The organism is Ensifer sp. Root31 (assembly GCF_001424825.1).
Lineage (GTDB): Bacteria > Pseudomonadota > Alphaproteobacteria > Rhizobiales > Rhizobiaceae > Ensifer > Ensifer canadensis.
Window position 1 is genome coordinate 280,722 of sequence record NZ_LMCO01000006.1, and the last position, 115,343, is coordinate 396,064.

The window sequence follows — 115,343 nt, forward strand, 5'->3', positions numbered from 1 at the left end:
GCCATAGATCGAGCTCGGCAGCGCCCGCCTCGCCGAGGCGAGCCTCGATCACGATGGACAGTTCAAGAATTGTCGCAGCTGAAATGAAACGCCGCGGAGCGTCGACTACTTTTTGCTCGTAGGTTTCTGCGTCCGGTTCGTTGAACGCGATCGCAACAATTGCTGATGTGTCGATGACCATCAGTTGGGAAGGCCGTTTTCGTCATACCCCAAAATCTCATCGGCAGAGCGCTTATCCAGCACCGGGAGCTTCGCCCAGCGTTTACGGCTCGCCGCCAGTTCCTCGAGAAGCACTTCGCGATTTCCGGCATTTGCGAGGCGCCGCAGCCGCTCTTNCCAGCACCGGGAGCTTCGCCCAGCGTTTACGGCTCGCCGCCAGTTCCTCGAGAAGCACTTCGCGATTTCCGGCATTTGCGAGGCGCCGCAGCCGCTCTTGCGGCCGCGACGATGGCCTGCATTCTCGAGAGGGCAGGGCACATCAACTCGGCCGGCGGTTATCTTCGCAATCTGACGGACAAGGCGCGGCGAGGGGAGTTTTCGCTCGGACCGGTGCTGATGGCTCTATTGCGGGCGAACCCGGTGATTGCTCGAAGCGCCTAGCGAACGGCTCTTTGGAGGGCAGCAACCTGAAGCTTCTCGCTACCCCGGCGAGTCTGTCGTAGTCGCTTGCGTTGTCGCCAATAGAGTCATATATTTTGCACAATAAATGAGTTATTCGATATGGCGGAATGATCATGCCTCAGGTTCTGAAATCTCTGGAGCAAAGCGGTCCCCTGGTCCTGTCCTATATGGATCGCTCGGGAAAGATCGCTGTGGAACGGGTCGCAACCGGCTTCGGCATGTCTAAGAGCCAGTTGGCCGAGACGGCGGGCCTAGCCCGCGAAACGCTGTATAGAAGCGAGCGTAGCCTGGGCGCGAAAACGCAGAGTCGCCTTCGGGAAATGCTGGAGATTATCAGTCGCGTCTCAGATTGGGCCGGTGGTAAGGAGCAAGCAATGGCTTGGTACCGGGCTCAACCTCTACCAGCTTTTGGCGGGCGTACGCCCGAGGCTCTCGTAAAAGACGGCAAGGCCGCGGCGGTGCGAGATTACCTCGATCATATGGCCCTAGGGGGCTTCGCTTGAGGTTTGTGGGCAATTGTTACCGTGCGCACGATCCACGCTGGGCTTTCAAACCGGTTTCAGGAGATGGCGCGGCTATAAGGGGCGCGCGGTTCAACCCAAAAGGCGTGCCGGCTCTCTATCTCGGCCTCAGTGTCATGACGGCGATTAAGGAAGCCAATCAAGGATTTGCTCATCGTATCGACCCCTGCGTACTTTGTTCCTACGATGTCGACTGTGATGATATCGCGGACCTTACTTCTGACGTTGGTCGGGCCGCGAATAGTGTTTCGGTGGAGGAAATGGCCTGCAGTTGGGCCACCGCGCTTTCCGAAGGAAGGAGGCCCCCATCCTGGTCGATATACGATCGACTGAAGGCGAGGGGTACGGCAGGCATCATAGTACCCAGTTTTGCGCCTGGCTCCGAAGAGGGAGATCGAAACCTGGTGCTTTGGAACTGGGGCCCCAGCCTGCCGCATAAAGTGCAGGCACATGACCCAAGTGGTCGGCTTCCGAAGGATCAGCTGTCCTGGGATTAGGCGCATCGGCGCAATAAGCGCGTCTGTTCTTGCAGCCATAATACGTCGGCTCTACCGTGCTTACAGCAAAGGTAATCAACCAAGACCCGGAATTTAGGTCCGGTGGGATAGACGCGATATAGCAGGACCTTGCAGCGAGGTTTCATGCCCCGTCGACGCACCTGAGCCTGCCAGCGTCCCCTTAACTTTCGGATCGTCGCCATGTGATCTCCAACGAGTTGTTGAAGATGACGCGTAGGATGCCCCTGGAGGGGTGCCAAGGATTATCCCGGCGCAGTCGATGTTTCGCGACGAAGCGATTGGCTACGAAAAGCTCACCCCGTTGTCACCCCGGATGCTGACGGCGTATATGCTCTCCATGATCGAAATCCTGGAAGAATGAATGGCACCGAAGACGACGCTGAACGCCAAGAACCTAGAAACGCTGGGCGCCGAGAGGCTGGCCGAATTGTTGATGGAGATCAGCACCGGCAGTGCCGCGACAAAACGTCGGTTGCGGATCGAGCTTGCCGGAAAACAGGGTAGCAGCGAAGTCGCGAGAGAGGTGACCAAGCGTCTCTCGTCTATCGAGCGGTCGCGCTCGATGATCAACTGGCGCCGGGTCAAGACCTTGAAGAGCGACCTGGAAACGCAGCGTCTCGTGATCGTCCACACGATCGCCAGCGGCGATCCGGACGAGGCGCTCGAGGTATTGTGGCGGTTCATGGGCTTGGCGCGCTCGATTTTCGAGCGATGCGACGATAGTAACGGCACGATCGCGGATGTCTTTCGCCAAGCCTGCATCGATCTGGGCGCACTGGCAAGTGCAGCGAAACCGGACCCGCTCCTGCTGGCGAAGCAAGCCTTCGGCTCCCTTCAAAGCAATGACTACGGACAGTATGATCATCTGATCGAGAATCTGTCACCGGCGCTGGGTGGAGAGGGCCTCGATCGACTGAAGTCGTTGTTCGACGAGTGGGCAAAAACACCGATTGATGAATCGCGCCATGCGGAGCGCGTCGTGATTGGCTGGGGTAGCAACGGCCCGGTTTACGAGGATGATCTCAGTCTCCGCCAGCGCGACATGACGATCAGGATGGCATTGGAGCAAATTGCCGACGCCCAGGGCGATGCAGATGCCTTCATCGCGCAGCAGAGCCAGCAGGCGAGATCCGCACCGATGATCGCCGCCGAGATCGCACAGCGTCTGCTGAGGGCGGGACGAGCGGATGAGGCATGGGATGCCATCAATCGCGTCGAAACCAAGGGCAAACAGACCGCGTTCGAATGGGAAAACGTCCGCGTTGAAGTCCTGGAAACTCTGGGGCGCCAGGAGGAAGCCCAGGCCTTCCGGTGGCAGTGCTTCGAACATTCGTTGAACGAGCAACATCTGCGGGCGTTTCTCAAGCGCCTGCCGGATTTCGACGATATCGAGGCCGAGGAAAATGCCTTCGACTTTGTCACCCGCTTTCCGGACGTCCACCAGGCGCTCGCCTTCCTGGTCTCCTGGCCGGCATTCGACAAGGCTGCGAAGCTCGTCGTAGCACGCGCATTCGAACTTGATGGCGATTACTATGAACTCCTGACGCCGGCAGCCGAACAACTGCAGGAGAAGCATCCTCTGGCGGCGATCATCGTTCTGCGGGCCATGATCGACGTCGCGCTCGATCGCGGGAAGTCCAGCCGTTATCGCCATGCCGCGCGACATCTCATCGAATGTCAGCGGCTATCGGCCATGGTCTCCGACTTCGGCGCGCTTGCGTCACATGCCGACTACATCGCAAGCCTCGAAGGCAAGCACGGAAAGAAGGCTGGGTTCTGGGCTGCGGTCGGCCGATAACCCCACGGTTCTGCTCCTGAACTTGCCAACTTCCGCGGAGCTTTCAGAACGTCACCACGTGATCTCCAATTTGCTTATTGAAGATCACGCGTAGGATGCCCTGGAGGGGTGCCGAGGATTATCCCGGCACAGAAAAAGTCGTTGCAACCACAGCTAGTCACTGTGAGATAGCGTAGTTGATTTGCGCGGAGGCAACGTGAGTAGCAACGAGAGATTTCCCTACGAGGTTTGCCAAAAGCTCGGCAACTACGTCTACAGACTCATCGACCCTAGGAACGGCGAAACTTTCTACGTCGGAAAGGGTCGCAATAACCGGGTTTTCGACCATGCGGCAGGGCTACCCGAGGTATCGGATGACGATGCCCAACAACTTGGCGCAAAGCTCGACCGTATCCGCGCAATCAAGAATGCGGGCCTCGAGGTGATACATATCATTCACCGGCATGAGATCCCAGATGCCTCCATCTTCGAGGTCGAAGCAGCGCTCATTGACGCCTATCCCGGCCTCACCAATATCCAGGGCGGCCACGCTAGTAGTGATCGCGGCCCCATGAACCATCTGGAGCTGATCGACAAATACAGTCTTCCGGAGTTTCCAGCTAGCTCAGAGCATCGCCTGGTGCTGATCAATATCAACAAACTTGAAGAACGTTTCGATCGCCGTGCGATCTACAACCTCGTCAGGTATTGCTGGCGCATATCAAAGACGCGCGCCGAGCAGGCAGAATATGTGCTCGCTGTAGTTCGCGGCGTCGTCGTTGGCGCATTCAAACCCCTCCGGTGGATGCCCGCAACACCCGAGAACTTTCCCGACATCCCGCATGCGGATGGATCAGAGTCTCATCGTCTGGGGTTCGTAGGAGCAGAGGCACCTTCCGACATTTGGGAACTCTATGTCGGCGCTCGCGGCAAGAGAATCACTGATCCACAACTGAAGCACGTTCAAAACCCTGTCCGATTCTGGAAGTGCTGATGAAGTCCGACCGCCCCACCCTTACCCAGGTCCAGATTATTCAGTCTCTTGCCGAAGCCCTCTCCTGGTTCGAAAAAGAAGTCAGCTGGGGCGTCAGCCCAGGCGAGCTCAATCACCTCACCGGACGCATTGGCGAGCTCTACGCGGCGATGATCACTCGCGGGCAGATGGCCCTCGATACCAATCAGCGCGGATATGACGTCGTTTCGGCAGCCAATGAGCGAATATCGGTCAAGACTGTCACAAGCTCCAACCATGTCAGCTTCAACCAGAACACGTTTCACCACGTCGACCGAATAATGGTGCTGCGTGTAAACATCGAAGATGAGAAAGGTGTCTCGGTCGAAGAACTGCTCGATACCTCCGCTCATGACGCCCAGCAACTGATGCGCTCCCAGGGCGGCAAGCTCGTTTATCCGATCGCTCGTGGCATTCGGGAAGAACGGCCAGTCGACGATCTGGAGGTTACTGCTCGTGCGTCTTACGCCGACCTCGAGATCGTTCAATACGAAAGCGGTGCGATCCGAATTCGCCGCGATGGGGAGGACCAGCCAGTCGTCGTCAAGGAGCTGCTGAGGTCGATTGCGACAGAGGTCGGCGTGGATTTATTCAACTCGAAGGGTGGCCTGAAGAATACTCAAGCGCTTGGTATCGACGTCATTCGCGCAGTGCACGCCCGACGAAACATAGAATGAGCCACTCTGTAGTGCGGCTGTGTTGCAGTGCAGTGCCCAAAGCATTCAAATCAGGGGGCTTGGCCATGAAGATCGAAATGTCCGCACGCGACGTCAGGAAGCGTGCGCAGGAATTGTATGCAGGCGACAGTTTGCCGATCTCTGACGTTAAGTCGGCAGACGACCCATTGCAGCTCGCCTGGTGGGAAAGTCAGCCTCAAGAAGAGAGTTCAAGCAGCGATAGGCAACAATCGGCGATGTTGTTGTATTTGGAGCTCGCGTCAAAGGCGAGCCCCCTCGCTCTCCACCACTGCTTTCCTGCACGATTCGATTGTGAGAGAGGCTTATCACTCAGGCCGGACAAAGCGATCATTAAGACCTTTCTTCGCGATGAGCTGGTCACCAATCGTCTGGTTGGCTGGCAGCTTGTTTTCGATCTCACAGATGCCGGGCGTCTGTATGCCGAAGAGGCCGCAGAGAACCTCTCCTGCCGGTAGCGCAGCAGCTAGTGAGTCTTCTAAGTCTTGGGAAAATTTTCATGAGTGAATACAGCATATGCGAGCACCAACGTCGATTTGCGACATGGTCTGCAGTGACAGCCGCCCGGTCATCCAGCCTATACCGGTTTACGCGCGATCAGGGAGTATCACTTGTTAAGGAATCCGGCTTGGCCAACATCAGGCCGCGCTGGTCGGACTTGCCCGAACCCCGCCACTTCAACGAATTTCATCGTGATTTGCGCAAATCGATCCTTGCCGCTTCGAGGACGGTTTTTCCAAGAGCGGCGCGCGATATTTCTCATGGCGTCGCCGCGAAGTTGATCAATGTCTATCTCAAGACTCTTTTTCTCTCTGCCATTGCGCTTGAGATCGCCCAAACCAATGAAGTGGCAAAGGCCAATGCGCTTCATCCTCCTATCGACAGACTTTTGCTGTCAAAGCTCGCGATGGAGAATGTCGGTGGCAGGGCCGATTTCTGGCGCAAAATGCGCGACAAGGGTTGGTCGCGATTCGAACCGGGTGACTACGAAACCACCATAGAGGAGATCCATCGAGTCACCGCCGGCGCATTATGGACCATTGAAAGATATTGGCTCGCTCCCGACGGCGACGGCCGGCGCCTTGGTGCCGTGGATGTGGCCCACCTGATATAGGCACGCTTCACGACAAGCAATCGCTCTCAATCGCCGCCTGGTCGAGAGCTGTAGATCGCTGAAATAAAAGAGAAATATGGCGGAGAGGGTGGGATTTGAACCCACGATACCCTTGCAGGTATGCCGCATTTCGAGTGCGGCATTCGACGACTCTGCAGGGATGACGACTCTGCAGGGATAATGTGAACTTGCGGCAATGCTGCCCTTTCAGGGGCAAGTGAGAATCTGGCTAGCGTTAGCCGATGACCGACGTCCGATGCCGCCGCGCGGTGTTATTCGGGTTTGCGCTATGTTCCTGTTTTGTGCTTCGAAGATCGCATAATGTATCATGCGGGACTACGAGTTCTGGCTGCGGTCCTTGTCAGTCTCACGGGCGACGACAGTATCTCGCACTCTTCCAAGTCGATCCCGAATATCCTCAATCTCGCTCGCAAGTCCGCCATCGTTCTCTGATGCAAGAGCAAAAGATCTTTCCAGGCGCTCTACGATTTCTGCCGTGATGGATCGCGCATTCGTACGCGCCGCCGCCTCGATTTGATGGCGATGCGATCGCTGATGTGGCGGATCACCGGCAGGTTATGGGTGATGATGAGATAGCCCAAGCCATAGTCCGCCTGCAGATTGGCCATCAGGTTCAGGATTTCGCCCTGGACTGAGACATCGAGTCCTGCCGTCAATGATGAGGCGGGGGCTGAGCGCAAGCGCCCGTGCCACACCGACGCGTCTTGCCTGGCCGCCCGAGAGCTGATTCGGAAAGCGCGCGAGAAGCGAGCAGATCTCGCCATCAACGGCTGCCGGTCGATTTTCCCAGCAGCCGTTCGATAATCATCTCGGCGATGGGAATTGCTGACGTGGCGGCTGGCGACGGTGCGTTGCAGACATGCAGCATCCGATCGGTGCCGACGAACAGGAAATCATGAATGAGCTTGCCGTCCTTTGCGACCGCCTGCGCGCGGATGCCGGCCTCCTGGGGCAGGAGATCGGCACGTTCGAGGCTCGGGCAGTATTTTTGGCACTCGGCCAGATAGCCGCGCTTGAAGAGCGAGTTGCGCAGTTCGGTGAGGGCTGATGAACGATTTTGTGCGACCGTTCTCCAGAATCCTGGATAGGCCAGGTAATCGAGCATGTCTTTTGCGTTTAGGGAAAGCGGCGCATAGCCCTCTCGGGCGAAGCCGATCACCGCATTCGGGCCCACAGTGACGCTTCCATCGATCATTCGAGTCAAGTGGATGCCGAGGAATGGCAGTTCTGGATCCGGGATCGGATAGATGAGGTGCTTGACGATCTCGTTCTTTTGCGGCGGCAGACGGTAGTATTCGCCTCTGAACGGAATGATGCGATGCTCGATCGCCAGCCCCGCCATCGTGGCCAGACGATCCGACTGCAATCCACCGCAGACGACCAGCTTATGAGCACGCCAGTTGGCGTCCCGCGTCGATATCGTCACGTCGGCGCTGGCTTCCCGGATGCCGATCACCGCCGTGTCGAGCCGGATTTCTCCGCCGAGCCTTTGAACATTTCTGCCCATCGCGAGGCACACTTCGCGGTAATCGACGATCCCCGTGGAGGGAACCAGCAGCGCGCCGAGACCATTGATGTTCGGTTCGCGTTCGCGAAGTTCGCCCTGGCCGATCGGTTCGACGGCGATGGCGTTCGATCTCGATCGCTCCAGCAGCGCCTGCATGCGCTGCATCTCGATTGGATTTGTGGCAACGAGCAGCTTGCCGCAGACGTCAAAAGCGATGCCGTTGTCGACGCAAAAATCCTTCGTTGCCTCGGCGCCCTTGCGGCAGAGCTCTGCCTTGAGGCTGCCGGGCGGGTAATAGATCCCGGCGTGGATGACACCGCTGTTGTGGCCGGTTTGGTGGCGGGCGAGGCTGGCTTCCTTTTCGAGCAGCAGCAGACTGCAGCCGGGTTGCCTCTCAAGGAGGCGCATGGCGGTTGCCAGGCCGACGATGCCGCCGCCTATGACGCAATAATCGTAGATCATCGTGATGTCGTTTCCTGTCGCTGCGTTCAGGCAGTCGCGTCTGCTTCTGCAGCGAAGCCGAAATAGGCGTTCTCCAGCGCGTGCCCATCGTTCAGCGCCTCTGCCGTTCCATCCAGCACGATATGGCCGTTGCGAAGCACATAGACTCTGGTTGCAAGGTCCAATACGCGCGCTGTCGACTGCTCGACCACGAGCAGCGTCAGCCCGCTTGCATTGAGGGTGCGAAGGCTCTCGTAAACCTGGTCGATGACCATCGGCGCGAGCCCTAGCGAAGGCTCGTCAATCATCATCAGCGAGGGTCGCTGCAGAATGGCTCTGGCGATTGCAAGTTGCTGCTGCTCGCCGCCCGACAGATGGCCGGCGATGCCTTTGAAGCGGGCCTTAAGGATCGGAAATATCGTCAACACCTGCTCCAGGTCGGACGCAATTCCGTCGCGGTCCTTGCGGATCATCGTTCCGATCGACAGGTTTTCCTGCACGGTGAGCGTGCGAAAGATGTGCCTTCCTTCTGGAACGAGCACGAGACCCTGGCGGCAGAGCTGCTCGGGCGCCTTTCCGGCAATCTCTTCGCCATTGAAGGTGATGCTGCCTGCCGTCGGGGTCATCAGCCCGGCGACTGTCTTCAGCAGCGTTGATTTCCCGGCGCCATTGGGGCCGACGATGAAGACGATCTCGCCGCGATCCACATGGATGCTGGTGCCCTTAAGCGCGTTGAGCCGACCATAGCCAGCCGTGAGGTTGGTGATTTCAAGCATTCTGTTCCCCAGTTCGTCGTTCCCTCGGCCCCTGACCGGTCGGCGATTTTCGTCGCTCTTTTTCAGGAACGCTGCGTTGACAAGAGAATTCATAACTCCTAATCTGTCCACAGTCCACAGTGGACCGACAAAAATTAGAGAGGCGCAGCCGGCCACGGCCGGGTGACGTCCAAGGGGAATAAAGATGAGATCTATTTATGCGACCAGCGCAGCCGCGCTGGCGGCAGCACTCCTGTCGTCCGCCGTCTATGCAAGTGACCAGGCGCCGATCAAGATCGGTTTTGCGATCGCGGAATCCGGTTGGCTTTCAAACTATGACAGCGCGCCGTTCAAGGCCGCGGTGATGAAGATCGAGGAGATCAACAAAGCCGGTGGCTTGCTTGGCCGTCAGATCGAGTACCAGGTCATGGACACCAAGACCGAACAGGAGCGCTCAGCCACCGCCGGCGCGCAGCTGATCGACTCCGGCGTTCAGATGCTGGTCGTCTCGTGCGACTACGATTTTGGCGCTCCCGCCGCCCTTGCCGCAAAACAGGCCGGCATCATCGCCTTCAGCCTTTGTGCGGCCGACCCCAAGATGGGTGTGCAGGGCGTGGGACCCTTTGCATTCACCGCCAACAGCGCTGCGCAGTCGGAAGGGATCGCCATTGCTGAATACGCGCAGAAGCGCATGAACCTGAATACGGTCTACGTTCTTGAAGATCTGACGATCGAATACAACAAGTCGGCCTGCGCCGGGTTCCGTTCGGCCTGGATTGCCGGCAAGGGGGAGGACTCGATCCTCGGCAACGACACGTTCAAGAATGACGATCCATCGATTGCTTCGCAGATCACCCGGATCAAGGGCCTTGCGACCAAGCCGGATGCCGTCTTCATCTGCTCTTTCACGCCCGGTGGAGCGTCGGCAGTACGCCAGCTTCGTGCTGCTGGCATCGATCTGCCAATCCTGGCCAACACGGCCATGGTCGACAATTATTGGCTCAATGCCGTGCCCGGGCTGAAGGACTTTTATCTGCCGGCCTTCATGTCGCTTTACGGTGACGACCCGCGGCCAGAGATGAACGCCTTTGTCGCGAACCACAAGGTCCGCTGGAACGAGGCGCCTGTCTCCTCCTATTCCGTCCTTGGCTACAGCCTGATCGAGCAATGGGCCTATGCTGTCGACAAGGCGGAGACGACCGATACGGAGCCGGTCGTCGCAGTGATGAATGGCTTCGCCGACCAGCCGTTTACCGCAGGCCCAACAACATTCACCGACCAGCTCCATATCCAGGTCGACAGGCCGTGGTTGATCATGAAGGTGGAAGACGGTTCGTTCCGTGCCGTCGAAGTGTATCGCAATACCATCAAACCGGACATGAAGCTGCTCTTCCGCGTCGGGCAGTAAATCCTCCTTATTCGTGTCCGGGCGCCCGCGCCCGGACAGTACGACCGGCGCCGAAATTCCATTCGACGTCCTGTGACAGCTTGCATCCGGATGGGGAGCGAGAACGTTTATGACGACTACTGAAAAACAGCTGCTGGAGGCGCGGGGCATTCATGTCGCATTCGGCGGCATTCGGGCACTCGGCGGTGTCAACCTCAGCTTGAAGCGAGGAAAGGTCATGGGTCTCATCGGGCCGAACGGCGCCGGCAAGACGACCATGGTGAACGTCCTAAGCGGCTTTCAGCGCCCGACGGAGGGAACGATCGTTCTCGACGGCGTCGATGTTTCGAGCCTGCCTGCACGACGGTTCGCCATGGGCGGCATCGGGCGCAGCTTCCAGGCCGCCCGCCTGTTCCGTGACCTCACGGTCGAGCAGAACTTGTCGGTTGCTGGCATTGGCATCGGCCTTTCCGGTCGCGTTGCCAAGGAGCGGGCAGGGGAAATTCTCGACTGGATGGCGCTCTCCCATTGTGCTGATCACCGGTGCGATGGGCTGTCCTACGGCGATGAGCGGCGGGTCAGCATTGCCAGGGCTCTGGCGCTCAAGCCGTCGTTCGCGCTGCTCGACGAGCCTGCGTCCGGGATGAACGACGGCGAATGCGAAGCCCTTATGGAAGTGATTTCCGAAGTGCCGAAGCGGTTCGGCTGCGGAGTGCTGCTCATCGAGCACAACATGAAGGTGATCATGGGCGTTTGCGAGCGAATTCACGTTCTCGACGGGGGGCGCAGCCTGGCCGAGGGTACGCCCGAGGAAGTGCGGCGCGACCCGATCGTCCGTCGCGCCTATCTAGGCGAAAAGGCGTCCGACGACGCCATCGCGATATAGGTGAGGGCGATGACCAACATTCTTCAGGTCCTTGTCGATGCCGTCGCTCTCGGCAGCCTATACGCACTAGTGGCGCTGGCGATCGGGCTGGTCTTCGGTGTCATGCGGCTGATCAATTTTGCCCAGGCCGACTACATTACCATCGGCGCTTTCGCACTCGTCGTTCCGACCGCAAGCGTCACACCGCCGCTTCTCCTCGGCGCATGGCCGACGGCCCTGATGATCGCTGGCGTGCTGTTGATCGTGGTGTTGTTGTCGCTGGCGACGGAACGCGTCGCTTTCCGGCCGCTGCGCCAATCCAATCCGGCGACCCTTCTGATTTCTTCATTCGCCGTCAGCTATTTTCTCCAGCACCTGGTCGTCCTCGTCCACACAGGCCGACCTAAATCGATCGGCATCGGTGGCGCTCTGACGAACGCGATTGATTTCGGCGGCGTGCGCGTTCCCGGCATTCAGTTGCTGACGATGGCCGTCACCGCCTCCTTACTGGTGACGCTCGTGCTCTTCCTCAAGAAGACTCCGCTTGGCATCCAGATGCGGGCGGCGGCCGAGAACTTCCAGATGGCCAGGCTTCTCGGCGTGCCGGCAAACCGCGTCATCGCTGTGGCGTTCGCAGTCAGCGGCCTGCTTGGCGGCACTGTCTCCATGCTTCTCGTCATTCAGACAGGAACACTCGATGTGCGGATGGGTTTGATGCCAGTGGTCTATGCATTTTTTGCCACGGTGATCGGTGGCATGGGCTCTCTACCGGGTGCTGCCCTCGGCGGTTTCATCGTCGGCTTCGCCAGTGTTCTCCTGCAGACCTACCTTCCAGCGGATCTGCGCCCATTCCGCGATGCGGGTGTGTTCGCCCTGGTCATCCTCATCTTGCTGGTAAGACCACAGGGTCTGATTGTGACCGGCGCTGCAAAGGAGCGCGTGTGATGAAAAAGACCTTAAGCTCTTCTTCCTTGTTCACATTGAGGTTCTGGTTCCCGGTGCTCGCCTTGCTCGTGCCGCTGGTGCTGGTCGTGCTCGCGTCCGAGCAGTTCGGCCCGCTGACGCTTCGGCGTACGGTAGTCGAGGCGCTCATCAGGATCGTCGTCGTCGTCGGTCTCTACATCTTCATTGGCAATTCGGGCATCATCTCGTTCGGTCATACGACGTTCATGGCGATCGCCGCCTACGCGACCGCCTGGCAGACCTGCTGTGAAATGCTCAAGCCGATCACCATGTCCGGCCTGCCTCCCTTCCTTCGCGATCAGACGTTTCCGGCTCTGCCGGCCGCCGTCAGCTCGATCGCTCTTGCCGGTGCCGCTGCCTTTCTCTGCGGACTGGTGCTGATGCGCCTGTCGGGCCTGGCCGCCTCGATCTCGACGCTTGCGGTGCTGTTCATTCTGAACGTCACGTATTCCAACTGGGACAGCGTGACGATGGGAACTGCGTCGATCGTCGGGTTGCCGAACTACGTTACGGCCTGGCTTGCCTTTGGTTGCGCCGCTTTTGCGATCCTCGTCGCATACCTCTACCAGACCTCGTCCAAGGGCCTGGCCATCCGGGCGACGCGGGAAGACGAAGTCGCCGCGGCCGCCTCGGGGATTTCGCTCTATTGGTCGCGGCTCTTTGCCTTTACCCTCTCCGGCTTCGTCATGGGTCTGGGAGGCGTGCTGCAGGCGCACTATCTCGGCACGGTTTCGATCAATACCTTTTTCCTGAACCTCACCTTCATCGGTCTCGCCATGCTCGTCGTCGGCGGTATGCGAAGCCTGGCGGGTGCTGTCGTGGGCGTGGTCGTGGTCACCGCCATCGTCGACATCTTTCGGCGCATCGAGGCAGGCGTCTCGATCGGCTCTTACGAGTGGTCGCTGCCCGCTGGCGCGCAAGAATTGGTGCTTGCGGCGATCATGTTGCTCATACTGATTTTCCGGAAGGACGGAATCATGGGAGGACGCGAGTTCGACCTTCCAATGCAAGTCAGCCGCGAAAAGGGGAATGCGCCATGAATGACAATAACCGCACCATGCCGCACGGGGAACTCGAGTTCTCCAATACTATGATCGACAACCGCATGCTTTCCGATCAGGTCGCGACATTCCTGATCAGGGAATTGATCTTCGGTCGTCTGCAACCGGGCCAAAGGATCAACGAAGCCGAGCTTGCCCGCAATCTTGGGATCAGCCGCAACCCGATCCGCGAGGCGATCCGTCGCCTCGAAGAGCGGGGCCTGCTGATCTCGGCGCCGCGTCGCGGTACGTTCGTGCGAACGTTCTCGCGCAAGGACATCGACGAGATCTTCTCCTTCCGCGTCGTGGTCGAACGGTTTGCGATCGAACAGGCGCTGCCGCTGATGACCGACGAGGACATCGACCGGATCTCGGCTTTCGTTGATGCGATGGTCTCTGCGGCCGATGCGAACAACGAGGTTGCGCTGGTCGAGAACGACTTGGCCTTCCATCTCGAGATCTGCAAGCTCTCGAACAACCGCCAGACACTGCACGCCTTCATGAACATCCAGGCGGAAGTGCAGATGCTGATCACGATGGCCGAACAGCGCTTTGAGAGCCTGGAAGCCGCCGCCGTGGACCACTGGCCGGTGGTCGACGCGCTGCGAACACGCGACGTGCCCAAGGCGTGCGACGCCATCAGCGACCACATCAAGGATTCTTGGCGACGGCTCGCCGAGGAATACGAACGGGGCGATCCGCCACATCGTTCCGCATAATTCAACATAGAAGGGAACATACGTCCGTGAGCAAAATCATCGGCATCGACATTGGGGGGACGTTTACCGATTTCGTCTCCTACAATTCCGCCACCGGGACCATCGAGAACTGGAAGAACCTGACGACGCCCTCCGAGCCGATCGAAGGTGTTCTTCAGGGGTTGGAGCAGGAGGACGACCTGGGAGGCGTCAACAAGATCCGTCTCGGCACGACCATCGCGACCAACGCCCTGCTGACAAGACGCGGCGCGAAAGTCGCCTATGTCACCACCAAAGGCTTCAGGGACGTTCCGTTCATCCAGCGCGGTGATCGCCGCAGCCACTACGACATCACCTGGGTCAAGACAAAGCCGCTGATGAAGCGTGCGGACTGCTTCGAAGTCGAGGAAAGACTGAGCGCCAATGGCGAGGTCGTGCAGCCTCTCGATGAAGCAGCTGTGCGCGAGATTGCCGCAACGATCCGGGCCGACGGTACGATCGAGGCGATCGCTATCTGCACCCTGTTCTCCTACATCGACCCGAAACACGAGCAGCGCATTCGCGACATTCTCGCCGAAGAACTGCCCGGCATGCCGATCTCGATCTCCTACGACGTCCTGCCGAAATGGAAAGAATACGACCGGGCATCGACGACCATCGCCGACGCTTACCTGAAGCCGATCGTTTCAGACAATTTCCACCGTATGCAGAAGCGGCTCAACGCCATCGGCGTTGGCGACAAGATCGGAGTGATCAAGTCCAATGGCGGTGAATCGACGCTTGAAGGCGCTGCCGAAGCCCCGGTCCAGATGACTTTGTCCGGCCCGACCGGTGCTGTTGTTGCCACGCGCATCCTGTCGGAACTCACCGGCATCCAGAACCTTGTCGTCTTCGACATGGGTGGTACCTCGACCGATTGCTCGACAGTCGTCGACGGCAAGGAGCACGTGACCACGAGCTTCGAGATCGAATGGGGACTGCCGATCCAGATTCCGATGATCGACATTCACACGATCGGCGCCGGCGGCGGCTCGATCGCCTGGATCGACAAGGGCGGCATGTTGCGCATGGGACCGCAATCGGCGAGCGCTGATCCGGGCCCTGCCTGCTACGGTCGTGGTGGCGAGAACGCAACGGTCACCGACGCCAATGTGGTGCTCGGCCGCATCAATCCCGACTACTTCCTCGGCGGCAGGATGAAGCTCGACGCAGAGGCTGCCCACAGGGCAGTCGCGAGAATTGCCGAGCAGCTCGACCTCACGGTCGATGCCGCGGCCTATGCCATGGTGCAGATCGCCAACAACAACATGCTTGGTGCCCTTCGTGCCGTGTTGCTGCAGCGCGGGCTTGATCCGCGTGACTTCACGCTCGTCGCATCGGGTGGTGCCGGTCCGGTTCACATCTGCGATCTCATGGATATTTCGGGGATCCCGCAGGGCATCGTGCCGAACTATCCCGGCCAGTTCTCGGCTTTCGGCTTCATCATGACGGATGCCCGGGTGGACCGGCATCGCACCGTTCAGCAGACCTCGAAGTTCTTCGACGGCAAGCGGGCGACGGCGGCGATGACTGAGCTGGCCGATGGTGCCATCGGCGAACTGGTGACGCAGGGTTACACGCAGAAAGTCGAGATCTACCGCTCGATCGAGGCGCGTTACCTTGGCCAGAACCATGAGCTTGAACTGAGTTTCCCGGCCAACGATTTTTCCGACGAGGCCGTCGAGGACTTGTGGAAGCGCTTCCATGAGGAGCACGAGAACCGCTTCGGGTTCTCGATCGCCGGCGAGACAATCGAGACCGTCAATCTCAAGGTTGTCGCTGTTGCCATCTCGGACAAGCCGGTCATGGGCGAGCTCGAAAAGGGATCGGGATCGCCGGCTGCTTCGGGTAACCGGAAGGTTCGCTTCGAGGATGGCTGGCATGACGTCAAGACTTACGATCGCGGGACATTGAGGCAGGGTCAGACCCTGTCGGGACCGGCGATCATCGAGGAAAGCGCGTCCGTAACCATTCTCCAGCCGAAGCAGACGCTGCGCGTCGATCGGCTGGGCAATCTGATCATTTCTGCCTGAGGAGCATGCCATGGACTTCGTGACGATGAACATTCTGGAATCGACCATGGTCTCTCTGTGCAGGGAGATGGGGATCGTGCTGATGAAGACGTCCTATTCGACGATCTTCAACGAAGCGCTCGATTTCACCTGCGGGCTTGCCGACATGAACGGCGACATGATCGCTGTCGCCGATTATTGCCCGGCGCAGATCGGCGGCATGCCGCTCCTGGTAAAGTCGTGCCTGAAGGAGATCCCGCCTTCCGAGATCGAAGAAGGAGACATCATCCTTCACAACGACCCCTATCGTGGCGGCTTGCACACGCCGGAACATACGTTCTTCAAGCCGATCTTCGTCGATGGCGAAATCATGGGCTTTGCCGTGGCGATCGGCCATATCGCCGAAGTCGGCGGCATGGCGCCGGGTGGCTTCTGCGGCGAAGCGACCGAGATCTTCCAGGAGGGGCTGCGCATTCCGCCGGTCAAGATCAAGAAGCGCGGCGAAGACAACATCGAGGTCTGGAAACTGCTGCTCGCCAACGTTCGCACGCCGCGCGTGAACTACGGCGATCTGCGCGCATTGATCGCTGCTGTCGATCTCGGCGAAAAGCAGATGACGCAGATCTACAAGAAATACGGCAAGGAGAAGGTCAAGGAGACGGTCAACGATCTGCTTCTCTACTCCGAACGCCGCATGCGCGCCGAACTCGAGGCAATCCCCGACGGCATCTACGCCTTCACCGACTATGTCGAAAGCGATGGGATTGATGCTGATCGCAAGTACGCGATCGCAGTCGAAGTGCACAAGACGGGTGGCGACATCGTCGTCGATTATGCCGGCTCCTCGCCACAGGCGTCCGGGCCGATCAACGCAACGCTCGGCGTCGCGACATCTGCGGCATATAACGCCGTCCTGCACATGACCGACCCGTCGATCCCGCGCAATTCCGGGTGCTTCCGGCCCATCCGCGTGATGGCGCCGCCCGGCACCATCGTCAACGTCGATTTCCCCGCGCCGGAGGTTGGCGGAAACACCGAGACCCACCCGCGCATCGTGGGTACGATCCTTGGTGCGATGTCCACCGCCGTGCCGAACCGGGTCATGGCGGCGGAAGGGGCAACCCACTGCAACTTCGTCTTCGGCGGCGTCGATGCGGACACGGGCGAATACTTCGCCTGCTACGATCTGGAGGCCGTTGGTTGGGGCGGGCGATCCTTCGCCGATGGCAACGATGGTGTCGATTCGATCAACGGCAACTGCCGCATCACGCCGGTTGAAGTTTACGAAACCCGCTTCCCCTGGCGCATCGAGAGTCTCGCCTTCAACGTGGATGCCGGCGGCGCCGGCGAATACCGCGGCGGCGTTGGCTACACCAAGCAGATGTTGTGCCTCAACAACGAGATCGTCTGCTCGCAGATGACTGACCGCCATCTCTTTGCCCCCTGGGGTCTGGAAGGCGGCACGGAAGGCGGGCTCGGTGCGACGCTGGTGATGAAGTCCGGCGGTTCGGACTGGCAGACGATGCGCCAGGCCTACGGCAAGGCATCGACCAGCCGCTACGCCAACGTCTCCATTCGTCGCGGTGATCGCGTTCGCCTCGTCACGCCAGGCGGCGGCGGCTACGGCGACCCGAGTAAGCGCGACCCTGCGGCTGTCGCCCACGACGTGCGGGAAGGCTACGTCTCGAAAGAGGCGGCCAAGAAACACTACGGTTATCAGGAGGCATGAGAGATGAAATTCTCCCAGAACGGGCTCTACATCGAGAGCTATACCAAATGTGCAAATTGCGGCGTGCTGATTTACGAAAACTCGGCCGAGGATAGCCGCAAGAAGACAGTTCACGCAGGGAACACGTATTGCGCGCAGGAATGCGTTGATTGGAAAATTGGCCGGGATATTCGGCGCGGCACCACCGCCGCCTGATGTCATACAGGCGGTCCCGCGCTCCAGTTGGCGGGGCCGTCCTTTTCGGCAGATAGCGGCCCGCTTGCCGCGTCTGCAATATCACAGTCATTTCAAGGAGGGACGAATGTCCACCAACGCCTCGCTCACGGCGCGCCGCAGCGCCGCGATCCCTGCTGGCCTGTCGAAACATCTCGACGTCTACATCGATCGTGCCGAAAATTCGGAACTCTGGGATATCGAGGGCCGTCGCTACATCGATTTCGCCGCCGGCATCGCGGTCAACAATACCGGTCATCGGCATCCCAAGGTGGTGGAAAGAGTTCGTGCGCAGTTGGAGAAGGTGACGCACACCTCGTTCCAGACGACCCCTTACATCGACTATGTCGAGCTGTGCGAAAAGCTGAATGCGCTGCTGCCGGGCGACTTCGCCAAGAAGACATTCCTGGTTTCGACCGGGGCAGAAGCCATCGAGAATGCGGCCAAGATTGCGCGAGCAGCCACGGGACGTTCAGCCTTTGTCGCATTTTCCGGCGCATTCCATGGCCGGACACTGATGGCGATGACGCTTACCGGCAAGACCGCGCCCTACAAGGTCGGATTCGGCCCGCTGGTGCCCGACGTATTCCATCTGCCGTTTCCGATTGCCTATCACGGCATCACTGAACAGGAAGCACTCAAGGCGCTCGACCGCTTCTTCAAGTCCGAAGTCGACCCGACGCGGGTTGCCGGCATCTTCGTCGAGCCGGTCCAGGGGGAAGGTGGTTTTTATCCAGCGCCGGTTACATTCCTGCGCGCCTTGCGCGAGATCTGCGACCATCACGGGATCCTGCTGATCGCCGACGAAATCCAGACCGGCTTTGCCCGCACCGGCAAGATGTTTGCCATGGAACACGCCGGTGTTGCCGCCGACATCGTCACCATGGCCAAGGGCCTCGGCGGCGGTTTTCCGATCGCCGCGGTTACCGGCCGTGCCGAGGTGATGGACCGGATTCCGCCGGGGGGCGTCGGCTCGACCTTTGCCGGCAACCCTCTGTCCTGTGCGGCGGCGCTCGCCGTGCTCGAAGTCATCGCAGAAGAACAGCTCTGCGCCCGCGCCGAGGAGGTTGGCTCGAGGTTGCGCCAGACATTCGACGAGTGGTTCACGGGCAACGAATTCTCCTGTATCGGCGATGTGCGAAACCTTGGGGCGATGGTCGCAATCGAATTCGTGCGCGACCGTAACTCGCGCGAGCCATGGCCCGAACTCGTCAAGGCGCTCACGCAAAAGGCGGCTGAGAATGGGCTGCTGCTCCTGTCTTGCGGCGTCAACGGCAACGTCGTCCGCGTTCTGGCCCCGCTGACAATTCCGTTCGAACGGCTCGATGAGGGTGTGACGATCCTCAAGGAAAGCCTGCGCTCGACCCTCTTGGAACTGGGAGGTCGCCAGTGAACGCGCCGATGACATCCGTTTTTCGCGATCGATCCTTCATCGACGGACAGTGGGTTTCTGCCGCTTCCGGGCAGACCTTCGATGTTATCAATCCGGCGACCGGCGCATTGATTGCATCGGTTCCGGATCTTGCCGCCGACGCCGTCGAAACAGCGATCGCGGCCGCTGAACGAGCGCAGACCGACTGGCGCAACCGGCCCGCCAAGGAACGCGCTCAGATCCTGCGCGCTTGGTTTGCCGAGATCGTTAATCACGCAGAGGAATTGGCGCAACTCATCACTGCCGAACAGGGAAAGCCGCTCTATGAGGCAAGAGGCGAGGTCGCTTTTGGTGCCTCTTTCGTCGAGTGGTTTTCGGAAGAGGCCAAGCGGGTCTATGGCGACGTCATTCCGTCGGCGGGACGCGATCGTCGGTTCATGGTGATCAAGCAGCCGATCGGCGTTTGCGCCGCGATTACACCATGGAACTTTCCCCTGGCGATGATCACGCGCAAGGCAGCGGCGGCGCTTGCAGCCGGATGCACGATGGTGATCAAGCCTTCCGATGAAACACCGCTGACGGCGTTGGCACTTGCCGAACTGGCGCTGCGCGCGGGCGTTCCGGCCGGCGTTCTGAACGTTGTTACGTCCAAGGACGCCGCCGGCATCGGGCGACTGCTTTGCGAGCATCCGACAATCCGCAAACTGTCGTTCACCGGTTCGACGGCCGTTGGCAAACTGCTGATGCGCCAATGCGCCGACACGCTGAAAAAATTGTCGCTCGAACTCGGCGGCAATGCTCCGTTCATCGTCTTCGACGATGCCGATCTCGACAAGGCGGTTACCGGCGCGATCGCGTCCAAGTACCGCAATTCCGGGCAAACATGCGTTTGCACCAACCGCATGTACGTCCAGGACGGGATATACGACGCATTCATTGCACGACTGAGCGCTGCCGTTTCGGCCATGAAGGTCGGAAACGGCAGCGAACCCGATGTGCTCCAGGGTCCGCTTATCAACGAACGTGCCGTCGAAAAGGTCGAGGCTCTGGTCGCCGACGCCGTCGAAAATGGCGCGCGGATCGAAACGGGAGGGCAGCGCCACCCGTTGGGTGGCACCTGGTTCGAACCGACGGTACTCAGCGGCATGACCGCTTCCATGCGCCTGGCGCAGGAGGAGGCCTTCGGTCCGATCGCACCGGTGTTTCGCTTCCGCGACGAAGAGGAAGTCATCCGCCTCGCCAACGACACGCGTTACGGCCTGATGGCCTACTTCTACGCCCGCGATATCAATCGGATCTGGCGCGTGCTGGAGGAGCTTCAGTTCGGGATGGTGGGCATCAATGAGGGGCTGATCTCCACCGAACTCGCACCGTTTGGCGGGATCAAGGAAAGCGGAATGGGCCGGGAAGGCTCGAAATACGGCATCGAAGAATATGTCGAGCTGAAATACGCCTGTTTTGGCGGCCTGACGGATCGGTGATGGCAATGGCCGGGACACTTCCCATTTCGCCGCTTGCTCCCGAGCGGTTCCCCGATTTTCAGGAGATTGAAGGCGTGCGACTGGCAGCGGCCAAGGCGGGCATCAAATATCCCGACCGTACCGATGTCCTGCTCGTGGCGTTCGATCCAGGCACGGTGGCGGCCGGCGTGTTGACCCGATCGAAATGTGCCGGGGCTCCGGTGGAATGGTGCCGGCAAGCGCTTTCGAATGGCGCCGCGCGCGGGCTGCTCGTCAACTCCGGCAATGCAAACGCATTTACCGGGAACAAGGGACGAGAGGCTGTCCATCACAGCGCCTCGCTGACGGCCGCGGCGATCGGATGCAAGGCAGAGAATATCTATCTCGCATCGACCGGCGTGATCGGCGAGCCTCTGGACGCACGAAAGTTCGATGCCGTCATGGGTGAACTTGTCGAGGGGTTGGAGCCCGTCGATTTCGAGCTTGGCGCGCGAGCTATCATGACCACCGATACCTTCCCGAAGGGCGCTTTCAGAACCGTTCTTCTGGGTGAGACGCCGGTGCGCATTGCCGGTATCGCCAAGGGTTCAGGCATGATCGCCCCGGATATGGCGACGACCCTCGCATTCGTTTTCACCGATGCACCGATCGCCGGCGACCTACTGCAGGTGCTGCTCTCGGATGCGGTGACTGACACCTTCAATGCGATCACTGTCGATTCCGACACATCAACGTCCGATACCCTGTTGATGTTTGCGACCGGCAAGGCGCGCACGCGGGGCGCCCCGGCCATCAGCCTGGCGAACGATCCCCGCCTTGCCGCCTTTCGCGCCGCGCTCATTGAGCTCCTGCTCGACCTAGCCTGCCAGGTCGTTCGTGATGGAGAGGGTGCACGCAAGTTCGTCACCGTTGAAGTGACGGGCGCCGAGACGAAAGAGGCTGCGCGCAACGTCGCGCGCGCCATCGCCAATTCCCCGCTCGTCAAGACGGCCGTCGCCGGTGAAGACGCCAATTGGGGGCGGGTCGTAATGGCGGTCGGAAAGTCCGGCGAGCGCGTCGATCGTGATCGGCTGTCGATCCATTTCGGTGCTGTTTGTGTTGCGACCGAAGGCGCGCGCAATGCGCATTACGACGAGGCGGCCGCTTCGGCGCATATGCGCCGTTCCGACATTGATATTCGTGTCGATCTTGGGATCGGGCCGGCAACGGACCGTGTCTATACCTGCGATCTGACCGCCGGTTACGTCGAGATCAACGGCGACTACCGGTCATGAAACCAGCCATGCACCCAAACAACATGAAGGACGACACGATGGCCGCCAATCCGAACTCCGTTGAGGCACGAGACGTCGCCTACCATCTGCACAGCTACACGAATGCAAGGCTTCATCAGGAGCAGGGACCTCTCGTCATCGAAAAGGGCGACGGCATCTACGTCGAGGATCAATCCGGCAAGCGGTACATCGAAGCGATGGCCGGGCTCTGGAGCGTAGCAGTCGGCTTTTCCGAGCCACGGCTGGTCGCCGCGGCCAGTCGGCAGATGGCGCGCTTGCCCTATTACCACACCTTCACGCACAAGGCTCATGGGCCCGTGGTCGATCTTGCGGAGAAGCTGGTGACCATGGCGCCGGTGCCGATGTCGAAAGCCTACTTTACCAATTCGGGGTCCGAGGCAAATGATACCGTGCTGAAGCTCCTTTGGTATCGATCCAACGCCATGGGCGAGCCGCAGCGCAAGAAGGTGATCAGCCGTCACCGCGGCTACCATGGCGTGACCATAGCATCGGCCAGCCTCACCGGGTTGCCGAACAATCACCGCTCGTTCGACCTGCCGTTGCCGCAGGTGATCCACGTCGGATGTCCGCATTACTGGCGCGAAGCGCAGCCTGACGAGAGCGAGGACATGTTCGCGACGCGGCTTGCGCTTGAACTCGAGCAGACGATCCTCGCCGAGGGCCCCGAGACAATCGCGGCCTTCATCGGCGAGCCGCTGATGGGGGCAGGTGGGGTCATCCTTCCGCCAAAGGGATACTGGGAAAAAATACAGGCCGTCCTGCGCAAGTACGGGATTTTGCTCGTTGCCGACGAAGTCATCTGCGGGTTCGGACGAACCGGACAGATGTTCGGAAGTCAGACCTTCGCAATGACGCCGGACATCATGGTGTTCTCCAAGCAGCTCTCATCCTCATACCTGCCGATATCGGCCGTTTTGATCAACGACGTGGTGTTTGAGCCGATTGCCGATGAATCAAACCGGATCGGTGTCCTCGGTCATGGGTTTACGGGTAGCGGACATCCCGTCGCGGCTGCTGTCGCGCTGGAAAACATCAACATCATCGAGGAGCGCGATCTCGTTGCCCATGCGCGCGAGGTCGGCCGGCACCTGCAAAAGCGTCTGCATGCTTTGGCTGGGCACAGACTGACCGGCGAAGTGCGAGGTATCGGTCTGATCGCCGGGATTGAACTCGTTGCAGATCGGGAAACACGCGAGCCGTGGCAAAAGCCGGGCGCGCTCGGTGCGCTCGTCAACCGCGAGCTTCAGGAACTCGGGGTCATCTCCCGAAACATGGCCGACGCCATTGCCTTCTCGCCGCCATTGATCATCACAGAAGGTGAGGTCGACATCGTCGCCGACCGGCTGGAGCAGGCGATGGACCGGGCCGCGTCCCAGATTTTGACGCCGGTGCTTGCTGCATCGGCCAAGAGGTGAGCCGCTCGTGGGCAACAAACCGAATGATGTTCGCCGCGGGGCTTTGCAGCCGGAAGAGGAGGCTTTCGCAGTGCATCTTCGACGCCTCTGCGGCGATGACCGCGTCCTGACCGACAGAGTCGATCTCGAACCCTACCTGACGGACGAGCGCGACTATTTTCGCGGAGCCGCCGAAATGGTGCTTTTGCCGCGAACGACCGAGGAGGTTTCGATCCTTGTCAGGGCGTGCGCGGCCCGTGGCGTCCGCATCGTTCCGCAGGGCGGCAATACGGGCCTCGTCGGCGGAGCGGCATCGGCTGAAGGCGAAGCCGTTCTGTCTCTCCGCCGCATGAACCGGATTGTCGACATCGACTGCGAGAGCATGACGATGACGGTCGAGGCGGGCGCGATCCTTGCCAACGTCTGTAAGGCGGCGGAGGCACGGGGGTGCCTCTTTCCTCTCAGCCTCGGTTCATCGGGAAGCTGTCAGATTGGAGGCAACATCGCGACCAACGCCGGGGGATCGAACGTGCTGCGATACGGTAGCATGCGCGAACTTGTTCTGGGTCTCGAAGTGGTGTTGCCGGATGGCCGGATCTGGAACGGCATGCGCGCCTTGTACAAGGACAATACCGGATATGCGCTTCGCCACCTGTTCGTCGGTTCGGAGGGTACGCTCGGGGTCGTAACGAAGGCCGTATTGAAGCTCTTCGATCCCCCAAAGGGCACAACGACCGCCTTTTGCGGATTGCGAAGCGTCGAAGCGGCAATTGCGCTCTTTTCTCTGGCAAGACGCAAAGTTCCGGGGTTGCTTTCTGCCTTCGAGCTCATCTCCGGGTTTTCGCTCGAAGAGACATGCCGGCATTCAGGCGTCGCCCCTCCCTTCAAAGAGGAGCATGCCTGGTATGTCTTGCTGACCGTCTCGGGTGGCGTGGATGATGCGGTTTTGCGGGATCTTTCCGAAGACTTTCTGGGGGCTTCATTCGAACAGGGGTTGGTCGATGATGCCATCATTGCAGAGAGCCTGGCGCAGTCACAGACGCTGTGGGCCCTGCGTGAAGCCATTCCCGAAGCGGAGAAGATGCTGGGACAAACCACCAAACACGACATTGCGCTGCCACTTTCCAAGATAGCGCCGTTTCTGGCCGAGGCGGAGAGCCGGCTGCTCGCCACGTTTCCCGATCTGATGATTTCCGTGTTCGGCCATCTGGGTGACGGTAACCTGCACTACAATGTCTGCCTGCCCGAAGTCGGGTCCATGGGCGGAGACTGGCGGGACAGTGTCGCTGATGTGGTCTACTCAATTGTCGGACAATATAATGGATCAGTGTCGGCCGAGCACGGGATTGGCAAATTGAAGGGGATGCTGTTGCGTCAGCACAAGACCGCCGTAGAACTGGACCTTTTGGAACGCATCAAGGCGAGCATCGATCCCGATGGCCAGCTTAACCCGGGGAAGATGCTCTAGTTGCTTTGTGGATCCATACTCTTGGAGCGAACTGTTGACAGAACTCGATAAACCAAAACGCGTGCTCATTGCTGGGGCCTCGCGTGGATTGGGCCTCGGCCTAGCGCGGACCTACCTGCAACGCGGATGGGATGTCTTTGCCACTGTGCGAAACGATGCCGGTGAGCAGGCGTTGGTCGCCATTGGCAGCGAAATCGGACGCGCACCCTTCGTCGCCCGTATGGATATCCTTTCTAACGAAGATGTCACCAAGCTTCGCCGACGGCTAGAGGGAGTGCGGTTCGACATTCTCTTCGTCAATGCCGGTATCACGAATGATCCATCGCAACCGATCGAGACGGTCAGCTCCGAGGAATTCCAACGTATTATGCTGACCAACGTGTTCGCCCCGATGCGCTTTGTAGGGATGATCGGCGAGCTGGTCGCTCGAGACGGGGTCGTCGCGGTCATGTCATCGAATATGGGCAGCGTCAGCGGCAACGAGGGTGGGGGCTGGGATGTCTACAAAGCCAGCAAGTCGGCACTTAACCAGGCAATGAAGAGTTTTGCCGCGCGTCGCCATGGAGATGGAAAGACCTACCTGTTAGTATCTCCCGGTTGGGTGCGAACCGAAATGGGCGGCGAGAACGCCCCGCTCGATATTGAAACAAGCACAGCCGGCATCGCCGATGTGATCGCTCAGCGGGCAGGACAGGGCGGCGTTCTGTTCGTCGATTACCGTAATTCGCCGGTGTCATGGTAGAACACGGTTCTATGTGGGCGATACAAGCGCGCATGAGGCAAATCGCGTTGCCGCTCGGGGAGCTAGCGGACGCCGCGTCAAGGCTAGGGCCAGTAGTCCCATTGATCCAGAATATGATGGTCGCTCGATGCGTCGGGACAGATTACATCACGCCGCCCCTATTTTTCTGGGGACAGGCCACGAAGTTCCATCGAAATTTAGCAGTGGCAGGTAGGCGACGGCCATATCATTGGCCGAGAAGGCAAACCGTTCCTTCCGGCCTCGCTGCTGCGACTGAGCGAAGTGCGTCCGACGCGTGAAGCGACTTGTCTTTGAAGATCCGTCGTTTTCCGCACTAGGTGGCGGAACTAGTCCCGGGGTTTAAGCAGAAGGCGCGCCCCGGTGTAGTCGCCGTTTGTGATTTCGACGTCATGTGCGGCGAACGCTGCCTTGATCTTCTCTTTTGTGGACGCTGTTGCACTTCCCGTGGATTCGAAGCGGTGGACGGTCGAGAACGCGATACCTGCCTTTTCCGCAAGATCACGGACAGACCATTTTAGGATGGCGCGAGCGGCTCGGTTAGCTTCCGGGGTCAGTTCGGCCATAAGCAGTTCCTAAAATGAATACATGTGTATCGAAATCGCTTGACGGGTGTGACGAGAGCGACTACGACTACAGGTGTAGGCAACGTGCGGCGATTCTTCTAGCCGCGCGTGCGCATGTGCGCGAACTTTTCATCAACAGTCAACAATTGGCGGCCTGCCATAATGCAGGTCGGTGCATCCTTGTGTTTGCCAATGGAGGAGCATCCTATGGAACTTCGCCAGCTAAACTATTTCGTGGCGGTTGCCGAGGAGCTGCATTTCGGTCGGGCAGCAGCCCGGGTGCATATCGCCCAGCCGGCCTTGAGCTGTCAGATCCAGTCGCTGGAAAAGGAACTCGGCGTTCGCCTCTTGGAGCGCTCGACCAGAAAGGTCGAACTGACCAGGGCAGGGGAGATCTACTACGATCGCTGTGTGAGGATCCTGGGCGATGTCGACCTGTCGACCGAGGTGGTGCGCTCGGTTGCCGGCAAGGCGAGGCGCAAGATCCGGATCGGAACCGTTTATCCGGCAACGATTGGTCTGCTGCCGGCGTTCCTGGCGCGCATCGGTCGCAAATATCCCGATATCGAGCTGCATATATCAAGCGGCTCGACCAACGACATCATCCGCGGGCTGGAGAACGGCCAGATCAATCTCGGCTTCATCCGCCCGGTCGAAAACATCGGCTCGCTCAGGTTCTTCTCGATTGCACATGAGCGCTACCTTCTGGCGGTGGAGAAGAACAGCGCCCTGCTTGCTAGAGGCGAGATCGGCATCGAGGACCTGAAGGGTGAGAAGATCATCTCGTTCTCACGTCAGAACCTGTCCTTTACCGAGCGCTACTTCACGGAAAAGTTCGAGGAGCACGATCTGTCGAAGAGCGTTGCCTATAGCTGCGACGACACCTTCTCGCTGGTGTCCCTGGTGTCGGCCGGTCTTGGCATCGGCTTTGCGCCGGAATGGACGCTGGATCTTCCCAATCGCAATTTCGAGCTCAGGAAGGTCAGAGGCATCGACTTCCGCATCGGGCTGGGCGTCGCGTGGTCAAAGGACGACCCAACGGCCGCCAGAGACGACATTATCGATATCGCCAGGTCGCTTGTAAGGGCGGGCAAATGAGGGGCCGAGTACAGATGGTCGCTCCCTGTGCGACCCCTCGATCAAGCGGAGCGGCTTGCCGGGCCTAGGCTTCCCGGATCTCGGCCTTTGGCCGTTGCCATGTTGATCCTCCGAGGCGAGGCTTTTAACCGGTCAAACCGCGAGCGAACGGGCTTTGGCAGTGTTGTCGCCGGCGCCTGGTGCGCCCATTATCATCCTAGGCTATCAGCGGGGTGGGTTGCTCTTCTCCCTTGAACAGCATCGCCCTTTCTCGAAGAGCGGAAAAACGCTCGTGCCGCTAGAATGAGGTTGGCGAAAACCTGCCTGTTACTCCGGGCAGCCAGCGCCTCGGATTGCTTGATCGCGACCCGAACGGCGTTTTGGTCGCCGCGCGCCGCGCATGCGGCCGCGTCCAGGAGCGGTTGGTCGGATTTATGGATGCCGATCATGTTGGGATCTCCCTTTAGATCACAATTGGTACCTGATAGAACTCCAGAAACTCACTTGGAGATCTGTCGTAGCGTTGACGCGTTTGTGGATTGGAGAGGATGGAGTAGGCGTAGTCGACGTCCGCGTACAATTGCAGCGACAGCACTAGTTTTCCGAGAAAACCGCTTTGGGGAGTTGCTGTCCGTTGTCGGTAGGCAGCGTCTATCTCGGAACACGTACTGTCAGTAGAGACCCTGAGGACTTCGTAGAGATTCACGCTGCCACCTCGAAATCATGGACTTCCAGGATAGGATGGGCAGTCAGAATGAAAACGACGATTTGTTGATCCATTGGATCAGAAAATTCTTTCAGTCGGCGTGCTTCGTCATGGCTCGGTGAGACGCGCCTTGAGATGCGAAGATGTGAGGAGTGTCGCCGAACATCAATCGCGCGTCTCCCATAGAAAAATGCTCGGCATTCAGGAGAACGCCGAGCAGTGAGCAGGGGGCTGGCAGCGCCCTGCGGGGATGGAAGAATGCCGGTTCACACGGCCCGTCTGGCGGGTGTCGGCCGCACCAGCAGGTGCAGGTCGGTGGTCTGCGCGATCAGATCCTCCGATAGATCGGCCTGCCGGGCAAGAACGTCCCGGATCGTCATGCCACTCGAAAGCATCTCCTTGGCGAGATCGGCAGCGCGCTCATAGCCGATCGCGGGTGTCAGCGCGGTGGCCACCGCGGTGCTGGCCTCGAGATGCTTGCGGCAGGCCTCGGGATTGGCCGTGATCCCAGACACGCACCGGATGCGCAACGTCTCGATCGCATTTGTGAGTAGATCGATCGAATGCAGCGTGTTGTAGGCGATAACAGGCTCCATCACGTTGAGCTGCAATTGCCCGGCCTCCGATGCGAGCGTGATCGTCAGGTCGTAGCCGATGACCTGAAAGGCCACCTGGTTCACCACCTCCGGCACCACCGGGTTGACCTTGCCGGGCATGATGGACGAGCCGGGCTGCAAGGCAGGGAGACTGATCTCGTTTAACCCGCCTCGCGGGCCACTGGAAAGAAGGCGCAGGTCGTTGCAGATCTTCGACAGTTTTGTGGCGGTTCTCTTCAGCATGCCGGAGAAAAGGACAAAGGCGCCCGTGTCCCAGCACGCTTCAATCAAATTGGCGGCAGCGACGACAGGCAGGCCCGTGACCGCGCGAAGTTCGTCGACAGCCGCCGTCTGATAGTCCGCGCTGGTATTGATCCCTGTTCCGATCGCGGTTCCACCGAGATTCACTTCCCGGAACAAAGCGACAATCTCATGTAGCCTCACCACGTCCTCACGCAAGGTAATGGCGAAGGCACCGAACTCCTGTCCGAGCGTCATGGGCACTGCATCCTGCAGCTGAGTGCGCCCGAGCTTGAGGATGTCGGAGAAGCTTTCTGCTTTTTCCTCGAATTCTGCCGCCAGAAGCTCCAGCGCCTGGCTAAGCTTCCTGTGCGAGAACAGGATGGCGAGGCGGATGGCGGTCGGGTAGACGTCGTTGGTGGATTGGGCGAGGTTCACGTCATTGTTGGGATGCAGGGCCGCATAGTCACCGCGCGGTCGACCGAGCATTTCCAGGCCGCGATTGGCGATGACCTCGTTGATGTTCATGTTCGTCGAGGTGCCAGCGCCGCCCTGGAAGACGTCGAGGGGAAAGGCGTCATGATGCCGGCCGGTGACGATCTCCTCGCAGACCCGGCAGATCACCTCACCCTTTGACGGATCTAGATCGCCAAGCTGCACATTCGCCCGTGCGGCAGCCATCTTCACATAGGCGAGCGAGCGGATGAAATGCGGGAAATGGCTGATCCGTATGCCGGAAATGGGGAAATTGGTGATCCCGCGGGCCGTCTGTGGCCCGTAATAGACATCCGCCGGTATTTCTACCGGGCCGAGTGCGTCCACTTCGATGCGTTCTGGCTGGGTGGTCACTGTCAAGGGAAGCTCCCGTTCTGGAAGGAAGATAGTAGGCAAGGCAGGTGGCCTCTTGGGAGGTGCCCGACCGCCAGCCGTTGAAATGCCTGCATGAGAAATACCGTGCGATCATGCATCGGCTAAATAGTCTTTGCTGGACCGCTGGTTCGGAAAAACGTTCAGACCGCCTGGTAGGCTCCGCATCGCATCATGCCAGCACTGCCCGAATCCGGCCAACGAGGCTGGATTCGGGCGGCTGGCGCCGCATGGTCGGATCGACCGCAGGATGACTAGAGATAGAGATGGCGGATCGTGTCGTCCTTCAGAAGTTCGCTGCTCTGACCGCTGAGAACGATCTGTCCCCGAATGAGGAGGTAGCCCCGCTCGGCGATCGATAGGGCCGTCTCCGCGTTTTGCTCGATGAGCAGAACGGCCTTACCCTCGTTGCGGATGCGGGCGACGATCTGGAAGTATTCGTCGATCAGCTTTGGCGAAAGGCCAAGCGATGGCTCGTCCATGACAACCAGTGCCGGATCGCCGATCAGAGCGCGGGCAAGCGCGACCATGGCCTGCTCGCCCCCCGACATGGTGCCCGCCTTCTGGCCGAGCCGCTCGCGGATGCGCGGAAAGAGGTCGGCCATGCGATCGATCTGCGCGTTGAAATCGAGCGCCGCGTTGCGGGCGGCGTCGAAGCCCAGCCGCAAGTTCTCTCGCACGGTTAGCGTCGGGAAAAGACGTCTGCCTTCCGGCACGAAGCCCGCGCCAAGACTGGCGAGCCGCTCCGTGCCGCTCTCCTTCACATCCTTGCCGGCAATGCGGATGCTCCCCACATCGCTGCGCAGCAGCCCGCAGATGGCGTTGAACGTGGTACTCTTGCCCGCGCCGTTTGGGCCCAGCAGGCAGACCATTTCGCCGGGGCCGACATGCAGCGACACGTCACGGAGCATCGGCACGGGGCCGTAGCTGGTGCTTACAGACTTCATCTCAAGCATGATTGGCGGCCTTTTGTCCGAGATAGGCTTCCTGTACCCGCGGCAGCAGTCGCACCTCGCTGAAGTCGCCGTCGGCGATCTTCCGTCCGTAGTCGATCACGGCGACCCGATCCGGCAATGTCGCGACCAGCCGCATGTCGTGTTCGATGATCAGGAAGGAGAGGCCCGGCCGTTCGGCCATCAGCCGCCTCACGTCGGCGATGAGCGCATCGGTATCGCGATCGTCCATGCCGGAAGAGGGCTCGTCCAGCATGACGACCTTTGGTTCGGATGCGAGCGCGCGGGCGATTTCCAGCCGCCGGCGGTCGGCCTGCGGCAGGGCGCCGGCAAGCGTGTGGCGCCGTGGATAGAGATGCGGAGAGACGGAGCGGATCAATGCGCTGGCTTGTTCGGCCGCACTTTCCAGTTCTGCGCGGGCCTTGGCTGGGCGCAGCAGCGCCTGCAATACCCCGGTGCTCGTGCGCGTATGCATTCCGATCAGCACGTTGTCGAGCAGCGTAAGATCGTTGAAAAGCCTGCTCGACTGGAAGGTGCGAGCGATCCCTGCCGCTGCGATGCGATGGGCAGGCCAGCCGGTGATGTCCTGTCCCTCCAGCGTCACGCTCCCACGGCTCGGGGTGTAGATGCCAGAAATCAGATTGAGGAGCGTGGACTTGCCGGCGCCGTTCGGGCCGATCATGCAGACGATTTCGGAAGCATTGAGTTCGAGGTCGACTTCCGCCACCGCGACGAGACCGCCAAAACGGATCGACAGGTCGCGAACCTCCAGGAGCGGTTTCTTCATTGATGGGCTCCGTAGTTGCGGGCGCGCTGCGGGAAGAGACCCTGCGGGCGCAAGATGAGGAAAAGGATGACGACAATCCCAACGAAAAGCAGCCGATAGTCCGAGAAGATGCGCAGCTTTTCCGGCAGGATTGTCAGCAGGAATGCACCGATGATGACGCCGAGCGTGTTGTCCATGCCGCCAACGATCACCATAGTCATGATCGTGACTGAGACGAGGAAGGTGAAGTTGTCAGGCGAGATGTAGCTCACATAAAAGGCGTAGATCGTCCCGGCGAAAGCCGCGAGGAAGGCGTCTACGCCGAAGGCCAGCATCTTGTAGCGCACGATGTCGATACCCTGACAGCGCGCGGCCAACGGATCTGCGCGCAGCGCATTCCAGGCAAGGCCGACGCGGCTGTCATGCAGCCGCTTGGCGGCGATGATCGACACACCTACGAGAACGGCGGACAGATAGTAGAAATTGGCCTGGCTAGGTAGGCGGAAGCCGAAGATCTCGATCGGCCGGGCGAAGGAATGGCCGAAGAGGGTCGGAGCCGGGATGCCAACCAGGCCGTTGGCGCCGCCAGTCCAACTGAAGTTGTTGAGCAATTGATGGATGACGATGGCGAAGGCGATCGTGACGAGCGCGAGATAGCTGTCCTTGGTGCGCATCGATGGAAAGCCCAGAAGGAAGCCGAAAATTGTCGCGACCACGGCTGAGGCGGGCAGGGTCCACCAGAAGGAAATACCGAAGTGGATCGCCAGCAGCGCTGAGGTATAGGCGCCGATGCCGTAGGAGGCGCCGGTGGCGAAGTTAGGGATGTTGGCGCTGCCGAGCTGGAAGTTCAACGCCAGCGCAAGGACGGCATAGAGCTGGGCCACTATGAGGAGATGCAGTACATAACTGCTGCCCTGCATGAAGAAGGGATAGGCGAGCACGAGCAGCGCGCCGAGCGCGGTGGCGAGGCGGCGCTGGTCGTGGAATGCGCTGACGATGCGCTCTTCCAGCTGCGGGCGCACCTGCATAAGGGCGAAGATCGCGCCCATCAGCGCGAGCAGGAGCACGGTGATTGCTGTCTTTTCCGTGAGCAGGAACGCGCCGAGCAGGACGGCTCCGCCGATCTCGACCGCTGTGACGATTGCTGCATTCGTTGCGAACGCCGGACGGATGGCCAGGACGTCGGTGTCAATTTCGGTTTGCGACATAGATCAGACTTTCTCGAAGACGGGTTTGCCCAACAAGCCGGAGGGCTTGAGCACCAGAACCAGGATGGTCAGCACGAACATGAAGACGAGCCGGTAGGATGCCCCGTCGGGCACGGCGATCTGCACGAACACGTCGACGCCTGCGATGAGGAGGGCGCCAAGGATGGCACCCTGCATCGAGCCCAACCCGCCGATAACGGCTGCCGAAAAGCCGATTAAGCCGAGCTGGACACCGAAGTCGAAGCGCACAACGCCCGCATGGCTGACGAAGAACACGGCACCCATCGCGCCTACCGCCGAGGCGATGAAGAAGGTGACGGCGAAGATCTGGTTCGGCCTAATTGCCATCAGCCGCGCAATGTTGCGGTCTTCGGCGACGGCACGGATTCTAATGCCCACCGGCGTGTGGGTTAGAAGGGCGAAAAGCGCGACGACCATGGCGACACTGACGCCGATCACGATCAGGCTGAAGGCCGGGACTACGAAATCGCCGATCGTAAACGAGCCCGAGGCGATTGCCGGGAAAGGCTTGGGGTTCGAGCCCTGCGGATAGAAGGTCCGGATCATTTCGCGGATGACGGTGCCAAGCGCGACCGTGGCGACCAGGGCCATCATGGCCGGAGCATTGCGGAAGCGTCGTATCACCAGCCAGTCCAAGAGGACGCCCAACAGGCCGATTGCGACCATGGAGACGAGGATCGCGAGGAGCAGCGCGGCGGGCGCTCCCATTGGCGCGGCGACGGTTGCCACGGTCTGCACGGCGAGGAGCGCCACGAAGGGTGCCACCATGGCGACGTCGCCATGGGAAAAATGGATGACGTCCAGAACGCCGAAGAGCAAGCTAAAGCCGAGCGCGAGTAGAGTATAAATGCTGGCGAGCACCAGCCAGTTGAGCAAATGCTGCGCAACCAGAGCGTCCATTGAAGTCCTCCCTTACTATTGGGCAGCGGCCTTTCGAGACTTCCTCGTGTCCGGGCGCCGTGCCGGGGGGATTATTGGCGTCATTCCGGCCGAAGCAAGCGGAAGCTCTTTGCGATTGGCAACGGTTTTCTGATCCAGGCCATCAGAAATTACGACTTTCTGTCGGCGCCCTCATCCAGCAGCTTTCAAGTACGGCCAAGGCAAGGACGCTTCCGGGACATGCCGGCAAAAACCGCCGGGCCGAAACAACAACAACAAGAGGGTGAACAAATGAAGGAACTGACTATGCGCCGGCGCATGCTTACGACCGGCTTGATGATGTCTGCGGCCCTGTTTGCGATGCCGGTGGCGGCGCAGGACAAGCCTCACATCAAGCTGGGCTTCATCGGCCCGGTCAGCGGTGGCAATGCGCAGCAGGGTCTGGGTGCGCGCAACGGTTTTCTGCTGGCGATTGAACAGGCGAATGCCGCCGGCTATCCCTACGAAGTGGAGCCGGTAGCGCTCGACGACGCCTCCGATCCGCAGACCGGCGTGTCGGCGGCGCTCAAGCTCGTCAACGATCCCGAGGTTGTCGCGGCGACCGGCCATTGGAACAGCCCGGTCGCGTTGGCAACTATGCCGGTATTCAATCGTTTTCAGGTGCCCATGGTCGTCTGGGGCGCGATCAGCCCGAAGATCACTGAGCAGAACCTGCCCGAAATCACCCGCGTCACGCCGACGCTGGTGACGGAGAACAAGCCGCTGGCGGAATGGGCGGTTGGCAAGCTCGGCGCCAAGAAGATCGCGATCATCGCCGATACCAGCGACTACGGCGCCGCCAATACGGCGGCCTTCGAAACATTCTTCACCGAGGCGGGCGGCGAGATCGTCGCCAAGGACCTTTTCCCGGTCGGCACCGTTGATTTCCGCACGACGCTGACCAAGCTGCGTGAAGCCGCGCCGGATGCGATCTATTTCGGCGGCGTCATCGCGGAGGCCGGTATCCTGCGCAAGCAGATGGTCGAGATCGGGCTGAAAGTTCCGATGATCGGTATTTCCGGCTTCTACGACCCGGAATTCGTAACGCTCGCCGGCGTGGCGGCCGACGGCACCATCGTGAGCTATCCGGCCGCACAGTCCAATCCAAAGCTTGAAAAGATGAACGTCGACTACAAGGCGCGGGCCTTCGCCGAGGAGACCAGCCCCTATACGAAATACGCCTTCGACGCGACGAACATCATGCTGGCCGCCATCAAGGAAACGGGCATCGAGGACAAGGAAGCTCTCGCCAAGGCCATCCGCGCCATCAAGTACGACGGTGTGCTCGGCGAGACGACGTTCGACGCCAACGGCCAGACCCAGATCCCCGTCGCGATCGAGATCAAGGAAGTGCGCAACGGTGCCTGGGAAACCCGTCCCGAATGAAGAAGCGCTCCGATGCCGGCTACATTCCGGCATCGGAAAAACCGCTGCATGGGTACGGAAACCCATATTTTCGGTCCATGCAGCGGCTTGCTACCACAGGCCAGCCCCCCGAGCAGTTCGGCGGCCAAAGCCAGAATTTCCAAAAAAAACCAAGAGGATCCCGATGATCAGGACAGGTCAACAATACAAGGACTCGATCCGCGACGGCCGGCGCATATGGGTAAACGGAGAGCGCGTGAGCGACGTCACGACCCATCCGCAGTTCAAACCGATCGTGGACATCCGGGCCCGCATCTTCGACATGCAGCATGAGGACGCACACCGCGATATCATGACCGTGGTGCAGAATGGAGAACGCAACGCGCTCGGCAGCGCGCTGCCCTACACCCAGGACGATTGGTGGTCCAAGCGCCGCGCGACCGACCACCTGCTGAATGAGGTGGGTGGCGTCGTGACCCGCGTCGGCGACGAGACCGTAGGTGAAATGTGGTCGCTCTTCGACGGGCAGGACGTGCTCAACGAGGTCGATCCGCAGTTCTCCAAGAATATCGAGACGCACATCGGCCGGGTGCTGAAAGAGGATCCCTTCCACGTTTCCGCAAACACCGACCCGAAGGGCGATCGCTCGAAGGCGCCTCAGGACCAGGATCCGGACATGTTGCTGCATGTCGTGAAGGAGACCGATGCGGGCATCGTGGTGCGGGGGGCCAAATATGAGACCGCCGCAGCCTACGCCAACCAGGCCTTCACCAAGCCCACCATCGCCAACTGGGGCAATAACGCGCTGAGCGACTACGCCGTCGGCTTCATCTGCGATCTCGGCAGCCCGAACCTGCGCTTCATCTGCCGCACCGGCTTTGCCGGCCGCGCTCCGAAAAAGGACTACCCCCTTTCCAACGGCTTCGACGAGGTCGACACGATCGTGATCTTCGACGACGTGCTGATCCCCTGGGAGAACGTGCTATTTTACCGCCATACCAAGGCTGCGACATTCATCCGCGCGACGCTGCACCGCTATTCCGCCTTCGCCTTTGTCCAGCGCAACCTCAAGGTCGCCGACATGATGATCGGCGCGGCGCTGTTCAACGCCCGCCAGACTGGCCTCGACAAGCAGCAGGCGGTGCAGGAGAAGATCGCCCAGCTTGCCGTGTACCGCGAAGGTATCAATGCGCATCTGACCGCGGCGATCGCCCTTGGCGAACGCTCGCCTGCCGGCCTGATGATGCCGAACCAGTCGCTGCTCTATACGGGCCGCGTACTGGCTTGCTCGCAGCTTCACGAGATGATGCACATCGCCCGCGAGCTCTGCGGCGGCCAGATCTGTGTGACCCCGGATGCGGCGTCCTTCGAGAACCCGGAAACCAAGCCGTGGCTCGATAAGTACTACAGCATCAACGACGAATGGGTCGCTGACGATCGCCGCAAACTGCTGGCCTTTGCTCGCGACCTCCTCAACTCGGACTATGCCGGCCACCGGCTGACCTTCCAGCTCTTCGCCCAATCGCCGCCGTTCGCCCATCTGGCCGCCGTCTATCGCAATTTCGACTGGGACGGTCCGCTTGCCTTCGTCAAGGAAGCAGCCGGCCTGTCGGACCGCGTGATGGGCGGGCGCACACTGACGCCCGGAGACAGCGCCATCTCAAGCTGGTTCTCCAACGAAACAGACGCCCACGCCAGACGCGCCGCGGCGGAATGATCTTCCCCGGGGGATGGCCATTCGGGCTGCCCCTTGCTCCAGAACAACCCACCGGCCGGGCCTGCCGGCTCAAGAAAATGGAATGACAGACATGATTCATAAGCGGCTTCGTCCCTTCAACACCAAGCAGACCTATCCCGAGCAGAAGCTCGACAATGACCTGAGCCAGGGCGTCGTTGCTCGCGGCACCACTGTTTTCCTGCGCGGCCAGGTAAGCCAAGACCTCGACACCCGAGAATGCCTGCATGTCGGCGATGCGGCCAAGCAAACCGCCAAGACGATGGAAAACATCAAGATGCTTCTGGAAGAGGCCGGTAGCGAAATGGCGCATATCTGCCGCATCGTCGTCTATGTCACCGACATCCGCTATCGCGAGGCCGTCTACCAGGAAATGGGCAAGTGGATGAAGGGCGTCCATCCTTGCTCGACCGGCATCGTCGTGCCGGCGCTCGCGCGACCTGAGTGGGTGGTCGAGATCGAAGCGACCGCCGTCATTCCCGACGCCGCCTGAGGGAGGGGCGCGATGACCTTCTCAATTTCTGCGCGTTGCCCCGAGACCGGCATGTTCGGCGTTGCCGTCTCCTCCTCCTCGCCATGCGTCGCCGCGCGCTGCGCCCATGCCCGGGCGGGCGTGGGCGCGGTGGCGACGCAGAACATTACAGATCCGCGGCTCGGCCCGAAGGGGCTCGATCTCATGGCAGGCGGCCTGTCGGCGGCAGATGCGCTCGAAGCGTTGAAGCGCGACGCACCACATCTGGAATACCGCCAGCTGGCCCTGGTCGACGCCGAGGGCCGGACGGCATCCTTCTCCGGGACGCGGACGCTCGGTACCCACCGCGTCGCCACAGGCTCGGGCGTGGTCGCCGCAGGCAACCTGTTGGCCGATCCGGACGTACCGGAGGCCATGGTTGCGGCCTTCACCGCGGCAGCAGGGCGTGGTCTCGGGGATCGGCTGCTGGCGGCCATGCGCGCCGCCGAGGCCGCGGGCGGAGAGGAAGGTCCGGTCCATTCGGTCGGCATGATCCTCGTTCGCGATCAGGCCTGGCCAATCGCAGATCTGCGCGTGGACTGGGCCGACGAGGATCCGATCGGCGAACTGGCGATGCTGTGGGAGCGCTGGAAAGGCGAGATGGATGCTTATGTCTCCCGGGCCCTCAACCCGTCCGACGCGCCAAGCTACGGCGTGCCTGGCGACATGTAGCGCAGCCTCGCCAGTCGGTGAGGCGATTGTGCCCCCTCATCCTCCTCTGGCCCAGTCTTCTCCTCTCGAGGGGGACAAGGTGGCGGAGGGGGTGAGGCGTATCCGGATATGAAGTGATGAACACGCTTGAAATCCTGGCGAGGCTAACTGCCTTTCCAACCGTCAGTCGCACCTCCAACCGGGAGCTCATCGGTTTCATTGAGGACCTGCTGCACGGGGCGGGCATAGAGACGATGCTCGTCGAAAGCGCCGACGGCACCCGGGCGAACCTTTTCGCCACCATCGGGCCACAAGGGCGCGGCGGCGTCGTGCTTTCCGGCCACACGGATGTCGTACCGGTCGAGGGCCAGGAATGGAGCCGCGACCCCTTCCGTCTTTCGATTGACGGCGGTCGGGCCTACGGGCGCGGGACGGCCGACATGAAGGGTTTCGTTGCCTCGGCGACCGCCGCCGCCCTTCGCGCCGCCGGCCGCGACATGCAGACGCCGCTTCATCTGGCCTTTTCCTATGACGAAGAGATCGGTTGCGTCGGCGTTCGCGGTTTGCTGGAGGAACTGGCGAACCACGCACCTCGGCCGATGGTCTGTATCGTCGGCGAGCCAACCGGCATGCGGATTGCAACCGGTCACAAAGGCAAGGTCGCTCTTCGTGCCTGTTGTGTCGGCCACGCCGCCCATTCGGCCCTTGCGCCCACCGCCCTGAACGCCCTGCATCTCGGTGCGGACTTCCTGGGCGCGCTGCGCCGCGAGCAGGAGCGGCTTGCCGAAAGCGGTGCACGGGATGCGGCCTACGACGTTCCGTTCAGCACCATCCATGCCGGGCGCATGAGCGGCGGTCAAGCGCTCAACATCGTCCCGGACCGTTGCGACATCGACTTCGAGATCCGCAACGTCGCCGCCGACGACCCGGCGGAGATCCTTGCCCGCCTGTTCGACGGTGCAGAGGCCATCGTCGCGCCGCATCGCGAATGCTTCCCGAAGGCGGCGATCGCCATCGAGGAGGTGAATGCCTATCCCGGTCTCGATACGAGCGAGGAAGCCGATGTCATCCAGCTCCTGCGCCGTGTGACAGAGGACGACGGGCCGGCATGCAAGGTCGCCTTCGGCACTGAGGCCGGGCTCTTCCAAAGTTTGCTTGGCGTGCCCGCGGCGGTGTGCGGGCCGGGACATATGGAGCAGGGACACAAGCCGGACGAATATATCGAGACCAATCAGCTGTCGGCCTGCGACCGCATGCTCGACCGCCTTCTTGATGTCCTCGCCGAGAGGTCGTGAAGGTGCATCGGAAATGCTGAGGCCAGGCTTCCGAAGATGCTGGTTTGTTTCTCGTGCGGCACGTGGTCATGTCAAGCAGACCGATAAACAGCCGGAGCAGATGATGTCCGCAATTGAGCGAATGACCCGCAATATCAAGTCGAGGCTCGTTAACCGACGGACTGACGCGGGCCGGTGCGGCCGACTTTGGCGTTACGGCAACAGACGTTGAGCATGCCGCGCATCAGCGGACGGACGTGCTTGAGCGCCTGGCAAGGATGGCCGAGATTCATGACGCCGCAGGGGCGCTGGCGTCGGCCGGGCGCTACGAGCTCTTTGAGATGGCGCGCAAGTGCGACCGTTGCCCGCATGAAAGGAAATGCGCCCGCATGCTCTACGCAGCATTGCGACCGTGCGCGAAAGATGTGGATTTCTGTCCCAACGCGGCAGAATATCCCGTCCTGACCGTGGAAAGGCATGCCACGGACGCATCATAACTTTGCCGACCTTCTGGCTGGGTCGCGGCTGGACAGGAACATCCCATGCGCTTCACCCTACGACAACTGACTTACTTCATCGCGGCTGCGGAGACGGGAAGTGTGACCCGCGCCGCCGAGCAGGTGAACATTTCCCAGCCGTCGATTTCGGCGGCGATCCTGCATCTCGAAGTGGAATTCGGCGCCCAGCTGTTTGTGCGCCATCACGCCCAGGGCCTGTCGCTGACGCCCGCCGGCCAGCGGCTGCTGGTCGCGGCGAAGGAGGCCATGCGCACGACGCAGGGCCTTTACGACGTGGTGAACTCGGCCATGGGCGTGGTGGCCGGGCCGATCAATCTCGGTTCGTTCCGGACCTTCACGCCGTTGATCGTGCCCGAGCTCTGGAAGAGCTTCGTGGCGCGCTATCCCGAGGTGCAGTTGCACGTCACCGAGGGAAGCGAGGCGGAGTTGCTGGAGGGCCTACGCAACGCCCGCATCGACGTGGCTCTCACCTATGAATTGAGCGTGACGGCCGACATGGACTTCGTGCCGCTGGCCGAGTTGCCTACCTATGTCCTCCTGTCCGCCGACCATCCGCTGGCGGCGCGGCCGCGGCTGAAACTGACCGAGCTCGAGCAGGAGCCGTTCATCCTGCTCGATTTGCCGCTCACCCGGCAATACTTCCTCTCGCTGTTCGAGCGCGCCGGGATTGCGCCGAGGGTTGTTGCCGAGACCAGCCTTCCCGCCGCCATCCGTTCATATGTGGGCGCCGGGATTGGCTTCTCGATGATGACAGTTCGGCCGCGCAACATGAGCGCGGAAAACGGCTATCCGCTCGCCTATGTCGAGCTGGAGGACGATTATCCCCCTATGAAGCTGGGCCTTGCCAGCCTGAAGGAACTGAAGCGCTCCCGTGTCGCGGAAGCCTTGGAGGGCCTCTGTCGCGAATTGATCAGCGAGGGCAGCCTGCCTGGTATGGCGTCGATACCGCAGTCTCGCTCCGCGGGCTGATAGGCTCGTCTTTCCAAGTTTTTCTTGAGGCAAAACGCCAGAAAAGCATTCTTTTCCCCCGGCCTTCGTCTTGGAACAATGCACTCGTTCTTCCGCTTTCGAGCGGTCATTCAACCAGTTGCAAAGACGGAGTGCGGGGCTTGGACACAAAAATCGAACAGACCATTCGGCTCAAATTTCTCGAAGGAATGAGCCATGCCGCATGTACGGTGAACATCGTCACGACGGACGGGCCTGCCGGGCGCGCAGGCGTAACGGTGTCGGCAATGGCCTCCGTATCGGCCGACAGCGCGTGGCCGACCATGATCGTCTGCGTCCATCACCTCAGTCCGGCCGCCGCAAAGATCGTCGAGAACGGCGTTCTCGGCGTGAACGTGCTGCGAGACGACCAGTCCTATATCTCCGACACTTTTGCCGGCCGTTTCAAGGAAGAGGTGAGCGACAAGTTCGAGTGTGCCGAATGGTCCCCGATGCCCTCTGGCGCACCCCGCATCATAGACCCGCTCGTTGCGTTCGACTGCAGATTGCTCACCTCGGAAAAGGTCGGGACACACTACATATTCCTGTGCGAGGTACGCGACCTGCACATCTCCCGTTCGGGATCGCCGCTTATCTACGCAAACCGCGCATATGGGGCCTCAATGCGGATAGATGGTGCCCGGTCGCTGGCCGCGGCACGAGCGAATGCCGGAAGCCGGCTGTCTGTCGCCTGTTTCCACACGTTCGGCCCCTTCATCATGCCGCGGCTGATCCAGCGTATGGAGGGCATCGACATCCGCCTTGTCGAGGGCGACCAGCGTCGGCTGAGCGAAAGCCTGCGCGCCGGCGAGAGCGAGCTTGCCCTGTTATACGACATCGACCTTGCCGACGACTTCGAGAAGATCCCGCTGGACCGATTGACGCCCTATGTTCTGTTGCCCGACGGCCATCGTCTTGCTTCGCAAACGGAGATAGAAGCAACGGAACTGGCGGAAGAGCCTATGGTGTTGCTTGATGCGCCACCGAGCGCGGACTACTTCGTTGGTGTGATGCGGGCTGCCGGCGTCGAGCCGCTGGTCGCCTACCGCTCGATCTCCTTCGAGATGGTACGTGGCCTGGTTGGGCATGGCCGCGGCTACGCGCTTCTCGTTACCAAGCCGGCAGCGGACATGACCTATGATGGCATGAAACTCGTGGTACGCCCGCTGGTCGGTGAGCAGCTTCCCTCGTCGATCATCATCGCTCACCGAAAGAATGAGGCGCTTTCCGGTCCGGCGCGGCGCTTCATCGAATGCTGCCGTGAGGTCTTCAAGAAAAGCGCCTCGGTCGACTGAATGGCAAGGAGGCAGGCCGGAAAGTCCTGCCTCGCAAGGACCAGGCTACTTGCTCGACACCGCAAGGAGCGGCACGACAAGGATGGCAGTTCCGTCCTCGGGCGCGAACCGTGCGGGTGCGTCGAGGAGTGCGCAGTCACCCGGCTCGAGGGTGACCGTCTTTTGCGGATCTGAAAGCTCGGCCACGCCACGCCACGCGAAAACGACGGCCAGTCCTTGCGGTGCCGGCTGCAGGAGAGTGCTTTGCGTTAGGATTTCGGCCGTTGCTTGAAGCCACACATCCCGCGCAGCCATAACGTTGGCGACGCGTACCGGTCCGCCCCTTGGCACGCCGATCGGCGTGAGGCCGGAATCGAAGCGGTAGGGCTGACCGATCGAGAGTTCCACCGTACGATCATCAAACTCCAGGCTGAGGCCGTCACCGTCTATGAGGGTGATGGTTCGTTCCGCTCCCACAAAGGCGGAGAAAGCACCGGGCGTTGAAATTGTTGCGCGGCTTATCCGCAGTTCGAACGCATCGCGCGAAGCTCCCTCCGGCAGCAGGCAGATCTCGTCTGTGGAGCCCCTGCCATTCTTCCAGGGCATGGTCACATAGGCGGTAGCGGGCAGATGCTGTATCGTCATTGTCTTCCTTTCAAACGGCGCGATAGCGCCGCAGCTTCACTGCTTTCTGGGGCTGACCTGTCGCTCCAGCCACCACATGTCATTCAAGGTCTCAAGCGGATGTGGTCCGTGCGGTCGGAACGCGCGATCGGCGGTAATCTCAATGCGCATTTGCTCACTGTATCCCTCGGCAGAGCCGAAATAGCGCCCCGGTCGGGGCATGCACAGGGTGGGATGCAGCCGGAGACTACCATCGTCGGTACGCTCCGTCTCCACAAGCCAGCCGTGTCCCATGAGGTGGGTTGCGCCGGCGAGGTCTCCGGCCTCGATCGCCGCACGGATCAGCGTGGAGGAGACACGGACGCCAGCATGAGTGACGTCAGGCGCAATGCTAACGCCGAAACCTCGAGCGGCGCCTAGGTCAGACAGCATGGCCATGTCGCCGGCGCGCCGGTTGCCGAAGCGGAAATCCGGGCCGGCAATCACATGGCGCACCCCAAGCGCCTCGACAAGAAAGCGATCGACGAATTCCAGCGGGCTGAGGCTGGCAAAGGCCTGGTTGAAGCGAGGCGAATAGACGAAATCCACGCCATAACAGGAAATCTGAAGGCGTTTGGTTGCCAGCGTCGCCAACCGGAACGGCGTGGTTTTCTTTTCGAAGAAGCTGCGCGGATGGGGCTCACAGGACATGACCGCCACCGGCCGGCCGGCCGCGATTTGGTTCGCCATTCGCGCCAGAGCCTGATGGCCTAGATGGAAGCCGTCGAAATTGCCGAGGATTAGGACCGCGCCGCGGAACGGATCATCCGCTTCAAGATGTCCTTCCACCACCTCGGGCAGGCGAGGCGTGTAGCGCAGTAGCGGGTAGGCGGATATCGTCGCGGCCATCTGATCACGCTCCTGTTGAGACGGTCCAGACTAGAGATCTGCTCCCCGGAGCGAAAATTCGATGTTTCGTACCATTGCATCGAGAAATCCTTGCCACGCCCGCCCGGGCGCTAAGCCAATTGTGGGCTTGCACATTCCGTCGCAGTGGTTCGTCTGCGCCATCGAGTTCAATATCCAATGGAGAATCGGTCAGTTTCTAACGAAATCAATGTGCTAGGAACGACCTAGGTGAGAGTAGCGCTGCTCTCAGCGGTTCGAATCCCATCAAGAGCAAAGGTTCGTTGGTCGGCTTTTGTGATGGGTTTCGGATGCTGGCGCTCCACGCGTTGGCCTGGCTCGGGCCGGCGTCCGAAAGCCTCCAGTGAAAGAACCCGCGGGATGGAAAGCGCGGTTGCCGGTCTATGGGGATTTGTCGTTTTCGTTGGGTGGTGTTCGGCCGAAGTGCGGCTGAGGGGTGGTAATGATCATGGTGAGGTCGGAGCGAACTTCGCCGGTGCCGCGCATGCTGCGGCCTGGTGGTTCCAGCGAGGTCGATTTGGTGTGTTTAGTTGCGACGTTCGACGCGGGCGGACGAAGTTATCCTTCCGGGGACGATGAGGTTCCTGGGCAGGAATGGTGCGTGACGGGCGGGTCGCGGTCATGGCGTTTGGGGCCTTTGTTGTTGAGGCGGCGGATGGCGGTGCTTGGGCGTGGTTGTCGCGCTCGAAGGTCTCGATGATGATCATGCGCCCGCCGCAGCACGGACAGGGCGGCCGCCAGTCTGGTGGGGCAGCAGTATCGGCATCATCGGATCGGCCGATTTCAGGCTGGGGCGCGGCGAGAAGCACGCGGGCGCGGGCGACATTTGCCGCGCGGCCGGCGCTGGCAAGCAGTCCATAGTGTCGGATGCGATGGAAGCCCATGGGCAGCACGTGAAGCAGGAAGCGGCGAATGAATTCATCTGGATCGAGCGTCATGGCCCGATAACGCTCGTCACCGCTGCGACGGTAGTCCTTGTAGCGGAACGTCACACCAGAGCCATCGAGCGCGATCAGCCGGCTGTTGGAGATGGCGACGCGATGGGTGTAGCGCGACAGATACGCCAGAACGGCCTCGGGTCCGGCGAAGGGTGGCTTGGCGTAGACGAACCAGTTCTTTTTTCTGAGCGGCACCAGGAATTTAACAAAGGAGCTGCGCTCGCTTAAGCCAGCATGATCGCCGAAGAACTTCAGCTGGCCGGCGGCATGGGCCTCAGTGAGCTTCGCCAGGAAGAGGCGGCGGAACAGCCTTGAGAGCACGCGCACGGGCAGGAAGAAGCCGGGTCGGCATGACACCCACCGCTCACCATCGAGCGCGATGCCGCCGCCGGGCACGATCATGTGCACATGCGGATGATGGGTCATCGCCGAGCCCCACGTATGCAGCACGGCGGTGATGCCGATGCGTGCGCCCAGGTGCTTGGGATCGGCCGCGATGGTGAGCATGGCCTGCGAGGCGGCACGGAAGAGGAGATCATAGATTATCCTCTTGTTGTGATAGGCGATGTCGGCGACCTCGACCGGTAGCGTGAAGACAACATGGAAATAGCCGACGGGCAGCAGATCGGCCTGGCGCGCGGTGAGCCATTCCCTTGCCGCCGCACCCTGGCACTTGGGGCAGTGACGATTGCGGCAGCTGTTATAGGCGATGCGGCTATGGCCGCAGTCCTCGCATGCCTCGACGTGACCGCCGAGGGCTGCGGTGCGGCAGCTCTCGATCGCCGACATTACCTTCAACTGGCCGAGGCTCAAGTGACCGGCATGGGTCGCGCGCCAGGCGGCGCCATGGCGGTGGAAGATATCGGCGACCTCTAGTAACGGGCGGCTCACCGCCACGCGTCACGCGTCCGGTCTGGTCTCGTTCTCTGTCAGAAGTCTGATCCGGTCGAGCGGGCTCATCACGGCGCGGATGGTCTTGGTGGCGACGCGGGCATAGAGCGCGGTCGTATCAAGTTTGGCATGGCCGAGCAGGACCTGGATGACGCGGATGTCGACGTCCTGCTCCAGCAGATGTNCTGATCCGGTCGAGCGGGCTCATCACGGCGCGGATGGTCTTGGTGGCGACGCGGGCATAGAGCGCGGTCGTATCAAGTTTGGCATGGCCGAGCAGGACCTGGATGACGCGGATGTCGACGTCCTGCTCCAGCAGATGCGTGGCGAAGCTGTGGCGCAGCGTGTGCGGCGTCACCCGCTTCTTGATCTTGGCGGCTTGCGCGGCGGTATGGACGACGCGGTTCATCTGCCGCGTGGAGAGTGGCGTGATCGGGTTGCGGCCCGGAAACAGCCAGCCCTGCGGCAGCATTACGCCGCGGCGCTTGCCTTCGCGCCACCAAGCCCGCAGCAACTCGAGCAGTTGCGGCGACAGCATGGCGTGGCGATCCTTGCGCCCCTTGCCCTGTTCGACGCGGATCAGCATGCGTGTCGAGTCGATATCGGTCACCTTGAGCGCCACGATCTCCGACACCCGCAATCCGGCGCCATAGGCCGTGCCGAGGGCAGCCTTGTACTTCGGCCCCGGTGCGGCGTCGAGCAGCCGTACTACCTCCGCGACGCTCAGAACCAGCGGCAGCCTGCGTGGTTGATGGATCACGGTCAGGCGGCGCGAGAGATCGGGCCGGTCGATCGTCACAGTGAAGAAGAAGCGCAGCGCCGAGACTGAGCTGTTGATGCTCGCTGCCTGCATGCCCACCCGGGTCTGGTGCAACTGGAACCGGCGCAGATCCTCAGCCGTCGCCATGTCGGGGGAGCGGCCGATGAAGGCGGCAAACGCCTTCACACAACGGATGTAGTCACGGCGCGTGGCCTCGGTGAAGCCGCGCATGGACATGTCTTCGATCATGCGCTCACGAAGCGCGCTACCGGATGGATTAGGAACGACGGTCATCGGATGCTCCTCTCAAGCTGAAGGTTGACCCCTTCATGCTCGGAGGACTCCGGCCGTTCGTCACCCCTGGTCCGATCAAAGCCTCGCCGATACCGTCAACGAGGCACACGCCTCAGCCCGCGCCCCTCCCGCGCGAGCGGGTTCGTTCTTTGGCGCGAAACTGCCGGGCATCGCTGTTCCGCTATCGGCCCATTGCGCTCATTGCGCCTTCGGTGGAGGGCCTATAACAGCATCGATAAAAGGGGCTTTTCGAGCTAAGTATTCCCCAATACCGTGCTCGTTCGTAGATTCCAACGCTAACTTCAGGTTCTGATATCCTTGCCGCAGGTCGGCATCCTGCCTGAGCATGTCGCGGAAGAGTAGCATCCTGGAAATCTGCCAATGCCCAGCAAGGCAAACATGGACCTTATGGGTTCGGACGCCCTCAACATCGCGACGATAAAAGTGGTGTCCGTCCGAGAGGTTCGTTCCTCGGATATATCCGAAGGATGCCATTGCCTGATCGATTCCGGCTTCATCTCCGTGATCAGAGACCACAACTAACAGATCGATTTCTGGCTTCGCGGCAAGGCCCGGAACTGCCGTGCTTCCAACATGATGAATCTCAACCGCCTTAGTGCCGAACACTCCTTCAAGGCGAGCCTGTTCAGCATCGAACATGTTAGGCCATCGACAATCGTACTCGGAAATCTTGCTAGTCAACGCCATCACGCCCTCCATCAGCGAATTTGTCACAAGCCTAACGCACGTGGGCGCAGGTTCAATGACCGCAAATGGCGCTTTCGCTTCATGACGACAGTCGGCCCTAATCGCCCCTAGTGGCGTGTTGGACCGCCATCGAACGCTCTCTTTAGGAATGGGCGAAGGGCTGCCCGCGAATCTTCGCGCGGAATGCGATGCCCACATTCGAACACATTGAGGGCAACCGGAACTCCAGCATCGGACAGGGCCTCAGAGAATGCCTCAGCCTGCGCGACAGGAGCACGGTCGTCGTGCCTGCCGTGTAGGAGCAAAATCTCCGATCGGATTTTATGAGCGTGGTGGAGAGCAGAGCGAGCCATAAAGGCTTCGGAAGATAGACCCGCCTCCCTTTCGATTGCCTGTCTTATACCCCGCGAACTATTCTCGAGCGCCGCTTTGAGATCGTAAATGCCGCTGGACAAAACGATGGCCCGCAAATCAGCAACCTGGGCGGCGACCATCGCCGCAGCAACCGCGCCACGACTATTGCCGTAGAGCACGATCCGGTCCGGATCGACGCAAGGCTGCTCCCTTAAATAGGATAATGCGGCTATGATCGCTTGCTGAGTGTCCGGACCGCAGAAATCGGCGGGGCCGTCTGAAGCGCCAAAACCGGGTTGTGAGACGGCAGCCGACGTGATGCCTAGGCCCGACGAAAACCGAAGCAGTGCTCCGCTATCTGCAAACTCTTTCCCACCGAGGAGAAGGCCACCCTGATTGCCATGGACAAACAGAATGGCTCCTGCAGGCGCGGCGCTGGTGGGCTGAGCCTGGAATAACTCAACTGCAGCTCCGCCACCTCGCTTCACGACATGTCGCGTCACTGTCGTCATGTCCATCACCAAATTGAGTGAGCCATCGACGATAGGGGGTGCGTTGAGCTTGTCAATGTCCGGGATTGGCACGAAGCTGCCGAGGGCGGTCGTCCGCAGTCGGGCCAATGCGGACTTATCTTGAATGTTGGAATTTTGAGATGTAACTTCCGTCGCGGGTCGCCTGTCCAAACCTGCTGCCGGGTTGAAGGGCCGCTAAATATCTACTCGACGACCATGTTCATCAACGTCGAAGCGTAATCGGCAGACTTCGACTAGGAGCATCGGATCGTCTTATGCTGAACCCTCAGGTTAGGTTCTCGCCTTCGAACAGGCCGTTTTGAAACGTAGAAGGCCAATAGCGGCGAATTCTGAGTAGCAGCGCAAGCCTCCGTCTGCTGTTGGCGCGAATGAGCGGACTTTAGAGGAGACATGCCGCGACCTTATCTGGTCGCGGCATGCAATCAGGCGACGTCTTGTAGCTGCGCTTCGCCGTTGTGAAGGAAGCATGCCTTGTTGAAAAGGCCTAGATCGACAAAGTTTGGAAGACGAATATCGCGAATGTCGGGAAGGCGTTTGCTTTCGGTATCAAACGACCTGTCGATCTGCGAAATGAACACCAGAACAACACCGGATCGTCGCGCGAAATCTCCGAGGGTCTGTACCTGTTCGGAAAGAACAGGCTTGCTCCGCTGCTGATCGAGTAACTGAAGATAGTCGATTACAGCGACTGTTCCCGGCTCCGATCCCGACATGTACTGGATGATGTAGTCCGCACTGATTTCATCAGCGGTAACAACCTGCACTCCATCGGCAACACTGCCACCATCCCCTTCTAGTGTTCTGAGGTGCCTCCTGGCCTGTTGCTCTGTGAATTCTAATGTGAACAACGACGCCCCGCGATCATCTCGGGCTGCATCAATCAGAAGCTGAAGACCGAGCGTGGTCTTGCCATGCCCAGGACGACCCGCGAGTAGCAGCAGGTCGCCCTTATCCAGGCGCGACAGTATCGTTTCGGAAAGCGTCGCGGAAGACATCCGAGACGACAGCAGGCTCCACTTTGCAAACCCCTCTTCTCGGGCGATCTGGTCTAATGCTTCGTTCAGGGAAAAATTGTTATTGCGTGCCATCAACTTGGCCCGACGTTTAAGTTGAAATATCGGTGCAGAAAGCTTCATCAGAGACCTCCATTGCGAGCCGAAACGCAACCCCTCCTAATGCGATGCTCGAACAGATGGTTCGATGATTTAGCCTCACCCTACATGTGCGATGCTTTCCCGAAAGGAGGGGGGAGGCTTGGGTCGAGCCTGCAGCTTAGAACCTAGCGAGTTGCGTGATTCGCGGCAAGCGATCACGACCGCTAAGGGCTGAAAGCAGAAATATGAGTTAGCTCTTAAAGATGCTGGACAGTCGACTCTGCTACTCGTTGTACTTAGTTCTTTTTGACCCGATCAGCGGCGGTAATAGCGTCGACATCAAAGAGCATGAGATGAGAACCATCCGGGTCGCGGCCGCTCAGACTGCCGTAGGCCCGAGCTATGCGCCTATAACGCGAGCAAGCGCGCCGCTGTCCCCAACGAGAACGCCACAGCCATATGAACAGATCGCTGCATTCATTGATGGCGGCATGACCGCGATCCTGTGATGATGAACAACCTAATGAGCAGCGCGACTGCGGCCGATACCGCGGGCTGTCTCTATGAATGCTCGGAGCTTCGGCGCAAGTTCCGCCCGGCGCGGATAATAGAGGAAGAGACCAGCTTCCTCTATCGCATAATCGGTCAGGACCTGAACTAGCCTGCCTGCCGCGATGTCAACCTGCACGAGCGGCTCGAATACGTAAGCCAAACCAACACCGGCCAGCGCCAGTTCGATCGCTGAATGGGACTCGGTCACGATCGATTGGCCACGTACCGCCACCGAGACATCGCGGCCGTTCTCGGTGAACTCCCACTGATAGATGCCGCCCGAGCGCATGAGCCGGTAGCCGATGCAGTTTTGAGATCGATGAAGTGGCCGAATTGCTTAAGACCACTCATATGCTAGTGAGAGTCGCGCTAAAAGATCTCGAAGCTGAGGGAGGAAGGCATCGCCGCCCTCGCGGCTGTCGCCAAGGCGGAGACAATTTATCGCTTCGCCGTGGCGTCCGTTGCGGATGCATGCGCATGAGCCGAAAGTACGGTCTCGATGATCACGCCCGCCAGGTGCGTGTCGAGCAGCGAATTCCACGCCCCCGGCGCGCCGAATTGGTCGCAATCCACGATGATGTCGCGTGTCTTTCTCGCAACAGCCACAGGCTCTCATGCGATCGGCGCCCGCTAGCCTGTGGTGATCAGGATCAGGAGTACGAAGACCGTCGGCACCAACGCGAGCGCCGGAATGATGATGGCAGGATAACCGAAGGCAATGATCGCCAGCAGCCAGATCAGCATACAGTTGATGAGGAACAGCACCTTGGCGGTGCCGGAGCCGTGCGCCGCTTCCTTGAGCATCCAGCCGAACACCGGCACGTGATAGACCATTTTCGCAATCATTGTTTTCAAGCCTTTCTTTCGGGGCGGGCGCGAAGCCCGCTGTGATCTTTTGGAATAGCTGGTTTTGCGCGAGTGTCAGTCTCTGCGCACCAGCCCTGCCATCGTCCGCAAGTGCAGTTCTTCGAGGATGCGCACCGTCTTCGGGTGGCTGAAGTCGATCAGGCCGTCGCGCTTGAAACGGTTGAGGCAGCGGCTGACGGTCTCGACCGTCAGGCCCAGCCAGTCAGCCAGGTCGGCACGCGAGAGATAGAGGTTGAAGCTGAACCGGGCGGCGCTTCCGGCGCGACCGCGCCATGCGAACTGGTCGGCAAGATCGATGAGCGCCGTGGCAACCTTCTCCGTCGCTGTCTTACGTCCGAGCAGGGTTGCGTGTGCCTGCATCCGGTGCAGCGTCGCCTTAAGTTCGGCGGCGACAGCCGGCCCGTGGTCGCCGTCTTCGACCTGGCTGGCGGCGAGCGTCTCTATCCGGGCGAAGGTCAATGTTTCGGCGGTGGCGATATTGCGGCCGTCATGGGTGAAGCCGAAGAGCCGTCCCGGGCCGAGTACGTCAGTGATCTGGCGACGGCCGTCGTCGAGCAATTGCGACAGCGCGACACAGCCGTCGACGACGCGATAGAGATGGCGGTTTCGCCCTCCCTGGAAGAGCAGAGTGGCGTGCTCTCCTACCAGTCGCTGCCGGTTGGGGGAGAGCTTGGTCGTCGAAAAGGCCGCCGTTGGCGGGGGCGGAAGTGTTGTTTCCGCGAAAGTGATCGTATCGGGCATGGTGGCGATCCGTCTTGCGATCTCGTCGGCATCGTCGCTGAGCGACGCGTCGGAGATCGACATCAGCGTTCAGTCACGATCGGTCGTGACAGGGGCTCAGGCGTGGGAGCTCGATGCTGGCGGCCCGCGTGGGCTGGCATTGGGCGGGAGCTGTGACCTCGCGGATGCAATCGGCTGTTCCGGCGGCAGCACCGTCTCGGACTTGCGCACGATGGTGCGCGCGGCATCGGCCGGTGCGGGCAAGTGAGCCCAGAAGATGCGACAGGCGCCGCAGAAGTGGCTGTGGGAGAGTTGTTTGCCGTTGCCGTCGTCGTCGGCGGCTGTGGGCAGGCAGAGGTCGGGCAGTGAGCCGTCGGGCAGCGCGAACTGTGCCCGCTCCGTCGCGGAAAGCGCCGTTGCCCCTGCGGGCGCCTGGTGCGCGAAGCCGAGAAGCAGCACGGCCATCGCGCAAAACATGCGCATGACCTGCTGCATTCTGATCCTCGTGCGAGGCTTCATTCGGTTTGCCTATCCCTGTGCCAATCTGATGGCTCAGGGATAGGCGACGTTATTGACAAACCTCAATGTGGCAAACCGCGCAGGGGCAGAATGCCGCATCCCGTCGATCATTCTTCCTCGACGAAAACCTCCTCGCGCTTGGCCTTGACGCTCGGCAGGAACACCACCACCAGCACCATGGCTGCGATCAACAGCAGGATCGCGCTGATCGGCCGCGTGACGAAGGTGGTCGGATCGCCGCGCGACAGGATCATCGCCCGCCGCAGGTTTTCTTCCAGCAACGGACCAAGCACGAAACCGAGCAGCAGCGGAGCCGGTTCGCAGCGCAGCTTCAAGAGCAGGTAGCCGACGAGGCCGAAGAAGGCGACGGCGTAGAGGTCGTAGACGTTGGAGTTGACGCTGTAGACGCCGATCGAGCAGAACGCCATGATGATTGGGAAGAGGACATAATACGGGATCTTCAACAGTCGCACCCACAGCCCGATCAGCGGCAGGTTCAGCACCACCAGCATCAGGTTGCCGATCCACATCGAGGCGATGATGCCCCAGAAGAGCGCCGGCTGTTCTGCTGCAACGTTGGGCCCGGGTACGATGCCCTGGATGATCATCGCGCCGATCATCAGCGCCATGACCGGGTTTGCCGGGATGCCGAGCGTCAAGAGCGGGATGAAAGAGGTCTGGGCACCGGCGTTGTTGGCGCTTTCCGGGCCGGCGACGCCGGCGATGGCGCCGTGGCCGAATTCTTCCGGTCGGTCGGAGACGCGCTTTTCGACGGTATAGGAGGCGAAGGCCGCGAGGATGGCGCCGCCGCCGGGCAGAATGCCCAGCGCCGAGCCGATCGCGGTGCCGCGCAGAACCGGGCCGACCATACGCTTGAAGTCGTCGCGCGTCGGCATCAGGTCCGTGACCTTGGCCATCAGCACTTCGCGCGTGCGCTCGTTTTCGAGGTTGCGCAGGATTTCGGCGATGCCGAAGACGCCGACCGCCAGGGCGACGAAGTTCAGGCCGTCCGAATATTCCCGGATCCCCAGGGTGAAGCGTGGCGTGCCGGTGTAGATGTCGGTGCCGACGAGGCCGAGCAAGAGGCCGAGCGCCACCATCGCCAAGGCCTTGACGATTGATCCGTGTGCCAGCGCGACCGACGACACGAGGCCGACGATCATCAGCGAGAAATATTCTGCCGCGCCGAACTTCAGCGCGATCTCGGTCAGGGGCGGGGCGAAGACCGCGACCAGGAAGGTCGAGACCGTACCGGCGAAGAACGAGCCGAGCGCGGCGATTGCCAGTGCGGCACCGGCGCGGCCCTTGCGGGCCATCTGGTAACCGTCGATCGCGGTGACGGCAGACGAGGATTCTCCCGGCATGTTGATAAGGATCGCCGTGGTCGAGCCGCCGTATTGTGCGCCGTAATAGATGCCGGCGAGCATGATCAGCGAGGAGACCGGCTCCAGCTGAAAGGTGATCGGCAGCAGCATGGCGATGGTCGCCGTTGCCCCGATGCCGGGCAGCACGCCGATCAGCGTGCCGAGCAGAACGCCGATCAGGCAGAAGAGCAGGTTTTCCGGCGAGGCGGCCGTGGTGAATCCGAGTGCAAGATTGCTGAATAGATCCATCATCCCTCTCCTAGTACTGGGTCCAGGGGCCGAAGCGCTGGAAGGGCAAGCCGAGGCCGTAGCTGAAGACCGCGACCGAAAAAGCCGTCAGCGCCAGCGACAGGGCGATGGCGGTCAACGGTTTCATGCGACCGGAGGCAAAGCAGGCAATCAGTGCCGTAAAAAACAGCGACGGCACAAAGCCGAGCCCGCGAACCGTCAGGCCAAAGAAGACCGGCGCCGGCAGGATGAACAACATGCCGCGCACGGCGATAGCCCCGATCGGCTCTCCCTGGACCCGGGTCGACTGGACGAGGATCACGATACCGAGAAGCGTCAGGATGACGGCGAGCACCAGCGGGAAATAGCCCGGGCCCATGCGGAAGGCGGTGCCGAGCTCAAGGTTGAACGCCTGCCAGGCGAAGAACAGCCCGACGGCCGTCAGGAGGCCGCCACAGAGCGCATTGGTGGTGTCGAAGGAGATTGATTTCATCGTGTCCCCATTTGGTTTTTTTTGGCTGAGCGCCGACCGGGAAGGGTCGAACTCAAGCTCGGACTGCCAGTTGCCAGTGACGTCTTGCGGCTGACGATCGGATGACACCTTGAAGTGTAACCGAAGCCGACGGCCGGCGCGATTACCCTCCGGCGATGCCGTATGCCCTGCCTCAGGCGACAAACCCGCCACGATCCGGGCCGCTTTGGCTTAAGGATCGTGGCGGGCAGCGTCTCAATTTAGTCGGCGTACTGGCCGGCGGCTTCGATGACCGGCTTCCAGCGGGTGATTTCGCTTTCAAGCTTAGCCTTCAGCGCTGCCGGGGTGGCATCGGCTTCGCTCGACGGTACCGTGCCGAGTTCGCCGAAGCGGGCAACGACATTCGGGTCCTTCAGTGCCACCTGCAGCGACTTCGACAGCCGCTCGTTGACTTCGGCCGGCGTGCCCTTCGGCGTATAAACACCGTGCCAGATGCCGACCTGCAGCCCCGGAAGGCCGCCTTCCGTTGTCGTCGGCAGGTCCGGGAAGACCTTGAGACGTTCAGGCGAAGTGACGGCATAGGCCTTGATCGTGCCGCCTTGGATCTGCTTGGTGGTGTTGGTGGTCTGGTCGCACATGATGTCGACCTGGCCGCCGAGCAGATCGGTCATCGCCGGACCGGTGCCCTTGTAGGGAACGGTGGTCAGCGGCGTTTCGATGGCGCTCATGAACATCATGCCGCAGAGGTGCGAGGCAGCGCCGATGCCGGCATTGGCAACGGTGACCGTGTCCTTGTTCGCCTTTGCGTATTCGACGAGGCCCTTGAGATCGGTCGGCTCGAGATCCTTGCGCGCGACGATCGTCATCGGCACTTCGGTGACGAGACCGACATACTCGAACGCGTTCAGCGTGTCATAGGCGAGCTTGCGGTAGAGCGTGGCGCTGGTTGCCATGCCGATATGGTGGAGCAGTACCGTGTAGCCATCCGGATCGGCCTGGGCAACGCGACCGGCGCCCAAAGTGCCGCCGGCGCCGCCGACGTTTTCGACGATGATCTGCTGGCCGAGATCCTTCGACATGGATTCGGCGACGAGGCGTGCGACGGTATCCGTCGGGCCGCCGGCCGAGAACGGAACGACCATGGTGATCGAGCGTTCGGGATAGGTCTGCGCATTGGCGGAAGCGGCAAACAGGGACAGCGCGGCAACGGCGCCAAGAAGCGCATTCAGGGTTTTCATCTTTTCCTCCCGGATGAAATATCGACCAGCCGGCAAGGCTCCTCCCATGCCGATTCTGGTTGACCCATTTGCAGAGGCAATCTTAGCACAGACAACGGGTTCGCCGTGCGTTGCCGTGCATTTCTGCCGACGGTTGTCTGGTTTTGGGTGGATTCGGAAACAAGAGGCTCGCTTGGTGGGTGGATTTCCACCCATTGCGGGCGCCGCGGATCACCGCGGTCGTGGCGACGCTGCCCGCGAACGGCCGTTCGGCGGCTATTGCTGTCCCGTACGCTGCCTCAGATACTGCACTTCGTCTGTTGTCAGCGGACGCGTCGCGCCTTTCGCAAGCTTTCCGAGCGCGATGTCGCCGATCGAGACGCGCACGAGCCGCAGCACCTCGAAGCCGAGGACGTCGAGCATGCGGCGGATCTGGCGATTGCGCCCTTCGTGCAGCTCGACCTCGATCCAGCTGTTCTTCTCGCCGCCTCTTAACTGTCCGGCGCGCGCAGCGCGCAAATGCTCGCCGCCCTCGTCGACGCCGTCGACCATCGACCGGAGCTTGGCGTCGCCGATCTCGCCCGGTACCTGGACATGATAGACCTTGCCGAGATGGGTTTCCGGGTCGAGCAGGCGCTGGGCGAGCACGGTGTCGTTGGTGAAGAGCAGCAGGCCCTCGCTCGCCTTGTCCAGCCGACCGACCGGCGAGAGGAACTGTGCATCGCTCTCGCTCAGGCAATCAAAGACGGTCGGGCGCCCCTCCGGGTCGTGCCGTGTCGTCACCAGGCCACGCGGTTTGTTGAGCATCAGGTAGATCTTGTCTTCCGCCAGAACGGCCTTGCCGTCGACGGCGATGCGGTCTTTTTCGATATCGACCCATTGGGCTAGATCGGTGGTCTTGCGGCCGCCGATGCTGACTCGGCCCTCAAGCACCAGCTTTTCCGCCTGCGTCCGCGAGCAGTAGCCAAGCTTGGAAAGGGCACGGGCGATGGTTACGCGCTTGCCGATGTCGCCGGTCATGCGTCCAGTGCCTTCGCCTCGTCCTGCTGCCGGCCGTTTCTGCCTCACTTCGGGTCGTCTCCATCTATCTCTGGCTGCCGGCGCCTGTCGCGAAGCCTCGGAACCGTCGTTCAGTCGACCTTGATATAGTCGATCTGCCGGGCAAGCCAGCATCCGATCGTCAGGCCGGAAACGGCGCCCTGTCCGCTGCGGTGGATCCGTACGGTCCAGTCGCCGGGCGCCGGCGCGTCCATCGAGCGCTTGCAGCTGAGCAGCCAGACATCATCGGCAAACGGCCGCAGCGCATGCATCGCACCCTTGCCGAGCATGCCATTAAAACCGGCAAAGAAGATGCCGTTGGTGGAAACGATTTCGATATCGGCGTCGAGTTCTGCGGAGTGGTAACGACCGGCTATGTCAGGCTTTGCCTTGCCGGCAACCCTCTCGGCCGTCGTCTGCAGGTTCTCGCGCTCACGCTCCATGTGCAGGCCGGTGCCGTTCGGCGTCAACGAAACCGATCCGGAGCGGGCGATAGCGTCCGCTGCGATCTGCAGCGATTCTCCTGCCGTCGCGAAGCGCAGTTCAAGCCGCCCCGATCCCAACGGCCGCGTCGACAGCGCCAGGCCGGTCTCCGGTTCGAGATAGGTGCCGAACTGTTCGCTATTCCAGTCGCCGGCTGCCGCCTCGGCATCGCGGTGACCGAGCGCGACCTTCATCAGTGCCGTCGCCGCGGCATGGGCGTCGGCCTCGTGGTTGAACATCACGACGATCGAGAGGCGCTCACTGGCCGCATGAAGGCGATGGCTGCGGAAGCCGCGCAAGGCGCCGCCATGGCCGGTGATCGCGACGTCGCCGATCCGTTCGTGGGCAAGGCCGAAGCCGTAAGTTGCTGCCCGCCCGTCCGCATAGGTCTGCGGCGCGGAAAGCCTGCGGTAGAGGCCGGCTTCGTCGTCACGCGTACGATCGATGAAGCGCTCCCAGGCGAGCATGTCGTCAAGCGTCGCCGAAATACCGGCATCCCCCGCCCAGTAGATCCGGTTGGTCGCCTCGAAATAGCCTGTGGTCTCATTGCCCTCGTAGCCGATCACGCCGTTCGGCGAGATACTGGTATCGGGGGTGAGGGCGGCCGTGGTCATGCCGGCCGGACCGAAAGTGCTGCGGTCGTAGAGCTCGGACAACGATCGACCCGAAAAATCTTCGATGAGGTCGGCCAGGATACGGTAGTTGCCGTTCGAATAGGAATAGCGCGTGCCGGGCTCGAAATGCGTCGAGCGGGCGCGCGACAGCAGCGGCCGGGCGTGCTCACGGCGGAAGACGCCGTCGGCCATGGCGCCCTGCAGCACCGTCAGGGCCCAGTAGTCGCGCAGGCCAGACTGGTTGTGGCAGAGATGCGCCACGCTCGGACGTTTGCCTTCGATCAGCGGCAGGTAGGCATCGAGTGCGCCATCGAGCTTGGCGGGATCGCCCACCGTGTCGAGCAACACCGCGCAGGTGAACTGTTTGCTGATCGAGCAGATCGGCAGCAGCGTGCCTGCCGTCATCGGCTTGCGCGCCGTAAGATCGGCATAGCCCCAGACGTGCTTGAGGATGACCTCGCCGTCCCTGGCGACACCGACGACGCCGCCGGGCCCCCTGTATTGCTGCGGCAAGGCGAGGACGGCTCGTTCGAGGGCGGGAAGATCCAGGGTGGTCATGGTGCGCAATGCCAGTCGGTGGGGCCAGTCGGTAGGCCCAGTCGATGGGGCCAGTCGGTCGGGAAGGAAACCTGCCGCCCGGACGGGCGGATCGGCTTCGTACCTACCGCTCCGTCAACGCAAGTGCAACCGCGCTGCGCCGGCCTCAACGCAATCCGGCCTGGGCGTGATAAAGCCGGCTATAGGTGCCCTTGGCGGCGAGCAGCGTGTCGTGTGGTCCTTGTTCGCTGATGCCGTTCGTGTCGACGACGATGATGCGGTCGGCATCGCGGATCGTCGCCAGGCGGTGGGCGATGACCAGTGTGGTTCGACCTTTGGAAAGGTCGGCAAGCGATTGCTGGATCGCCTTTTCGGTTTCCGTGTCGAGCGCCGATGTCGCTTCGTCGAGGATCAGGATTGACGGGTTCTTCAGGAACATCCGGGCGATTGCCAGGCGCTGCTTCTGACCGCCGGATAGCTTGACGCCGCGCTCCCCGATGACCGTGTCCATGCCGTCGGGCAGAGCCGCGATCATGCCGTCGAGTTTGGCCCGGCGAGCGGCATCGAGGATATCGGCTTCGCTTGCGCCCAGACGTCCATAGGCGATGTTGTCGCGGATTGTGCCGGCGAACAGGAAAACATCCTGCTGCACGATGCCGATCTGTCCGCGAAGAGAGGCGAGCTTGATGTCACGAATGTCGACGCCGTCGACGGTGATGCTGCCTTCGGCGACCTCGTAGAACCGCGGCAGCAGCGAGCAGATCGTCGTCTTGCCGGCGCCCGAGGGGCCGACAAAGGCCACGGTTTCTCCGGCTTTGATCGTCAGGTCGATGTTGGCGATGGTCGGCTTGTCGGGGCTGTAGCCGAATGAGACGTTGCGATAGGTGATGTCGCCGCGCAGGCCGGACACGTCGACGGCGCCCGGACGATCCTCGATGTCAGGCTCGGTCTCCATCAGCTCGATGAAGCGTTTGAAGCCGGCGATGCCCTTGGGATAGGTCTCGATGACCGAGTTGATCTTCTCAACCGGGCGGAAGAAGACGCCGACCAAAAGCAGGAAGCCGATAAAGCCGCCATTGCTCAATTGTCCGGTCAGCACGAAGTAGCTGCCGGTAATCATTACGATCAACTGCGTCAGCCGCATGCTCATGTAGCTGAGCGAGGTGCTGGCGGCCATGATGCGGTAGGCCTCGAGCTTCGTTTGGCGGTAGTTCTGATTGTCGGTCTCGAACAGGTTGCGCTCGTGCTCTTCGTTGACGAAGGCCTGGACCACGCGGATGCCGCCGACATTTTCCTCGATGCGGGCGTTGAAGTCGCCGACGCGGCCATAAAGGTTGCGGAAGTTGCTGGCCATCCGGCCGCCGTAGCGGCTGGTGACCCAGGCGGTGATCGGCACGACCGCCGCCGTGATCAGCGCCAATTGCCAATGCACCGTCATCATCAAAAGCAACGCGCCGATGAAGGTCATGATCGCGATGAAAAGGTCTTCGGGGCCGTGATGAGCGACTTCGCCGATCTCTTCGAGGTCCTTCGTCAGGCGCCCGACGAGATGCCCGGTCTTCTGGTTGTCGAAGAAACTGAAGGAAAGCTTCTGCAGATGATCGAAAGCCATGCGGCGCATATCGGTTTCGATGTTGATGCCGAGCATGTGTCCCCAATAGGTGACCGTCGCCATCAAGCCGGTATTGACGAGATAGACGACGAGAAGACCGACGGAGGCGAGCAGGATCAGTGTCCATTCCTGGCTCGGCAGCAGCTGGTCGACGAACAGCTTGACCGCGACCGGAAAGCCGAGCTCCAGCAGGCCGGACAACACCGCGCAGGTGAAGTCGAGAATGAAGAGGCCGCCATAGGGCCGGTAGAACGCGAAGAAGCGCTTCAACATGACAACCGCACTCACATGGGCAGCCGCTTGGGAACGGCCGTAAAATCTGAGTTCAAATGTCATGTTTCTACCCGGAAGCCAACAGATATGCGACCGAAAAAGCGAATTGATGCTGTCACAAAGCGCACCAACCCGGGCATGTAATCCCCGGATGAGACGGAACGTGGGAAAGGGAAGAAAACGTTAACCATAAGCTCCGTAGAAGAGGGAATCAGCAGGGGAGCGAATGAAGCAATGGCAGGCGATAGATCAGATGAAGCGGCGGTGTTTGGCGGACGTGATGTCGTCCCGTTTCCGATGGCAAGAAGACTGAGCACCATTCGCATCTGTGCTGCCGAACTCGAAGACCTCCATGGTGACGACGCCGTGCAATATTGGCGGCGGGAATGCCGGGCACTTGCCGACGAGTTGCTTGCGCTCGGCTGCTCCGATGCGGAAATGCGTGAGCAGGTCATGGCATTTCAGGCCGAGGTACAGGCCGAACTCTGGCAGCGCCACCAGTCCCGGCTTTCCGCTGGTGCGGTAAGCCAGTAATTCGAACGGACGGTTCGACCTTTCGTATTGATCGCTCGGCCAGCAAGGGAAAGCCCCGGCGCTTGCGCCGGAGCCGTGGTGGTCAGCGCCCGATGGCCCCCTGCAGACGATGCGCCGCCCATGCGGCCGCGCAGCCGAGGCCGGCGACACCAGCCAGTTCGCAAAACGCGAGCCATCCGGGCTCCAGATGCGCCGCGAAGAATGTGATCAGGCCAAGAAAATAGGCAGGCACGTTGTTGACTGGGGCGGTTGCCCGTAAGGACACCACAATCATCGCGACGACAAAGACGACCGGCCCGAAGGCCAGCGCCCCCATTGCAGGCATCAAAGCCCGGAGCGCGAGGGCCGCAGCCATGCCGATGGCGATGCCGACGGCAAGGCAGATGTAGCTGGTCAATGCCTCACGTGCCGTGTGACCGCGGGTAAAGAACGCGACCCACCCCATGAACATCGCCCAGACGGGCCAGCCGACGCTTGCCGAAGTCGTGGCAGCGACGGCGGCCGTGGTTGCCGCCACGAGCGTCAGCAGATTGAATTTCCAGGCGGAGGGCGCTCGGCCGGTTGGTTCTGTTTGCGCGGTCATGACATATCCTCGAAATGGGTTGAATGGGCGGTTGTCTGACGGACGGGGTCAGGCTTGGGTCTTTTCGATCGACAGCAGGTCGGCGATGCCGATGCGCCGGGCGAAGTCGATGCGCATGCGTTCGGCGACCTCGATCACTTCCGCAGCACCGTCTCCGACGAAATCGATGACCGATCGCGCGGGGCGCGATCCCTCCGGCAGGCCGACGATGCGCACGACTTCGTCGGCAACGGCCCGTGGATCGGCATCATCCGGCGTCAACTCGCTCAGGCGCTCGCCGACCTGGTCCAGGAGACCGTCATAGCGGGCGTAGGCCGCGACCGTTTCCTCGTCCGCTGGGCGCCCGGCGGTCGGGAAATGATTGGTCCCGCGGGTAAAGGCGCCGGGCACGACGATCGAGGTCTCGATGCCGAAACGCGTCAGTTCGTAGGACATGGTAACGGCAAGGGAATCCATCGCCGCCTTGGCAGCTGCATAGGGTCCGAGGAAGGGCGGGAAACCGCCTTTGGTGGTGGTGCTGCTGATCCACAGGACAAGCCCTTGTTCACGCTTGCGCATTTCCGGCAGCACGGCGCGGTTGACCCGCTGCACGCCGAAGAGGTTGGTATCGAAGACCTTGGCCAGTTCCTCCGGCGTGAACGCCTCGGTCGGGCCGATGACGAGGTGACCGACATTGTGCATGACGACGTCGATGCCGCCCTGTTCGGCGATGATCGTCGCAACGGCGGCGTCCGCGGAGGGCTGTGACAACACATCGAGTTCGAGCGGGCGCAGATCGTATCCGCCGCGCTCGGCGGCGGCGCGCATCTCCAAGGCGCGGTCGCTGTTACGGCCGTCGATGCCGCGCATCGAGGCGTAGACGGTATGTCCGGCGCGGGCAAGTGCTTCGGCGGAAAGCCTGCCGATGCCGGAGCCGGCCCCGGTAACAAGAATGACGGAAGACATGGTTCTGCTCCTTCGTTCGAAAAGGGGATATGAGTGGGGATGGGCGCGGATGTCAGGCAACGCCGCCGTTGGCGCGCAGGATCTGACCGTTGACCCAGCCGGCATCGGGACCGACAAGGAAGGCGACGACACTGGCGATGTCGTCCGGCTGACCGAGCCGCTCAAGCGGCGGCATCTTGGCAAACTGGGCGACAAGCTCTTCGCTCTTGCCCGACAGAAACAGATCGGTCGCAATCGGGCCTGGCGCCACGGCGTTGACGGTGATGTCGCGGCCGCGAAGCTCCTTGGCAAAAACGTGTGTTAGCGCTTCAACTGCGGCCTTGGTGGCGTTGTAGACCGCATAGCCCGGCAGGTTGAGGGCGAGGGTCGTCGAGGAGAAGTTGACGATGCGGCCACCGCTGCGCATGCGTTTTGAGGCTTCGCGCAGGGTGTTGAAGGTGCCCTTGGTGTTGATGGCGAAGTGACGGTCGAATTCCTCGTCGCTGGTTTCGGCAAGAGCGGCGGTCTTCAGGACGCCAGCGTTGTTGATCAGTATGTCGATGCCGCCGAACGCAGCCTCGGTTGCGTCGAACAGGCGCTTCACCGCTTCCGGATCGGCAACATCGGCCCTGGCGGTTAGGGCGCGGCCACCCTTCTCCTCAATCTTTCGTGCCAGCTTCTCGGCGGAAGCGGCGTCACCGGCATAGTTGATGACGACCGTGAGACCGTCGGCGGCCAGGCGTTCGGCAATCGCCGCACCGATGCCGCGCGAGGCGCCGGTAACGATGGCGACCCTGTTGGTGTGTTCCTGCATGATGTTTCTCCTTCGTTGTGAAGCGCTTGGCTTGTTGGTGAGGAGAAGATGACGTCTTTCGTGACTCGGATAATCATGCATAATCCGGCAACATAATCCGGAGATTACGAACAAATGGACAGGTTCGATGCCATGCGCGTGTTCTCGCGCGTCGTTGAAAGGCGCAGTTTCACGCAAGCCGCTGATGATCTTGGCCTGCCGCGCTCGACGGTGACCGATGCGGTCAAGCAGTTGGAAGCACGACTGGGTGTTCGCCTGCTGCAGCGCACGACGCGCCATGTCAGTCCGACATTGGACGGTGCTGCCTATCACCAGCGCTGCATCTCCATTCTCGACGATATCGAAGATGCAGAAGGCGCCTTTGCCGGCGCCAGGCCCAAAGGCCTGCTTCGCATCGACGTGCATGGAACGCTGGCACGCCACTTCGTGCTGCCGAGCCTGCCCGCCTTTCTCGCGACCTATCCTGAGATCGAGCTCTACATGAGCGAGGGCGACCGTCTGGTCGATCTCATTCGGGAAGGCATCGATTGTGTGCTGCGGGTCGGCGAGCCGCAGGACAGTGATATGATCGGGCGGCGCATGACGATGCTCGATGAGATCACCTGCGCGTCACCCGACTATATCGCCCGCCACGGCAGGCCCGAAAGGTTCGATAGCCTGGATGGGCATCGCATGGTCGGCTTTCGTTCGTCGACTTCAGGCGCTCCGATACCGCTCGAATTCCAGGTTGGGGGCAAGGTCGAACATGTCGCACTGCCGGTGACGGTCGCGGTCAATGCGGCCGAAAGCTTCGTTGCTGCCGCAAGGCTGGGGCTGGGGCTCATTCAGGTGCCGCGTTACCATGTCGAGCGAGATCTCCACGAGGGTACGCTGGTCGAGGTGCTTGAAAACTGCCGTCCGACGCCGACGCCGGTTTTCCTGCTCTATCCGCGCAACCGCCAGCTTTCGCCGCGCGTGCGCGTCTTCATCGACTGGCTGGCTGGCGTGTTCGCCAAGGGTCGCGATCGATAATGTGCATCAATCCGTCGGCAGTTCCGGATCCCAGGTGAACAGTTCCTTTGCCCGGGCAATGCCCCGCAGGGCAAAACGTCCGAGCGAAACAGCGTCTGCCTGAAGCTCAGGCGGACAGGCCTCGACGAAATCCGCCGACATGATCACCTGTCGTTCGACCGAGCGGCACATCGAGGCGATACGGCTGACTTCGTTGACCGCGGGGCCGACGACGGTGAAGTCGAGACGGTTCTGGCTGCCGATATTGCCGTAGAAGACCTCGCCGATGTGCAGGCCGAGATAGACGTCGGTTGTCGGCTTTCCCTCCTCTTGCCGGCGCGCATTCAGCGCCACCAGCATGCGCCGCAATTGCCGCTCGGCGGCGGTCGCGTTGGCGCAGGCAGTCGTTGGCTCGTCGGCATTGAAGATGGCAAGCACGCCGTCGCCGATCAGCTTGAGCACGCTGCCGCCGTGATCGTGGATGGCTGAGATGACCATCCCCGCATAGTCGTTGAGGAAGGGAATGATGTCTTCCGGGGCGGCTGTGTCGGAGATCCGGGTGTAGTTGCGCAGGTCCGAAAACCACATGACGGTTTCGATGCGCTCGGCCTCGCCGCGCACGATGCTGCCTTCGACCACGCGCCGGCCGGCATCGGCGCCGAGATAGACATCGGCGAGTGTGCTGATGATCCGGACGCAGGACGTGGTCTTTACCGCCAGCGCAAGGGTCGGCAGGAGAATGCGAAGGGCGGCGATTTCTTCTTCGGCAAAGCCGCTTTGCCGGCGTGTGGTCCAGTAGGAATAGAAGCAATCCATCTCGCCGACGCGGCCCTGGTCGGTGAAGTGATGGATCATGTTGATGCAATCGGTGTGGCCTTCCGCCTTCAGGCGGTCGAGCACATGATATTGCACCGAGCGCTCGTCTGCGAGGCGCACGCGCCGCTCCGGCTCGCACGCCGTCAGCATGTGGTAGAAGATCGAGCGATGCCAATTCGCCTGCGCTTCTCCGCCGGTGGTCGAGGAATATTGCACGACCTCCGGCGCCACGTCGCTTTCGCGGTTCCACTGGAAGGCGCGGCCCTCGAATTCCGGATGCAACGTGTCGATCAGCCCCTGGCCACGGGCAATGTCCATGCCCGCGGCAATGCAGCGCTCGCAGAAGCCGGCAAGCATCTCGGGTTCTTGGAGGCCCTTGAGGCCCTCTTCCGACAGCCAGAGGATGATGTCGCGGATCTGTTGGTCGTTCATAACGGGTCCCGCTCTGGAGCTGCCGGTGGCTTGGCGCAGTCTGCGTTATCAATAGCCAAAGTGCCGGCGCGGTTCCAGCACCTGAAGCGATTCAGGCCTCAAGCAGATAGGAAGGTGCAGCCCGCAGCCGCGCGATGTCGCGTAGCGGCGGCGCACCGAAAAGTCGGGCGTATTCGCGCGAAAACTGCGAAGGACTGTCGTAGCCCACATGATGCCCGGCCGTGGCCGCGTCGATCGCCTGGCTGAGGATCAATCGTCGAGCCTCCTGCAGCCGGAGCTGCTTTTGATATTGCAGCGGGCTCATCGCCGTCACCGCCTTGAAATGCTGATGAAAGGACGAGAGGCTCATATTGGCTTTTGCTGCCAGATCTTCGATGCGCAGCGGCTTGCGGAAGTCGCGTTTGATGAGGTCGATCGCGCGGTTGACCTGGGTCAGCTTGCTCTCGGAGCGGGCGATCTGGCGCAGTCGGTGACCCTGCTCACCCATCAGCAGACGGTAGAGGATCTCGCGTTCCGCCAGCGGCGCCAGCACGGCGATTTCCTCCGGCCGGTCGAGCAGGCGCAGCAGCCGGACGATCGCGTCGAGCAGCTCGGCGGTGGTGTCGCTGAGGAACAGCCCGGGTCCGGGCACGCCGCCATCGATCGGCGAGTGGCCAGCCTCGAGCACCAATGCGCTCAGCATCGTCGGGTCGAGGTCGAGGCGCAGGCAGAGATAGGGTTTTTCCGGTGACGCGTCGATGACCTGGCCGATGACCGGCAGGTCGACGGAAACGGTGAGATACCGGTTTGGATCGTAGGTGTGGACCGTCTCGCCCAGCATCACCTGCTTGGATCCTTGCGCGATGAAGCAGACGGCGGGTTCATGTAACGTATGGATCGGCTCGGTTGGGCTCGACGATCGGATCAGGATGAGGCGCGGTATCGCCGTCGACAGCACGCCGTCGATGCCGCTGTTGCGCTCCATCAGGTACTGGAATTCGTCGAGATCGCCCAAGGACGTTTTCCTTTGTGCGGGATTGGCGTCCGGCAGAGGCTGACCTTTTCCGGGCGCAAGTTCAACGGGATAATTGGTGCGGCAGCGGCGGATGCCGCCAGCCGCCGCTCTCTTTGGCCTAATCTTCCCGGCGCAGGATCATGCCGGCATGATAGAGCACGCCGTCGACAAAATCGCCGTCGGCGGTAAAGCCGGTATCGTCGACATAGTCGATATGATTGCCGGTCACCCAGTAACGGCCCTGATAGGCGCTCTGCCGTTTGCCGCGCGCTTCGTCATAGCGGCCGTCAGGCAGCAGGTGGTGACGGATGCGGCCGTCTTCGGTAACCCACATGCCGACATAGGGATGCGGCGCCTGTTGCATGGTTTTCTCCTATGCGGATGGCGGATCTGGCGACAGGGCGGAAAGGACAAGGCCCAATGCCACCGATGTTCGAGAAGTGCGGTTCATCTGCGGGCGCTCCACTTGTACCTGATTAGTGCGGGCTTGCCGTCGGGCGCACGATGATTTCGCTGACATCGACATCTGAGGGCTGTTCGATGGCATAGGCGATTGCCCGGGCAATTGCGGTGGCCGGGATGGCGATGCGCCGGAAGTCGCGCATGGCGCCGCGGGCAGTCTCGTCAGAGATGCTGTCGGCCAGTTCCGATTCGGTGACGCCGGGCGAGACCACGCTGACGCGGATGCGATCGGTTTCCTGGCGAAGGCCATCGGAAATCGCCCGGACGGCGAACTTCGTGGCGCAATAGACGGCGGCGGTCGGCGAGACGGCGTGACCGCCGATCGACGACAGGTTGACGATCTGGCCGTTGCCCTGCTCGGTCATCACGGGCAGGCTGGCGGCGATGCCATTCAGCACGCCGCGGATGTTGACATCGATCATCCGGTTCCACTCGTTGACCTTGAGGGCCGAAAGTGGCGACAGCGGCATGACGCCGGCATTGTTGACGATGACGTCAAGCCGTCCGAACTCGGAAACGGCATGGGCTACGAAGGCCTGCATATTGGCAAGGTCGGTGACATCCAGCGCCTTGAAGCTGGCGGTGCCGCCGGCGGCGCGGATTTCGCCGGCAAGGGTTTCCAGACGATCGGTGCGGCGGGCGCCAAGAATGACGCGGGCACCGGCGGCGGCCAGATATCGGGCGGCCGCCTCGCCAATGCCGCTGCTGGCGCCGGTGATGGCGACGACTTTTCCTTGAAGCTCGGACATGCTTGGTTCCTTTCGCGATGGGCCGGGGCGTCCCCGGTTCTGAAAGTCACCATGCGCTCTCCGGTCGATGGAGCGGTAGAACAGCACTCCGGCATTCTTGCACGATTCTCCGAATGGCCCGCCGCTACGGTCCTGACCCGTCGTCGGGCGCCCCGGTGCCGCGGGTCTAGACGGCCAACTGGAGCGCCTGCCCGTCATTTTCCGCCGGAACGGCGCAGCAGATCAATGCCTCGCCTTGGCCGACCTCGAAGGACGGTTGCTGGGGATAGGCGACCTCGCCTTCCAGAACCCGCGTGCTGCAACTGCCGCAACTGCCGTTGCGGCAACCATATTCGGGCGAAAGGCCGCGGGCTTCGGCCAGCTCGAGCAGGGTACCTTCGCCCGGTTGCCAACGGGCTTCCTTGCCGGAGTCGGTAAAAATCACGCGGACCGACGTGTTGGCAGGCGGCTTCGACACCGTCGGCAATCCTGCGTCGAGGTTGCGGGTCAGCGACGACAGGCCGAATGTCTCCGCATGGATACGGGCGTCGGCGACGTTCAACGCACGCAGTCCGTCATAGAGCGATTGCATGAAAGCCCGCGGGCCGCAGAGATAGAAGTCGTAGTCGTCGAAGGGCAGGGTGGATTGCAGCAACGGGATGTCGATGCGCCCGGCTGTGTCGTAATCCTCGCCCTTGCGTGCGCCATCCGTTTGGCTGAACACGCGCGTCAGGCGGATTTTGCCTTGGCCGGCATCGACGAGGGAGGCGATCTCCTGGTTGAAGGCGCGTTCATCGAGACTGCGGGCGGATTGGAACAGCCATGTCGGGCGGATACGCCGGTTGCGTAGCCCGTCGTAGAGGATGTGGCGCAACATCGCGATCATCGGGGTGATGCCGACACCGGCGGCAAGCAGCACGGCCGGCCGGCGTTCGGTCGGGTCGATCACGAAACTGCCAGCCGGTGCGCGCGTCTCGATGACATCGCCGGGGCCGAGGCCATGGAGGAGGGAGGAGACGGTGCCGTCGCGCTTGACGCTGATGCGGTAGGCAGCGTCTGAGGGGGCGGCCGAAAGCGTGTAGCTTCGGACGATCGGCTTGCCTTCCGTCTTGAGCCGGATCGACAGATGCTGACCGGCCCGGAACGGTGCTAGACCCGCGTCATCGGCCGGTTCCAGGTAAAGCGAGCGGATGGTCGCACTCTCATCCTCTGTCCGCACGATCCGAAATGGCCGCCATTCTCCGGCGCGGGCAGTGGCGTGCAGGCGATCTTTCGTCTGCTGCCAATCGCCTGTCATCAGCGAATTGGGCGACCAGCCTGCTTGTTCGAAAGACCAGCGAAGCGGCGAACCATCAGGCCGATAGACCACTTGCCGCGGTCGAAAACGCCAAAGGCGTTCGGCGCCCTGGAATGCGTCGATTTCGGGCGAGGTGAGGATCACCTCAGCTTCACCTGTCATCTGCAGCATGTCACCGGTCGCAAAATCGACGAAGAGCAGGCCCGCCCTGGGGTTGAGCATGAAATTGCCCAGCGTGTTGAAGAACTTGTTGCCGGCGAAATCGGGGATCGTCAGCACGTCATCCTCGCCGACGCGGACAAAGCCGGTCTTGCCGCCGCGATGCGAGACGTCCACCTGGCGCAAGCCATTGTCGCGGTCGACATAGGAGGCGACGAAGAACGCATCGGCGTTGGTGATGATTTCTTTCGCGCGCGCATCGAGACCGTCGAGGTGAACGGGGGGCGCCTTTGGTGGAGCGTTCGGTTCCCGCGTGAATGAAAAATCCCGCAACTGGATATATTGCGGACAGTTGCCGAAGCTCTGGCCGACGGCGACAACAAAGCGATCGTCCGCTGTCCGTCGGATGGTGCCGTTCAACCGATTCCGGCGCCGCGTTTCCAACTGGATGCCGAGCACGGCAATGGCGGCGCCATCCTCCATGCCCCCGTCGGCCGGGTCGTTTCGGTCGCGTGGCAGCTGGACATTGAGGGCATGTGCGTCCGGCGCCTGCATGAAGCCCGGTTCACCCGCCCGCAGGCTTGCCCAGACATCGCCGGCGGGATCGACGGCTCCAAGCACGATGAAGGGCAACATCGGAAAAAACTGCTGGTGCTGCTCGGGCATGAAGGAACGAACGAAATTGCGGCCCGGCGCGTCCATGCGGTCGACAACGCCGAGGCTGCGTTGAATGGCAAGTTCGCCCTCATGCCAGGGGGACGCGGCGTGGGTCGGCTCGATCTTCTCCAGCATCGGTGGCTTCCTTTCTGATGAGAAAGGCCAGGGCGGAGCAGTCCGCCCTGGCAGGACAATCATGCGGCAAGGCCCGCTGCGGTTTTCTGGAAGCCGACGAAACCGGGCAGGGCTTCGATCCGCCCCAGCCAGTTGCGCACGTTGGCATAGTTGCCGAGGTCGACATTTCCTTCGGGCGCGCTGGAGACATAGCTGTAAAGCGCGACGTCGGCGATGGTCGGCCGGCTGCCCAAAAGGAAATCACGCTCAGTGAGTTCTGCGTCGAGCAGTTCCAGGATGCGATGCGCTCGGGAGATCACCTCTTCGGGGCGAAGGTTTGCGCCGAAGAGTGTGACGAGCCGTGCGGCGGCCGGTCCGTAGGCGATCTCGCCGGCGGCGACCGAAAGCCATTTTTGCACTTTCGCCGCACCGACGGCGTCTTCCGGCAGCCAGTCGGTGCGACCGAGCTTCTTGGCGAGATAAACGAGGATGGCGTTGGAATCCGTCACGATGGTGCCGTCGTCGTCGAGCACAGGGACCTGACCGAAGGCGTTGAGCTTGAGGAAATCCGGCGCCTTGTGCGCCCTTGCCATCAGGTCGACATCGACGAGTTCGTGCGGCGCGCCAAGCAGAGCCAGAAAGAGCTGAGCGCGATGCGAGTGGCCCGAAAGCGGGTGGCGGTAGAGTTTCATGGTCATGTTCCCTTTGGTAGCGGCGTCCGTCGATCTGGAGCGTCGGCGGATGCATGATGCGGTCACTCGGCAGCGTCTGGCGATTGCGAAAGCCGGATCATTGCAGCTCGTTCGGCGCTTCCGGGCAGTTCGGAATGAACTGCCTTCTTCAGCAATCTATGCCCTTCCAGATTTTGGCTGTAGAGTGCCTTCGTGATAGATGGTCTCTCGATTATTGGAAGGCAGATGGATCGACTGGATGCAATGACCGTGCTTCTCGGTGTTATCGAGGGCGGGAGCCTGTCTGCCGCGTCGCGGCAGCTGCGCATGCCGCTGGCGACGGTCAGTCGCAAGGTTTCGGAGCTTGAAGCCCACCTCGGTGCGCAATTGCTGACCAGGACGAACCGCAGGATCCAGCTGACCGAGGCAGGGCGATCCTATGTCGAAGCGGCGCGGGAAATTCTTGCTCGGGTCGACGAGGCGGAGCGGGTAGCGGCCGGCGAATACTCGACGGTCAAGGGCGATCTGACGATGACGGCGCCGATCGTTTTCGGACGGCTGCACGTGTTGCCGGTCGTCGTCGATTTTCTGAAAGCCAACCCTGAGGTCAACATGCGCTTGTCGCTTGGCGACCGGCTCGTCAACCTCATCGACGATCACATCGATGTTGCGCTCAGGATCGGCAACCTGCCGGACAGCAACCTGATCGCCACTAAGCTCGGGACGATACGGCGTGTCGTCTATGGGAGCCCGAGCTATGTCGCCAGACATGGCCAGCCTGGCCATCCGCACGAACTTGCCGACCATGATTGCATCACGTTCGAAGGTTTGATGTCGAACCGCAGCTGGAGCTTTGCCGATGAGAGGGGCGAGATGGCCACGCCGATCCACTCACGCCTCGTGGTCAACACCGCGGAGGCTGCCGTCGACGCGGCGGTTGCCGGCCTCGGCCTGACGCGTGTTCTGTCCTATCAGGCGGCACGCGCCGTCGCCGATCGTTTGCTTGTGCCGTTGCTGGAACCCTTCGAACATCCGGCGCTGCCGGTTCAACTGGTCTATCTGCCGCAGGGTCTCGTGCCGATGAAACTCAGGGCATTCGTCGATTTCGCCGCGCTCCGGCTGAGAGCAGTGCTGAAATGACGACGGCCGCACCTTCCTTGCGGATCTTACGCTGATATCACGAGCTGATCTGCGGCGCCTCGCGGATGACGACGCCCCCTTCAGCGGTCACCGCTTGCGGGTCACGGGCCGGCCGAGGCTGATGCATCGCTTGTAGCGGTCGCGGCCGGTGGACGAGCGTGACCAGAACGAAGGACAGGATCATCAGCAGATACCAGGCGCCTAGCTTTTGCAGCGATACCGGTGTCCAGCCGGCGTGCTGCGAGGGATAGATCCAGGCGCGCGACCAGGTTCCGATATTTTCGGCAAACCAGATGAACAGAGCGATGAGCAGAAAACCGATGAGCAGCGGCATGCGGTGGCGGAACCGGAAGACACGGTAGTGCACATTCGTGCGCCAGAACAGGATCGCGATGATTGCAAACAGCAGATAACGCAGGTCGATGACGAAGTGGTGCGTGAAGAAATTGGCATAGATGGCGAGCGCCAGCAGCACCGTCGCAGAGCGGGGCGGATAATGGGTGTAATGCAGGTCGAGAATGCGGGTCACGCGCGCCAGGTAGGAACCGACGGCGGCATACATGAATCCTGAAAAGAGCGGCACGCCGCCGATGCGAAAGAAACTGGGCTCCGGATAGATCCAGGAACCGACGGACGTCTTGAAAATCTCCATGAGCGTACCGACGATATGGAAGATCAGGATAACCTTGGCTTCGGCAATGGTCTCGAGCTTAAAGGCCAGCATCAGAAGCTGAATGCCGAGTGCGGCGAGGAAAAGGAAATCATAGCGGGCAAAGCCGATTGCGTCCGGCCAGAACAGCTTGGTTGCAATCATGAGCGTCAGCATGGCGCCGCCGAAGAGGCATGCGAAAGCCTGCTTGATGCCGAAGACCAGCAGCTCCGTCAGGCCGCCAAGCAAGCCGCGGTCAGGAAGCCGGTCGAGCAACCGGTGGGCGGCCGCATCGATGCGCGCTTCGCGCGAGGTGAACCGTTTTTCGTCCGACAGCCGAGCCACGCGATTCGCCTCCTTGCCAGTGCCGATGGAGCGATGCCGAGGCAATGCGGTCGAATTGTGGATCAGTCGGAGCTGGACGGTTCCGGCTGATCCACACGCTTGTCTAGATCATTTCACTGTTTCACCGAAACAGTGAAATGATCTAACTCGTTGAAATAACGCAATTCCGGACGGAAAACCGTTTCACACTTTTCCTGGAATTGCTCTAGGCGCCGACGCATTGATCGCCGTGGCTTGAGAGCGCCTGCGCTATCGGAACAGGCTTGGCAGCCAGAGGGACAGGCCGGGGATGTAGGTGACGAGCATCAACACGGCGATGCTTGCGCCGAAGAACGGCCAGATGGTGCGCATCGCCTCGCGGATCGAAATGCCGCCGACGGCGCAGCCAACAAAGAGCACGGTGCCGACCGGCGGCGTGTTGAGGCCGATGCCGGCGTTGAGGATCATCACCACGCCGAAATGCACCGGGTCTATCCCGAACGCCTTGACGACAGGAAGAAGCACCGGTGTGCTGATGATCACCAGCGGCGCCATGTCCATGAACGTGCCAAGCAGCAGCAGAATGATGTTGATGAGCAAAAGCACGATAACAGGGTTGTCGGAGATCGCGCTGATCGCCGCGACCATTCCCTGCTGGACCTGCAGGAACGCCATCAGCCAGCCGAAGGAGGCGGCGGTGCCGATCACCAGCAGCACCATCGCGGTGGTGCGCACCGCCTGCAGCACCGCCTCGACGAAGCCGCTCCAATCGAGTTCGCGGTAGACGAGGATCGCAACGAGCAACGCATAGAACACGGCGATGCAAGAGCTTTCCGTTGCCGTGAAGATGCCGGAGCGCACGCCGCCGAAGATGATGCCGATCAGGAGCAGCCCTGGAAGCGAAGCCAGAAAGTAGAAGCCGAGGCGGCGCAGGCCAGGGAAGGGTTCCGACGGATATCCTTTCTTCCGCGCCACCACATAGGCTGTGACCATCAGGGCTGCAGCCAGAAGCAGACCGGGCAGGATACCGGCGGTAAAGAGATCGGCGACCGAGACGTTGCCGCCCGCTGCGATCGAATAGAGGATCATGTTGTGGGAGGGCGGGATCATCAATGCGATTATCGCCGCATTGACCGTGACGTTGACGGCGTAGCTGCGGTCATAGCCGCGCGCCGCCATCTGCGGGATCATCAACCCGCCGACGGCGGATGCGTCGGCGACGGCGGAGCCGGAAATGCCTCCGAACAGCGTCGAGGCGACGATATTGACCTGGCCTAGACCGCCGCGCAGATGCCCGACGATGCCGGCGGCAAAGCGGATCAGGCGGTCGGCGATGCCGCCGCGCACCATCAGGTCGCCGGCGAAGATGAAGAACGGGATCGCCATCATCGCAAAGACGTTCATGCCGGAGTTCATCTGCTGGAAGACGACGATCGGCGGCAGCCCCATGTAGATGACGGTGGCAAGCGACGCGATGCCAAGGCAAAAGGCGATCGGCATGCCGATCATCATCAGGAGCGTGAAGGTGCCGAAGAGAATGCTGTAGGCCACTATGCTGCCTCCTGAATGACGACATCGGCGACGGGCGCTTCGCCCAGCACAACGTCGGCAAGACGCTCCGCCGCAAACAGTGCGATCAGCAGGCCGCCTGCGATCATCGGGAAGAAATCGACGCCGCCCGGCCAGCCGAGCACGGGGATGGTCGCCGCCCAGGTGCCGGCGGCAAGCATGGTCGAATAGAAGCTCATGGCCAGGCCAAAGAGCACGATCAGCGAAAGGCTGACGATATCCATCAGGCGCTGCGTCGCAGGCGATGCCGAATGGCGCACGAAATCGAGCCCGAGATGCACGCTCTCGCGCACGCCGACGGCCGCGCCGAGCAGGATGAACCAGGACATCAGATGCAGCGACAGGGGTTCCGACCAGCTGGGCGTGTCGTTGAGGACATAGCGGGCGAAGACCTGCCAGCCGACGATTGCCGTCATGGTGACGAGGCCGAGGCCTGAGATGTAAAGCGAGAGCCGGCTGAGCCGGGCTAGCACAGGCCTGACAGCCTGCAAGAAACGCCACATTGCCTTTATCCTCCGTTGGCTGCCGGCGAGTGGAGTGTCCAACCGATCGGGCCGGACACTCAGGCGTATCGGATGCCGCTAAAGCGCGTCGCGATCTCCAGGATTCGCTAAGCTCTTGATTTTTCGCATCTCGGCATCGCAAAACCGCTGCACACTTTTACGCAGCTTGCTCTAGTTGATGGCGCGGATCCGCTCGAGCAGGTCCTTCATCTGTGGGTCGGTGACGAAGCGATCGTAGACCGGCTTCATCGCCGCGGAGAATTCGGCCTTGTCGACGGTGATGACGTTGGCGCCGGCTGCACGAACCTTTTCCTCCGACGCCTTTTCCCGCGCCGTCCAGAGCTCACGCATCTTCACCACCGATTCCTTCGCCGATTCCTTCAGGACCTTCTGGTCGTCGGGCGAAAGCTTGTCCCAGCTCATCTTCGAGATCACCAGGATTTCCGGATTGAGGGAATGTTCGGTCAGAGTGTAGTTCTTGGCAACCTCGAAATGCCTGGAGGATTCGTAGGACGGCCAGTTGTTTTCCGCCGCATCGACGACACCGGTCTCAAGCGACGAATAGACCTCGCCGAAGGGCATCGGCGTGGCGTTCGCGCCGAACGCTTCCATCATTGCAATCCACAGGTCCGACTGCTGGACGCGAACCTTCATGCCCTTGAGATCGGCCAGCTTCTCGATCGGCTTCTTGGTGGAATAGAACGAGCGCGCGCCGGAATCGTAGAAGGCAAGTCCGATCAGGCCGTGCGGTTCGAAGGCGGCAAGCACTTCGTCGCCGATCGGCCCGTCGACGGTCTTGTGCATGTGCTCGGTCGAGCGGAACAGGAAGGGAAGCCCGAGCACGACGGTCTGCGGCACCAGGTTGTTGAAGGGTGCTGCATTGACGCGGTTCATGTCGATGACGCCGAAGCGCGTCTGCTCGATCGTGTCCTTTTCGCTACCAAGCGCTGCATTGTTGGTGACGTCGATCTTGATGCGGCCATTGGTGCGCTTGGCGACCAGTTCGCCCATGTATTTCACAGCCTCGACGGTCGGATAACCGTCCGGGTGGATGTCGGCCGAGCGCAGCGTGATTTCCTGCGCCTGCAGGGTGCCGGCGCTGAGGGCAACGCCCAGGGCCAGGCAAAGCGTTTTTGCGATGTTCATTTTGTCCTCCTCCTTCTTGTAGCGCCGAAGCCTCCTCGCTTCGGACGAATGCGGGTGGCTTCAGGCACCTCTGTCCGTGAATGGCTTCAAGCCAAAGAGCCGTTCAGGATTTTCGACGAGCACGCGATGACGGGCGCCGGCGTCCGGCAGCCAGCCCAGAACTGTGTCGGTCAGTTCGGCATCGTCGGGATAGTCGGCGTTGGTCTTTGCAAGGTTGTGTGGCCAGTTGCTGCCCCAGACCACGCGTTCGGGCGCATGCGCGACAACCGCGCGCGACAGTGCGGCGACGTCGGCAAAATCGGGACCGCCGGTCTTTGAGGATTCGTAGACACCGGCAAACTTGAACCAGCAGTTGCCGCCATCGATCAGCCGCTTGACCGCGGCGACTTCGGGTCCATCCGGTGCCGCGCCGGAGAAGAACTTGCCGTGATGGTCGAAAACCCAACGGGATTTCAGTTTCTGCAGTCTTGGTTCGTGCTGAAGGATGTTGCTGCCGTCGAACTGGATGGCGACCATCCAGCCGCGGGCTGCCGCCCGGTCATCCACAGCTTCGAGTTCGTCAAGGCCGACGGCGCCGCCGGGCAGATCCATGATCCTTGCGCCGATGACCCCTGCCGTAGATAGCGCGTCGAGCTCGCGCTCCGAGGTCTCCGCGCCGAAGGCGGCGACGCCGCGGGCCAAGGGTCCCATGGCTTTCAGGCAGGCAATCAGATTTGTATTGTCGCGCTGATGGGCATTGCCCTGCGTGATGATGACCCTGTCTATGCCGAGCCACCGCATGAGCTTTCTGTATTGGCCCGCATCGGGCAGGGCACCGGCGGGAAGTGCGGGCCCGCCAGCAAGGGCGGGAAAGCCGGGCAGATACATATGCAACTGGGTATCGACTGTGCCTCTTGGCAGCGCGATTTTTGGCGGGCGACCGGAGAGCGTTCTGACCAGCATCTCAATCATCCCTCATCCGGAACTCGGCAAGCGCATCGCGGTCGATTTCGATGCCAAGTCCCGGACCACCGGGGATTTTGACAACCCCCTGGTCATGCTCGATCGGCGTTTTGATCACCGCCTGCCGGAACGGATTTTCGGTGCGATCGAATTCGAGGATCGGCTCGATCGGATTGACGCGCACCGGGTTGGGCACCATCGCCGCCATGAACTGGAGGGCGGCAGCGATATGAACCGCCGTCCCCCAGACATGCGGGACGATGCGGACGCCATGGAGCGCTGCCATATCGGCGACGCGTCGCGCCTCGGTGAACCCACCGACGCCGGCAAGATCGGGCTGGAGAATGTCGACGGCGCGGGTTTCGACCGGCTCGCGCATCCCCCAGCGGCTATGCCAGGTTTCTCCGCCGGCGACCGGTATCGGTTGGCCGGCACGCACTTCACGATAGGCGCCGAGCTGTTCCGGCACCACCGGCTCCTCGAACCAGTCGAGGTCCAAATCGGCAGCCTTGCGGCCAAACGCGAGCGCCTCAAGCACGTCGTAGCCATGATTGGCATCGACCATCAGCCGCATGTCTGTGCCGACCGCTTCGCGCACGGCACGGACGACAGCAAGATCCTCGCGCACGCCAAACCCGATCTTGATCTTGCTGGCATGAAAGCCCTCAGCGCGATAGCGGGCGACTTCGGCGGCGTTGTCCTCGACCCGGTCGATGCCGTCGCGCTTGAAGCTTCCCGTTGCATAGGCCTTGACCGTTTCGCGGAAGCGGCCTCCGAGAAGCGTGGAAACCGGCACGCCGAAATGTTTGCCCTTGATGTCCCAAAGCGCGATGTCGATGCCTGACAGCGCGGTCAGCGCCAGGCCGCGCTGGCCCTGGTCGCGCAGCGCGTTGTAGAGCCGCGCCCAGATCTTTTCGGTTTCAAGTGGATCGGCGCCCGTAAGCCAAGGGGTATAGGCGGCGACCACGGCGGCGTTGGGTCTTGCTGGGCCAAGGCATTCGCCCCAGCCGGTGGTGCCGTCGTCGCAGACGATCTCCACCAGCACATGGGCCCGCCGGTCGAAGCGCATCGACGCGCTCTCGAACGGCACCGCAAGGCGGTGTTCCAGCAGATGCGTGCGGACGGCTGTGATTTTCATCCTAGCGTTTCCAGGGCGCAATAAGCGTTGCGAGCATGTCTTCTTCCTGCGCCGTCAGGTCGTCGAGCGGCGGCCGCACGCGGCCCGCATCAAAACCCTGCAGCCGGACGCCGGCCTTGATCGCGGCGACGGCATAGCCCTTGCGGCGGTTGCGGATGGCCATGAAGGGGTAGAAGAAATCACGCAGGATCTCTTCGCAGCGTGCCCGATTGCCAGCGCGCAACGCCTTGTAGAACTCGACGGCGAGCCCCGGCACGAAATTGAAGACGGCGGACGAGTAGGTGGTGAAACCCGCTCCGAGATAGGCTTCGGCGAAGAGTTCGGCCGTTGGCATGCCGCCGAGATAGGTCAGCCGATCGCCCATGGTTGCGGTGATCTGGCGGATGAGGCCGATATCGCCCGTCCCATCCTTGAAGCCGATGAGGTTGGGGCATTCGTCGCACAGGCGCGTCAGCGTATCGACCGCCAGCACCGAGTTGTCGCGGTTATAGACCATGACGCCGATGCCGACCGATTGGCAGATCTGCTTCACATGGACGAAGAGCCCTTCCTGCGGCGCGTCGATCAGGTAATGCGGCAGAAGCAGGATGCCGTCCGCGCCGGATTTTTCGACGGCGCGCGCCAGTTCGACACCGATCTCGGTGCCGAAGCCGCATCCCGAAACAATGGCGGTTTTGCCGGCAGCTTCCTTCGCAGCGGCGACGATGCCGGGTATTTCCTTAGGCGAAAGCGAAAAGAACTCGCCGGTCCCGCCGGCGGCAAACAGCACCGGAGCATCGAAGCCGGACAGCCATTCGACATGGCGACGGTAGCTCTCGGGATGGAACTTTCGCTCGGCATCAAAATGCGTCACGGGGAATGACAACAGTCCGGCGCCAAGCGCGGCCTTGATCTCTTGCGGCGTCATGCTCGATTTCCTCTGCCTGCCTCCTCCGGCAGAGTTGTCGTACATGTACGGCGATATTGTGTCAATAAGTTATCGTACAGGTGCGCGTTGTTCGCGCAGCAGTGTCCGGTAGCGGGCCTGGCTGCCCCGCAGATGGCGTCGCATCGCCTCGCGCGCACCCTCTTCGTCGCCGTTGGATATGGCGACGACGATGTCATTGTGTTCGTTGTCGAGCATGGCGATATAGGCGGACTGATCCTGTTCGCTGTCGTCGTTGCGCAGTGCACCGCGCGGGATGACGTTTCTGCCGATCATCGCCAGGAACTCACGGAAGCGCGGATTGTTGGTGGCCTCGGCTATGGCGAGATGCAGGGCGAAGTCGGCTTCGACGCTGGAGACGCCGGCGTTGAGGCAGGCGCGGACCGCATCGTGTCTTTCGATGATCACCTCTTCCTGCGCCGGCGACCGTCGAAGCGCGGCAAGTCCTGCGGCTTCTACCTCGACGGCGGTTCGCAACTCCAGCAGTTCGATCATGGAGGATACGCGCGCCGGGTCGATATGATGCAGGGAAAGCGGTATGGGTCCGGCGGCGGGTGGGGGCTCGAGAACGAAGACACCCGCGCCCTGACGCGCCTCGACCAGCCGGTCTGCCCGAAGTGCGGCGATCGCCTCGCGCACGACCGTGCGGCTGACGCCGTGAGCCTCGGAGAGCTGCGCCTCGCTCGGCAACTTGCTGCCCCGCGGAAACTGACCCGCAGCGATCGCCCGCCGCAACGTGTCGCCGAGCCTCGACGTCAACGTGCCTGTTCCGGTGCCCGGCTCCAGCTTCGTTTGAACGCTCATCTCGTCTCCTTCTCGTGGTCGTTTGTCCGCCTGTCGGTACGTTTTGTCCAGCCTGTGTGCCACATCGGGCTTGTGGCATCACATGTCCGATTTATTGACGCCCTCGCATCAACCTGTATGATGAGTTGCGCAGAAATGCAATGCATCGATCCCGGCGACAAGGCGCGCCGGTTACGGAGGACTGGACTTGAAGCGACTGTTGATGACAGGTGCGGCGGGAGCATTGGGTCGCGCCATGCGGGGGCGCTTGGCTCACCTGGCGGAGGTCGTGCGTCTTTCGGATATTGCCGATCTAGGCACGGCGGCACCGCATGAGGAGATCATGCCCTGCGATCTCGGCGACGCAGCCGCCGTGCATCGGCTGGTCGAGAGCTGCGACGCCATTCTTCACTTGGGTGGCATCTCGGTCGAGGACAAGTTCTCCAAGATCCTCAATGCAAACCTGCTGGGTCTCTACAATCTCTACGAGGCCGCACGGGCGCACGGTCAGCCGCGCATTCTTTTTGCCAGTTCCAACCATACTGTCGGCTTCTACCGGCAGGACGAGCACGTGGAGGCGGATGCGCCGATGCGCCCCGATGGCCTCTATGGCGTGTCGAAATGTTTCGGCGAGGCGCTGGCCCGGATGTATTTTGAGAAATTCGGCCAGGAGACGGCGCTTGTTCGGATCGGCAGCTGCATGGAAAAGCCGACCAACCACCGCATGCTGTCGACCTGGATGTCCTATGACGATTTTGCCGCGCTGATCGCTTGCGTGTTCCGGGCGCCGATGCTCGGATGCCCGGTCGTATGGGGCATCTCGGACAATGACAGCCGCTGGTGGGACAATTCGCACGCCGCCTATCTGGGCTGGCGGCCGCGGGATAATGCCGAGCGCTTCCGCGCCGAACTCGAAGTTTCGCCTGGCCGGCCGGAGGCCTCGTCGCCGCTTGCCGTCTATCAGGGCGGAATGTTCACGCAGGACCCGATTTTTACCGAAGACTAGCAGGTTGGGGATGTTAGCCTGACCTTTGCCATTGGCGACAGTGCGCCGTTGGATGCTGCGGCCGGCCGGCGTCCTAGAGCAATTCCAGGAAAAGTGTGAAACGGTTTTCCGTCCGGAATTGCGCTATTTCAACGAGCTAGATCATTTCACTGTTTCGATGAAACAGTGAAATGATCTAGCGCTCTGTGGAGAGGGGACGCACCTGCTTTACGTAGGTTCGCCCGACGCGGATTTCGCTTCCGTCCGACAGAAGCGCGATCAAGGCGGCGAAGGGCGCCTGCCGCAAGCCGACGATGCAATGGCGCCGAACGATCGAGCTTCGGTGGAGCCGGAGAAACTCAGCCGGGTCCAGCCGGCCTGCGAGTGAAGCCAGGCTCTCGTGGTGCAGGTAGGATTTGTTCTCGGTGTGGATGCGGACGTAGTCGCGCTCCGCCTGGAACCGCACCACGCGATCGAGCGCGATGCGAATGAACTCGCCTCTTGCCTTCACCCAGATATCGGCGACCTGCGCCTCCTGCTTGCGAAGCGCCTGCCGGAGCGCCCGCACGGTTTCGTTGAGTTCCAGCACGCGTTCGGCGCTTGTTCGTGCCGCAATCGCCATGCGGGCCCGATCAATCGCAGTTCGTAGACGATTGGGCTCGATCGGTTTGGTGACATAGTCGACCGCGGCGGCCTCGAAGGCGCGAAGGGCATAGTGATCGAAGGCGGTCACGAAAACGACGGCAGGTGCGTTGTTGCCCAACCGTTCCAAAATGTCGAAGCCGGTGCCGCCGGGCATCTGGATGTCGAGCAGGATCACGTCCGGCAAAAGTTCGGCGACGAGAACGCAGGCCTGCTGCACATTGCCGGCCGTCCCGACGATCTTGATCCCGGGCATGGCCCCGAGCAGGCGTATAAGGCGGCGCCGCGCCAGGGGCTCGTCATCGATGACGAGGATCGACAGGGGCTCTAACTGGATTTCGTTCATGCGAGCCTCAGGGGCATTGTGATTGCTGCTCTGAAACGCTTGGGCGTTACAAGGCCGGATACACAGGCGCCGACGCCTGGAAAGCGCGCCTGCACCCGATCGGCGACATTCTTGAGACCGATCCCGGTGCCGGAAGACTGGCGTCGCCCGCCCCCGGTCTCCGGCGCGATATCGTTTTCGACAGCGATCTCGAGCGCATGGCCGACCTTGGCCGCGCTGATGACGATCTCAACCTGATCAGGAGAGCGGCCGACGCCGTGTTTCACGGCGTTCTCGATCAAGGGCTGCAGGATCAGGCTTGGCACCAGAGCCTCTTCCAGGCCATTGGCGATGTCCATCCGCAGCTTCATCCGGTCGGAGTAACGCTCGCCTTCGATATGCAGATATCCGGTTTGCAGGGCGAGTTCATCCGCAAGCCGCACGTCGTGCAGCGGGTCGAGCTCCAACGTCGTGCGCAGAAAGTTCGAAAGCGACATCACCATGCGGGTCGCTGCAATGGTCTGCCCTTCCTCGATCAGGCCGGTGATGGAGTTCAGCGTATTGAACAGAAAGTGCGGATTGACCTGGTATCGGAGCGCACGCATTTGCGCGGCCAGTGCTTCCTCCCGCGAGATCGCCAGGCGCCGTTCGCGCTCACGCAGCTCGAAGCTGTAGAGCAGCGCGACGAAGAAGAACGACCACCCCACGAACGTCGCCATGCTGTAGACGAGCGTGTAACCGGTATTCGTCCAGTCGACCGTGATCGGGTCGGGACGCACGAATAAAACATAGAGCAGGAAGTCGATGCCGGTATTGGCAAAGGCGGCAATGAGAGAGGTGGAGAATCCAACGACGATCTTGGTGGCTATATGCCGGTGCCTGACCCGAAACATCGCCGCCGCGATACCGTAGGAAAGAACCATGCCACAGGACATCAGCAGCAATTTGCCGGGGGCAGACACGATCGGATCGGTTCCGAGTATGCCCCACAGGATACTGCTGATGAGAAATTCCACGAACCAATAGAGAAAACCGAGCCAGAGCGTCGTGCGCCGAACGCTGCCGATATAGGCGCTTTCGTCCGGCGATTTTGTTTCGTCCTTGGGTTTCATGCCATTTTTATCGTTCAACCGGCCGCCAATGTCGATTGCCGTTCGTCGGCGAAATCAAGCCGTTTGCAGAAAGTCCCGACCTTTCGGGCGCTGCTATTTGCCGCTTGCGGAATGCAAACCCCGTTGCTTTTGCCGGCCTGCCGCTCCGCGGGGGCCTTAGCGTCATGCCAGCCTCAAGGGCATGGTGATCGCCGCCCGAAAGCGGTGCGGTGCGACAAGACCGGAAATGAAGGCCCCCATCTCCGGAAATCGGGCCCTGATGCGGTCGGCGACATTCTTGAGGCCTGTACCCGTTCCCTGAGGCTTTTTGGTCGCGCATTGCGGTTCGATCGTCAGGTCGTTTTCGACGGAAAGCTCGAGGGTTTCACCGTGACGTGCCGCGCTGATCAGGATTTCGACCGCGCCGGCCGAACTGCCGACGCCGTGTTTCACCGCATTCTCGATCAGCGGCTGGAGAATGAGGCTCGGCACGAGCGCCTGCTCCAGGCCGGGTGCGATGTCGAGCTTCAGTCGCATGCGGTCCGAGAAGCGCTCGCCCTCGATGTTGAGATAGCCGATCTGCAGCGCCAGCTCGTCGGCGAGACAGACGTCCTGCATTGGGTCGAGTTCGAGCGTCGTGCGAAGGAAGGAGGAGAGCGAAAGCACCATGCGGCCCGCCGCCGTCGAAGCACCTTCCTCGATCAGCCCGGCGATCGAATTCAAGGTGTTGAACAGGAAGTGTGGGTTGACCTGGTAGCGCAGCGCCCGCATCTGCGCCGTTAACGCTTCTTCTCGCGTCAAGGCCAGGCGCCGTTCGCGTTCGCGCAACTCAAAATTGGAGAGAAGCGCAATGTAGAAGAAGGCCCATCCGTGGAACAGCGCCACGCAATAGATGACGGTATAGGCGACGTTGGTCCAGTTGACGTCGGCCGGATCGCCATGCGCGATAAGAAAGTGGCAAGCGAGGTCGACGCCGGCGTTGATCACTGCCGCGACGAGCGACAAGGCGGAGCCGACCAGGAGCTTGAAGAGAATGGAACGCTCCCTGCACCTGAAGAGCGTGGCTGCCATCGCATAGGACATCAGCGTGCCGTTCAACACCAGGATCAAGGTGATCGGCGCAACTTCTATTGGGTCATATCCGAGGACTGCCCATAGTACGCTGCTGATGACGCCCTGCATGAATTGATAGAGGAAGCCGTAGGAAAGCGTCGCACGGCGAACACCTGCGGTATACTGAGTCTCTTCCGGCGAAGCCGTGTCATTTCCTGGTGCCATGTGGGTTTATCCCTCAAGCCGAGATGGTTGTCGATTGCCGTTCGTCGGCGAAATCGAGCCGTTCGCAGAAAGCCCCAACCTTTGGGCGCTGCAATTTGCCGTTTGCAGAAAGCAGAATTCTCCCCTTTCCCCGGCTTGCTATAGCGCCCGATGACCCGCCGCCCCCTGGCTCGTATTCGCCTGGGGGTTGTGCGCTGACGAACGCAAATGAAAAGGGGCAGACATTGAATACCTGTGTGAAGGCGGACGTTTTGAGGATCAACCTTCTGAGCTCGACTGCGCTTGGACGCGCCGGTCTTGTCTCGATCATGCTGGCGGCCGTGCCGTTCGTCCCGTCGCCGGCGAAGGCGGCCGGATTGCTCGTTCCAAACGACACGACCTGGACCACCGACCATACGATCAACGGCAATCTCGTGATCCGCGGCGGTCCCAGTGGCGCTACTCTGACGATCAAGGACGGCGCCTCCGTCGAAAGCAAGGGCGGCTACATCGCTGACGGCAAGGGCTCGGTCGGAACGGTCGTCGTCTCCGGTCCCGGCTCGACCTGGGATATCGTCGATCCAGATCCGCGCGGCTACCGCGTGCTTTTCATCGGGGGTTTCGAGGGCGGCATCTACGGCGGAAAGGGCACGCTGATCGTCGAGGATGGCGGCAAAGTCTCGGCGAAGGAGACCTACATCGGCGCCTTGCAGGAAGGCGACGGAACGCTCGTGGTGCGCGGTGCCGGATCCATGCTCAGCACCGATTTTCTGGGGGTGGCCTTCGGCGCGCTGACGCTCAACACTGGCGCGGTCAGGATCGAGGACGGTGGCGTCATCAACTCCAACAAGGCCGTTTTCGAGAACGGCACGGTTCTGGTGAGCGGCGAGAATTCGCGCTGGATCAACGCCGGCGACTTTACGATCGGCGACAGCTTCACGATCGAGAAGGGCGCCGTGGTCTCGACCAACACCGCGACCCTCCGGGAGGATGAGAGCGTCGACACCATTCACGTGTCTGTCGACGGCGCTGGTAGCGAGTTCAAGGTCAATGACAAGCTGACGATTGGCGAGGCCGGAGACGTCAACCTTTCGGTCGCCAACGGCGCAAAGCTGTCAGCGGGCGGTGGTATCGTCCTTTCTGGCGTCGGTGGTGCGATCCGGGAAGGCATGGGCAGCCTTTCGATCGGCGGCAAGGTCGATATGGATCGTGTCGGCGGTCCGATCGCTCGGCAGGCGCAGGCGGCCGGCACGGTCGATCCCTCCTCGAAGATCGATTTCGGCCCAAGGAAGGGGCACGTCAATTTCAACCACACGAACACTGGCTATGAATTTGCCAACACGATCGGTGGCCAAGGGTCGATCAACAATTTCTCGGGCGAAACGGTCGTGAGCGGCGACCTGACGAAGTTCCACGGCAAGGTGAACGTCTCCGGCGGTAAGCTGGTTCTAAAGAGCAACCTCGACACAATCGATAACGACGCGGACACGGGCCCCTTGGACTACAGCACGACCCGGTTCGACGTGAAGGATGGAACCCTGATCGTCGATGGCGAAGCGGGAAGAGTGCAGACAACTTTTCTTGACGGAAAGACCTACACCAATTCCGTCGTCGTCTGGGGGGAAACGCTGAACCGCATTGGCAATCCGGCCTCGACGGCTTTCGGCCGCCTTGGCGGATCCGGCACTATTGGCACCACCGCGGTCGACAAGAGAGCGGTCATTGCACCGGGAAACAATTCGACCGGCACGCTGACGATCATGGGGCAACTGGAAATGAGCGACGGCTCGATCTACGAGGCCGACATCGCCGGCGACGGTCGCTCCGACAGGATCGCCGTCAAGGGCCTGCAGAACGGCGTGCGGGGCGATGGCGTCGCGACGATCGGCAATGGCGTCAAGGTCGAGGTGACCGCGCTCGATGCCAATACCAGCTACCAGAACGGCCACACCTATACCATTCTGACCGCGGAAAACGGTGTCGACGGTCAGTTTGCCCAGGCGATTTCGAAGTCCGCCTTTCTCGATGTCACGCTGGAGCAGAAGGACAAGCAGGTCGATCTCAGGATCGCGATCAAGGATACGGGTACACCTAATCCTGGTAATCCCAATCCCGGCAACCCGAACCCTGGCAATCCCAATCCTGGAAACCCGAACCCTGGCACGCCGGGCACGTCGGCCAAGTTCGAACGCGTGGCCATCAGCGGCAATCAGAGGAACACGGCGCTCGCCCTCAACACGCTTGCGCAGAGTGGGCCATCGCTTGCGCTCTACAACATTCTCCTGAGGCTCGACGCCGCCAATGCGCGTGGTGCCTTCGAGCGTCTGTCCGGCGAGGTTCATGCTTCGGCACAGACAGCGCTGATCAATGACAGCAGCTTGCTGCGCAACGCGGCGAACGACCGCATTCGCGACGCTTTCGGCGACGTTGCTGCTGCCAATGTCCCGGTTCTGGCCTACGGGCCCGAGGACAATATCACGACCGGTGCAGTCGGCGCGATCAACGCGGTCGCAGTCCCGCCGCCGGCAATGGTCGGCTGGGGGCAGGTTTTCGGCTCCTGGACCAACACCGATGGCAACGGCAATACCGGCCAACTCGATCAGTCGACGGGTGGCTTCATCACCGGCTTCGATGCGGCGGTCTCGGATAACGCGCTGGTTGGCATCATGGCCGGCTACAGCCGGACGAATTTTGACGTCGACAGCCGTGCTTCGAGCGGCGACAGCGACAACTACCATCTCGGCGTCTACGGTGGCGGTCGTTGGGGCGATGTCGCGTTGCGGTCCGGCCTTGCCTATACTTGGCATTCGATCACGACGGAGAGAGCGGTCGTCTTCCCAGGTTTCCGGGACGCGTTGAAGGCCGACTATGATGCCGGCACATTCCAGGCGTTCGGCGAAGTCGGATACCGTATCGACCTGCCGAGCGTAGCGCTCGAGCCCTTCGCGAACCTCGCCTATGTCAGCCTTCACACCGACGGTTTCACTGAGAGTGGTGCTGCGGCGGCTCTGTCGAGCAGGAGCAACACGACCGATACGACCTTCACGACGCTCGGTCTTCGTGCGTCGGCCCCTCTCATTCTGGGGGCCGCCAACGCCAAGGTGCGCGGCATGCTTGGTTGGCAGCACGCCTTTGGCGATACGACGCCTTTCTCGACGATGGCTTTCGGCACGGGCAGTGCCTTCTCGGTTGCCGGTACGCCGATCGCCGAGGATGCGGCGATCATCGAGGCCGGCATTGATTTCGCGCTGACCGACACTGCGAGCCTTGGCATCACCTACACCGGCCAGTTCGGCTCAGGCACGACGCAGAATGCCGTCGATGCCAAGCTTGATGTGCGCTTCTGATGCGGCTTTTACGCTGGATCACCGCAACGTTGATGGCGACGATCGTCGCCACCAACCCGCTCTATGCGCAGGAGGCGCCGAAGGACGCGACGGCCCCCTCTTCGCTCGCCGAGACCTACGACGACTGGAGCGTCGCCTGCGCGGTGACAGACGGCAATCGCAGGTGTGTTCTTTCGCAGCGCCAGGTTCACCAGAGCGGACAGCGCGTGCTGACGCTGGAACTTGAACCGGTCGACGGCGCTGGCCTCCAGGGACAGCTCGCGCTGCCTTTCGGTCTCTACCTGGACAAGGGCGTCTCTCTTGGGGTCGATGATGCCACGGGTAGCAAACCCTCGCGGTTTCGAACCTGCATGCCGGTCGGATGCATCGTCGCGCTGACGTTCAATGAGGAGACGATCAAGCTGCTGCGTGGCGGCAAGGTGCTGAAGCTCGTCGCCTTTGCCAGCGACACCGAGAAGGAGGTCAGTTTCTCGATCTCGCTCAAGGGGTTTGCAACCGCGCTCGACCGCACCATTGCCTTGATGCAGAAGGCTTGAGGCGAGGCGTGTTGCCGGCGGCTGCTTGCGCCTCAGTTGCCGGTACGACGATAGCGACGGCTCAGGCGCAGTTAGCCATCGGACCTCTCTCGGTCCTCCCCGGGGAAGGCGCTCTCTCGTTCGGTTGGGCCGCCAGCCCCGATGCGAACTGGGGAGCGCTGTCCTTGCCGGCGATCCAGACCGCGTTTCGCCCTGCCGCCTTTGCCGCATAGAGCGCTCGATCGGCGGAAGACAGAAGCTCGCTTGCCCCCTGTTGCCTTGCGACAAAGGCAACACCGACGCTGACGGTCGCCGAAAGCGTCGTGTTTCCGGCCCTGACCCGCGCCTGCTCGAAGGCACTGCGGATGTCCTCGGCGATGGCTGCGGCCTGCGATCGGTCGACCCCGGGGAAGCAGGCCGCAAACTCTTCGCCGCCCATGCGCGAGAGGAAGCCCTTGCCGCCAACGGCTTGCGAGATGACCGCCGCGCACTCGATGAGCACCTTGTCGCCGACAGCGTGTCCATGGCGATCGTTGATCGCCTTGAAGTGGTCGATGTCCATGTACATCAACGCTCCATCATCGGGTCTTGTCGCCAGATAGGCGTCGACGCTCGCCATGAAAGCGCGCCGGTTCTGCACACCGGTGAGGGCGTCGGTTTCCGACGCCAGCTTGTATCTGTACTGCGTTCTTTCTTTGATCAGCGCGAAGAACGAGAACCCGCCCGCAAGACTGTGGATGAAGAGTTCGAAGGTCAGCAGCTGATACCATATCGGCTGTTCGGCGCCCGACGCCGTGTTGCCGAAAAGCGGCCAGACGAAGATCAGCGGGATGCGCACGAGATAGAACAGGCCATGCGTGGCGAAGAGAAATGCGACGATGTAAGAGCTTGGAAGCCTGCGGAAATTGTCGGAGCGGAAAATCTCGACCGCGATCATCGCCGAATAGACGAAGATCAGCGCGGAAAACAGCACGATCCTGCTGGTGACATTGTTCTGGACATAATCGGAAAAACCGGTGACCAGCAACCACAACACCGGCCCGGCCAATGCGGACGCGATCTTCAGCGGTTGATTGTCGAAGGCGCGCAGGCCGAGCCAGATGAGCGCCAAGCCCAGAACCGTCAGGGCGTTGCCCAGCGTCACCGGGACGAAGGAATAACCCGGACCTCGGAAGGCAAGCAGGGTAAATCCAAGTGCGGCGACCAGAAATGCGCAGGACCACAGCCTCAGTTCCAGGCTGTTGCGCTCCTGGCGTGACGCGAGCGCGAAGAAGACTGCAAAGACCACCAACGTCGCGAAGGAGCTGATCATGATCGTCGGGGTATGTAGCGCTTCCACCGTCAACTCCTGGATTCTGCGGGACGTTATGCGCCAGAATCTTAAAGGTTTCGCAAATGACGGGGGCGGCGATTAGCAGGGGTCGGGGACGCCGAACTCGGTATTTCCTGCGCGCTATGACGGCCTGGTTTGTCGCATCGTCAGGTCCGACATCAGCCGCTGTTGGCCGGCCCGGATCACGTCTTCCATCGCATGTCGGGCGCCTTTGGCGTCACCGCGGCGGATTTCCTCGACGATGCGGATATGGGTCACGGCGACGCGGTCGATTTCGCTGCGGTCGGCGGAAGGATTGGTGAGTTTGAAGACGCCGATCAGTGCCGCCTCGATCAGGCTGCCCACCGTGCGCATGAACGGGTTGAGGGACGCTTCGAGGAGATGCAGGTGGAATTCGAGGTCGGCATGCGCCAGCGTTTCGGCGCTGTGGTCTTCATTGCCCATGGCAACGGCGAGCCGCATCATCTGGGCGATGTCGGCGTCGGTGGCGCGCTCAGCCGCAAGCGCTGCCGCAAAGGGTTCGAGCGCCAGCCTGATTTCGCTCAGGTGATTTAAAAACGCCTCGTCGACGCCAACGCTGAAATGCCAGGAAAGCACGTCGCTGTCGAACAGGTTCCAATGCGCGCGCGGCATGACCCGCGTCCCGATGCGCGCGCGCGGGAACACCAGACCTTTGGCCGCGAGCGTCTTCATTGCCTCGCGCAGCACGGTGCGCGACACCTTGAAGCGTGCCGCCAGCTCGACGTCACCAGGCAGAATATCGCCGGCTAAGAACTCTCCGCCGACCACCGCGCGCCCGAGCTCGTCCACGACATGGCCGTGGCTTGAGCGTTTCACAGGTTGCTTTGCGAAGGTTCCTGGCAGCATGAGGTGCACCCATGCCCTTCCTAGACGTGCCGCTGTTCGTTGCGGGACACGTATACGATGCCCTTCTGCATGAGGATGAAGACGAACAGCAACAGGCCGATCAGGATCTTCGTCCACCAGCTGGAAAGCGAGCCGTCGAAGGTGATGTAGGTCTGGATCAAGCCCTGGATGAGGATACCGATGAAGGTCCCGGCAACAAAGCCGGAGCCGCCGGTCAAAAGCGTGCCGCCGATCACCACCGCAGTGATCGCATCGAGTTCGACGCCGACGGCCGCAAGCGAGTAGCCGGCCGAGGTGTAAAGCGAGAACACGATGCCGGAAAGGCCCGCGAGCAAACCTGACAATGCGTAGATCATGATGGTGGTGCGTCCGACCGGTACGCCCATCAGCTTGGCGGTGGCGGTGCCGCCGCCGAGGGCATAGACGTCGGTGCCGAAGCGGGTGCGGTGGGCAATGAGGATGCCGATGGCAAAGACGAGCAGCATCAGCCCACCGATGAGCGTGATCCTGCCGCCGCCGGGAAGCTTGTAATAAAAACCCTTCAACGTGCCGTAGAACGGATGCTTGATGGCGATGGAATCGATCGACAGCACGAAGGCCATGCCGCGGGCCAGAAACATGCCGGCGAGCGTGACGATGAAGGCCGGCATCTCCAGATAGTGGATGATGGCGCCCATTACCGCTCCGAAGAACGTCGTGATCAACAGCACCATGGCGAAGACGGCGAGCGGATGGGCGCCGCTATTCTCCAGCACGACGGCCAGGAACACACCGGTGAAGGCGATCACCGAGCCGATCGAAAGGTCGATGCCGCCGGACAGGATCACGAAGGTCATGCCGACGGCGGCGATGCCGAGGAAGGCGTTGTCGGTCAGCAGGTTGCCGATGACCCGCGTCGACAGGATGTTGGGATACTGCGCCACGCAAAGCGCATAGCTCAAGACGAAGATGACGATGGTTGCGGTCAGCGGCAGGTATTTGGGTTTCATCGCGCTTGCCGCTCCATCGGTTTTCTGCTGGCGCGCAGAAGCGCGACAAAGGTGAAGGCGTTTCGAACCGGTGGCGACTGCAGCACGAGAATGAAGACGATGATCGCCGCCTTGATGATCAGGTTGAATTCCGGCGGAAAGCCGGAAAGCAGGATGCCGGTGTTGATCGACTGGATGATGATGGCGCCGAGCACGGAGGCGGCGATGCTGAAGCGGCCGCCGAGAAGCGAGGTGCCGCCGATGACGACCGCAAGAATGGCGTCGAGTTCGAGCCAGAGCCCGGCATTGTTGGCGTCGGCGCCCTTGATGTCGGCGGCGGCGATAATGCCGGCAATCGCGGCACAAAGGCCTGATAGCATATAGGCAGCGATCAGCAGCACCGGCGTCAGCACACCGGATAGCGTGCTTGCCTGGCGGTTGACGCCGATCGCCTCGATCAGCATGCCAAGCGCCGTCTTTCGCACGATCAGCGCTACCAGGATGCCGAAGATCAGCCAGATGATCACGGGCAGGGGCAGCCAAGCGAATGAGCCGCTGCCAAGAAAAATCAGCCCCTCATCGTTGAAGGTGAGGATCGCGCCTTCGGTGACGAGCTGAGCGATGCCGCGCCCGGCGACCATCAGAACCAGCGTTGCGATGATCGGCTGGATATTGAGAATGGCGACGAGGATACCGTTCCAGAGACCGCAGAGAATGCCGGTGCCAAGGGTGATCAGAAGCGTCATCGCCAGCGAGTGGCCCGACGTGATCGACGAGGCGGCGACTGCCCCGCAGATCGCCATCACGGCGCCGACAGAAAGATCGATGCCCTTGGTGGCGATAACGACGGTCATGCCGATCGCGAGCAGAACCACAGGGGCGCCGCGGTTGAGGATGTCGATGAGACTGCCATAGAGGCGGCCGTTCTGGATTTCGAGGCGGAAGAAGCCCGGGAACACGAAGGATACCATCAGGAGAATGACCGCCAGCGCTATCAGCTGCGGTAGGAGCCTGATCGCATAGCCCCTAAGTATTGCTGTCATGCCGCTCCCCGTTCATTCGCCGATGCGATGGCCTCGATGATCTGGTCCGCCGTGATCCGATCGCCTTCGAGCGAGGCGACGTGCTGGCGGTCGCGCAGCACCACGATGCGCGTGCTGTAGGCAACGAGTTCCTCGATCTCCGACGATATGACCATCAGCGACATGCCTTTCTCGCGCAGACCCTCGATGAGCCGGACGATCTCGGCATGCGCGCCAACGTCGATGCCGCGCGTCGGCTCGTCGAGGATCAGGAATTCGGGTTCCGTTGCTAGCCAACGGGCAAGAATGGCTTTCTGCTGGTTGCCGCCGGAAAGCAGTCGGATCGGCTTTTCGCGATCGGCCGTGCGGATGTCGAGCGCCCTGATATAGTGGTCCGCCAGGCGGTTCTGCTCGGTACGGGAGATCGGACGGGTCCAGCCGCGTCGCGCCTGAAGGGCGAGCACGATGTTTTCGCGCACCGAGAGATCTCCGACGATGCCCGCGGTCTTGCGGTCCTCGGGGCAGAAGCCGAACCGTCGCGCGATCGCCTGGCGCGGCGACGATAGCTGGACGGTCTTGCCGTCGACTTCAGCCGTGCCGCTGTCGGCGCGATGGGCACCAAAGAGGATCTCGGCCGTCTCCGTGCGGCCGGAGCCGAGAAGCCCGGCAATGCCGACAACTTCGCCCGCCCTCACATCGAGGTCGAAGGGGGAGACGTGGCCCTTGCGGCCAAAATTGCGGAAGCGATAGCGCACCGATCCGGTGAGATCCGCTCCTTCGCGCGCAGAGCGGATTTCCGCTGCAAGCTCGCGGCCGATCATCATCGAAATCAGGTCGCGCCGCTCGAGTGACGCCGTGTCTCGGGTGCCAACCAGCTGGCCGTTGCGAAGCACAGTGATGCGGTCGGAGATTTCGTACACCTGTTCGAGGAAATGGGTGATGAAGACAATGCCGAGGCCACGCGCCTTCAGTCGCCGGATGATGCGAAACAGCATCTCGACTTCGTGGGCGTCGAGACTTGCCGTCGGCTCGTCGAGGATCAGCACCTTGCCGGAGAGATCGACGGCGCGGGCGATCGCGACGACCTGCTGTATGGCGACGGAATAGCTGTCGAGCGCGCGGGTGACGTCGAGGTCGAGCTCGTAGTTTTCAAGCAGTGCGCGCGCCTGACGGTTCATGGCGCGGACATCGACGAAACCCAACCGGCGCGGCTGTCGGCCGAGGAAAAGGTTTTCCGCTACCGTCAGGTTCGGCAGCAGGTTGACCTCCTGATAGACGGTGCCGATGCCGAGCTTCTGCGCATTGAACGTATCGCGCGGATCGATCTCGACGCCGTCGAGCAGGATCATGCCCCCGTCGCGCCGGTACGCGCCGGTGAGGCATTTGACCAGCGTCGACTTGCCGGCGCCGTTCTCGCCGAGAAGCGCATGGACCTCGCCTCTGCGCAAATGAAAGTCAACCTTGTCCAGGGCTCTCGCACCGGGAAAGACCTTGTCGATCCGGGTCGCCGAAAGCAGGTTGTCGCCGATGGTCTGCATGATCCCTCCCTGACTGGAACGCGGCGCACTCAGTCGAGCACGCCGCATTACTTCAGTGTTCCGAAAATCAGCATGCTTCACCTCGATCCTCGTGCTCGAGCGAAGCATGCCGACCGGACATCGAGCCCGCGGCGACAACGAGGCGGGCGAGCCCGTTCCGTCGTCCAACTCCGCAGTATCGATCGTCTGGCTTGTGACAACAGGCGCCGACGGTTCGCGTCGACGCCGGTCGCGCCTGGGATCAGTAACCGAGACCCTTCTTCGCTTCGTAGATCTTCATCGGATCGTCGGCCTGGGTGTAGAGCTTCGATTCCGTCTGGATCCACTTCGGCGGCTTTGTTCCGTCCTTCTGGAACGCGGCGAGCGCGTCGAAAGCGGGGCCTGCCATGTTCGGGGTCAGTTCGACGGTGGCGTTGGCTTCGCCCGCGGCCATCGCCTGGAAGATATCCGGCACGGCATCGATCGAAACGACGAGGATGTCGCTGCCCGGCTTCAGGCCGGCTTCCTTGATCGCCTGGATGGCGCCGACCGCCATGTCGTCGTTGTGGGCGTAGAGCGCGCAGATATTCTTGCCGCCGTCTTCGGCCTTGAGGAAGCTTTCCATGACTTCCTTGCCCTTGGTGCGGGTGAAGTCGCCGGTCTGGCTGCGGACGATCTTCAGGTTGTCGTGGCCGGAAAGCGCCTGCTCGAAGCCCTTCTTGCGATCGATCGCCGGTGAAGACCCTGTCGTGCCCTGGAGTTCGACGATGTTGCACGGCTTGCCGGCAACCGTGTCGGCAAGCCATTTGCCGGCGACATTGCCTTCATGCACGAGGTCAGACGTGACGGCGGTCATGTACAGCTCGTCGGACGCATCGACGGTTCGGTCGAGCAGGATGACGGGGATTTCCGCGTCCTTGGCTTCCTCGAGAACCTCGTCCCAACCGGTGGCGACGACGGGAGCAAGCAGGATGGCGTTAACACCCTGGGCGATGAACGAGCGTAGCGCCTTGATCTGGTTTTCCTGTTTCTGCTGGGCATCGGCGAATTTCAGGTCGATGCCGCGCTCTTCAGCCTGCTGCTTCGTCAGCGTCGTCTCTGCAGCGCGCCAGCCGGACTCCGAGCCGATCTGCGAAAAACCGACAACGAGATCTGCGGCAGATGCGCTGCCAAACGTGCAGGCAGCAAGGATCGTTGCACTCGCGAGTGCTTTGGCGAATTTCATGATTTCCTCCCAAAGAAAGCTGCTCTCCTCGCAGCAGTTTTAAAAAATCATATAATAATACTTTTGTAAACTCACCTTTGAGGACAAGCGCCGAGGGCGCGCATCGGATGCGCCTCGCCGGCATCGTTCCGGGCCGTGCGACGCGGCGGCTCGCTTCCGGCTCGCATTCGCCGCACGGTCAAGAGGATCGAAGACAGCCGCCGATATCGCCTGCATCCCGCCTGCATTGTTCGAAACCGTTCGTTGGCGGCGAGCAGGGCATTCGTCGCACGAGCTGGTCCAGAATGAGGCTTGTCACCATTGAACGCGTGTGCAAAGATGCTCGCGTGTGCAAAGGAGTCGTGCCCGAATGAACCTGGAAAGACCATTCTATTCGAACGATCTTGAGGGTCGGGCGAGCCTTTGCCGAGACATTATCCTGTCGGCCGGAGCGCTTGTGCTCCGTGGCTTTGAAGACAGCGCGACGCGCGCCTTCTCGATGAAGGGGCCGCAGGACTTTCTGACCGAGACGGATGCCGCCTCCGAGGCGCATATCCGCAAGGCGATCGCCGAGCACTTTCCTGACGACGCCTTCTTCGGCGAGGAGGGCGGCGGATCGATCAGTAATCGTCTCTGGGTGGTCGATCCGGTCGACGGCACCGCCAATTTTGCCCGCAGCATCCCGCATTTCTGCATCTCGATCGCCTATATCGAGGATGGTCGGGCGGAGATCGGCGCCATCTACAATCCCGCACTGGATGAGCTCTACTTCGCCCGGCGCGGTTCAGGCGCGACCCGCAACGGTCAGCCGATCGCCGTCGCCGCCACCACGGCGTTTGAGACGGCGTCGGTGGAAATGGGCTGGTCCGGCCGCGTGTCGAACGAGATTTATCTCGAAACGATCCGCGATCTGCTGGCGCTCGGCACCAATGTCCGCAGGGCAGGCTCGGGCGCGCTGGCGCTTGCCTATGTCGCTGACGGTCGTTCGGATGCCTATATCGAACTGCACATGAACTCCTGGGACTGCGTGGCGGGATTGCTGCTTGTCGCCGAGGCCGGCGGTGATGTCTGTCCCTTCATGGAGATCGGTAGCCTTCGCGGCGGCGGGCCGGTTCTGGCATCCGCGCCAGGCATCGCCGGTGGGATAAGCCGGGCATCGCGGATACCGATCGCCTCGGCAGGCGACGTCGTTGCCGAACTGCAGCTCGCCTGAGCGGCTCTGCCAAGGGCGCCGACAATGCGAATTCTGGGTGGCATGCCTTTCGGCGTCGCCCGATCTGGAAAGGAAACGGCATGGATGCACCTGTTTATGCGCGCCCGGCGATCAGTCTGATCGCAAGCGGGATCGGTCCGCACAAATCCGATCTCTATATCGGCGGCAGCGACGGCGCACGCGATCTCGAATTGCTGAAGCACCACGGCATTTCGGTGGTGGTCAACTGCGCGATCAATCTCGATATCAACTGGGTGCGCGAGAGGGAGGCTGACGATGGTGGCGATCTGCGGCCGAGCGGCTATGCCGACATTCGCTACTACAAGCTCGGCCTGATCGACGGCGAAGGCAGTCCGGATACGATGATGCTCGGCGCCTACTACATCCTGGACGGAGCATTGCGCCAGGCGATGCCGAAGCGCGAAACCTATCCCTTCGCCGATGGCGGCAATGTGCTGGTCAACTGCCGCGGCGGACGCAGCCGATCCGTCTCGCTCGTGGCCCTGTTCCTGCACAAACAGCAGCCGGAGCTTTTCCCGACGCTTGACGCCGCGGTCGCCCACATTCGTGAATACCGCGAACTGCGTCCCGACGAGTGGTTCGAGACACCGAAGCCGATGCTTTACGAGGCGGCACGCCGGGCGTCTGAATGGATCGACATGATCGCCGGCAAGACATCCGGGCGGGACTGATGTTGAAGCGCAGCCAAGCCAGTATCGCCGTCATCGCCGACGCGCATTTCCACGATCTCGAAGGCGATTTCGATTTCCCCGGCATGAGCATCGACGGGCAGCGGATGATGGTTCGCAGCTGGGCCGAAACGCGGCAGTCGACCCGTGTTTTTAACGAGAGCGCCAAGGCACTTTCAGTGGCATTGGACGAGGTGCGGGATCGGGGCATCCGGCACGTCGTCCTGCTCGGTGATTACACCGATGACGGTCAGCGGCAGACGACCGCAAGCCTGCGCCGGATCCTCGACCGGCACGCCAACGCATACGGCACCGCCTTCTATGCCCTTCCCGGCAATCACGACATTTTCGGTCCGACGGGGCGCCACCACACCAAGGAGTTCCTCGACCAGGATGGCGCCAGCGTCTGGGTGACCAGCGATCCTGCGTCGACGGCGGCGGGCGCGATCGTCACTCCGCGCATGTATTGCGAGGGATATCCCACCGGCCTCGGCCCGATGGCTGCCTGCGGCTATTTCCGCAAGCCGGAATATCTCCATTGGGAGACGCCGTTCGGCCTGTCCGACGATATCGAAAGTCGGCGTTACGAGGTGGTTTCGCCGGATGGAAGCAACCGATATTCGTTGATGGATGCCTCCTATCTGGTCGAGCCGGAACCGGGAATCTGGCTGTTGATGATCGACGCCAATGTGTTCGAGCCACGGGATGGCACGTTCGTAGGCGGCGAGGAAGCAGCCTTTGTCGACAGCACCGCCGCCGGCTGGAACGCCATGCTGCGCCTGAAACCCTTCATCGTCTCGTGGATCACAGACGTCTGCGCGCGGGCAGAGGCGCTGGGCAAGACCGTGCTCGCCTTCTCGCATTACCCGGCGCTCGATCCATTCGACGGCGCGACCGGTGCCGAGCGTGTGCTCTTCGGGGAAACCAACATCGCCCGCCGCACGCCGCGCCAAGCTGTCACCGATGCCTTGCTGGGCGCCGGGCTGACCGTGCATTTCAGCGGCCACCTTCATGTCGAGGGTGTAACGCGACGCACCCGCGGCGAGCGCCAGTTGACCAATGTGGCAGTGCCCTCGCTCGTCGCCTATCCTCCAGCCTTCAAGATCATTCAGCCGGTGAACGGCGGTATTGTCGTCGATACCGTCGAGCTGTCGGCGAAGACGGTGGATCCGCGTCTGGCGCAGGCCTATCGCCGCGAGACGGAGCGGCTAGGGGAGACGGACGATGCCGCCTTCAATGCCGAGGATTACGGCGCTTTCCTGCGGGCTCATAAGCTGGCTTTGGTTCGCCACCGCTATTTTCCCAAGGAGTGGCCGCAGGATGTGGTGAGCCGCGTCTCGGGCGCCACGCTCTCAGGTATCTGCGCGGAACTTCTTGATGCCGACGTGGTGGTGCAAGCATTGCACGCGCTTGCAAAAAAGTCCGGATTTTCGGCCGAACGAGTTGCTGCCTGCCGCATGATCGATGTCATCGCCGACTGGTACTGCCTGCGCCAGGCGGGTCACTTGGCGCTGCCTGCGATATCGCCAGAGCGGCTGCGTCTTTACCGCGCCCTTTCCGAGCGCTTCGGCCGAGAGCCGGATGAGGGGTGGGACCGCTCTGTCGCCGGTTTCCTGTCGATCTTCCTGGGCGCGTTTGCCGCCTTTCTCGACCGAGCGGAAGTGGGTGCGCGGCAGATCGAGATCACCTTGCAGCGAGAAGCGAAGGAGGTTGTTTGACCATGGACCAGCAGTCTTTTGTATTACCCGGTCGAGGGGTGAAACCGCCGGCAAGCGTCCCGGAGTTGAAGGAGGCGTTTCGCCTCGGTGCCCGCGGGCTCAAGGGCGGGCGGCTCGAAGTCGCGAAGTTCGCGCTATCCCATCCCTATGACATCGCCTTTGCGAGCGCACGGGAAGTGGCTGAGCGGGCCGGCGTTTCGACCACCACGGTCATGCGGCTGATCAGCGATCTGGGCTTTGAGAAATACGCCGCATTCCAACAGTTGTTCCGCGAGGAACTGCGCCGCGGCAGACAATGAAACTGGGCTTCGAGCAGTAACGAACCGAAGGACCGTCCGACCGGAGTGCACCCATGGAATCGGCCATCGTCAGCATCAATCTCGTTGGCGCCGTGGCGCTGCTGCTGTTCGGGCTTTCGCAGGTCAAGGATGGCGTGCAGCGCGCCTTCGGCGCCCGGCTGAAGGCCGGCTTGGCCGCCGGCACGCGCGACGGTTTGCGATCCTTCCTCGCCGGACTGGTTGCGACGATCGCACTGCAAAGCTCGACTGCGACGGCACTGATGATCGCATCCTTCGCCGAACGCAATCTCGTTGCGCCGCGCATGGCGCAGATCGTGCTTCTGGGCGCCAATGTCGGAACGGCAATGACGGCGTGGATCGTGTCGATTGGCATCGGCTGGCTCTCACCGCTGCTGATCCTCGTCGGCGTCATCCTTTCACGGGGAACGTCGAATGGGCGAAAAGGCGGTGGCGCCGCCCTTGTCGGCGTCGGGCTCATGCTGTTGTCGCTGCATCTGATCGGTCTTGCGACGGAACCGGTGCGCGCATCTGCGGCGCTCTCGGCCTTTTTGGCGATGCTCGACAATGCCTGGCCGGTCGCACTCATTTTCTCGGCCATGCTGGCGATCCTGGCATCCTCGAGCCTCGCCATCGTCGTCCTCATCCTGTCGCTCGCGGCAACGGGCGGCATTTCGACCGGGCTGATCATCGTCCTGGTCCTCGGTGCCAATCTCGGCGGCGCCGTGCCGCCGGTCCTGGCGACGCTGCATGCGCCGATCAGCGCGAGACGCGTGACGATCGGTAATCTCATCGTGCGCGCCATCGGCTGCTTGGTGGCGCTGCCGCTTGCCGGCTATTCGGCACAGTTGCTCGATATCCTGCCGCTGTCGCATGACAAGCTGCCTGTGGATGCGCATCTCGTCTTCAATCTGGCGCTGGCGGTGCTTGCATGGCCGCTGTCGCGACCGCTCGCCCGGATGACCGCGCGGCTGTTGCCGGAGCCGAAGCAGACGCCGGACGCGCCGAGCTATCTCGACGAGGACAAGCTTTCGATGCCGGTGGCAGCCCTTGCCGGCGCCAGCCGCGAAGTCCTAAGCGTCGGAGATCTGATCGAAAGCATGCTGGCGCAGGCAAGCGATGCGCTGCAGCATGCGGATCCTGCGAAGCTCGCGGGCATCAGCACGCTCGAAGGCCGGGTCGATCGGCTGCAGCATCAGATCAAGGTCTATGTCTCGCGCCTTGGTCAGGCGGATATCGGCGAAGACAACCGCCGGCGAGCAATGGATGTCGTCGACTACGCTATCAATCTCGAACATATCGGCGATATCATCGAGAAGGGCCTGCTGGCCGAACTCGCAAAGAAGATTGCGTTGGGCCTGACCTTTTCGAGGGATGGCCACGAGGAGCTGACACGGCTGTTTGCGATCACGCTCGACAACCTGCGCATGGCGCAGACGGTGTTTGCCACCCGCGATGCGGCTTTGGCGCGGCGGCTGGTGGAGGTCAAGGAAGACGTCCGTCGCCTTGAGCGCCAATCGGCCGAGCGGCACCTGCAGCGCCTGCGCGAGGGGCGGGCGGAAAGCATCGAAACCAGTTCGCTGCACCTCGATATGCTGCGCGACCTCAAACGCATCAACGCCCATATCGCATCGGTCGCGCACCCGATCCTCGACGACAGCGGCCTGTTGATCGAAAGCCGCATCCGACAGGCCGGCTGATTTCGAGAGGCGCGCCTGGAGGAGGGACTAACGCACCGTCTTGCGCTCGATCATCGACACGGGCACCACCTGCAGCCGGGTCGCGGGCTCATCGGTTTCGAGCGCCGTCAGGACGTTCGCGGTCAATGTCGATAGAGACTGCTCGATGGTGGTCAGCTCATAGCTCTTCCAGCTCGCCTGGGGAATATCGTCGAAGCCAACGACAGACACATCCTGCGGCACACGGCGATGCATTTCGATGCGAGCGGCATCGAGGAAACCCAGCGCCAGCAGATCAGTGACGCAAAATGCTCCGTCAATCCGCTTGTCGCGCAAGAGGTCACAACCGGCCTGATAGCCGCTTTCGTAGCTCGTCGGCCCGTCCGACCAGGCGACCACCTCGATCCCGGCGGTCTGCATCCGCTGCGTAAACGCAGTCGCTCGCCGAACCTGTGCCGGCGTCTGGCTGGCACTGGAGACGACCGCAACCTTCTTGCATTTGGCCGCGATCAACCGGAGTGCGGCCAGGTCCGCCCCGTGCGAATCGTCACTCAGCACCATGTTGGTATCGGTGCGATCGAGCCGTTGATTGACCAGGATCAGCCGGACGCCATTGGCGATACACTCATCGACGATCGAGGACGGCGGCTCGCCCGAAAGCACGACGATCGCCTGGGCGCGGAATTCAAACAGCAGCTCGATCAGCGGCGCGATATCCTTGCGCGCATCGGCGGCGTTCAACAGCAGGCACTGGAGCCCGCGCCGGAGCAGGCCGATGCTCAAGAGATCGAGCTGCTTGGAAATGAAGGGCGCACTGAGGTTGGTGCCCACGACGCCGATCAGGTTCGAGCGGTCGTTGTTCAGCCCCTGGGCCAGCCGATTTACTCGATAGCCGAGTTCGCGCGCCGCCTTCAGTACCTTGCGCCGGACAGGCTGCGAGACGCTGGCACCCGGCGTGAACGTGCGCGAGACGGCCGAGCGTGAAACACCCGCGCGTTTTGCGACCTCCTCGGCCGTGACGAACCCTCGTGCCATGGTTTCCCCCAAAGAATCAGCTCGCGGCTATCTGGGCCACAAATGCCGGTTCATTCCAACGAAAAAGTATCCTTTGGCTCTGCAGGTGGTGATGTCGCCTGAGTGCTGCGCGCCCGCCGGAAATCCGGCTGTTTTAGTTCGCCATTCCCTATGCGGCCGGAGCGTCTTCGCTGGCCAGTCGCGAGGCAATGACCACGTGTTCGAAAAAAGCGGATCCATCTGAGAAAAATATGCAATAAAATCAAAGCGATAAATCGTTGCGCACGTGTGCATTTTTTTGTTGACAAGCGCGACCTCTCAATGGATCATGCATTCCATAGGCGGTGACGAAATGGAATTTTTGTTCCGTCTATGTTCGTGATGATGGCGCCGGCTTCTGAGGAGTGGCCGGATGCCGTCGGGCCCGATCCGGACAGGATCGTTGATCGGGGTCGGTCGCGAACAGGGAGGATTGGATCGATGACGAGATATCGCGTTCTCGCGGCGGGTTGCCTTGCTCGACATGGAGCAGGGGCGGCTGCCTGCGCGGCTTTCCCTGATCTCCCCGTTCGCATGTTTGCTCGTCCGCAAGGCGCCGGCGCATAGCCGGATCGTGTTGCGAGGCGAGGTCTCAAGGGGAAAGAGCATGGCTTTTCTAAGTGATTCAGCGAAGGCGCCGCGGGCAGCGGGCGGTGAAGCCGCTGTGCCCTCGTCCTGGCAAGTCTGGCGATATCGGTTGAAGGTCGCCTCCCGGGAGCCGACGACATTGATCGGGGTGCTGACGGCGCTGCTCTTCACCTACCTGATCGTCGTGCCGATCATCTCCATCGTGCTCGATTCCGTGCGCGTGCAATTCGGACATGAGCGCCGGCTCGGCAAGGATTTTGGCGACCTGACGCTGTACTATCTCGACAGGACATTTACCTCGCCTGTCTCCGTCGATCTCTTCTGGCGGCCACTGTTCAACACGCTGTCGGTTGCAGTCGGCGCGATCCTGTTGTCGCTATTGATCGGGACCGTTCTCGCCTGGCTGATCAGCCGCACCGACATGTTCGGAAGGCGCTGGTTCGCGACCGCCCTGATCGTGCCTTACATGCTGCCTGCATGGACGTTCGCGCTCGCCTGGACCACGCTGTTCAAGAACCGCACTGTCGGCGGCCAGCCCGGCTGGTTCGAGGCTCTCGGCTGGACGCCGCCGGACTGGGTCGCCTATGGCCGTTTTCCGATCACCATCATTCTCGCCCTGCACTATACGCCTTTCGTCATTCTGCTGTTCGGCTCGGCGCTTAGGCGCTTCGATTCCCAGCTGGAGGATTCCGCCCGCATCCTCGGCGCCAAGCGCTACCAGGTGGCAATGCAGATCATCCTGCCGCTGATGCGCCCGGCGCTGATGTCGTCGATGATCTTGATCTTCGCAAAGTGCCTCGGCGAATTCGGCGTGCCCTATGTGCTCGGCCTGCCCGTCAAGTTCGAGGTGCTCTCCACCTCGCTCTTCCGCAGCATCGCCTCGCGCCAGACGGGTGTCGCCGGTGTCGTCGCCGCCTCCATCATGCTGATTGGCATCATCACCCTGATGATCGACGCGCGGCTGGTGCGTGAAGCGCGCCGCTTCGTCACCATCGGCTCCAAGGGCTCGATGAACCGGCAAAGCCGCCTCGGCAAGCTCAGGCTTCCGGCAACGGGTTTCGCCGCGACGATCTTCATGCTGAGCGTCGGTCTGCCTCTCCTGACCCTGTTCCTGTCGACGGTCATGAAGCTGCCGGCACAGTTCACCCTCGACAACTTCACGCTCGACTACTGGATCGGCCGAGACCTTCATACCGTAGCGCTGCAGACCGGCGTGCTCCTGAGCCCCGATCTCTGGGCGGCCGCCAAGAACACGCTGATGATCGTCGGCCTCGCCTCGATCGCCTCGGGCATTCTCGGCCTGCTCGTCGGTTATGTCGTCATCCGCACGCCGGTCAGAGCCCTGTCTGTCTATCTGCGCCAGGTGACGTTCCTGCCCTATCTGGTGCCGGGCATTGCCTTTGCCGCCGCCTATCTCTCGCTCTTTGCGGTTCCCCGGGGTCCGATGCCGGCACTCTACGGCACCGTCACCATCCTGGTGCTGGCGCTGATGGCCGACCAGATGCCCTACGCCTCGCGCGCCGGGATCTCGGCCATGACCCAGCTCGGCAAGGATCCGGAAGAGGCGGCCCAGATCGCCGGCGCCGGCTGGTTCCGCCGCATGATGTCGATCGTCATCCCGATCCAGAAGGGCTCACTCGTCACCGGTGTGCTGCTGCCGTTCATCTCCGGCATCAAGGGCCTCAGCCTGTTCGTCATCCTCGCCGTGCCCAGCACCGACGTTCTCACGACCTATTCGCTGCGGCTCGTCGACTACCACTACACCCAGGCGGCAAACGCGGTCGTGCTGATCATCGCCGCCATCGCCTATCTCGGAACTCTGGCAGCCCAGAAGCTGACCAAGACCAATCTTGCAGAAGGACTCGGAAGCTGATGCCCACTATCAATCTGCGCGGCGCCCAGAAGAATTATGGCGTCAATTCCGCCAATGCCGTCTCCAACCTCGATCTGGAAATCCGCGACGGCGAGTTCATGTGCCTGCTCGGCCCATCGGGTTGCGGCAAGACGACGACGTTGCGGATGATCGCGGGGCTGGAAAACCTGTCGGGCGGCGAGATCCGCATCGGCGACCGGGTGGTCGATTCGATCTTCGACGGCGTCTTCGTGCCACCGGAAAAGCGCGAAATGGGCCTGGTGTTTCAGAGCTACGCGCTCTGGCCGCATCTGACCATAGAGCGCAACACCGACTTTGGTCTGCGGCTGCGCAAGCTGCCGAAGGCCGAGCGTGAGGCCCGTGTCGAAAAGGTCATGCAGGCGCTCGACATCGCCAAGTACCGCGACCGCTATCCGTCGCAGCTTTCGGGTGGCCAGCAGCAGCGCGTGGCACTTGCCCGCATGCTTGCCGTCAATCCGGGCGTGCTGCTGCTCGATGAGCCGCTGTCGAACCTCGATGCGCGGCTGCGGCTTGAAATGCGCGCCGAACTCAAGCGCCTGCACAAGGAATTCAAGACGACGATCGTCTTCGTCACCCACGACCAGTGGGAAGCGATGACGCTGGCAACGACGATCGCCGTCATGAACGAAGGCACGCTGCAGCAGATGGGCACGCCGAACGACATCTATGACCGCCCGGCCAACCGCTTCGTCGCCGAGTTCGTCGGCAGCCCGCCGATCAACATCCTGTCCTTCGAAAAGAAAGACACGTCGGATGTTGCCAAGGAGGCGGAAGCCTACCTCTCCGCCCGCTATCCCGGCCTGCGCGGCATCGGTTCCATCGGCATCCGTCCCGAAGCGCTCAGCTACGCCACGAGGAAGGAAGACGTTCCGCAGGGAAGCTTCAGCGGCAAGATGGTCGTCACCGGCATTCTGCCGACGGGCGGCAGCTGGATCCTGGAGCTGAAGAGCGACAGCCACACGCTGTTCCTGACGACGCATGCGCTGCCGCGGCTGGAGCTTGGAGAAAAGGTCCGCTTCTTCGCGCCGCCGGAGGCGCTGCACGTCTTCGACAAGGACGGCCAACGCATTGCCGAGGCCGACAAGCTGCTGCGCAGCACGAAGCTGAACTGACGAAATTACTGATCGTATCAACCGAAAGACGAACACCGCTTACTGAGGAGGAGCAGTCGATGCATTTTCGGAAGAATGGAACGGCAGACACCAAAAGCCGTTGCCTGCTATGGACGACGGCCTTTGCCGGCCTCTTGGCGGGGCAGGCGATGGCTGAGGACGCCTTCGACCTGAACGCACTGGTCGAGGCCGCCAAGAAGGAAGCGCCGATCACCGTCTATGACAGCACCGGCAAGATCGTCGAGATGGCCAAGGCGTTCTCGGCCAAATACGGCGTCGCCGCCGAAGGATCGAAGGTCAAGGCGTCGGCGCAGCTCGAGATGATCATCCGCGAGGCACGCGCCAACAATATCCAGGGCGACGTTTCGATCATCAGCGATGCGCCGGCCGCGATGGCGCAGCTGATCCCGCAGGGTTTTGCCGAGAGCTGGCTGCCGCCGGACATGGCGTCGAAGATTCCGGAGCAGTACCAGAATCCCCTGACGGTGGTCACCAGCGCCAACGTCTGGGCCTACAACACCGAACTCTACGACAAGTGCCCGGTGACCAACATCTGGCAGCTGACCGGCGCGGAGTGGAAGGGCAAGGTCGCCATGCAGGACCCGCTCGGCAAGGCGTCCTATGTCGACTGGTTCAACCAGATGGCAAAGCACGGCGACGACAAGGTCGCCGCCGCCTACAAGGAGCTCTACGGCAAGGACCTGGAACTCGACGATGGCAGCGCGACGGCGGCCTGGGTGAAGGCGCTTGCCGCCAACGCGCCGCTGCTGACCGATGCCGACGCCGCGGCAGCCGATGCCGTCGGAGCGCCGGGCCAGTCGCAGCCGTTCATGGGCCTGATGAGTTCGGCAAAGTTCCGCGACAATGCGGAGAAGGGCATGAAGCTCGGGCTCTGCACGGATCTGAAGCCATGGCTCGGGTGGATGTATCCGGGCGTCGGCCTGATCACCAAGGGCACCAACAGCCCGAACGCCGCCAAGCTCTTCATCCACTACGTCATGACGGAGGAAGGCATCGCGCCGCAGGCGGTCGATGGTAAGATGTCGACCAATACCGATGTGGCACTTCCGGCTGACGAACCCTCGGGCATCGGCAAGGTTCTCGACCAGGTTCTGCCCTACCAGATGGACACGAGCCTCGACGACTGGGATGCGCGCGAAACCTGGCAGGATTTCTGGCGGGTGAACTACCAGAAGTGATGGCTCAGCCGGGAGAGTGACGACATGATGGAAATGAAACGCAGCGCGTTGCGCGACCGCCCATTAGCCTGGGCGGTCGCAGGTAGCCTTGCTGCCATGACACTGACCTGTGGGCCGGCGAAGGCTGAAGAAGCCTTCAACCTCGGCGCCCTGATCGAGGCGGCAAAGAAGGAGCCGCCGATCACCGTCTATGCCGTCACCGGTAAGATCGTCGATACGGCCAAGGAGTTCTCGGAAAAATACGGCGTGCAGGCGACGGGCAAGAAGGTCAACGAAGCCACGCAGGTGGAGCTGATGATCCGCGAGCACCAGGCCGGCAATATCCTCGGCGACGTGAGCGTCGCGACTGACGTGGCATCGGCAATCGGACAGCTGTTGCCGGAAGGTATCGCCACCAGCTGGACGCCTCCGGATCTCGCCAAGGATATTCCGCAAGCGCAGCGCAATCCTCTTGTTGTTGTCTCGGACCCTCACGTCTTTACCTACAACACCGAGAAATACGACAAGTGCCCCGTGACCAACATCTGGCAGCTGACCGAGCCGCAGTGGCGCGGCAAGCTGGCGATGCTCGATCTCTTCGACAAGCCGCTATATGCCGACTGGTTCAATCAGATCGAGACGCATCGCGACGCCGATGTCGCGCGGGCCTATGAAAGCCTTTACGGCAAGAAGCTGGAGACGAACGGCCAAAGTGCCACAGCTGCCTGGGTCAAGGCCTTTGCGGAAAACGGGCCGCTTCTGGCGGATTCGACAACGGTCGCCAACGCCGCCGGCGCCCCGGGACAAGCCGAGCCGTTCTTCGTCATCACCTCGACGGCCAAGTATCGCGACAACCTCACGAAGGGCCTTAAACTCGGTATCTGCGCCGGCGTCGAGCCGTTTTCCGGATTTCTCTATCCGGGCTTCGGCCTGATCGCGGGCCAGACCAAGAGCCCGAATGCCGCCAAGCTGTTTGTCCGTTACCTGATGACGGCAGAGGGCATTGCACCCCAGACCGAAGACGGAAAGATCTCCGGCAATTCGACGATCGGTCTGCCGGCCGATGAACCCTCGGGCGTCGCGAAGTATCTCGATCAATTGATGGCCTTCGATGCCGCGACCGCCGGCGACGACCTCGACAAGCGCGAGGCCTGGCAGGACCTTTGGAGAATAAACCACCGAAAATGACGCGACGGGCGGTGCCGATCACCGAGTGCTGTTTCCTTGGGAGGGGAAGCGATGAAAACGGAAAAAAAGAGAGTGCGTGATATGACGATGGCAGCGGTCGCAGTTGCGGCCGGCCTGCTTTCGGCGCAAGCCCATGCCGCCGACGGCCTCGATCTCGACGCGCTGATTGCCGCGGCCAAGACGGAAAAGCCGATCAACGTCTATGACAGCACCGGCAAGATCGTCGAGATGGCCGAAGGCTTTACGGCCAAATACGGTATCAAGGCGACGGGCGTCAAAGTGTCGGCGAACAGCCAGTTGGAAATGATCATCCGCGAGAGCCAGGCGGGCAACGTTCAGGGCGATGTCGCCTTGATCACTGACGCGCCGGCAGCACTCGCGCAGTTGTTGCCGCAGGAGTTCGTCGAAAGCTACCTGCCGGCCGACATGATCGCGAAAATCCCGGCGGAGTTCCAGAATCCGCTGGCGATTTCGACCAACGCCAACGTCTGGGCCTATAACACCGAAGCCTACGACAAATGCCCGGTCGCCAATATCTGGGAGCTGACGGAACCGAAGTGGAAAGGCAAGGTTGCTCTCGTCGATCCGCTGACCAAGGGCACCTATACCGACTGGTTCAACCAGATGGAGAAACACGCCGACGACAAGGTTGCCGGTGCCTACAAGAGCCATTTCGGCAAGGACCTTGCGACCGAGGAGAAGAGCGCGTCGGCCGCCTGGATCAAGGCACTGGCGCAGAACGCGCCGCTCGTCACCGATGGCGATGATCCAGTGGCCGAAGCCGTTGGTGCTGCCGGCCAGAAGGAGCCCTTCTTCGGCCTGCTCTCGTCGGCAAAATTCCGCGACAACGAGGGCAAGGGGTACAAGCTCGGCATCTGCAAGGATCTCAATCCCTGGGTCGGCTGGAGCTACGTCAAGCTTGGCCTGATTGCGACGAAGACGCAGAGCCCGAACGCGGCAAAGCTGTTCATCCACTACATCCTGACGGAAGAAGGCATCGCGCCGCAGATGAAGGACGGCAAGCTGCCGACCAACATCGACATCAAGATGCCGGCCGACGAGCCGTCCGGCCTGATGACGGTCGCCGACCGCCTGTTCGGCTACAATTCCTCGACCGGTCTTGAGGACTTTGACCGACGCGAGGAGTGGCAGGATTTCTGGCGTGTGAACTACACCAAGTGAACAAAAGCCGGTGCGCCACCGGGTGGCGCGCCGGCACTTTCTCGATAAGAATGGATACGCACGACATGGAAAAGCGCCTTCCCGCAGCGACCTCACCGGCGGCTGACCCCGAACAACGACTGGAGCGGTCGAAGCGCCTCGTCGAGATTGCCCGTGGAGCGGCCAATGCCGTGCGCGAACCGCTGCTGAGCGCGTTCCGGTCGGACATGGTCGTCGACTACAAGCGCGACCTGCATGATGTCGTGACCATCCATGACAAGCGCGCCGAAGTCACCATTCGCGATTTCATTTTTGCGCACGAGCCCAATTCGTCCATGCTCGGCGAAGAGGGCGGACAGGTGGGCGATGGCGACATCCAGTGGTATGTCGATCCGATCGACGGGACCTCGAATTTCGCGCGCGGACTGGCCTTCTGGTGCGTGTCTATCGCCGCCGTCGAAAGGGGTGGCGTCGTGGCCGGCGTCGTTTATGACCCGGTCGCTGACCTGATGTTTTCTGCCGATCTCGAACAAGCCTATCTCAATGGAGCAAGTATCTCCTCGCAAGCGGTCGAGGAAGAGAACCGGGCAACGCTGATCACCGGCTATCCCGTCTCCCGTGACTTTCGCCTCGACGGCCGGGAAATGGCACTCGCCAATCTCGGGGAATTCGTCGAGACGTTTTCGACCCTTCGGCGGCCGGGAAGTGCCGCTCTCAGCATCGCCCATGTGGCTGCGGGCTGGGCGGATGCTGCGACCGGCTTTGGCGTCAACTCCTGGGACGTGGCGGCGGCGACATTGATCCTGAAGAACGCCGGCGGCCGATATGAGCCGCTGACCTTGGGCAAGGTGCCGGCGGATGCGCCCGACTTCATGTGCCCGGGCTACATTGCGACGGGCGCCGGCGCCAACTATCCGACATTGCGGCGCGTTGCGCGGGCGATCTCGGAAAAACGCATTGCCGCGGCGGCAAACTGAAAAGACAGCGGAGACAGCAGTTGAACATCAGCCAGGAACCCGAGACGAAGGCGCAACCGTCTGCCGAACTTGCCAAGCTCAGCCTCGTCTACCAACAGCACCCGCTTTATGGCGTCGATATCTACATCGCCGGCAAGGAGGGCACGAGCGATCTCAATCTGCTCCGACAGAACGGCATCACCACCGTCGTCAACTGCGCCGTCAATCTCGATTTCAATTTCGTCCGGCAGGCGCAGCTGGTGTCCGATCACGAGGGCAGCGTCTATGGCCCGGGCGAGATCCGTTATTACAAGATCGGATTGATCGATGGTGGCGGTAATCCCGACACGCAGATGCTGGCCGCTCACTATATCCTGCGTGCGGCACTGGAGCAGGTGCTGCCGGAAAAGCCGTCCTATCCGCGCCGGGAGATGGGCAACATTCTCATCAACTGCCGCGGCGGACGCTCGCGTTCGGTCATTGTCGTGTCGCTGTTTTTGCACCTGACCTTGCCGACCGAGTTTCCGACGCTGGATGCGGCGATCGCCTTCGTGCGCAACCGGCGCGGTCTGCCGGAGAACGAATGGTATAAAGCGCCGAAAGCGGTGCTGATCGAGTCCGCTGAGCGCGCTGCAAGCTGGGCGAAGATGATAGAAGCCAAATAGCGCTGCTGCCCTTGGGGATTATCCGGCGCCGGCATGGCGCGCAATCTGTTGGCGACCACGGCTGCGCGCAGGAAACGGGTTGAATTCGAACGCCTTCCGCACGATTTTCATCGAGTATGAAAATGCGAGGACGGTGAGATGGCGCAGACAGTTCACAACTATCTTATCTTCGAAACCGCTGCCGGCTTCTGCGGCATCGCCTGGAACGGCGTCGGCATCACCCGTTTCCAACTGCCGACCAAGAAGGCTGAGGATACCGAGCGCTTGCTTCTGCGCCGGCTTGCTGCCGGCGAACCGGGCACGCCGACGCCGGAAGTTGCCGAAGCGGTTGCCGCGGTTCGACGCTATTTCAACGGTGAACAGGTCGATTTCTCCGATATCCAGCTCGACCTCGAAGGGCAGGACCCATTCTTCAAGCAGATTTATGCTGCCGCGCGCAGGCTCGGCTGGGGACAGACCACCACCTATGGTGCCCTGGCAAAGGAACTCGGCGTCGGCCCTGAAGCCGCGCGCGATGTCGGCCAGGCGATGGCAAAGAACCCGGTGGCACTGATCATTCCCTGCCACCGGGTGCTGGCCGCCGGCGGCAAGGTTGGCGGTTTCTCGGCTCCGGGCGGCTCGACATCGAAGATCCGCATGCTGGAGCTCGAAGGCGTGCGCCTCGGTCCGCCGGAGCCTGCTCAGCAATCGCTGTTTTGAGCGTGGTGCCTGCGGCTTCGACGAGGAGGCAAACGGTTTTTGGTCAGCCGAGCGCGTCGCGATCCTTAGGGTTCGCTTTCTGCACTTTACGTTCTTGTTCTTTTGCGTGTCGTTGTCCCGAAACCGCTGCGCACTTTCGGGCGACATGCTTTATCCCGGTCTGACGAGGCTCGCCGGGCGCGATCCGGTATCCGCCGCCGTGCGATAGCTCGCGGCGGAAGCCGGGCGGCCGACATGGAAACCCTGAACATGGTCGATGCGGAACTCTCGCACCAGCGCCATTTGCTCCTCGGTTTCGACACCTTCCACCAGGATCTTGTGGCCACGGTTCCGGACCAGGCCGATGATATCCTTCAGCATCGCCTTGCCCCTTGGCGTGCCGCAGTCATGAAGGAACGAGCGGTCGATCTTGACCGTATCGAAATCGATCAGCCGGAGCCAGGAAAGGCCGGCAAAGCCGGTGCCGAAATCATCGAGCCAGATCCGGATGCCCAGCGTTTCGAGGTCGCTGATGCAGCGCAGCACGTCCGAGTGCATCTCCATCTCGAGGCCCTCGGTAATTTCGAAAGCGAGCCGGCCGCCGGCCACTCCCGTTTCACCAAGGATGGCGGCAACCGATGTGGCGAAGCCCGGCGTCTTCAGCTGGATCGGCGAGACATTGACGCTGACGACAGGCACATGATCGTTGGCGAGAAGCTCGCGGCAGACCGTGCGGATCGCCCAGCGTCCGAGGTCGATGATGGCGCCGGTACGCTCGGCAACGGGAATGAAAAGGCTGGGCGGAACTGCGGTCCCATCGAGCATTCTCAGCCGCATCAGCGCTTCGACGGCCTCGACGCGGCCTGTCGCAACATTCTTGATCGGTTGATAGACGAGGGAGACGAGATCCTGGTCGGTCGCGATCTTCAACAGCGCCGCGATGTTCTCGCTCTCGTCGCTGGTTTGCGGGTCGTTCGGATCAAACAGCTTGGCGCAGTTGCGTCCGCTTGCCTTTGCTGCGTAAAGCGCCCGGTCCGCCTCGTGGATGATCCGTTCGAGCTTCGAGCCCGCCTGATGCCTGGTGAACGCGGCACCGACGCTGACCGTGACGATGGACGTGCCATCCCGTCGTTGCCCGTGCACCAGCGCAAGGTCTTGCACTGTGCGGCAGATGGCGTCGGCCAGATCGGCGGCCTCTTCGCGCGTGTCCATGCGCGCAAGAATGATGAACTCCTCGCCGCCGTATCGGCCGATGGACGCGTCGAACTGCTCGATCGATTCCCTCAACGTGTTGGCCACGAGAATGAGGCAGCGGTCACCTTCCTGGTGGCCATAGCAGTCGTTGTATTTCTTGAAGAAGTCGACGTCGATCAGGATCGCGGCGAAACGGTCGCCGAACTTCTGCCAGTCGCTCCAGTATTCCCGCAGCTTCTGGTCTACCGCCCGACGATTGTCGAGACCGGTTAGGGAATCGGTGTTGGAGAGCCTGAGCAGCGCCTTGCCGCGCTCGGTCGCCTCCCGCTGCTGGACCCTCGCCTCGAACGCATTGAGGAAGACCTTGTAGCGTTCGCGGTTGAGCTTCCAGTTTACGTAGGAGGTGAACACGAAACAGGAGACGTAGAACGTGCCGAACGCCAGCTGGTAGGACGGGTTCTGCGGCGAGAAATAGAGGAGATCGAGGAAAAATGCGCCAAGGATGATGCTCGATGAGATCACCGAAAGGCGGAACTGGAAGATGAAGAACAGGTTGGCGCCCATCATGAAGATCGCACCGAAGATCATGTAGTAGGACATGTCCTGCGTGTATGCGGTCATCATTGCCGGAATGAGCCAGCCGAGATAACCGAAAACAAGCGCGCCCGAACAGGTCCTGTCCAGCCAGTCCGTCTTGACGTTGAAGTGGACCTGGATTTCCAGAACGGCAAGCGCAACTGCGCCGACGACAAAGCGCGAGGCAATCGTGTAGCGGGCGACATCCGAGATCAGCAGCAGGTCGGTAATCGAAAACAGCAGATAGACCGCGACGGCGATCCAGAGCCCTTTTCTCGTCGCTTCCCTGCGGGTCGTTTCACCTTCCTGGCGATAGAGCAAGCGCAGCTCCGCCGGCAGCGGCCTGAGTGGCTGCTTGTGCAGATCTATCTCAACGACGTCGGCCAAGGTTTGCTTCATGCACCGGTCCGGGGAATTGCGTCGCGCTCAACGGAAATCTGGTCTCGTCTTTCCATCTCTGGACGTTGCTTCAGACGCTCCACGCTTGCCATTCACTGGATACCACAACAAGCACAAGCGGCCTCAACGACATAGTAGAGGACGCCCATTAAATTTTGATAAATTAGCCGAGACTGACGGCCGGTGCAGGGGTGTATCCAAATGGGTACTGTCCGCCAGTATTTACCATATACTCTACAAAAACTTGCAATTCGAGACGCAGTTCGCGCATTCTTGCCCACATTGTTAACAAAGCATTAACGGATGGGTTTTGCGTGAGCCAGCTTCAAATCGTATTCGATGGCGAAAGTCTTATTACTCCCCAATCAATCGCAACCGAGTTCACTTCGTCAAGAAGTGAGTTTTATGATGAGCAGTTTGCAACAGGAAAAGCCGAACTCGCCCTGATTCTCCAAATTGCACAGCAGCAATTTGCCCAGGAACTGGATCCCCGGAAGATAATACATCGCTTGGCGGCCGCACTTCACGAGACGCGCGCGAAGTTTCATCCGAGCGTATGGCAGGAACTGATTCCGATCGCACAAAAGCATCCGGTGTCGGAGTTTTTCCTGCAGGACCCTTTTACCCGCTGGTCCAGCGAAAAGCCGCGGGGTTATTCCGGCGACGCCCAACTGCTCGACTTCATCTACGGCCATCCAAGCGTTGCCGGCGAGATCGCCAAGGCGTCGCCGGTGGGCAAGGCGCTTTACGACTATACCAAGGACGCTTCGTCGTCGGTTGCTGTGCGCGAGCGGCGGGACCTGCTGACCCAACATGTCGATGAGATCGCGGCGACACGCGACGGGGAGGCAGAGATCCTGACGATTGCCGCCGGGCATCTGCGCGAGGCAAACCGGTCGGTTGCGCTGCAGGAAGGGCGGATAAAGCGCTGGGTCGCGCTCGACCAGGACCCGCTCAGTGTCGGATCGATCACCAGGGATTTTCGAGGAACCAGCGTTGAAGCGATCGACGGTTCCGTCCGTGGCATTCTCACCCGGGCTCACAAACTCGGCAAGTTCGACTTCGTCTATGCGGCGGGGCTTTACGACTACCTGCCTCACAACGTGGCAGTGAAGCTCACCCGCCGATGCCTGCAGATGCTGAAACCCAACGGCGTCTTCCTCTTCGCCAATTTCGCGACCGACATCGGCGTCGACGGCTATATGGAGACGTTCATGAACTGGGCGCTGCTGTTGCGCTCGCAATCGGACATGTGGCGCATCGTCAACGAAAGCGTCGACGGCACCAACTTCGAGTCGCACGTGACGTTCGGGGAGAACCGCAACGTTGTCTATGCGACGCTGCAAAAGCGCTCGTAACCACGACTGAAGCACATTACAGCGGCGCGCGTCATCTTTGACGCGCGCCGCTGTCGTTCGGCAAAGGCGTGATGCCGCCTTGGCATGCAAAACGACACGCTGGACACTTTCCCGTCTCAGCATCGACGTTCGCGCGCAACGAACCGTTCTCAAGGTCCCCACAGCGAAGTGTTTCGCCGGTGCGGCCGAGGGGCGCAGGTCCTTCAGGCTTGAGGACGTTCAACGGATCTACCCAGGGCTGTTATGCAATTATTTCATAGCGCCTGAAATTCTATGCATTGGCGGGCCGCTTTCCTTTTCTCTAGCATCCCCGACTGCACGACTTGTGGCCCATCGGAATGCCGCACCGGAACGGATAAAGATGCGGATTTCGGCGCGAAACTGATGCGGGCGGGAGACATGGGTCGTGCCGAGAGCCGGTTTGCCATCAAACCCGGCTCTGCATTGCAGTGACGGCCGAGGGGGAGGAGCCTTAGATGCCAGCGGGACAGAGTTTTCACGCCGACATGATCGTGCACAACGGTGTGATCTGGTGCGGTATGGCCGAGGGCGTCGTCGATGCCCTGGCAATCTGGCAGGGCAAGGTCCTGGCGACGGGCACCAGGCAGGAAATGGAAACCTATCGCGGCGCTGGCACGCAGCTACTCGACCTTCAAGGGCAATTCGCGACCCCCGGTCTCAACGATGCGCATCTGCACCTGATCTCCGTCGGCCTGACGTTGAATTGGGTCGACGCGACGCCGCAGGCTGCCCCCACGCTCGAAAGCCTGCTCGATGCCATCCGGCACCAGGCCGAAAGCACGCCGGCCGGTACCTGGATCCGGGCGCGGGGTTATGACCAGACCAAGCTCGACATCGGTCGCCATCCGCTTCGCTCGGAACTCGATGCGGTTGCGCCGCACCATCCCGTCATGGTGGTGCGCGCCTGCGGGCATGTGTCGATCTTCAATTCGGAAGCATTCCGCTTGGCCGGCGTCGACGAGAACACGGCCGTGCCGGAAGGCGGCCTGATCGAACAGGTGTCTGGTGCTCTTACGGGCTTGGTCGCGGAAAATGCGCAAGGGCTGGTTCGTGCCGCGATCCCGAAAGCCTCGACCGACGACATGATCGATGCGATCGAAAGCGCCGGCAATCTGCTTCTGTCCTATGGCGTCACCAGCATCATGGACGCGGCCGTCGGTCAGGTCGCAGGCTTCGACGAGGTCAAAGCCTATAATCTGGCGAAACTCAACAACAAGCTGCCGGTTCGCACCTGGCTCGTTCTTCTCGGCGATCCCAACGTTTCGATCGTGCCGCAGAGCTATGAGGCCGGTCTCATTTCCGGTGTCGGCGACGACATGCTGAAGGTCGGCGCCGTCAAGATCTTCCTTGATGGCTCGGCCGGTGGCCGCACCGCCTGGATGAGCAGTCCCTATCTCGGCGATGACAACAATACCGGCGTCCAGATCCTTTCGGATGTGGAACTTCAGGCGCTCGTACTCGACGCGCATACCAAGGGTTATCAACTGGCCTGCCATGCGATCGGCGACGCTGCGATCGGTCAGCTGATCACCGCCTACGAGAAGGCACTTGAGGCGATCCCGGATGCGGATCGCCGTCACCGGATCGAGCATTGTGGCTTCTCCAGCGACGCGCAGCACCAGCGCATGGTGAAGGCCGGGATATATCCGTGTCCGCAACAGGTGTTCATCTACGATTTCGGCGACGCTTACGTCTCGGTGCTCGGCGAGGAGCGGGCGCTGTCGAGCTATCCATTGAAGACCTGGAAGGACCTGGGGCTGAAGCCTGCGACCGGCAGCGATGCGCCGGTCTGTCATCCCAACCCGTTCCCCAATATCTACAGCATGCTGACGCGCAAGACCGCCAAGGGCAC

106 protein-coding genes and 4 pseudogenes (1 of these 110 only partly in view) are annotated in these 115,343 nt (G+C 61.5%); 51 read left to right on the forward strand and 59 right to left on the reverse strand.

Annotated features, from left to right (window positions below; translation table 11 throughout):
- Both ASD00_RS41550 and ASD00_RS08190 read right to left on the reverse strand, forming a co-directional pair.
- Window positions 1-181, reverse strand: a pseudogene (locus ASD00_RS41550) (type II toxin-antitoxin system VapC family toxin); the annotation flags it as partial.
- Complete coding sequence (locus tag ASD00_RS08190) at window positions 181-327, reverse strand: type II toxin-antitoxin system VapB family antitoxin (RefSeq protein ID WP_280137494.1); 147 nt, start codon at window positions 325-327, stop codon at window positions 181-183. The pseudogene ASD00_RS41550 and the gene ASD00_RS08190, both read right to left, overlap by 1 nt.
- A gap of 108 nt (window positions 328-435) precedes the next feature.
- Between ASD00_RS08190 and repC the strand changes: the two are divergent.
- The 8 genes and pseudogenes from repC to ASD00_RS08225 all read left to right on the forward strand — a co-directional run.
- Window positions 436-600 (forward strand): annotated as a pseudogene (repC, locus tag ASD00_RS41555) (replication initiation protein RepC); the annotation flags it as partial.
- Between the two features lie 134 nt (window positions 601-734).
- A complete protein-coding gene (locus ASD00_RS08200; RefSeq protein ID WP_025429740.1) occupies window positions 735-1,124 on the forward strand; it encodes an antitoxin Xre/MbcA/ParS toxin-binding domain-containing protein in 390 nt (129 codons plus the stop codon).
- The gene (locus ASD00_RS38500) at window positions 1,121-1,639 is read left to right on the forward strand and encodes an RES family NAD+ phosphorylase (protein WP_082523482.1); all 519 of its coding nucleotides are present in this window, start codon (window positions 1,121-1,123) and stop codon (window positions 1,637-1,639) included. Before ASD00_RS08200 ends, ASD00_RS38500 begins: the two co-directional genes overlap by 4 nt.
- Before the next feature lie 382 nt (window positions 1,640-2,021).
- Window positions 2,022-3,458: a DUF6880 family protein gene (locus tag ASD00_RS08205; RefSeq protein WP_057205956.1), complete on the forward strand. Its 1,437-nt coding sequence runs from the start codon at window positions 2,022-2,024 to the stop codon at window positions 3,456-3,458.
- A 196-nt stretch (window positions 3,459-3,654) separates the two neighbouring features.
- Window positions 3,655-4,431 (forward strand): hypothetical protein, encoded by a 777-nt coding sequence (locus tag ASD00_RS08210; protein WP_057206156.1) that lies wholly within the window; start codon window positions 3,655-3,657, stop codon window positions 4,429-4,431.
- Window positions 4,431-5,126, forward strand: coding sequence for a hypothetical protein (locus ASD00_RS08215; protein WP_063963236.1), 696 nt, complete (start codon window positions 4,431-4,433; stop codon window positions 5,124-5,126). The genes ASD00_RS08210 and ASD00_RS08215 overlap by 1 nt, the downstream gene beginning before the upstream one ends.
- A gap of 65 nt (window positions 5,127-5,191) precedes the next feature.
- Window positions 5,192-5,602 carry a hypothetical protein gene (locus ASD00_RS08220; RefSeq protein ID WP_156585499.1) on the forward strand — a complete coding sequence of 137 codons (411 nt, stop codon included), beginning with the start codon at window positions 5,192-5,194 and terminating at the stop codon, window positions 5,600-5,602.
- 170 nt (window positions 5,603-5,772) lie between these two features.
- Entirely contained in the window at window positions 5,773-6,258 is a 486-nt protein-coding gene (locus ASD00_RS08225) for a hypothetical protein (RefSeq protein WP_057205962.1), read from the forward strand.
- A gap of 482 nt (window positions 6,259-6,740) precedes the next feature.
- Here the strand turns inward: ASD00_RS08225 and ASD00_RS38515 are convergent, their stop codons facing one another.
- The 3 genes from ASD00_RS38515 to ASD00_RS08240 form a co-directional block, all read right to left on the reverse strand.
- Window positions 6,741-6,959 (reverse strand): hypothetical protein, encoded by a 219-nt coding sequence (locus ASD00_RS38515; protein WP_200951442.1) that lies wholly within the window; start codon window positions 6,957-6,959, stop codon window positions 6,741-6,743.
- 83 nt (window positions 6,960-7,042) lie between these two features.
- Window positions 7,043-8,248, reverse strand: coding sequence for an L-2-hydroxyglutarate oxidase (gene lhgO, locus ASD00_RS08235; RefSeq protein ID WP_057205966.1), 1,206 nt, complete (start codon window positions 8,246-8,248; stop codon window positions 7,043-7,045).
- Window positions 8,249-8,274: 26 nt separating this feature from the next.
- On the reverse strand, window positions 8,275-9,003 hold the full coding sequence (locus tag ASD00_RS08240) for an ABC transporter ATP-binding protein (RefSeq protein WP_057205968.1): 729 nt from the start codon (window positions 9,001-9,003) through the stop codon (window positions 8,275-8,277).
- A gap of 184 nt (window positions 9,004-9,187) precedes the next feature.
- Here ASD00_RS08240 and ASD00_RS08245 point away from each other — a divergent pair, with 184 nt between their 5' ends.
- The 14 genes from ASD00_RS08245 (at window position 9,188) to ASD00_RS08310 (ending at window position 25,659) form a co-directional block, all read left to right on the forward strand.
- Window positions 9,188-10,390 carry an ABC transporter substrate-binding protein gene (locus ASD00_RS08245; RefSeq protein ID WP_057205970.1) on the forward strand — a complete coding sequence of 401 codons (1,203 nt, stop codon included), beginning with the start codon at window positions 9,188-9,190 and terminating at the stop codon, window positions 10,388-10,390.
- A 109-nt stretch (window positions 10,391-10,499) separates the two neighbouring features.
- A complete protein-coding gene (locus ASD00_RS08250) occupies window positions 10,500-11,255 on the forward strand; it encodes an ABC transporter ATP-binding protein (RefSeq protein WP_057205972.1) in 756 nt (251 codons plus the stop codon).
- Between the two features lie 9 nt (window positions 11,256-11,264).
- A complete protein-coding gene (locus ASD00_RS08255; protein ID WP_082523484.1) occupies window positions 11,265-12,179 on the forward strand; it encodes a branched-chain amino acid ABC transporter permease in 915 nt (304 codons plus the stop codon).
- Window positions 12,179-13,237, forward strand: coding sequence for a branched-chain amino acid ABC transporter permease (locus ASD00_RS08260; protein WP_057205974.1), 1,059 nt, complete (start codon window positions 12,179-12,181; stop codon window positions 13,235-13,237). The genes ASD00_RS08255 and ASD00_RS08260 overlap by 1 nt, the downstream gene beginning before the upstream one ends.
- A complete protein-coding gene (locus ASD00_RS08265; RefSeq protein ID WP_057205976.1) occupies window positions 13,234-13,956 on the forward strand; it encodes a GntR family transcriptional regulator in 723 nt (240 codons plus the stop codon). Before ASD00_RS08260 ends, ASD00_RS08265 begins: the two co-directional genes overlap by 4 nt.
- A 26-nt stretch (window positions 13,957-13,982) precedes the next feature.
- The gene (locus ASD00_RS08270; RefSeq protein ID WP_057205978.1) at window positions 13,983-16,007 is read left to right on the forward strand and encodes a hydantoinase/oxoprolinase family protein; all 2,025 of its coding nucleotides are present in this window, start codon (window positions 13,983-13,985) and stop codon (window positions 16,005-16,007) included.
- Between the two features lie 10 nt (window positions 16,008-16,017).
- Entirely contained in the window at window positions 16,018-17,715 is a 1,698-nt protein-coding gene (locus ASD00_RS08275) for a hydantoinase B/oxoprolinase family protein (protein WP_057205980.1), read from the forward strand.
- A 3-nt stretch (window positions 17,716-17,718) separates the two neighbouring features.
- On the forward strand, window positions 17,719-17,910 hold the full coding sequence (locus ASD00_RS08280) for a hypothetical protein (RefSeq protein WP_057205981.1): 192 nt from the start codon (window positions 17,719-17,721) through the stop codon (window positions 17,908-17,910).
- Between the two features lie 106 nt (window positions 17,911-18,016).
- Window positions 18,017-19,321, forward strand: coding sequence for a 4-aminobutyrate--2-oxoglutarate transaminase (gene gabT / locus ASD00_RS08285; RefSeq protein ID WP_057205982.1), 1,305 nt, complete (start codon window positions 18,017-18,019; stop codon window positions 19,319-19,321).
- Window positions 19,322-19,329: 8 nt separating this feature from the next.
- The gene (locus ASD00_RS08290; RefSeq protein ID WP_057206160.1) at window positions 19,330-20,781 is read left to right on the forward strand and encodes an NAD-dependent succinate-semialdehyde dehydrogenase; all 1,452 of its coding nucleotides are present in this window, start codon (window positions 19,330-19,332) and stop codon (window positions 20,779-20,781) included.
- A 5-nt stretch (window positions 20,782-20,786) separates the two neighbouring features.
- Entirely contained in the window at window positions 20,787-22,034 is a 1,248-nt protein-coding gene (gene argJ, locus ASD00_RS08295) for a bifunctional glutamate N-acetyltransferase/amino-acid acetyltransferase ArgJ (protein ID WP_057206163.1), read from the forward strand.
- A 38-nt stretch (window positions 22,035-22,072) separates the two neighbouring features.
- The gene (locus ASD00_RS08300) at window positions 22,073-23,470 is read left to right on the forward strand and encodes an aspartate aminotransferase family protein (protein WP_057206165.1); all 1,398 of its coding nucleotides are present in this window, start codon (window positions 22,073-22,075) and stop codon (window positions 23,468-23,470) included.
- Between the two features lie 70 nt (window positions 23,471-23,540).
- On the forward strand, window positions 23,541-24,917 hold the full coding sequence (locus ASD00_RS08305; RefSeq protein ID WP_244496027.1) for an FAD-binding oxidoreductase: 1,377 nt from the start codon (window positions 23,541-23,543) through the stop codon (window positions 24,915-24,917).
- A gap of 34 nt (window positions 24,918-24,951) precedes the next feature.
- Window positions 24,952-25,659, forward strand: coding sequence for an SDR family NAD(P)-dependent oxidoreductase (locus ASD00_RS08310; RefSeq protein ID WP_063963237.1), 708 nt, complete (start codon window positions 24,952-24,954; stop codon window positions 25,657-25,659).
- A 347-nt stretch (window positions 25,660-26,006) separates the two neighbouring features.
- Here ASD00_RS08310 and ASD00_RS08315 read toward each other — a convergent pair whose 3' ends face one another.
- Entirely contained in the window at window positions 26,007-26,243 is a 237-nt protein-coding gene (locus tag ASD00_RS08315; protein WP_057205985.1) for a helix-turn-helix transcriptional regulator, read from the reverse strand.
- 207 nt (window positions 26,244-26,450) lie between these two features.
- Here ASD00_RS08315 and ASD00_RS08320 point away from each other — a divergent pair, with 207 nt between their 5' ends.
- Window positions 26,451-27,341: a LysR family transcriptional regulator gene (locus tag ASD00_RS08320; protein WP_057205987.1), complete on the forward strand. Its 891-nt coding sequence runs from the start codon at window positions 26,451-26,453 to the stop codon at window positions 27,339-27,341.
- Between the two features lie 191 nt (window positions 27,342-27,532).
- Here ASD00_RS08320 and ASD00_RS41280 read toward each other — a convergent pair whose 3' ends face one another.
- The 6 genes from ASD00_RS41280 to ASD00_RS08350 all read right to left on the reverse strand — a co-directional run bounded on the left by ASD00_RS41280 (window position 27,533) and on the right by ASD00_RS08350 (window position 33,577).
- Entirely contained in the window at window positions 27,533-27,769 is a 237-nt protein-coding gene (locus ASD00_RS41280; RefSeq protein ID WP_057205989.1) for a hypothetical protein, read from the reverse strand.
- A 523-nt stretch (window positions 27,770-28,292) separates the two neighbouring features.
- Window positions 28,293-29,717, reverse strand: a complete 1,425-nt coding sequence (locus ASD00_RS08330; RefSeq protein ID WP_057205992.1) for an aspartate ammonia-lyase — start codon at window positions 29,715-29,717, stop codon at window positions 28,293-28,295.
- Between the two features lie 266 nt (window positions 29,718-29,983).
- On the reverse strand, window positions 29,984-30,685 hold the full coding sequence (locus ASD00_RS08335) for an ABC transporter ATP-binding protein (protein WP_057205993.1): 702 nt from the start codon (window positions 30,683-30,685) through the stop codon (window positions 29,984-29,986).
- Window positions 30,678-31,469: an ABC transporter ATP-binding protein gene (locus ASD00_RS08340; RefSeq protein WP_057205994.1), complete on the reverse strand. Its 792-nt coding sequence runs from the start codon at window positions 31,467-31,469 to the stop codon at window positions 30,678-30,680. Before ASD00_RS08340 ends, ASD00_RS08335 begins: the two co-directional genes overlap by 8 nt.
- Window positions 31,466-32,656, reverse strand: coding sequence for a branched-chain amino acid ABC transporter permease (locus ASD00_RS08345; protein WP_057205995.1), 1,191 nt, complete (start codon window positions 32,654-32,656; stop codon window positions 31,466-31,468). The genes ASD00_RS08340 and ASD00_RS08345 overlap by 4 nt, the downstream gene beginning before the upstream one ends.
- Window positions 32,657-32,659: 3 nt before the next feature.
- Window positions 32,660-33,577 (reverse strand): branched-chain amino acid ABC transporter permease, encoded by a 918-nt coding sequence (locus ASD00_RS08350; protein ID WP_057205998.1) that lies wholly within the window; start codon window positions 33,575-33,577, stop codon window positions 32,660-32,662.
- Window positions 33,578-33,847: 270 nt separating this feature from the next.
- On the opposite strand from ASD00_RS08350, the gene ASD00_RS08355 reads away from it, so the two are divergent.
- From ASD00_RS08355 to ASD00_RS38085, 7 genes are all read left to right on the forward strand, one after another.
- On the forward strand, window positions 33,848-34,981 hold the full coding sequence (locus ASD00_RS08355) for a branched-chain amino acid ABC transporter substrate-binding protein (protein WP_057206000.1): 1,134 nt from the start codon (window positions 33,848-33,850) through the stop codon (window positions 34,979-34,981).
- A 163-nt stretch (window positions 34,982-35,144) separates the two neighbouring features.
- Window positions 35,145-36,677, forward strand: coding sequence for a 4-hydroxyphenylacetate 3-hydroxylase family protein (locus ASD00_RS08360; protein WP_057206002.1), 1,533 nt, complete (start codon window positions 35,145-35,147; stop codon window positions 36,675-36,677).
- Window positions 36,678-36,768: 91 nt separating this feature from the next.
- The gene (locus ASD00_RS08365) at window positions 36,769-37,188 is read left to right on the forward strand and encodes a RidA family protein (protein WP_156585511.1); all 420 of its coding nucleotides are present in this window, start codon (window positions 36,769-36,771) and stop codon (window positions 37,186-37,188) included.
- Between the two features lie 12 nt (window positions 37,189-37,200).
- Complete coding sequence (locus ASD00_RS08370; RefSeq protein ID WP_057206005.1) at window positions 37,201-37,878, forward strand: DUF1028 domain-containing protein; 678 nt, start codon at window positions 37,201-37,203, stop codon at window positions 37,876-37,878.
- 116 nt (window positions 37,879-37,994) lie between these two features.
- Window positions 37,995-39,152 (forward strand): acetylornithine deacetylase, encoded by a 1,158-nt coding sequence (gene argE, locus ASD00_RS08375; protein ID WP_057206007.1) that lies wholly within the window; start codon window positions 37,995-37,997, stop codon window positions 39,150-39,152.
- 521 nt (window positions 39,153-39,673) lie between these two features.
- Entirely contained in the window at window positions 39,674-40,618 is a 945-nt protein-coding gene (locus ASD00_RS08385) for a LysR family transcriptional regulator (RefSeq protein WP_057206011.1), read from the forward strand.
- Between the two features lie 140 nt (window positions 40,619-40,758).
- Window positions 40,759-41,931: a LysR substrate-binding domain-containing protein gene (locus ASD00_RS38085; protein WP_063963238.1), complete on the forward strand. Its 1,173-nt coding sequence runs from the start codon at window positions 40,759-40,761 to the stop codon at window positions 41,929-41,931.
- A gap of 45 nt (window positions 41,932-41,976) precedes the next feature.
- Here the strand turns inward: ASD00_RS38085 and ASD00_RS08395 are convergent, their stop codons facing one another.
- The 19 genes and pseudogenes from ASD00_RS08395 to ASD00_RS08480 all read right to left on the reverse strand — a co-directional run bounded on the left by ASD00_RS08395 (window position 41,977) and on the right by ASD00_RS08480 (window position 59,508).
- Window positions 41,977-42,555 (reverse strand): HutD family protein, encoded by a 579-nt coding sequence (locus ASD00_RS08395; RefSeq protein WP_057206013.1) that lies wholly within the window; start codon window positions 42,553-42,555, stop codon window positions 41,977-41,979.
- A gap of 36 nt (window positions 42,556-42,591) precedes the next feature.
- A complete protein-coding gene (locus tag ASD00_RS08400) occupies window positions 42,592-43,422 on the reverse strand; it encodes a hypothetical protein (RefSeq protein ID WP_057206015.1) in 831 nt (276 codons plus the stop codon).
- Window positions 43,423-44,120: 698 nt separating this feature from the next.
- Window positions 44,121-45,269, reverse strand: a pseudogene (locus ASD00_RS08405) (IS91 family transposase); the annotation flags it as partial.
- A 9-nt stretch (window positions 45,270-45,278) separates the two neighbouring features.
- Window positions 45,279-45,449: a tyrosine-type recombinase/integrase gene (locus tag ASD00_RS42455; protein WP_082523495.1), complete on the reverse strand. Its 171-nt coding sequence runs from the start codon at window positions 45,447-45,449 to the stop codon at window positions 45,279-45,281.
- Between the two features lie 5 nt (window positions 45,450-45,454).
- A pseudogene (locus ASD00_RS08410) lies at window positions 45,455-46,323 on the reverse strand (tyrosine-type recombinase/integrase); the annotation flags it as partial.
- Between the two features lie 198 nt (window positions 46,324-46,521).
- Complete coding sequence (locus ASD00_RS08415; RefSeq protein WP_057206170.1) at window positions 46,522-47,031, reverse strand: GrpB family protein; 510 nt, start codon at window positions 47,029-47,031, stop codon at window positions 46,522-46,524.
- A 107-nt stretch (window positions 47,032-47,138) separates the two neighbouring features.
- A complete protein-coding gene (locus tag ASD00_RS08420; protein WP_057206172.1) occupies window positions 47,139-47,897 on the reverse strand; it encodes an alpha/beta fold hydrolase in 759 nt (252 codons plus the stop codon).
- Between the two features lie 443 nt (window positions 47,898-48,340).
- The gene (locus ASD00_RS08425; RefSeq protein WP_057206019.1) at window positions 48,341-49,054 is read right to left on the reverse strand and encodes a DNA helicase; all 714 of its coding nucleotides are present in this window, start codon (window positions 49,052-49,054) and stop codon (window positions 48,341-48,343) included.
- A gap of 478 nt (window positions 49,055-49,532) precedes the next feature.
- Entirely contained in the window at window positions 49,533-49,853 is a 321-nt protein-coding gene (locus ASD00_RS08435; RefSeq protein ID WP_244496028.1) for a LysR substrate-binding domain-containing protein, read from the reverse strand.
- Between the two features lie 149 nt (window positions 49,854-50,002).
- Window positions 50,003-50,170 carry a hypothetical protein gene (locus ASD00_RS39850; RefSeq protein ID WP_156585501.1) on the reverse strand — a complete coding sequence of 56 codons (168 nt, stop codon included), beginning with the start codon at window positions 50,168-50,170 and terminating at the stop codon, window positions 50,003-50,005.
- 24 nt (window positions 50,171-50,194) lie between these two features.
- A complete protein-coding gene (locus tag ASD00_RS08440; protein WP_038578024.1) occupies window positions 50,195-50,410 on the reverse strand; it encodes a hypothetical protein in 216 nt (71 codons plus the stop codon).
- Between the two features lie 75 nt (window positions 50,411-50,485).
- The gene (locus ASD00_RS08445) at window positions 50,486-51,235 is read right to left on the reverse strand and encodes a helix-turn-helix domain-containing protein (protein WP_057206023.1); all 750 of its coding nucleotides are present in this window, start codon (window positions 51,233-51,235) and stop codon (window positions 50,486-50,488) included.
- 33 nt (window positions 51,236-51,268) lie between these two features.
- Window positions 51,269-51,646, reverse strand: a complete 378-nt coding sequence (locus ASD00_RS08450) for a hypothetical protein (RefSeq protein WP_057206025.1) — start codon at window positions 51,644-51,646, stop codon at window positions 51,269-51,271.
- 131 nt (window positions 51,647-51,777) lie between these two features.
- Complete coding sequence (locus ASD00_RS08455; protein WP_025429897.1) at window positions 51,778-53,283, reverse strand: tripartite tricarboxylate transporter permease; 1,506 nt, start codon at window positions 53,281-53,283, stop codon at window positions 51,778-51,780.
- A 10-nt stretch (window positions 53,284-53,293) separates the two neighbouring features.
- Complete coding sequence (locus ASD00_RS08460; RefSeq protein ID WP_025429898.1) at window positions 53,294-53,755, reverse strand: tripartite tricarboxylate transporter TctB family protein; 462 nt, start codon at window positions 53,753-53,755, stop codon at window positions 53,294-53,296.
- 239 nt (window positions 53,756-53,994) lie between these two features.
- On the reverse strand, window positions 53,995-54,972 hold the full coding sequence (locus ASD00_RS08465) for a tripartite tricarboxylate transporter substrate-binding protein (RefSeq protein WP_025429899.1): 978 nt from the start codon (window positions 54,970-54,972) through the stop codon (window positions 53,995-53,997).
- 255 nt (window positions 54,973-55,227) lie between these two features.
- Window positions 55,228-55,971: a pseudouridine synthase gene (locus tag ASD00_RS08470; protein WP_081788994.1), complete on the reverse strand. Its 744-nt coding sequence runs from the start codon at window positions 55,969-55,971 to the stop codon at window positions 55,228-55,230.
- Between the two features lie 110 nt (window positions 55,972-56,081).
- Complete coding sequence (locus ASD00_RS08475; RefSeq protein WP_057206027.1) at window positions 56,082-57,644, reverse strand: D-aminopeptidase; 1,563 nt, start codon at window positions 57,642-57,644, stop codon at window positions 56,082-56,084.
- 145 nt (window positions 57,645-57,789) lie between these two features.
- On the reverse strand, window positions 57,790-59,508 hold the full coding sequence (locus ASD00_RS08480; protein WP_057206029.1) for an ABC transporter ATP-binding protein: 1,719 nt from the start codon (window positions 59,506-59,508) through the stop codon (window positions 57,790-57,792).
- Between the two features lie 234 nt (window positions 59,509-59,742).
- Between ASD00_RS08480 and ASD00_RS08485 the strand changes: the two genes are divergently transcribed.
- Entirely contained in the window at window positions 59,743-60,042 is a 300-nt protein-coding gene (locus ASD00_RS08485; protein WP_025429903.1) for a DUF6074 family protein, read from the forward strand.
- Window positions 60,043-60,124: 82 nt separating this feature from the next.
- Here the strand turns inward: ASD00_RS08485 and ASD00_RS08490 are convergent, their stop codons facing one another.
- Genes ASD00_RS08490 through ASD00_RS08500 form a run of 3 tightly spaced genes read right to left on the reverse strand, consistent with a single transcriptional unit; the run spans window position 60,125 to window position 62,363 of the window.
- Window positions 60,125-60,625: a DUF1097 domain-containing protein gene (locus tag ASD00_RS08490; protein ID WP_057206031.1), complete on the reverse strand. Its 501-nt coding sequence runs from the start codon at window positions 60,623-60,625 to the stop codon at window positions 60,125-60,127.
- A gap of 48 nt (window positions 60,626-60,673) precedes the next feature.
- Window positions 60,674-61,570 carry an SDR family oxidoreductase gene (locus ASD00_RS08495; RefSeq protein ID WP_057206033.1) on the reverse strand — a complete coding sequence of 299 codons (897 nt, stop codon included), beginning with the start codon at window positions 61,568-61,570 and terminating at the stop codon, window positions 60,674-60,676.
- A gap of 52 nt (window positions 61,571-61,622) precedes the next feature.
- Complete coding sequence (locus tag ASD00_RS08500; RefSeq protein ID WP_025429906.1) at window positions 61,623-62,363, reverse strand: SDR family oxidoreductase; 741 nt, start codon at window positions 62,361-62,363, stop codon at window positions 61,623-61,625.
- A gap of 114 nt (window positions 62,364-62,477) precedes the next feature.
- Between ASD00_RS08500 and ASD00_RS08505 the strand changes: the two genes are divergently transcribed.
- Window positions 62,478-63,374, forward strand: a complete 897-nt coding sequence (locus ASD00_RS08505) for a LysR family transcriptional regulator (RefSeq protein ID WP_025429907.1) — start codon at window positions 62,478-62,480, stop codon at window positions 63,372-63,374.
- A 6-nt stretch (window positions 63,375-63,380) separates the two neighbouring features.
- On the opposite strand, the gene ASD00_RS08510 is transcribed toward ASD00_RS08505, so the two are convergent.
- The 6 genes from ASD00_RS08510 to ASD00_RS08535 form a co-directional block, all read right to left on the reverse strand.
- Window positions 63,381-64,601 carry an adenylate/guanylate cyclase domain-containing protein gene (locus ASD00_RS08510; protein ID WP_057206035.1) on the reverse strand — a complete coding sequence of 407 codons (1,221 nt, stop codon included), beginning with the start codon at window positions 64,599-64,601 and terminating at the stop codon, window positions 63,381-63,383.
- 91 nt (window positions 64,602-64,692) lie between these two features.
- Window positions 64,693-65,595: an AraC family transcriptional regulator gene (locus tag ASD00_RS08515; RefSeq protein WP_025429909.1), complete on the reverse strand. Its 903-nt coding sequence runs from the start codon at window positions 65,593-65,595 to the stop codon at window positions 64,693-64,695.
- Between the two features lie 118 nt (window positions 65,596-65,713).
- Window positions 65,714-65,959, reverse strand: a complete 246-nt coding sequence (locus ASD00_RS08520) for an Atu4866 domain-containing protein (protein ID WP_025429910.1) — start codon at window positions 65,957-65,959, stop codon at window positions 65,714-65,716.
- Between the two features lie 112 nt (window positions 65,960-66,071).
- Window positions 66,072-66,806 (reverse strand): SDR family oxidoreductase, encoded by a 735-nt coding sequence (locus ASD00_RS08525; protein WP_057206037.1) that lies wholly within the window; start codon window positions 66,804-66,806, stop codon window positions 66,072-66,074.
- Window positions 66,807-66,972: 166 nt separating this feature from the next.
- Complete coding sequence (locus ASD00_RS08530; RefSeq protein ID WP_057206039.1) at window positions 66,973-69,033, reverse strand: pyridoxamine 5'-phosphate oxidase family protein; 2,061 nt, start codon at window positions 69,031-69,033, stop codon at window positions 66,973-66,975.
- A 59-nt stretch (window positions 69,034-69,092) separates the two neighbouring features.
- Window positions 69,093-69,704: a glutathione S-transferase gene (locus ASD00_RS08535; RefSeq protein WP_057206041.1), complete on the reverse strand. Its 612-nt coding sequence runs from the start codon at window positions 69,702-69,704 to the stop codon at window positions 69,093-69,095.
- A gap of 225 nt (window positions 69,705-69,929) precedes the next feature.
- On the opposite strand from ASD00_RS08535, the gene ASD00_RS08540 reads away from it, so the two are divergent.
- Window positions 69,930-70,823 (forward strand): LysR family transcriptional regulator, encoded by an 894-nt coding sequence (locus tag ASD00_RS08540; RefSeq protein WP_025429914.1) that lies wholly within the window; start codon window positions 69,930-69,932, stop codon window positions 70,821-70,823.
- Between the two features lie 37 nt (window positions 70,824-70,860).
- On the opposite strand, the gene ASD00_RS08545 is transcribed toward ASD00_RS08540, so the two are convergent.
- The 8 genes from ASD00_RS08545 to ASD00_RS08580 all read right to left on the reverse strand — a co-directional run bounded on the left by ASD00_RS08545 (window position 70,861) and on the right by ASD00_RS08580 (window position 78,823).
- Window positions 70,861-71,808, reverse strand: coding sequence for a DUF817 domain-containing protein (locus ASD00_RS08545; protein ID WP_057206174.1), 948 nt, complete (start codon window positions 71,806-71,808; stop codon window positions 70,861-70,863).
- Between the two features lie 258 nt (window positions 71,809-72,066).
- Window positions 72,067-73,347, reverse strand: coding sequence for a TRAP transporter large permease (locus ASD00_RS08550; RefSeq protein ID WP_025429916.1), 1,281 nt, complete (start codon window positions 73,345-73,347; stop codon window positions 72,067-72,069).
- Window positions 73,347-73,868 carry a TRAP transporter small permease gene (locus ASD00_RS08555; protein ID WP_057206043.1) on the reverse strand — a complete coding sequence of 174 codons (522 nt, stop codon included), beginning with the start codon at window positions 73,866-73,868 and terminating at the stop codon, window positions 73,347-73,349. Before ASD00_RS08555 ends, ASD00_RS08550 begins: the two co-directional genes overlap by 1 nt.
- 171 nt (window positions 73,869-74,039) lie before the next feature.
- Window positions 74,040-75,014 (reverse strand): TRAP transporter substrate-binding protein, encoded by a 975-nt coding sequence (locus tag ASD00_RS08560; RefSeq protein ID WP_057206047.1) that lies wholly within the window; start codon window positions 75,012-75,014, stop codon window positions 74,040-74,042.
- Window positions 75,015-75,074: 60 nt separating this feature from the next.
- Window positions 75,075-75,956 (reverse strand): amidohydrolase family protein, encoded by an 882-nt coding sequence (locus tag ASD00_RS08565; protein WP_025429919.1) that lies wholly within the window; start codon window positions 75,954-75,956, stop codon window positions 75,075-75,077.
- Window position 75,957: 1 nt separating this feature from the next.
- Window positions 75,958-77,094, reverse strand: a complete 1,137-nt coding sequence (locus tag ASD00_RS08570) for a mandelate racemase/muconate lactonizing enzyme family protein (RefSeq protein ID WP_057206049.1) — start codon at window positions 77,092-77,094, stop codon at window positions 75,958-75,960.
- 1 nt (window position 77,095) lies between these two features.
- Window positions 77,096-78,001, reverse strand: coding sequence for a 5-dehydro-4-deoxyglucarate dehydratase (kdgD, locus tag ASD00_RS08575; protein ID WP_057206051.1), 906 nt, complete (start codon window positions 77,999-78,001; stop codon window positions 77,096-77,098).
- Between the two features lie 69 nt (window positions 78,002-78,070).
- Window positions 78,071-78,823 (reverse strand): FadR/GntR family transcriptional regulator, encoded by a 753-nt coding sequence (locus tag ASD00_RS08580; RefSeq protein WP_057206053.1) that lies wholly within the window; start codon window positions 78,821-78,823, stop codon window positions 78,071-78,073.
- Window positions 78,824-79,010: 187 nt separating this feature from the next.
- Between ASD00_RS08580 and ASD00_RS08585 the strand changes: the two genes are divergently transcribed.
- Entirely contained in the window at window positions 79,011-79,808 is a 798-nt protein-coding gene (locus ASD00_RS08585; RefSeq protein ID WP_057206057.1) for an NAD(P)-dependent oxidoreductase, read from the forward strand.
- A gap of 175 nt (window positions 79,809-79,983) precedes the next feature.
- Here the strand turns inward: ASD00_RS08585 and ASD00_RS08590 are convergent, their stop codons facing one another.
- The 3 genes from ASD00_RS08590 to ASD00_RS08600 all read right to left on the reverse strand — a co-directional run bounded on the left by ASD00_RS08590 (window position 79,984) and on the right by ASD00_RS08600 (window position 83,123).
- Window positions 79,984-80,775, reverse strand: coding sequence for a LytTR family DNA-binding domain-containing protein (locus ASD00_RS08590; RefSeq protein ID WP_057206059.1), 792 nt, complete (start codon window positions 80,773-80,775; stop codon window positions 79,984-79,986).
- On the reverse strand, window positions 80,772-81,866 hold the full coding sequence (locus ASD00_RS08595) for a histidine kinase (RefSeq protein ID WP_057206062.1): 1,095 nt from the start codon (window positions 81,864-81,866) through the stop codon (window positions 80,772-80,774). Before ASD00_RS08595 ends, ASD00_RS08590 begins: the two co-directional genes overlap by 4 nt.
- Before the next feature lie 162 nt (window positions 81,867-82,028).
- Window positions 82,029-83,123, reverse strand: coding sequence for a histidine kinase (locus ASD00_RS08600; RefSeq protein ID WP_057206064.1), 1,095 nt, complete (start codon window positions 83,121-83,123; stop codon window positions 82,029-82,031).
- 224 nt (window positions 83,124-83,347) lie between these two features.
- On the opposite strand from ASD00_RS08600, the gene ASD00_RS08605 reads away from it, so the two are divergent.
- Both ASD00_RS08605 and ASD00_RS08610 read left to right on the forward strand, forming a co-directional pair.
- Window positions 83,348-86,449 carry an autotransporter domain-containing protein gene (locus ASD00_RS08605; protein ID WP_162249716.1) on the forward strand — a complete coding sequence of 1,034 codons (3,102 nt, stop codon included), beginning with the start codon at window positions 83,348-83,350 and terminating at the stop codon, window positions 86,447-86,449.
- On the forward strand, window positions 86,449-86,985 hold the full coding sequence (locus ASD00_RS08610; protein WP_057206068.1) for an invasion associated locus B family protein: 537 nt from the start codon (window positions 86,449-86,451) through the stop codon (window positions 86,983-86,985). The genes ASD00_RS08605 and ASD00_RS08610 overlap by 1 nt, the downstream gene beginning before the upstream one ends.
- Before the next feature lie 61 nt (window positions 86,986-87,046).
- Here the strand turns inward: ASD00_RS08610 and ASD00_RS08615 are convergent, their stop codons facing one another.
- The 6 genes from ASD00_RS08615 to ytfQ all read right to left on the reverse strand — a co-directional run bounded on the left by ASD00_RS08615 (window position 87,047) and on the right by ytfQ (window position 93,896).
- A complete protein-coding gene (locus ASD00_RS08615) occupies window positions 87,047-88,303 on the reverse strand; it encodes a GGDEF domain-containing protein (RefSeq protein WP_156585504.1) in 1,257 nt (418 codons plus the stop codon).
- A 114-nt stretch (window positions 88,304-88,417) separates the two neighbouring features.
- Window positions 88,418-89,161 (reverse strand): FadR/GntR family transcriptional regulator, encoded by a 744-nt coding sequence (locus tag ASD00_RS08620; RefSeq protein ID WP_082523497.1) that lies wholly within the window; start codon window positions 89,159-89,161, stop codon window positions 88,418-88,420.
- A 23-nt stretch (window positions 89,162-89,184) separates the two neighbouring features.
- Window positions 89,185-90,153, reverse strand: a complete 969-nt coding sequence (gene yjfF, locus ASD00_RS08625) for a galactofuranose ABC transporter, permease protein YjfF (RefSeq protein ID WP_057206074.1) — start codon at window positions 90,151-90,153, stop codon at window positions 89,185-89,187.
- Complete coding sequence (locus ASD00_RS08630; RefSeq protein WP_057206076.1) at window positions 90,150-91,175, reverse strand: ABC transporter permease; 1,026 nt, start codon at window positions 91,173-91,175, stop codon at window positions 90,150-90,152. Before ASD00_RS08630 ends, yjfF begins: the two co-directional genes overlap by 4 nt.
- Window positions 91,172-92,692: a galactofuranose ABC transporter, ATP-binding protein YtfR gene (gene ytfR / locus ASD00_RS08635; protein ID WP_025429933.1), complete on the reverse strand. Its 1,521-nt coding sequence runs from the start codon at window positions 92,690-92,692 to the stop codon at window positions 91,172-91,174. The genes ASD00_RS08630 and ytfR overlap by 4 nt, the downstream gene beginning before the upstream one ends.
- Before the next feature lie 241 nt (window positions 92,693-92,933).
- Window positions 92,934-93,896, reverse strand: coding sequence for a galactofuranose ABC transporter, galactofuranose-binding protein YtfQ (ytfQ, locus tag ASD00_RS08640; RefSeq protein ID WP_025429934.1), 963 nt, complete (start codon window positions 93,894-93,896; stop codon window positions 92,934-92,936).
- Window positions 93,897-94,245: 349 nt separating this feature from the next.
- On the opposite strand from ytfQ, the gene ASD00_RS08650 reads away from it, so the two are divergent.
- From ASD00_RS08650 to ASD00_RS08670, 5 genes are all read left to right on the forward strand, one after another.
- Window positions 94,246-95,088, forward strand: coding sequence for an inositol monophosphatase (locus ASD00_RS08650; protein ID WP_107028381.1), 843 nt, complete (start codon window positions 94,246-94,248; stop codon window positions 95,086-95,088).
- 80 nt (window positions 95,089-95,168) lie between these two features.
- Window positions 95,169-95,780, forward strand: a complete 612-nt coding sequence (locus tag ASD00_RS08655; protein WP_057206080.1) for a dual specificity protein phosphatase — start codon at window positions 95,169-95,171, stop codon at window positions 95,778-95,780.
- Entirely contained in the window at window positions 95,780-97,495 is a 1,716-nt protein-coding gene (locus ASD00_RS08660; RefSeq protein WP_057206082.1) for a metallophosphoesterase, read from the forward strand. The genes ASD00_RS08655 and ASD00_RS08660 overlap by 1 nt, the downstream gene beginning before the upstream one ends.
- Before the next feature lie 2 nt (window positions 97,496-97,497).
- Complete coding sequence (locus ASD00_RS08665; RefSeq protein ID WP_057213248.1) at window positions 97,498-97,794, forward strand: MurR/RpiR family transcriptional regulator; 297 nt, start codon at window positions 97,498-97,500, stop codon at window positions 97,792-97,794.
- A 53-nt stretch (window positions 97,795-97,847) separates the two neighbouring features.
- Window positions 97,848-99,491 carry a Na/Pi cotransporter family protein gene (locus tag ASD00_RS08670; RefSeq protein WP_057206084.1) on the forward strand — a complete coding sequence of 548 codons (1,644 nt, stop codon included), beginning with the start codon at window positions 97,848-97,850 and terminating at the stop codon, window positions 99,489-99,491.
- Between the two features lie 27 nt (window positions 99,492-99,518).
- Here ASD00_RS08670 and ASD00_RS08675 read toward each other — a convergent pair whose 3' ends face one another.
- Entirely contained in the window at window positions 99,519-100,505 is a 987-nt protein-coding gene (locus tag ASD00_RS08675; protein WP_057206086.1) for a LacI family DNA-binding transcriptional regulator, read from the reverse strand.
- A gap of 625 nt (window positions 100,506-101,130) precedes the next feature.
- Here ASD00_RS08675 and ASD00_RS08680 point away from each other — a divergent pair.
- The 8 genes from ASD00_RS08680 (at window position 101,131) to ASD00_RS08715 (ending at window position 109,964) form a co-directional block, all read left to right on the forward strand.
- Window positions 101,131-102,984 carry an iron ABC transporter permease gene (locus ASD00_RS08680; protein ID WP_057206088.1) on the forward strand — a complete coding sequence of 618 codons (1,854 nt, stop codon included), beginning with the start codon at window positions 101,131-101,133 and terminating at the stop codon, window positions 102,982-102,984.
- Entirely contained in the window at window positions 102,984-104,117 is a 1,134-nt protein-coding gene (locus ASD00_RS08685; protein ID WP_057206090.1) for an ABC transporter ATP-binding protein, read from the forward strand. The genes ASD00_RS08680 and ASD00_RS08685 overlap by 1 nt, the downstream gene beginning before the upstream one ends.
- 59 nt (window positions 104,118-104,176) lie before the next feature.
- Window positions 104,177-105,316, forward strand: a complete 1,140-nt coding sequence (locus ASD00_RS08690) for an ABC transporter substrate-binding protein (RefSeq protein WP_057206092.1) — start codon at window positions 104,177-104,179, stop codon at window positions 105,314-105,316.
- Window positions 105,317-105,412: 96 nt separating this feature from the next.
- The gene (locus ASD00_RS08695) at window positions 105,413-106,483 is read left to right on the forward strand and encodes an ABC transporter substrate-binding protein (protein ID WP_057206178.1); all 1,071 of its coding nucleotides are present in this window, start codon (window positions 105,413-105,415) and stop codon (window positions 106,481-106,483) included.
- Between the two features lie 87 nt (window positions 106,484-106,570).
- A complete protein-coding gene (locus tag ASD00_RS08700) occupies window positions 106,571-107,665 on the forward strand; it encodes an ABC transporter substrate-binding protein (protein WP_057206180.1) in 1,095 nt (364 codons plus the stop codon).
- A gap of 65 nt (window positions 107,666-107,730) precedes the next feature.
- Window positions 107,731-108,621 carry an inositol monophosphatase family protein gene (locus tag ASD00_RS08705; protein WP_082523488.1) on the forward strand — a complete coding sequence of 297 codons (891 nt, stop codon included), beginning with the start codon at window positions 107,731-107,733 and terminating at the stop codon, window positions 108,619-108,621.
- A 20-nt stretch (window positions 108,622-108,641) separates the two neighbouring features.
- Entirely contained in the window at window positions 108,642-109,265 is a 624-nt protein-coding gene (locus ASD00_RS08710) for a dual specificity protein phosphatase (protein WP_057206096.1), read from the forward strand.
- Between the two features lie 138 nt (window positions 109,266-109,403).
- A complete protein-coding gene (locus ASD00_RS08715; RefSeq protein WP_057206098.1) occupies window positions 109,404-109,964 on the forward strand; it encodes a methylated-DNA--[protein]-cysteine S-methyltransferase in 561 nt (186 codons plus the stop codon).
- Between the two features lie 150 nt (window positions 109,965-110,114).
- On the opposite strand, the gene ASD00_RS08720 is transcribed toward ASD00_RS08715, so the two are convergent.
- Window positions 110,115-112,112, reverse strand: a complete 1,998-nt coding sequence (locus tag ASD00_RS08720; RefSeq protein WP_057206100.1) for an EAL domain-containing protein — start codon at window positions 112,110-112,112, stop codon at window positions 110,115-110,117.
- 314 nt (window positions 112,113-112,426) lie between these two features.
- On the opposite strand from ASD00_RS08720, the gene ASD00_RS08725 reads away from it, so the two are divergent.
- Together ASD00_RS08725 and ASD00_RS08730 are read left to right on the forward strand one after the other, a co-directional pair.
- Complete coding sequence (locus ASD00_RS08725) at window positions 112,427-113,470, forward strand: class I SAM-dependent methyltransferase (protein ID WP_025429949.1); 1,044 nt, start codon at window positions 112,427-112,429, stop codon at window positions 113,468-113,470.
- 476 nt (window positions 113,471-113,946) lie between these two features.
- A protein-coding gene (locus tag ASD00_RS08730) for an amidohydrolase (RefSeq protein ID WP_057206102.1) crosses the window boundary here: on the forward strand, window positions 113,947-115,343 show its 5' portion. 241 nt of this gene lie beyond the right edge of the window; only the first 1,397 of its 1,638 coding nucleotides appear in the window; the start codon lies at window positions 113,947-113,949; its stop codon lies off the right edge, out of view.

Bases quoted from the DNA above. Each gene is read 5' to 3' on its own strand.
- ytfR (WP_025429933.1), bottom strand. From the start codon at position 92,692: ATGCAGACCATCGGCGACAACCTGCTTTCGGCGACCCGGATCGACAAG.
- yjfF (WP_057206074.1), bottom strand. From the start codon at position 90,153: ATGAAACCCAAATACCTGCCGCTGACCGCAACCATCGTCATCTTCGTC.
- ASD00_RS08200 (WP_025429740.1), top strand. From the start codon at position 735: ATGCCTCAGGTTCTGAAATCTCTGGAGCAAAGCGGTCCCCTGGTCCTG.
- ASD00_RS08400 (WP_057206015.1), bottom strand. From the start codon at position 43,422: ATGGCCGCGACGATATCCGCCTACCCGCTACTGCGCTACACGCCTCGC.
- ASD00_RS08695 (WP_057206178.1), top strand. From the start codon at position 105,413: ATGACACTGACCTGTGGGCCGGCGAAGGCTGAAGAAGCCTTCAACCTC.
- ASD00_RS08275 (WP_057205980.1), top strand. From the start codon at position 16,018: ATGGACTTCGTGACGATGAACATTCTGGAATCGACCATGGTCTCTCTG.
- ASD00_RS08485 (WP_025429903.1), top strand. From the start codon at position 59,743: ATGGCAGGCGATAGATCAGATGAAGCGGCGGTGTTTGGCGGACGTGAT.
- ASD00_RS08670 (WP_057206084.1), top strand. From the start codon at position 97,848: ATGGAATCGGCCATCGTCAGCATCAATCTCGTTGGCGCCGTGGCGCTG.
- ASD00_RS08345 (WP_057205995.1), bottom strand. From the start codon at position 32,656: ATGTCGCAAACCGAAATTGACACCGACGTCCTGGCCATCCGTCCGGCG.
- ASD00_RS08240 (WP_057205968.1), bottom strand. From the start codon at position 9,003: ATGCTTGAAATCACCAACCTCACGGCTGGCTATGGTCGGCTCAACGCG.
- ASD00_RS08520 (WP_025429910.1), bottom strand. From the start codon at position 65,959: ATGCAACAGGCGCCGCATCCCTATGTCGGCATGTGGGTTACCGAAGAC.
- ASD00_RS08570 (WP_057206049.1), bottom strand. From the start codon at position 77,094: ATGAAAATCACAGCCGTCCGCACGCATCTGCTGGAACACCGCCTTGCG.
- ASD00_RS08335 (WP_057205993.1), bottom strand. From the start codon at position 30,685: ATGCTTGAGATGAAGTCTGTAAGCACCAGCTACGGCCCCGTGCCGATG.
- ASD00_RS08255 (WP_082523484.1), top strand. From the start codon at position 11,265: ATGACCAACATTCTTCAGGTCCTTGTCGATGCCGTCGCTCTCGGCAGC.
- ASD00_RS08715 (WP_057206098.1), top strand. From the start codon at position 109,404: ATGGCGCAGACAGTTCACAACTATCTTATCTTCGAAACCGCTGCCGGC.
- ASD00_RS08505 (WP_025429907.1), top strand. From the start codon at position 62,478: ATGGACAGGTTCGATGCCATGCGCGTGTTCTCGCGCGTCGTTGAAAGG.
- ASD00_RS08455 (WP_025429897.1), bottom strand. From the start codon at position 53,283: ATGGATCTATTCAGCAATCTTGCACTCGGATTCACCACGGCCGCCTCG.
- ASD00_RS08535 (WP_057206041.1), bottom strand. From the start codon at position 69,704: ATGAAACTCTACCGCCACCCGCTTTCGGGCCACTCGCATCGCGCTCAG.
- ASD00_RS08510 (WP_057206035.1), bottom strand. From the start codon at position 64,601: ATGAACGACCAACAGATCCGCGACATCATCCTCTGGCTGTCGGAAGAG.
- ASD00_RS08680 (WP_057206088.1), top strand. From the start codon at position 101,131: ATGGCTTTTCTAAGTGATTCAGCGAAGGCGCCGCGGGCAGCGGGCGGT.
- ASD00_RS08655 (WP_057206080.1), top strand. From the start codon at position 95,169: ATGGATGCACCTGTTTATGCGCGCCCGGCGATCAGTCTGATCGCAAGC.
- ASD00_RS08690 (WP_057206092.1), top strand. From the start codon at position 104,177: ATGCATTTTCGGAAGAATGGAACGGCAGACACCAAAAGCCGTTGCCTG.
- ASD00_RS08600 (WP_057206064.1), bottom strand. From the start codon at position 83,123: ATGGCACCAGGAAATGACACGGCTTCGCCGGAAGAGACTCAGTATACC.
- ASD00_RS08705 (WP_082523488.1), top strand. From the start codon at position 107,731: ATGGAAAAGCGCCTTCCCGCAGCGACCTCACCGGCGGCTGACCCCGAA.
- ASD00_RS08450 (WP_057206025.1), bottom strand. From the start codon at position 51,646: ATGCAGCAGGTCATGCGCATGTTTTGCGCGATGGCCGTGCTGCTTCTC.
- ASD00_RS08675 (WP_057206086.1), bottom strand. From the start codon at position 100,505: ATGGCACGAGGGTTCGTCACGGCCGAGGAGGTCGCAAAACGCGCGGGT.
- kdgD (WP_057206051.1), bottom strand. From the start codon at position 78,001: ATGACGCCGCAAGAGATCAAGGCCGCGCTTGGCGCCGGACTGTTGTCA.
- ASD00_RS08495 (WP_057206033.1), bottom strand. From the start codon at position 61,570: ATGTCTTCCGTCATTCTTGTTACCGGGGCCGGCTCCGGCATCGGCAGG.
- ASD00_RS08685 (WP_057206090.1), top strand. From the start codon at position 102,984: ATGCCCACTATCAATCTGCGCGGCGCCCAGAAGAATTATGGCGTCAAT.
- ASD00_RS08465 (WP_025429899.1), bottom strand. From the start codon at position 54,972: ATGAAAACCCTGAATGCGCTTCTTGGCGCCGTTGCCGCGCTGTCCCTG.
- argE (WP_057206007.1), top strand. From the start codon at position 37,995: ATGAACACGCTTGAAATCCTGGCGAGGCTAACTGCCTTTCCAACCGTC.
- ASD00_RS08385 (WP_057206011.1), top strand. From the start codon at position 39,674: ATGCGCTTCACCCTACGACAACTGACTTACTTCATCGCGGCTGCGGAG.
- ASD00_RS08415 (WP_057206170.1), bottom strand. From the start codon at position 47,031: ATGGCGTTGACTAGCAAGATTTCCGAGTACGATTGTCGATGGCCTAAC.
- ASD00_RS08460 (WP_025429898.1), bottom strand. From the start codon at position 53,755: ATGAAATCAATCTCCTTCGACACCACCAATGCGCTCTGTGGCGGCCTC.
- ASD00_RS08320 (WP_057205987.1), top strand. From the start codon at position 26,451: ATGGAACTTCGCCAGCTAAACTATTTCGTGGCGGTTGCCGAGGAGCTG.
- ASD00_RS08565 (WP_025429919.1), bottom strand. From the start codon at position 75,956: ATGCTGGTCAGAACGCTCTCCGGTCGCCCGCCAAAAATCGCGCTGCCA.
- ASD00_RS08440 (WP_038578024.1), bottom strand. From the start codon at position 50,410: ATGATTGCGAAAATGGTCTATCACGTGCCGGTGTTCGGCTGGATGCTC.
- ASD00_RS08395 (WP_057206013.1), bottom strand. From the start codon at position 42,555: ATGACGATACAGCATCTGCCCGCTACCGCCTATGTGACCATGCCCTGG.
- ASD00_RS08205 (WP_057205956.1), top strand. From the start codon at position 2,022: ATGGCACCGAAGACGACGCTGAACGCCAAGAACCTAGAAACGCTGGGC.
- ASD00_RS08470 (WP_081788994.1), bottom strand. From the start codon at position 55,971: ATGACCGGCGACATCGGCAAGCGCGTAACCATCGCCCGTGCCCTTTCC.
- ASD00_RS08720 (WP_057206100.1), bottom strand. From the start codon at position 112,112: ATGAAGCAAACCTTGGCCGACGTCGTTGAGATAGATCTGCACAAGCAG.
- ASD00_RS08475 (WP_057206027.1), bottom strand. From the start codon at position 57,644: ATGACCACCCTGGATCTTCCCGCCCTCGAACGAGCCGTCCTCGCCTTG.
- ASD00_RS08555 (WP_057206043.1), bottom strand. From the start codon at position 73,868: ATGTGGCGTTTCTTGCAGGCTGTCAGGCCTGTGCTAGCCCGGCTCAGC.
- ASD00_RS08445 (WP_057206023.1), bottom strand. From the start codon at position 51,235: ATGTCGATCTCCGACGCGTCGCTCAGCGACGATGCCGACGAGATCGCA.
- ASD00_RS08365 (WP_156585511.1), top strand. From the start codon at position 36,769: ATGATTCATAAGCGGCTTCGTCCCTTCAACACCAAGCAGACCTATCCC.
- ASD00_RS08280 (WP_057205981.1), top strand. From the start codon at position 17,719: ATGAAATTCTCCCAGAACGGGCTCTACATCGAGAGCTATACCAAATGT.
- ASD00_RS08420 (WP_057206172.1), bottom strand. From the start codon at position 47,897: ATGACGACAGTGACGCGACATGTCGTGAAGCGAGGTGGCGGAGCTGCA.
- ASD00_RS08350 (WP_057205998.1), bottom strand. From the start codon at position 33,577: ATGGACGCTCTGGTTGCGCAGCATTTGCTCAACTGGCTGGTGCTCGCC.
- ASD00_RS08435 (WP_244496028.1), bottom strand. From the start codon at position 49,853: ATGCGCTCGGGCGGCATCTATCAGTGGGAGTTCACCGAGAACGGCCGC.
- ASD00_RS08490 (WP_057206031.1), bottom strand. From the start codon at position 60,625: ATGACCGCGCAAACAGAACCAACCGGCCGAGCGCCCTCCGCCTGGAAA.
- ASD00_RS08370 (WP_057206005.1), top strand. From the start codon at position 37,201: ATGACCTTCTCAATTTCTGCGCGTTGCCCCGAGACCGGCATGTTCGGC.
- ASD00_RS08260 (WP_057205974.1), top strand. From the start codon at position 12,179: ATGAAAAAGACCTTAAGCTCTTCTTCCTTGTTCACATTGAGGTTCTGG.
- ASD00_RS08560 (WP_057206047.1), bottom strand. From the start codon at position 75,014: ATGAACATCGCAAAAACGCTTTGCCTGGCCCTGGGCGTTGCCCTCAGC.
- ASD00_RS08340 (WP_057205994.1), bottom strand. From the start codon at position 31,469: ATGAAGAAACCGCTCCTGGAGGTTCGCGACCTGTCGATCCGTTTTGGC.
- ASD00_RS08650 (WP_107028381.1), top strand. From the start codon at position 94,246: ATGAACCTGGAAAGACCATTCTATTCGAACGATCTTGAGGGTCGGGCG.
- ASD00_RS08700 (WP_057206180.1), top strand. From the start codon at position 106,571: ATGGCAGCGGTCGCAGTTGCGGCCGGCCTGCTTTCGGCGCAAGCCCAT.
- ASD00_RS08580 (WP_057206053.1), bottom strand. From the start codon at position 78,823: ATGAGCGTTCAAACGAAGCTGGAGCCGGGCACCGGAACAGGCACGTTG.
- gabT (WP_057205982.1), top strand. From the start codon at position 18,017: ATGTCCACCAACGCCTCGCTCACGGCGCGCCGCAGCGCCGCGATCCCT.
- ASD00_RS08660 (WP_057206082.1), top strand. From the start codon at position 95,780: ATGTTGAAGCGCAGCCAAGCCAGTATCGCCGTCATCGCCGACGCGCAT.
- ASD00_RS08525 (WP_057206037.1), bottom strand. From the start codon at position 66,806: ATGTCCGAGCTTCAAGGAAAAGTCGTCGCCATCACCGGCGCCAGCAGC.
- ASD00_RS08245 (WP_057205970.1), top strand. From the start codon at position 9,188: ATGAGATCTATTTATGCGACCAGCGCAGCCGCGCTGGCGGCAGCACTC.
- ASD00_RS08500 (WP_025429906.1), bottom strand. From the start codon at position 62,363: ATGCAGGAACACACCAACAGGGTCGCCATCGTTACCGGCGCCTCGCGC.
- ASD00_RS08315 (WP_057205985.1), bottom strand. From the start codon at position 26,243: ATGGCCGAACTGACCCCGGAAGCTAACCGAGCCGCTCGCGCCATCCTA.
- ASD00_RS08425 (WP_057206019.1), bottom strand. From the start codon at position 49,054: ATGAAGCTTTCTGCACCGATATTTCAACTTAAACGTCGGGCCAAGTTG.
- ASD00_RS08530 (WP_057206039.1), bottom strand. From the start codon at position 69,033: ATGCTGGAGAAGATCGAGCCGACCCACGCCGCGTCCCCCTGGCATGAG.
- lhgO (WP_057205966.1), bottom strand. From the start codon at position 8,248: ATGATCTACGATTATTGCGTCATAGGCGGCGGCATCGTCGGCCTGGCA.
- argJ (WP_057206163.1), top strand. From the start codon at position 20,787: ATGGCCGGGACACTTCCCATTTCGCCGCTTGCTCCCGAGCGGTTCCCC.
- ASD00_RS08250 (WP_057205972.1), top strand. From the start codon at position 10,500: ATGACGACTACTGAAAAACAGCTGCTGGAGGCGCGGGGCATTCATGTC.
- ASD00_RS08355 (WP_057206000.1), top strand. From the start codon at position 33,848: ATGAAGGAACTGACTATGCGCCGGCGCATGCTTACGACCGGCTTGATG.
- ASD00_RS08665 (WP_057213248.1), top strand. From the start codon at position 97,498: ATGGACCAGCAGTCTTTTGTATTACCCGGTCGAGGGGTGAAACCGCCG.
- ASD00_RS08595 (WP_057206062.1), bottom strand. From the start codon at position 81,866: ATGAAACCCAAGGACGAAACAAAATCGCCGGACGAAAGCGCCTATATC.
- ASD00_RS08360 (WP_057206002.1), top strand. From the start codon at position 35,145: ATGATCAGGACAGGTCAACAATACAAGGACTCGATCCGCGACGGCCGG.
- ASD00_RS08290 (WP_057206160.1), top strand. From the start codon at position 19,330: ATGACATCCGTTTTTCGCGATCGATCCTTCATCGACGGACAGTGGGTT.
- ASD00_RS08610 (WP_057206068.1), top strand. From the start codon at position 86,449: ATGCGGCTTTTACGCTGGATCACCGCAACGTTGATGGCGACGATCGTC.
- ASD00_RS08220 (WP_156585499.1), top strand. From the start codon at position 5,192: ATGAAGATCGAAATGTCCGCACGCGACGTCAGGAAGCGTGCGCAGGAA.
- ASD00_RS08265 (WP_057205976.1), top strand. From the start codon at position 13,234: ATGAATGACAATAACCGCACCATGCCGCACGGGGAACTCGAGTTCTCC.
- ASD00_RS08300 (WP_057206165.1), top strand. From the start codon at position 22,073: ATGGCCGCCAATCCGAACTCCGTTGAGGCACGAGACGTCGCCTACCAT.
- ASD00_RS08630 (WP_057206076.1), bottom strand. From the start codon at position 91,175: ATGACAGCAATACTTAGGGGCTATGCGATCAGGCTCCTACCGCAGCTG.
- ASD00_RS08215 (WP_063963236.1), top strand. From the start codon at position 4,431: ATGAAGTCCGACCGCCCCACCCTTACCCAGGTCCAGATTATTCAGTCT.
- ASD00_RS08590 (WP_057206059.1), bottom strand. From the start codon at position 80,775: ATGAACGAAATCCAGTTAGAGCCCCTGTCGATCCTCGTCATCGATGAC.
- ytfQ (WP_025429934.1), bottom strand. From the start codon at position 93,896: ATGAAATTCGCCAAAGCACTCGCGAGTGCAACGATCCTTGCTGCCTGC.
- ASD00_RS08480 (WP_057206029.1), bottom strand. From the start codon at position 59,508: ATGTTGAAGCGCTTCTTCGCGTTCTACCGGCCCTATGGCGGCCTCTTC.
- ASD00_RS41280 (WP_057205989.1), bottom strand. From the start codon at position 27,769: ATGATCGGCATCCATAAATCCGACCAACCGCTCCTGGACGCGGCCGCA.
- ASD00_RS08540 (WP_025429914.1), top strand. From the start codon at position 69,930: ATGGATCGACTGGATGCAATGACCGTGCTTCTCGGTGTTATCGAGGGC.